The sequence below is a fragment of the Streptomyces sp. YIM S03343 genome (assembly GCF_054729195.1).
In genome coordinates this window covers 1,424,374-1,539,716 of the sequence record NZ_JBPUKX010000001.1, presented here as the reverse complement: position 1 = coordinate 1,539,716, position 115,343 = coordinate 1,424,374, and the positions used below count along the sequence as shown (strand labels likewise).

Below are 115,343 nucleotides of genomic sequence, written 5' to 3'. Positions count from 1 at the left end.
CGTAGGTGCCCTGGTCGGAGGCTGTCCCGGCAGAGAGCGCGAGGACGACAGGTGCGGACTGTGCGCTTTTGGCCTGCGGAGTGGTGACCTGGGCGGTCACGGTGTTCTTCTCGGTGTTGTTGGAGGACGGCACCGGTGTAGTGGTGCGGCACGCGGGCCTGTCCGGGGTGGTCAGCGCGCAAGCCGGCAGTTGCACCATCCGCAGCCGGGAGGACCAGTTGCCGCTGTAGGCGTTCGCGAAGCCGCTGTAGTCGATGGTTGCGTCCACACCGGCGGGCGCGGCCTCGCCGTCGGCGCGGCTGATCGTGAGAACCAGACCGTCGATGCCGAGTTTGCTCGCTGCCGCCCGGTCCAGAACCTTCACCTGGGCCTGGTCCGGAGCTGGCTTCGAATCCACGGTGGCGCGTGAGGTCTTCGTTGCCGTGAGGAGTTTCGGTTGAGCCAGAGTGATCGGCAGACCAGTGGCCTTGACCTGCCGCTTCGGGGAATCGGGTACGTCGACGGTCACGGCAGTGGCATCAGGCCACTTTGGTGCGCGGGCTGCCTTGGCGCGAGTCCGCTGGGCCGCATTGATTGTGGGATCGCTGAGTCTCGGAGTCTTGGCCTTGAAAGGCTCGGCGCTGCCGAACTTGGCCCTCTGTAATGCGGCGTGCTCGCGGTCTTTCGCCTGTACAGGCGTGGCGCTGAGCAGGCCCGCGACGACAGCTGCCGACAGAGGCAAGGTGATTGCCACCAGTCTGCGGCGGCTCGCCCTGTGCCATGCCCACCTCGACAGCACTGATCTATGCCCGTTCACTGGGTTCTCCGCATCAAGAATCTCGGGGTGTGCCGGGCCGACGCCCGGCACACTGCCGTACGTTCGTTGTTGGTGAGTGGTGGGGCGCCGTTGCGGCGCGTGCTCAGCCGATGTCGATCGGAGGCTCATCCACGGTGGCGAGCTGACTGATCTCGGCATCGGACAGGACACCCGCGTAGACCTGAAGGTCGTCGACCTGCCCGAGCAGGGGATTGCCCATCGCCCCGTTGTCGTGCCGCCGCGAGCGGCCAGTCATCAATGGCTGGTCGGACTGGAAGATGGTGTCCACCAGCACACCGTCCTCAGCGCCCTGGCGCTCACCCGCAAGGTAAAGCTTGATCGACTGGTTGGCCGAGTCGTACACACCTGCCACGTGGATCCAGTTGCCGGGCGGGTTGACCTCATCTGAAGTAATGGTCGCGGCAGGGCCGTTGAGAACATCCGTCTCATAGACGCCGAAGTTCCAGTCGCCGACCTGCTCGCCGGTCTCCTGCCGGTACCACAGGCGAAATGCGTTGCGCTGTGCTCCGGGGTGGGAGAAGACAGTGGGGGAGTAGGCCGACGCGGTGTTCTCCAACTGTTCGCTGTTCAGGTTCACCCAGCCGGCCACCGTGAAGCTGCCGGATTCATCGAGCGCCACCGCGGAGGTCGCGTAGCTGGTCGCCTCGGCGTTCATGCTCAGGACGTTGCCGTGCGCCGGGTCCTCGGCAGCGGTAAAGGACGCGCCGGGCTGAAGCTGAAGATCGTTACCGCGGTTCGAGCCGTCCTTGGCGGTGCTGCCGGTGGACTCGTCCATGGCCCACTTCGCCAGCAGCGCCGCCTGCGTGTGACCGGTGTCCGGATTCTCCATGTTCGCCTGCGCCCACAGTTCATCCGGGAACACGACACGGTTCCATGCCTGCACCTGGTCAAGGTCGCCGAAGAAGTAGCTGGAAGGACCGCGCATTCCTCGGAACCGGCCGACCTCGAACGCCCCGTTGGACGCCCAGGGAGTGGTGTAGGCGGTGGTCGCTTCCAGCCGTCCGTTGATGTAGAGCTTCAACTGCTCGGCGTCACGGTCGTACACCGCCAGCAGGTGAGTCCATGCACCGATCACTCCAGGGCGCGTGGACTGGGCTCTCACGATGGCGGGGGTGTCGGTCGTGACGTCCGCCCCGTACCGATTGAAGATCCACCGGTCGGCTGCCGAGGAGTAGTACAGCTGGAAGGCGCCGACCTTGGAACCGTTCTGAGTTGCGACCGTGGCCGTGGCATCCCGGCGATCCAGCTTGGCCCACGCGGAGACCGAGAAGCTGCTGGCGGTGTCCACCACTGGTCCCGACGTCGCAGCGGACGTGGTGCCATCAGCGTGCAGACCCGAGCCAAGACGGGCTTGAGCGGCCCAGGACGCCTTGGTCAGCGTCATGCTGTTACTGCTGCCCACTGCGTTCGCTGCGGCGTTTCCGGTGTTCTCGTCGAACTTCCAGACGCCGATCGGGTCCGCGGCCCTGGCCACGTTGAACAGGTAGTCATTGGACAAACTGGGGTTGCCGACCGCGTCGAAGGTCTGAACGCGCAGCGTGTTTGATCCCCGCTTGGTCGGCGCGACCTTCCGCTCGTAGGTGGGTGTGTTGGCCGTGAACTTCTTGCTCTCCAACAGCACGCCGTTGAGCCAGAGGTCGTAGCGGCGCACGTCCGACGCACCAGAGTTGATCTTGAAGGTGCCGGTCATGCCGACGCTGCCCGTTTCGGGGGAAGCGCCGCACGTCGTGCCCGCACAAGCGGGATACTCCACCGAGCTGACGGTCGGCTTGGGCGGAGCGGTCGCGTCGACTTTGAAGTAGCAGTTGCTCGACCACGGGCCGGTCAGGTAATGCCAGCCGCTGAAGTCGTAGCGGTATTCCGTGCGCGCGCGGAAATGATACGTGTGTGTACTGGTCAGGGTGGGGGTCGGTGTGGAGCCAGCTGTACCGCTGCCTGTCCAAGCGCTGGGCTGGGTCACGGTGAGCTTGGTGCTGCCGTCATACAACTCGAAGTTCGGACGCAGAATGCTGCTTCCGCCATCTCCGCCGCCGGGGGTTGCACTCATGCGCGGCGTGGTGTCCCCGATCACCGCGGGGCTGGTCGAGGACGAGCACGAGGTAACCGGGTCCGACAACTTCACTGAAGAAGGAGCATTGGTCGGAGGAGTCACGTAGGTGATCGAAAGGCGGGGCTTACGTGACGTGGTGGCGGCGTCGTCCGTGGGAGACATGAACTGCTTCCACGCGATCGGGTCGCTCTCGCTGGCCTGCAGGCCAAGCGTCGTCGTCGTCGACTTCGCGTGAGCGGTGAAGGCAACGGCCGTTGTGGCATCGAACTCGACGTCACCGTCGGGGCAACTGCTGGAGTAGCCCTTGGCTGCCGACACCGTGTCGACCGGCGAGCCCCAGGACACCTTCGAGTTCCACGTCGTACTCGAGGAGATCGTACTCGTCCGGTAGAGGCTGATGTCCTTCTTCGTACAGTTCGCCGACCAGATCTCGTAGGCGGTGAAGGACGCGCGGAGGATGCTCTTGCCGGCAACCCGGCGGGTGTCGAACTGGAAGAGTGACTTGGCCTTTTTGTTGTCGACGTAGGCGTCATAGCCGACGCCTAGTGCGTGTGATGTTTTCCAGAACGACGTGCCCGACAAGTTGGACCACAGTTCCGTCCAGCCGGTCAGGGTCGCGCTGACCGACGGCGGGTCGACGACAACCGGGTAGGCGGTGTCGGCCGCAGTGAGGAACTTCTGGTCCGGAGTAACCGTCAGGACGCCCTCCGTGACATCGATGTCCGCTACCGCTGTCCGGGAGGTCGGGTCCGGGGCTACAGGATTGTCTGAATCACTTGAACTGGCCGCCGCGCTACGGATAGGGGAATTCCCAGCCAGCGCCTTGCCGGAGTCCCACATAAGGGCGGCACTGCTGGTGAACACAGCGTGCCCGCCTCCGTCGACCAGGGAAACGCTGCCGGAGTCCGATGTCTTGACAGACAGTCCTGTGGTCCTGACGGGGAAGCGGATCGACTTCAGCGCCGGATCCGCGGCCGCCGCGCGCGTGTGCAGCACCAGGTTCTGGGTGAACCCGTCCGGGCGAACCTGGACCACCAGGTCAACATCCGGACGCACAGATTCATAGGTTGCCATCGACCCGGATAACTTCGGTGCGGGCAGCGCCCATGGCGACCCGAGTTCGTAGGTCTTGCCGTCACGAGTGATCTTCACAAGCGGCGCCTGCTCACCACCGCCTGACAGAGCGACATCCTGCGCCGCCTTCGGAACGAGCAGCCCGTTATCGCGCTTGACCAAGGTCGTATCGATCGGCTGCCAGCCGTCGCCCTTGCGGACCCGCTCAGGCACTGGCGAGGACTCCAATGTGAAGGTGCCATCAGCGTTCGCGAAGACCTGATTCGACTCGTTCGTCAGGCTCCCCACCGCAACCCGAGCCCCCGATGAGACGGCCTTCGTTGAAGCCACTTCCTCTGCTGTCTTCTGAGGAAGAGCATCGTCCTCCCAGAAAACCTTGCCGTGCCCTGCCTCATCCGCAGGCGTGCTGGATGCGACTTCGCGCGCCTCGGCCTCCCCTTCGACCGCGACTGCCGTCGCTCCGCTCGAGAGAACTTCTGCGGATAAACCGGCAAGTGCTAACAGTGCTATGCCTGTTGACGCCGCCCCGTGCGCCACTCCCCAGCGACGCCTGCTTCTGCTCACTGCACAACGCCCACAATCTGAAAATTTCATGAAGATCGTTTCGCGCGACTTTACGTGTGCTTGACATTGAAATCGAGACCCTCAACTCGGCCCACAAGTGGATGTTTCGTGTGAAATGGTGCATCCTGAAATGTGAGGCCCGACACAAGCTGATATGCCAAAATCGCCAGCTCGCCAATAGGTGTGCCGGGGTCGGCCCCCCCAACTCCAGGGGAGTGCTTGGTGCGGACCTGGTTGTGCGCGGGTCGTGCTCTCGCTGTCCGGACGAGGAACGGCGCGGTCGTCAAAGCATGTTTCGCCTGGCACACGGATGTCGGTAACGACCCGACCACACAGTTCCCTGAGGCGCGCTGTTGCCGGGCGTTCAGGGTATCGACACCCGCTTCCGGCCTCCGTTCGGAGCGGGATTTCATGCGTGGGCCTACGATCTCGGCTCCGCTGCTGGTTGGCGCAGTGGTAGTTCCATCCGGAGCAGCGAGCCGTCTGGCGACTCGGACGCCACGGTGAGGGCGCCGCCGTGACCGTCGACAATGGCGCGCACGATGGCCAGGCCGAGGCCGGTGCCGGGGCGCCCCGATGAGGGCGGTCGACCGTCGGTGGCGTCGGCCAGCAAGGAGTTGTCGGACTTCGACCGGGCGAACCCGATGCCGGTGTCCTCCACGTCGACCACGGCACCGTCGCGGGTGGCCCGGCAGCGCAGGGTGATGGTGTCCCCCTGCGCGGTGAACTTCACAGCGTTCTCCACCAGGGCGTCGAGGGCGGACTCCAGGCGGGACTCGTCACCCTCGACCAGGATGGACGGCGCGTCCAGGAGCCAGTCCCGGTCCGAGGCGGGCCGCCACCGCTGGGCCGTTCGCCCCAGGAGCGAGCCGAGGTCGACGGGGCCCCACTCGAACTCGGTGGACTCGTAGGCGTCGGCCAGGACGAGGAGGCGTCCGGCGAGGCGGCTGAGCTTGTCCAGCTCGTCCACTACGACATCCAGGTCGTCCTTGCCCTGAGAGCCCGGCAGCTCGTTCTGGACCATCTCGGCGTAGCAGCGGGCCACCGTGATCGGCGTACGCATCTCGTGCGAGCAGGTGCGGACGAACAGTTCCTTGACCTCCTGTGCGCGGCGCTCCCGTTCGACCAGGCTTTGGGTCTCCGCTAGGGCGGCGGCCCGTCGGCGTACGTGCCAGACCATGGCGAGGAACACCAGCCCCATCAGCGGTACTTCGGCGAGCTCGTCCCAGCCGGCGTGGCCGCTCGCGACGAAATTGCCCAGTGTTGCTCCGGTGACCAGGGTGACCAACGTCAGTACGACGGCCGTACGACGCGCCGACCAGCCCTGGAAGCCGTAGACGATGGCCATGCTGATCCACGCCACATGGAACACCACGGTCTCCATGCCGGGTTCGACGAACAGCAGGAGCTGGCTGGACGCTGCGAAGAGCGCCCAGCCGGTGAAGACCAGACCTCGCTGCTCAGCCTTCATGAAACGCGTATCCCACATTGCGCACCGTCTCGATGACCGGCCTTGGCACCTTGCCGCGGATCCGACGTACCGTCACGTCCACCACATTGCTTCCGGGGTCGTCGGCATAGCCCCAGACGCTCGCGAGGAGCTCGTGCCGGCTGCACACCTGTCCCGCTCTCCGCATGAGATGGCCGAGCAGCATGAACTCCCGGTGTGACAAAGGCACTTCCTTCCCTCCAGCGCTCTCCCCGCCGACGCTGAGGACCTGCCGTTCGAGATCGAGGGTGATGTCCCCGACGCGCAGCCATCGCTGGGCCACGCCGGTGGACGGCGTACGGAGCCGGGTGCGGACACGTTCCACCAACTCCGCTGTCGCGAACGGCTTACTGAGGAAGTCGACGGCCCCGATCTGGAGGCAGCGGACCCGGGTCGCCACGTCCATCACGGCGGACAGGACGAGCACCCGCTGGTCGGGCCGTCGGTCGAAGGCGCGCTGCATCACCTCGAAACCGTCGAACCCTGGCAGCATGAGGTCGAGCACGATCAGATCGAACTCGCTCTCCCGCAGGCGGCGGACCGCGTCCGGACCGGACCCGGCACCGTCGACGACGTGACCGTCCGCTCCCAGCGTGCGGGTGAGGTAGGCGCGCAGCCGTGCCTCGTCCTCGACGACCAACAGCCGAGCCATGGTGGCCACTACCCTTCCCCCCGCCGCGTGTTGAACAGCGTCCCCTGAGTTGTCGTAGCTGTCATAGCTGTCATCTGCGGTTCTCCCCGGACCTTTGTAGGTGCCGCCCCCGGCGCTTCGCAGGTGATCTCGCAAAGGTGCCGCAAACGCCCCGGTTCAAGGCTTTACCGATGCCCGTCGTTGTGACGGTGTGCGAGGTGGCGTGCGCGCAGAGTGACGGACCCGGGTGGATTGGAGTCCCCGGCCTCGCGGCGTCGTCATGACAGCTTCATGAGAGGCCTGTCATCTTCGCTCCCGCACCCGGCGGCCCGCCGCACCTTTGTCACGCGGCCCCGTGGAACGCGCCACCGGTCGGCGGCAGCGGCTCGTCCCCTCGTTCCCGCTGCCGCCCGCCGGGCCGGGCGGGGCCGGACCCGCCCGCGACGGCGGGCGGGTCACAAGGGGAGGAGGAAGGCGTGTTCACGCGACAAGCAACGGGGTCGGGCTTCACGCGACAAGCACCAGGGCCGAGGGGGAAGCGAAGACGGCGTGTCGTCGCGCTCATCGGTGCCGGGGCGGTGGCGGCGGCCGTACTGGGCCTGCCACCCTCACCGGTGCAGCAGGCACAGGCGCAGGCGGCCGGGGCGGCCGGGACTGCCGCCGCCGACGGGCCGAGCGGCCCGACCGACGAGACCAAGGTCCCGCACTACTTCGGACCCTCGCCGAACTGGGCCAACAGCCCGCTGACCCTGTCGAAGGCCAAGGTGACCATCACCTCCACCGCGATGGCGGTCGGGAACAAACTGGCCGACCGGGCCTACGCGACCGACTACGCGACCCCGCCCGGCGAACTCGGGCCGGTGTTCGTCATCCTGGAAGGCTCTCCGCTGCCCAAGGGCACCCTCAAGAGCTTCCGGACCTGGAACCAGGTGAAAACAGGAGGGAGCCCCACAGCTTCCGAGGGCGGGCTCTTCCACGCCTACGTCCTGCGGCCGACGAGCACACCGAAGCAGTACACCGTCGTGGCCGACAGCGGGCAGAAGACGGTGCCCAAGGCCGCTTCCGCGAGCGGGGAGGTCGCCTCGTACGACGTCCCCGACGTCGCCGTCCAGGCCGGTGACGTCATCGGCTTCTACGGTCAGGGCATCCCGGTCGACACCGGTGTGTCCTCCGGCACCGACACCTTCATGTACCCGGCCGGCGTCGACAGCAGCACGAATCCGCCGACCAACGTGCCCCCGGCCGAGGGCGGGACGGTGACGGTCGGGTCGAGTGACTATCCGCTCTACGCGACCCAGGACCGGACGTACTCCTTCGGGGCACAGGTGGTACCGGCCGTCGGCGGGACCGGTGCCGAGGCCACCGCCACCGTGGACCCGCAGACCGGCGGCATCGCGAGTATCGACGTGACCGCGCCGGGCCACGGCTACACCGCCGGTGCGACCTCCGTCACCGTCGACGGCGGCACCACGGCGGCGACCGCCACGGCCACCGTCCAGTCGACCGGGGGCGTCGTCGGCCTCACCGTCGGCGCGGGAGGCAGCGGGTACGGCGGTTTCGCGGTCGACATCACCGGCGGTGGCGGCAGCGGTGCCGCGGCGACGGCCTCCGGCGGGGTGGACGCCGTGAACGTCACGGACGGCGGGTCCGGGTACACCATGCCGACGGTGGACTTCGACCTTCCCGACGCCCCCGACGGCACCGTGGCCAAGGGGCATGTCGAGCCGGGAGACCTGGCCGCCGACGGCAGCGTCACCAAGGTGACCCTGGACGACCCCGGCAGCGGCTACAGCAGCTCGCCCGGCGTCACGGTCCGCAACGGAACCCTGGCCGACCCGATTCCCGGCGCCACTCCGGCGACCGCCTCCAGCCGACTGAAACTGCTGGCGCTCACCGTCGACGCGATCGGCTCCGGCTACACCTCGACGCCCGATGTCACCGTCACGGACCCGTCGGGGAAGGGAGGTTCCGGCGCCACTGCGAGCGCCGACACGAGCGTCGGCGCGATCAGCGCCGTCAAGGTCACCGACCCGGGCGCCGGGTATCTCACCGCCGGGATGAAGAAGTTCCAGGACCAGCTGCCGACGACCTGCGATCCCGGATCGGACGGGACCGGGTGTCCCGACGTCCCGCAGCTCAAGGATCCGTCGACGAAGCCTTCGGAGAAGTTCATCCCCCAGGCGGTGCCCGAGTCCGTCACCACCAGCGGCAAGCCCGCCGACGAATACGTCATCGGCCTCGTCCAGTACCGCACCCGTTTCTCCTCCGACCTGCCGCCGACCCTGGTGCGGGGCTACGTCCAGCTCTCCACGGATGCCGTGCCCGGACGGAAGGTGCCGCTGTACAACGAGCTGATGGACGGCACCCGGCAGCAACTGCCGTACACGGGTGTGACCTCACCGCAGTGGATGGGTCCGCTCATCGCCGCGACCAAGGACCGGCCGGTGCGGATCGTGTTCCGCAATCTGCTGCCGAAGGGCGCCGACGGAGATCTGTTCCTGCCGGTCGACAGCACCGGGATGGGTTCCGGCATGGGCCCGATGACGATGCCCGCGCCGAAGAACGACGCCTCCGTCACCGACGGGGTGCGCAACCCCGCGTGCACGAACGACAAGACCAATTGCTTCAAGGACAACCGGGCCACGCTGCATCTGCACGGCGGCATCACACCGTGGATCAGCGACGGCACCCCGCACCAGTGGATCACCCCGGCCGGTGAGAACACGGACTGGCCGCAGGGCGTCGGTGTGCAGAACGTGCCGGACATGGTGGACGGCACCGGGTCGGCCCTCTGCGCCGCCAAGGACGACGGCTGCTCGACGTTCTACTACACCAATCAGCAGAGCGCGCGCCTGATGTTCTACCACGACCACTCCTACGGCATCACCCGGCTGAACGTGTACGCCGGTGAGGCCGCCGGCTACACCATCACCGACGACACCGAGAAGGCCCTGGTAGCCAACGGCACCATCCCCGGCGCGAGTTCGACCCTCCCGCTGCTCGTCCAGGACCGTACCTTCGTGCCGGACGACGCGCAGCTCAAGGAGCAGAAGGACGCCAACGGCAAGACGGTGTCGTACGGCCAGGACCCCACCTGGAACACCAAACGCTGGGGCACCAAGGGCAGTTTCTGGTACCACCACGTCTACATGCCCGCGCAGAACCCGGGCGATCCGTCGGGCATGAGCTCGTACGGGCGCTGGATGTACGGGCCCTGGTTCTGGCCACCGGCCGGCGAGACCAAGTACGGGCCGATCGCGAACCCGTACTACGACCCGAAGTGCAAGCTGGACGACAAGTCGACCTGGCAGTACCAGACCGCGCCCTACTGCGAGCCGGAGCAGATCCCCGGTACGCCGAACATCTCCATGGGCATGGAGCAGTTCAACGACACGCCCATCGTCAACGGGGTCGCCTACCCGAAGGTGACGCTTCAGCCGAAGACCTACCGGATGCGGCTGCTCAACGGCGCCAACGACCGGTTCTTCAACTTCCAGTGGTACACCGCCGATCCGAAACAGGGCGACGGTACGACCGAGGTGGCGCTGAAACCGAGCGAACTGGAGGCCGCGCAGACCGACCCCAATGTGTCGCCCACCCCGGTGGACGCCGGCAACAACGCCGCCGGACCGGACTGGGTCCAGATCGCCAACGAGGGCGGCTTCCTGCCCGCCCCGGCCGTCATCGACGGCCAGCAGCCGACGACCTGGATCACCGACCCGACCCGCTTCGACGTCGGCAACGTGGACAAGCACTCGCTGGCCCTCGCACCGGCCGAACGGGCCGACGTCCTGGTGGACTTCTCGAAGTTCGCCGGCAAGACACTCATCCTCTACAACGACGCGCCCGCCGCCTACCCGGCGCGCATCGCGTCGTACGACTACTACACCGGCGCACCCGACCTCAGCCCGGTCGGCGCACCGAAGATCCTGCCGGGGTACGGCCCCAACACCCGCACCGTGATGCAGGTGACCGTCGCGGACACCACCCCGGCTCCCGCGTTCAACCTCGCCAAACTCCAATCCGCCTTCAAGCACCACGCGGACGGTTCCGGCGTCTTCGAGTCCGGGCAGAACCCGGTGATCGTCGGCCAGTCGGCCTACAACTCGGCCTACGGTACGAGCTTCGCCGCCAGCAGCAACTGCAATGTCACCAACACCACCGTGAACACCTGCGACGGCCTGGTCCGCGTCAACGACACCTCGAAGTTCAGCTTCAACACGCTCAAGTCACCGGCCGCCAAGTCGACGATGCCGCTCCAACCCAAGGCCATCCATGACGAGATGAACGCGACGACGTTCGACGACTTCGGCCGGATGCAGGCCACCCTGGGCGTGGAGGCGCAACCACCCACACCGGGTGCTCAGAACGCCACGTTGTACCCGTACGTCAACCCGCAGACCGAACTGATCGACGGCACCGATCTCCCCAAGGGAGATGTGAAGGTGACGCCCATCGGATCCACTGCGGACGGGACACAGATCTGGCGGTTCACCCACAACGGGGTGGACACCCACCCGATCCACTTCCATCTCTACGACGTCCAGCTCCTCAACCGGGTGACCTGGGACAACATCGTCATCAAACCGGACGCCAACGAACTGGGCTGGAAGGACACGGTGAGGATGAGCCCACTGGAGGACACGATTGTCGCGCTGCGGCCGGTCGTGCCGACAACGCCCTTCGAAGTGCCGAACTCCGTACGCCTGTTGAACCCGGCGATGCCATCGGGCGACACGTCGATGTTCAACAACGTCGACCCGCAGGGCAATCCGACGGCGGCCGTCACCAACAAACTCGTGAACTTCGGCTGGGAGTACGTCATCCACTGTCACATCCTCAGCCACGAGGAGATGGACATGATGCGCCCGGAGTCGCTGGCACTGCCACCGTTGAAGGCGAGCGGACTCACGACCACGGTCGTCGGCAACGGCTCCAACGCCCGGATCCGACTCCAATGGCAGGACAACTCGATCACCGAGACGTCCTTCGCCGTCCAGCGCTCGACGGACGGCGGCACGACATGGGACGACGTCGGCACGGTCGACTCACCCCTGGACCAGCCGAACACCCATGAGACCCGCACTTTCACCGACCCGACGGCATCTCCGGACACGTCGTACGTCTATCGGATCGCGGCGCTCAACACGGTCGGTTACGGCGCGGAGTTCCCGAGCCTGACGGTGAAGTCCGTCTCGGATCAGCTCCAGTTCACCGCGGCACCCCGCGGGGCGGCGAAGCAGAAGGGTGCAGGTCGCCGCTGAACGAAGAGGCCGACAGGACAAGGGCCCCGGTGCGGCGGTGTCGCCGTACCGGGGCCCCACGGTGTCCGTGGCACGTGGGGGCCAAGGCGGTGGTGCCGCACGTGTCGGTCCGAGAACTTCGGTCTCAGTAAGTCCGGTTGGCGTCATTGACATGTCCTGAGCGCACACGCTTCACTCGAAAGTCGTGCGTGGCAACGTTGTCAGGCCGTGGGAGCGACCGGAAACTGTTGCCTGTCGTCGGCGCTGCGGGGCTTTCCGGCGCGCCGGTACCCGATGTGCGAAGCGTGAAACTGCTGCGAAGCGTGAACTGCTGCGGAGGCAACCGATGGTGAGAACCCGACGTTTAGCTGTGCCACGTGACCGGAAGAGATTCCGCGGACGCCTGGCCGTGGTCGCCGTCCTGGGCATGGCGGCCCTCCCGCTTCCGGCGGCCGGGAGCGCCCATGCCGCGAGCACCGCGACGCCGGCCTTCGTGAAGGACCCCGCGGCCCTCGTCAACCCGCTCATCGGCACCTCGGGTGCGGTGGACACCTTCCCCGGCCCCGACATGCCGGCCGGCATGGTGCAATGGGGTCCCGACACGACGCCGCACCGCGCCGAAGGCGGCGGCTACGAGTACAAAGACAAGAAGATCTCCGGCTTCAGCCTCACCCACGTCTCGGGCCCCGGCTGCTCCGTGGCGGGCGACCTGCCCATCCTGCCCGTGACCGGCGCGCTGTCGGGCAACCTCGGCAACGCGTCGGTCGACTTCAGCCATGACGACGAGCAGGCCGGTACCGGGTACTACAAGGTCACCGACGCCGACGGGGTCAAAACCGAGCTGACCGACACCACCCGTGCCGGTCTGGGCACCTTCACCTTCCCCGCCGGCCGGCAGGCGAACCTGCTGTTCAAGCTCAGCGGGGGCGCCACGCAGGTGGACGGAACCCGAGTCCAGGTGGTGAACGACAAGGAGATCAGGGGCGCGATCGACAGCGGTCACTTCTGCGGTGCGAGCAACAGGTACACGCTGCACTTCGACATCAAGTTCGACCGGCCGTTCACCGCGAGCGGCACCTGGGTCGGCAGCACCGTCAATCCGGGCGCGACGTCACTGAAGGCGGGCAAGGTCCGGCAGACCCCGCGGGCGACCGAGCCGACCCCGCTGAGGGAAAGGCACTTCACCGTCCCGGCGACACCGTCCCCGACGATCCACGGGAGCGGTGACAAGGCCGCCCAGCCCCCCACGACCGGGGCGAACGGCATGTACCTGACCTTCGACACCTCCTCCGACGCGACGGTCAGCGCGAAGGCCGGCATCTCGTACACGAGTGACGCGGGCGCGGCGGACAACCTCGCCACCGAGATCAAGAAGTGGGACCTGAACGCCGTCGAGCAGGCCAATCACCGTGCCTGGAACGCGGTGCTGAACAAGATCCGGATCGGCGGCGGATCTTCGGACCAGCAGGTGCAGTTCTACACCGCGCTCTACCACGCGCTGTTGCACCCGAATGTCTTCTCGGACGACAACGGCCGGTACATGGGGATGGACAACCAGGTCCACAAGCTGACCCGGGGACAGAAGGCCCAGTACGCCAACTACTCCGGCTGGGACACCTATCGCTCCCAGACACAGCTGATGGCGATGGTCGAGCCCGAGGTCGCCGACGACGTCGTCACCTCGATGCTCAACGGCTACGACCAGACGGGTCTGCTGCCCAAGTGGGCCTCGAACAACGGCGAGAGCTATGTGATGGTCGGGGACCCGGCCGCCGGCATCATCGCCGGCGCGTACGCCTTCGGCGCGACGGGCTTCGACACGCACAAGGCGCTCGCCGCTCTGCAGCACGAGGCCACCGTCCCGAACAACGACCGCCCCGGCGAGCCGGTGCGGGACGCGAAGGGCTATCTCCCGCTCGACGGGGACAGCTACGGTTGCTGCAACTTCTACGGCCCGGTCTCCACGCAACTGGAGTACGACTCCGCCGATTACGCCCTCGCCGCCTTCGCGAAGTCGCTGGGCAAGCAGGCCGTCTACGAGAAGTTCGCCACCCGCGCCCAGGACTGGATGAACGTCTTCAACCCGCAGACCGGCTACATGCAGGGCAAGAACAAGGACGGCCGTTTCGCGGGCGGCTTCACCCCCGGCACCTCCAGCGGCTTCGTGGAGGGCTCGTCGGCCCAGTACACGCCGATGGTCCCGTTCAACCTGAAGCAACTCATCCAGGCACGCGGCGGTGCCAAGACGTACTCGTCCTTCCTGGACAGCCTCCTCGACAACATCACCGCCCCCGGCAACACCGACGCCGACCTGAGCAACGAGCCCAGCGTGGAGATCCCCTGGGAGTACGACTACACGGGTCAGCCGTGGAAGACCCAGGCGGCCGTCCGCGAGGCCCAGCAGGACCTCTACTTCAACGCTCCGGTCGGCTCGTTCGGCAACGACGACCTCGGCGCGATGAGTTCCTGGTACGTCTGGTCCGAACTTGGCATGTACCCGGAGACCCCGGGCACCGACACCCTGGTGCTCGGCAGCCCGGTGTTCCCGGTGGCCCAGGTGACCTTCGCAGGCGGAAAGGCGGTGCGGATCAACGCGCCGCAGGCCGCACCCGACGCGCCGTACGTGCAGTCGCTCGATGTCAAGGGCAAGGCGTGGAACACCTCCTGGCTGACGTATCGGCAGTTCAAGGGCGCGGGCACGATCCACTTCACGCTCGGCACCCGGCCCGACACCTCCTGGGCGTCCGGCCCCTCGGCGGTGCCGCCGTCGGACACCACGGGCGGCGGACGGGTGCTGGCCGCGACCGGACCCTCCAGCGACGGCCTGGTGCTCCAGCCCGGCACGTCGGGTGACGGCACCCTCGACCTCACCAACCTCGGCAGCAAGGCCGTCACGGCCGACTGGACGGCGACGGCGCCCTCCGGCGTCACCCTGGACACGGCGTCGGGCTCGCTGACGGTGCCCGCCTCGGGCAGTGCCGAGGCGAAGGTCCATGTGACGGCGGGCACGGACGAGGGGACGTTCCCGGTCACCTTCGCACTGACCGACCACAGCACCGGTGCGGCGCTGAGCGCGGCGACCCTCCGGGTGGCCGTGGCCAAGGCCGGCGCGCTGTGGCCGTACGACACCAACGAGGGCGTCTACCCCGACGGCACCAGCTTCTCGGGCGGCTTCGACAACGGCGGCTGGGCCCTCTCGCAGAACGCGCTGTCGGCGGCGGGCGTCACGAACGGCTCCGTCCTCACAGTCGACGGGATCTCCTACAACTGGCCGACGGTGACGTCCGGCCGGCCGGACAACCTGGAGATGGCCGGCCAGACCATCCTTATGCCGGCCGGCACGTCGGGCGTCACGCTGGGCCTGCTGGGCGCGGCGGCCAACGCGCCGACCGACGGCAGCGGGGTCTCGGGCACGGTGACCGTCACCTACACCGACGGCACCACCTCGGAGGCGACCATCGGCTTCTCGGACTGGACGCTCAACGGCGGGTCCAGCAAGCCGCTCGCGGGGGACACGACGGCCGTGACCACGGCCTACCGGAACACCGGGAGAGGGGGCCGGGACGACGTCAAGACATACGTCTTCGCGACCAAGGTCCCGCTGGACCCGTCGAAGCAGGTGGCGTCGATCACGCTGCCGGTGACGGGCTCGACGGGCACCGACCACCTGTTCGCCTACGGTTTCGGTCACCAATAAGCACTGGGGGGCCGGCTTTTCCGCGCGCGAGCCCGGGAACCGGCCCCCGCCCGGATGCGCACCGGCGCCGGTGCGGCGACGGCCCGTTCGTGTTCATGGACTCCGTCTGGACGGCTGCTGCCGAGATGCCGCGGCCGATGCCGCCGTGAGCCTGTCCACGGCCGTCGCGACCGCCTCGGGGCTGGAGATCATCGTCAGGTGCCGGGCGCCCGGGATCAGTGTCGCAGGGGGTGCGCCGATACGCCGGGCGGTCTCCTGCGGTGTCTGCCGGGTGAATACGTCGTCCTGGGCGCCGAACACCACCGACTTGGGCAGCCGCACACCGGCGAGCCGAGCCACCTGGTCCGCGGGAAGACCCGGCACACCCGCGGCCAGCATGCTCCAGAGCGCGTTCTCCGCGCCCGGCACCCGCAGCGGCCGTCGCAGGGTGTACCGGAGCGCCGGTCCTGCTCTGTGCGGCCGGGCATAGACTTCAGCGGCCATGCCTGGGCACGGCCTGAAGCGGGGAGTTGGTGTCCATGAGCGGGGACTGGACAGGGGCCGGGCTGCCCCCGGCGGCGGCCGCGCGGATCGCGGAGGCGCGGGGCAGCGGGACGTGGTCCTCAGCACTGTCGACCGGTGAGTTCGCCGCACTGCGCGCCGTGGGGTTCGAGCCGGTGGGCCAGGTCATGGGCTCGGCCGTCTACCGCGTGGGCCGCAGCGGCCGCTACTGGGGCTATCACGACTGTCTCTACGGGGGCATGAAGAAGTTCTTCAACGTCGACCCGGCACCCATCGCCCTGTCCGGAGGGGGCGCCCCGTCCGCCAGGCTCGTCGAGGTGTTCGACAAGGCGCGTCACTCGGCCCTGGACCGGATGACCGCCGAATGCTCGGCTCTCGGCGGCGACGGTGTCGTCGCGGCACAGCTGACCGTGGCGCCCTTCGTGGCGCAGCCCAACTGCCTGGAGTTCAAGGTGATCGGGACCGCGGTGCGTGCGGCCGGGGCGGTACGGGCGCCGCAGCCGTTCACCTGTCACCTCGACGGCCAGGGGTTCGCGAAGCTGGTGACCGCGGGATGGGTCCCGGTGGAGCTGCTGTACGGGATGTCCGTCGGCGTACGCCACGACGACTACTGCGTCAGCTCCCAGGCCCGCTCGTGGAGCAACACCGAGGTGAGCGGCTGGAGCGAGCTCGTTCAGGCGGTGCGTTCCGACGCCCGCGCGCAGCTACGGGCGCAGACGGGACGGCGGGGCGGTGACGGCGTGATCCTTTCCGCGGGTCGCCTGCGGATCTGGCGCGAGACGTGCATCCGCAGCAGCAAGGACGAGGGCAAGGACCATGTGGCCGAGTCGACGCTGCTGGGCACCACCGTCGCCCGCTTCGCGGTACGCGAGGAGCCGCCCCGCACCCTCACCGTGATGCCGCTCGACCCGGAACGACGTCGGCGGTCCATGCGCCGCACCGCCACAGACATGCGATGAGGGGAACCCGTACATGAGCGTCTTCAATCCTGCCGATGGCACCCCGAACGGCATGTCCGCCCGGGGCGTGCCCGCCGACGCGATGCGGCGACTGGCCGAACTGCAGCCGGGCAAGCCGGGATCGATCTTCACCAGCGACCTGTCGGTCAATGAGTTCCTGCTGGTGCGCGAGGCGGGATTCCGGCCCATCGGTCTCGTCCTGGGCAGCTCGATCTACCACGTGGGTATCCAACTGCGCCGCTGGGGCAAGAACCAGGAGCTGAAGACGCTCAGCCAGGCCATGTACCACGCCCGTGAGCTGGCGATGACCCGCATGGAGGCGGAGGCGGCCCAGCTGGGCGCCGACGGCATCGTCGGTGTGCGGCTGAGCGTCGAGGCCCGTGAATTCGGCACCGACATCGCGGAGTTCATCGCGATCGGTACCGCCGTCAAGGCCGATCACCCGGCGCCCGGGGGCAACGGCGGCAGCTGGCGCAACCTCAAGGGCCAGCCGTTCACCTCGGACCTCAGCGGTCAGGACTTCTGGACGCTCATCCGCGCAGGCTACGCCCCGCTGGGCATGGTGATGGGTACCTGCGTCTACCACATCGCGCACCAGAAGGTGGGGCAGGTGTTCTCCAACATGGGCAAGAACGTGGAGATCGAGCAGTTCACGCAGGCGCTGTACGACGCACGGGAACTGGCGATGGCGCGGATGCAGCACGAGGCGGAGGATCTGCGGGCGGAGGGAATCGTCGGCGTCCAGCTCAACTCGCACAACCACCGATGGGACGGTCACACCACCGAGTTCTTCGCGATCGGCACGGCCGTACGGCCGCTGCGCGAGGACCACGTCATCGAGCGCCCGACGATGGTGCTCAGCCTGGACGGCTGAGCACCCGGCTCAAAGACTCGCAGACCAGGACCAGCCGCACATCACGAGAGGCCCCGCGATGACCTCGCCGCACGACCCCGTCCCGTTCGAGCCCGAGGGGGAGAACGGGCAACCCTACTCCCTCGACCTGCTGACGGCCGCGCTCCGCAGGGACGCCGCCGACCTGGAGGTCTACGCCCAGGTGCTCACCGGGACCCTTTCGGAGGCGCTGCCGCCGGGTTCGGTCACCGTCGAGCGCAGACGGAGCGTGGCCGACCGGCTCGCGGGGCGTGACGGTCGTGTCAGGCGGTTGGAGGTCCTCCTCGGCGATCAGCGCCTTGTGCTCGACCTGTCGGGTGGGCGTCCCGAGGGCGAGGTGTGCAAGGAGGTGCGCGGCGTGGTGCTCTCGCGGCGTCCGGTGGCACTCGACGAGTGGCTGCGGGACCTCGCCGCCGCCGTCTCGGCCCGTGCACGGTCCGACGCGCGGGCACGGGAGGCGCTGGAGCGGCTTGTGCTCGGGGAGTGAAGGGCCTCCGCGCGTACATCGAGGGCCCCGGTACGACGTCACCGCCGTACCGGGGCCCTCGGCGTGCGTGGAGCGGGTCGCGTCAGCCGTCGGACTCCGACGACGGGATGTAGGCCCCCGGCACGTCCGCCGGTGCGTAGATCTTCTTCTCACCGGGGTACGGCTTCGCCCAGTTGTGGGTCTGGTACCAGGTGAAGTGGTTCATCTGGGCGGGGTTGGCGAAGTCGGGCACGGCGTTCGGGCCGGTCAGCCGCTGCTTCGACTTCCAGGCGTTCCACTGCGCGGCCAGCGACTGCTTGTCCGCGGGAACCTTCGCCGCGGGCACCGGCACGGCGGCCGGGTCCTGCGGCGCCGGGGTGTCCACGCCGCAGGACGGCGGGGTGCTCAGACCGTCGGTCAGCGATGTCCGGTTGGGCAGCGCAGTGAACGGTGTGTAGTCCGCGTGCCGGCTGAACGCCGCGCGCATCGGGCTGGCCGCGCTGTCCTTCTGGTTCATCGGGTGGATCCCGAGGATCTGCTCGATGGTCCGGATCATGGTGATCTGCGAGTAGTAGTGGCTGTCGACGGTACCGTGCCGGGCCCAGGGGCTGATGATCTGGATCGGGGCACGGTGGCCGTCGACATGGTCCAGGCCGGCCTGGGAGTCGTCCTCGACGACGAAGATGGCCGAGTCCTTCCAGTACTTGCTGTGGGAGATCTCGTCGACGATCCTGCCGGTCGCGAGGTCGTTGTCCGCGACCTGGGCAGCGGCGCTCGCCGGGCCACCGGTGTGGTCGCTGGAGAGCCAGAACATGTTCAGGTTCGCAGGCCCGTTCTTCTCGAAGTCACGCTTCCAGATCTGGTACCGGTAGACGTCCGGGACGCTGGTGTCGAACTTCGGGAAGCCGTGCACCGACACGTCGTTGAGCGACGGGATCGGTGAGGACGAGTTCAGGGTGTACGCAGTGTCCTGCCCGGTCGCGTCCATGTTCTTGGCGTCGCAGTACAGGTTCTGCCAGCTTGCGCCCGTCGGCTTGGTGAGGAACTGATGGAACTCGCCGAAGTCCCGCACCGACTTCCCCGCCGACTGCGCGCCGGTCCACAGGAAGCCGGACCGCTGGTGGCCGAGGGCGTCGTCCTCGGTGTCGTAACTGCGCGCGTACTCGCCCGCGGAGGACTCGGTGTACTCCGGATCGTCGGCCTGCATCAGCCAGTTGTGGCCCTCGGCGGAGTTTGTGCCGATGTCGTACGTGTTGTCGTACAGGCCGAACTGCTGGGCCAGCGCATGCTGGTTCGGCGTCACGTTCTCGCCGAGCTCGGTCAGCGACGAGTCGCCGTTGCCCTGCGGAAGGTCGCCCAGGACCTGGTCGTAGGTCCGGTTCTCCTTGACGAGCAGGAAGACGTGCTTGATCGTCGACGGGTCGCCGAGCCGTTCCGGGACCGCCACCGGCTTCGCATGGCTCTTGCCCTTGGCCGTGGTGACCGAGCCGCGGCTCCAGCCGTTCTGCCGGAAGACCTTGGCCGTCTCGGACCTGATCACGCTGTCGTCCGGCAGGGTGAACCGCTGCACGCTCGACGTCGTGTCGTGGGTGCCGTGCCCGGTGGTGGTTGTGGGGCGTCGTGCGTCGATGCCACGGGTGTTGGAGACCACCACCTGGTCCCCGACCGTGGTGATCTCCGCGGGGAAGTAGTCCGTCGGGAGCAGGCCGACGTAGCTGACCGGCTCCTGCGGGGTCGTATAGCGGTAGACCGCGACCGCGTTCGCGCGGCCGAGCGTCACCAGCAGACGACCGTCGTCGGTGAGGGTCACAGCGTCGGGTTCGTAGCCCACCGAGGCCTCCGGCCACGGCTGGGTGGCGACGGTCTGCACGACCTTGCCCTTGGCGGTGTCGATGACCGACACGTCGTTGGTGGCGGTGTTCGTGACGAACACCGCGTCCTTCCTTGCGTACAGGGCGGTCGGGTGCAGACCGACGTCGATGCTCGTGACGGCGGCGGCCGGGTCCGCGAGGTCGATGACACTGACCGTTCCGGTGGTGGTGGCACCGGTCTTCAGATCGGCGGGCACCTGGGTGTTGTACGAGTTGAGCGTGGTGTCGCCGGGCTGCGCGGTACGGCCGCCCTCGTTGCTGACGTAGAGCTTGCCGCCGGCATCAACCAAGTCGCGCGGGGCGTTGCCCACGGCCCAGCTGTGCTGGACGGTCCCGGTCGCCGCGTCGACGGCGACCACCCGGTTCTGGCCGTTGACGGCGAAGTACACGGTGGAGCCGTCGGCCGAGAACACCGCCTCGCCCACCAGCGCGTGCTTGGCGCCGTCCGCCGGGATCTTGACGGACCGGGGGTCGGCGACGCTGCCGTCGGGCTTCACGGTGAACACGGTGTAGCCGTCGGTCTGCCCCAGCCACAGATGCGTACCGTCGGGCGAGTACGTGGGGCCCTCCTGGCCCACGCTGTTGCTGCTGAGACGCGGGCTCGACGAGGCGGCGGTGCCTACGAGTTGCTGCACCTGCCAGTTCTTCAGGTCCACGATCGCCAGCGCACTCCCGCCGTCGGTGACCGAGGCCGCGAGGTGGGTGCCGTCCGGGCTGACCGAGGACGACATGATCTTGCCGTTGTTCACGACGAGGCGCTGTCCGTACGGGGCGATGTACTGGTCGGCGGAGACGACCTGGCCCTGCTTGGTGACCTGGCCGACCTGGTCGGTGCCGAACTGGTGGGTCTGGGCGAAGGCGGCACCGGTGGCGACGAGGGCGAGGGCGGTGATGCCGGTCGTCACCAGCGGGATCCGACGGCCCGCACGTCTGACGAGAAAACCGTGACTGTGCTTCTCGACACGCCTGCGGCGGCGCGTTACCTGCATGGAGTCATCCCTTCGGCTTCTGGGTGGGAAGGAGTTCGACGTTGCCGTCGAACTGCCACAGCGGGTTCGGCGCGTCCCCGGTCGGGGTGCGGACCAGGAAGTAGCCGTTCACGTCCTTCGGTCCGTCGCCGTCGGCCACGAAGCGCCCGTCCGAGGTCATGTCGAGCTGGTAGACGGCCGTGCCGGTGGCCTCGACGCCGGGAAGATGCCAGGAGACGACGCAGTGCCAGTCATTGCCCGGGCCCCGGGGGGCGACCCTGACGCTGCCCTTGTCGCACGCCGCCATGGCCTTCAGCTGCGCCTCGGTGACGTCGGGCCGGTTGAGCTGCCCGGCCTGCACGCGGTAGAGGTGGGCGAACGCCGTGGCGATCGAGCGCTGCACCTTGTCCTGCTCGATCCCGGAGCCGGTGGCCCCGGTCGCCGGGGCGACGACCGCGACCGTCACCGCGAGCAGCCCGACGAGCGGCAGGACACCCGTGGTGACCGCGCGGCGCCCCGAGCCGTCGTGGGCCGGGCCGGTGAAGTCCCGGCGTAGGAAGAGCAGACAGGCCAGCGCCGTCGCGGTCACGGCCCACGCCAGGCCGACCGCGATGCCGATCAGCAGCGGTCCGATCTGTTCCGGGCTGGTGAACAGGCCGTTCCAGGCGATGAAGGCGTAGCCGGGCAGGGAGAGGCGTACGACGACGGGCAGTGGCAGCATCTGGGCGAGTTGCATCGCGAGAGCGACGAGCGCGGGCAGCAGCAGTCCCATCGGGGAGCGGCCCAGCGTGACCGACCCGAGCAGTCCGATCGCCGCGAGGGCCAGGGTGGGCGCGAGGACGCAGACCCAGGCGAGCAGGACCTTTCCGGCGGCGTCCGCGGGCGCCAGCACATGGCCGTCGAGGCCGACCAGCGGCCGGTCGCCGACCGCCAGGAGTCCGCCGGCCGTGCTGGAACAGGCCAGCCCGGCCACCAGCAGCAGGAGGACGGTGAGGCTCGCCAGCGACTTCGCCGCGAAGATCCGCCGGGGCGAGCGCACCGCCACGAGCAGATGACGCCAGGTGCCGAGCCGGTCCTCGGCCGCGAACACGTCTCCGGCGACCACCGAGGTCAGCAGCGGGAGCGCCCAGGTGCCCGCAAAACCGAGCACCACCAGCGGTCCGGCCCACCCGGTGGCATGCATCCAGCGGCCGAAGAGCGTGTCACTGGGCAGCGTGCTCTGCTGGGCGACGGCGATGACGAAGAGTGCGGGTGCGGTCCAGCAGGCGAGGAGCAGTAATCGGATCCGCCACTGCGAGACCAGCTTGACCAGTTCGAAGCGGTAGACGCGGGTGACCGGGATGCGGCGGGCGGCGGGATCGGTGGGACCGGCGGCGTCGGCGGGAGCGCCGGTGGCGCCGGTGGCGCCGGTGGCGCCGGGGGAGGTGGTGGCCGTGGTCATCGGCTGGGCTCCGGCTCGGTGGGGGTGAGGAGTGTGGCGTGCTGCTGCTCCGAGGGGGCCCCGGACGTGGGCTCCTCCTGCTCCGTGAGGGCGAGGAACGCCGTCTCCAGCGGCGACACCACGGGAGCGAGCTCGCGCACCGCGACGCCCGCCCGCACGAGCCGCGTCACCAGTTCGTCGAGCGCTGGAACCAGCGCGCGCACGACCAGGACAGCGTTGTCCTGCGGCCGCGCTGCCGCCGTGCCGTCGACGACCCGGATCCCTGATGTGCCGTCGGCCAGCTCGCGTGCGGCCTGCGGGTCGGAGGTGCGCAACCGGTAGTCGAGCGCGTCGTTCGCGGCGGCCAGCTTGTCCAACGGCCCCGAGAACACGACCCGCCCGGTTGCGAGGATGGTGACCTCGGAGCACAGCTCCGCCAGGTCGTCCATACGGTGGCTGGAGAGCACGACGCTGGTCCCGTCCGCCGCGAGCCGGGTCAGGACACCGTGCACATGTCTCTTCCCTGCCGGGTCCAGGCCGTTGGACGGTTCGTCGAGCACCAGCAGCCGGGGCCTGGTGAGCAGGGCGGCGGCAAGCCCGAGCCGCTGACGCATCCCGAGGGAGAAGCCGCGGACCCGGTCGTCGGCGACATCGGTGAGCCCGACCTCGTCGAGCACGTCGTCGACCCCCGCTGTCCGTGGGCCGCCGTTCAGGGCGGCCAGCGCGCTGAGGTTCTGCCTGGCGGTGAGCGACGGGTAGAGACCGGGCCCGTCCACGAATCCGGCGACCCCGTCGGGAGCCGCGAGCGCCCGGCCGACCGGCGTGCCCAGAGTCTCCAGGCTGCCGCTGTCGGCGGCGGCCAGACCCAGCAGGAGACCGAGCAGTGTCGTCTTCCCGGCGCCGTTCCGTCCTGCCAGACCGTGGATCTGGCCTTGCGTCACCTCCAGATCGACCCCGTCGAGTGCGATGACCTCACCGAAAGATTTCGCGACACCACGAGCCCGGACCGCGAGGACCGCTCCCATGAATCCCCTCCTCCACAACCGTCAAGGACGGTAGGGAGGGCCCGGAGAACCGGGGCAGGGAGATGAGCTGAACGTTCCCGGAACGGGGACCGACCGAGAGCTGACGTGCGCCGGGTGCCCCCCAGACGGGCCAAAAATTAGCCCCTCCGGCGTTTGAGGAGCGGGGGTACGGGGGCGGAGCCCCCGGAGACGGGACGGGAAAGGGCGGCGGGGGCGAAAAACTCGCCGATGCTCAGCCCGCACCCCACCGCCGGTGCCACCGCTGGTTCCGGACATTACGCCCGCGTTGCTCAAGGGGCCCTGCGAGGGCCGTCACGATGGCCCGCCGGTTGCCTGCCTGCGCCGGAACTCGCTGGTCAGCGCCGGTTTCCCGCCCGGGCCGGCGACGGGCAACAGGAAACCCGTGGACCGCGCCCAGCGGCCGGGGCACGCTTCTGACGACCGATCAAGTTCCACCTGTGACGCCGCGGACCACGCAGACGAAGCGACCGTCGCAGGAGACCCGCAAGGGGGAAAACAATGCGCAAGATCTTCCGAGGAGCCGCGGCGTTCGCCACCGCCGCTGCCGCCGTGGTGGCACTGGCCGGGGCCGCACAGGCCAAGCCCGCCGACGAGACCCCTTGGTACGGCTGCCCGTCCGGGGCGGTCTGCATCTACGCCCAGAACGTCGCCCCGTGGGACGACCCCCACCCGACCAACGCCTACTACAGCTACGGCGCTCACAACCTGAGCAACCAGCTCGGCAACCACTGGGTCCTCAACAACCAGTACGGCGGCGCCAGCGCCAGCCTCTGCAAGAGCTACGGCGGCGGCAACTGCGTCGAGACCATCCCACAGGACCAGGGCGTCTACCGCGACCTCACGCCCATCAACTCCATCACCCTCAACCGGCCCTGAGACCGAGTCCGGTGACATGACTCCCGTGGCAAGGGGGAGTGCGGGGGAGCACTGACGGCCACGGGGCGGAGAGGGGACACGGGGAAACACGGGGAACGCGGGGGAACACGGGGGAACTTCCGGGGCCGGCACCGCGAGGGCCGGCCCCGGAAGCCGTTTTGCGCCAGTCGAGTGAAAGGGCTTGGTCCGTTGTCCGACCCCCGCAGTAACCTGGGCATCCGCCGTCTCACGATGTGGGCACGCCATGCCATGGGGGACGCCTTGGGGGAACAGCAATCCGCACGCCCTGCCGACGGGCCGGGTGACGACCAGGACGGACGGGCGGGCGCCGCTGCCACGGCTGCCTTCCCCGCACAGCTCAGACGCCTGCGCCAGGAACGCGGCCTGTCGCTCGCCGACCTCGCCCGGCACACGCACTACAGCAAGGGCTACCTCAGCAAGATCGAGACGGGTGCGAAACGGGCCACGGTCGATGTCGCACGCCGCTGTGACTTTGTCCTGCGCGCCGACGGCGCGCTGCTCGAGCTGCTGGAAGATCCGCCGGCGGTGTCCGGCAACGATGTCGGCGGCAGTGGTGAGGCCGCCTGTCCCTACCGGGGGCTCGCCGCCTTCACCCCGCAGGACGCCGGATGGTTCTTCGGGCGGGAACAGGCCACCGCCGATCTCGTCGAGCGGGTCTTCGAACGGGTCAGCAGCGGGCCCCTGATGCTCGTCGCGCCCTCCGGCGCGGGCAAGTCGTCCCTGCTCAACGCCGGTCTCGTACCCGCCCTGGCGCGGCCCGGCGGCTTCCCCATGCCCGGCGCCGACCGCTGGCCGGTGGTGTCCCTCACGCCCACCGCGCACCCGCTCGAAGAACTCCTGGAGCGCACCGCCAAGGTCCTCGGCAGCGCTCTCGACATCACAGCCCGGGAGCTCGCGGACCGTCCTCGGTCGCTCCTCGCCGCCGTACGGGACCGGTGTGCCCGCGGGCCCACCGAACAGCGGCCCCCACCGCCCGTACGACCGGTGCTGCTCGTCGACCAGTTCGAGGAACTGTTCACCCTCTGCACCGAGGACGGCGAACGCCGGGACTTCGTACGGGTGCTCACCGCCCTCGCCGGTCCGCAGAGCGGCTACGACTCCGCCGTCGTCGTCCTCGGCGTCCGCGCCGACTTCACCGGGCGCTGTCTCGAACTCGCCGAACTCGCCCCCGTGTTCACCGACGGCCTGTTCGTCCTGCCCCCGATGTCCGTCACCGGGCTGCGCGAGTCCATCACCCGCCCCGCCGAACTCGCCGGCGTCACCCTCGAACCCGGGTTGGTCCCGCTGCTCCTCACCGATGCCGGGGTGCGCTCGGGCACCGGCGGTGAGACGCCGTCCGTCGCCCTGCCCCTCGTCTCCCACGCCCTGCTCGCCACCTGGCAGCAGCGGGACGACGCCACCCTCACGGTCGCCGGGTACGAGCGCACCGGCGGTATCCGCGGCGCCGTCGCCCGCACCGCCGAGGACACCTTCGCCCAGCTCTACCCCGCCGAGCAGAAGAGCATCCGGCGTGTCCTGTCCCGGCTCGTGCATGTCGCCGACGACGGCACCGGCGCCACCCGCCGCCGCGCCAGCCGCACCGCCCTCATCGACAGCGCGCCGGGCTCGCAGTCGCCGGGTACGCAGTCGCTGGGTACGCAGTCGTTGGGTACGGAAGGCACCGGCGGCCCGGACGCCACCGCGGGCCCGAACGGCGTCTCCGCCGCCCTCGACGTCTTCGTGCGCGCCCGCCTCATCACCGTCGACCACGACACCGTCGAGATCACCCACGAAGCCCTGCTGCACGCCTGGCCCCGGCTGCGCGACTGGATCCACGCCGACCGGGCCGGACTGCTCACCCACCAGCAACTCGCCCACGCCGCCGCCGAATGGGACCGCGAGCACCGCGACCCCTCCGCCCTCTACCGCGGCAACCGCCTGGAGACCGTCCGTACTTGGGCCGACGAGCTCGACGGGCGCAGCCGACTCGATCCGCTGGAGACGGCCTTCCTGGACGCCAGCCAGGCCGAGGAGGAGACCCGGAAGCGCCAGGTGAGCCGTCAGATCCGTTTACGGCAGCTGCTGCTGGCCACACTCGTCGTGCTGCTCGGTCTCGCCGTCACCGCCAGTGCCCTCGCCTACCAGCAGCGCACGGGCGCCCTCCACCAGGAACGCGTCGCCCGCTCCCAGGCCCTCGCCGTGCGCTCCACCTCCCTGGCCGGAGGCCGGCCCGAGGCGTCGATGCTGCTCGCCGAGGAGGCCTACCGCGCCGATCCCACCGCAGAGGCCCGCGGCGCTCTGCTCAGCACCCAGGCCCAGCCCTTCACCGCCCGGCTCGGCGGCCACCGCGGCCCCGTCAACGCCGTCGCCTTCGCGCCGGGGCACGTCGGCCTGCTGGCGACGGCCAGTTCCGACGGCACCGTACGGCTGCGCCGCACTGCGGACCACCGTACGACCGCCGTCGTCACCGTCCCCGGACGGGTACGTGCCGTGGCGTTCAGCGCCGACGGCCGCACCCTCGCCGCGACCTCCACCGACGGCCCCGTCCTCCTCTGGGACACCGCCGCCCCCCGTCACCGCACCCGCCTGCCCGCCCGCACCGACGCCGCCCGCGCCGTCGCCTTCGACCCCCGTGGCGGCACCCTCGCCGTCGGCACTGCGGACGGCACGGTGCAGCTCTGGGACACCGCGGACCGTGCCACCCCCCACCTCGCCGCCACCCTCACCGGGCACACCGCACGCGTCGACGCCCTCGCCTACGCCCCCGACGGCCGCACCCTCGCCTCCGGCGGCGCCGACCGCACCGTACGGCTGTGGGACACCGGTGCGACCGAGGGTACCGACGGTGGCACCGACCGCGCCCGGCCGCTCGCCGTGCTGCGCGGGCACACCGACGAGGTGCTCGGCGTCGCGTTCGCCCCCGACGGACGGCGGCTGGCCAGCGGCGGCGTCGACCGGACCGTACGGCTGTGGGACGTCCCCGGCCGCCGCGCCACCGCCACGCTCACCGGGCACAGCGACGACGTCAACGCCGTCGCCTACACACCCGACGGCACCACCGTCGTCAGTGCGGGCGGTGACGGCACCACCCGGTTGTGGGACGTCGCCACCGGGCGGCCCACCGCCACCCTCGCCGGGCACACCGACTACGTCCTGTCCGTCGCCGTCGACCCCACCGGCACTCTGCTCGCCACAGCCGGGTTCGACCAGAGCGTCGTGCTGTGGGACCTCAGGGGACCCGCGCTGACGGCCCGTCCGTTCACCGAGGTCTCCCGCGCCGTCTACAGTCCCGACGGCAGACTGCTGGCCACCGCGGACGCCGATCACACGGTACGGCTGTGGGACGTGGCCCGGCGCCGGGTCGTGGCCACCTTCACCGGGCACCGCGAGAGCGTCACCTCGGTCGCGTTCGCGCCGGACGGACGGCTGCTCGCCTCCGCCGGGTCCGACGGCGGCATCCGGCTCTGGGACGTCCGCACCCACCGGCCCGCCGGCACCCTCACCGGCCACACCGGGGACGTGTTCGCGGTCGCGTTCGCGCCCGACGGACGTACCCTCGCCTCGGCCGGTGCCGACCGCACCGTACGGCTCTGGGACGTCCCGGCGCGCCGCCCGCTCGCCGTGCTCACCGGGCACACCGACTCCGTCGACGACGTAGCGTTCAGCCCCGACGGCCGCATCCTCGCCAGCGCGGGCGACGATCTGACGATACGACTGTGGGACGTCGCCACCCATCACACGCTGGCCGTCCTCACCGGCCACACCGGCGCCGTCCGGGGCGTCGCCTTCAGCCCGGACGGCCGGACCCTCGCCAGCAGCGGCAACGACGGCACCGTACGGCTGTGGGACGTGGGCAGACGGCGCCTCGAAGCCTCCCTTGCCGGGCACGCCGGATCGGTGCGCGGCCTCGCCTTCTCGCCCGACGGGCGGATGCTCGCCAGCAGCGGCAGCGACCGTACGGTACGGCTGTGGGTCGTGTCCGCGCGGCGGCCGTGGGCCACGCTCACCGGGCACACCAACGCGGTGTGGGGCGTCGATTTCGCCCCGGACGGCCGCACGCTCGCCAGCAGCAGCAACGACGGCACCGTACGGCTGTGGGACCTCGACCCCGCGCACCGGCTGGCGGCGACCTGCCGGCTGCGCCGCGGCATCGACCCGGCGCGGCTGAGGACCCTGCTGCCGGACGTGTCGTCCCTGTCGTCGGCCTCGTCGGCGTGTCCGCAGGTGTGAAGGCGTGGGCGCTGTTTCCACTGCTCAGGGCCAGTTTCCCAAGGGTTGCCCGTTGCTCGTTGCGATGGGTCCACCGCGGATTCTCGACCGGCGCGGGCGGCGTCGGCAGGCTGGTCGCGACCACTTCAGCACACACCGAACGGGGGTCCCGCATGATCCGTACGATCCGGCGGACCACACTCATCAGCCCACTCCTCGGACTGCTCGCCTTCCTCCTCTGGGCGCCGCCCGCCGCGGCCTCACAAACCGTCAGGACCGCCCCGGCCGCCCCATCCGCCCGGGCCGAGGCCGACAGCGGCTGCGGTGTCCTCGCGTCCGGCGCCTCCGCGGCGGCCGAACGCGCCATCGCAGCCGCCTGCGCCCAGGTCGACGCGGGCGTCTGGTACACCTGGGGCGGCGGCCACGGTGCCCAGCCCGGACCGACCTACGGCCAGGTGGACCCCACCGACCCGGCCAGCGAACACGACCCCGAGCGGCTCGGCTTCGACTGCTCCGGACTCGTCCGCTACGCCTACGCCCAGGCCACCGGCTCCGACATCCTCAACGGCGTCGTCGGCACCCAGTACTACACACCCCGCGCCGCCGAGCGCTTCACCGCGGCCCAGGGCACCGGGCCGCTGCTCCCCGGCGACCTGATGGCGTGGGGCACCTCGCAGAACCTGCACCACATCGCCATCTACCTCGGCCAGGGCAAGATGGTGGAGGCCCGCCAGTCCGGGACCAAGCTGATGGTCAGTGATGTCCGGCTCGGCGGCGACTACTTCGGCGCCCTGCGCGTCAACACCGGCGCCATCACCGGCCATGTGTTCCAGACCTGGGGGACCGGCGTGTGGACCAAGGCGGCACCGTCCACCAGCGCCGCCCGCGTGTACGCCTTCCCGGGGCCGACGACCATCCGCGTGAAGTGCCAGAAGCACGCCGAACTCGTCACCTCCGACGGCTACACCAACGACGCGTGGTCCTATCTGCCGGACTACAAGGCATGGATGACCAACATCTACATCCAGGGGCCGGCCTGGCTGGACGGCGTTCCGACGTGCACGAGCTGACGAGTGGTCGGCATCTGTGGTCGGCAGTAGTCGGGCAAGGCTGACCGGCACCGGAGTCGGCACGGACATAAATCCCGTGCCGACTCCGCCCGGGCTTCCCTACACTCGCCACGAACCGCGCGCCGCCCGCACCGGGCGGCGCGCATCCGTGACGAGTGGAGCGAGAGGAGCCCGGCCATGCGTGACCGCACCGCCGCAGCCGCTCCCCGCTCCCGTGCCCGCTACGAGGTGATCCTCGTGTCTCCGGCCCCCCGGTGCCCGCTGCGCGGCGAGTACCGGATGCCCGGGACACACCACCGCTGACACGCGCATGCCGTAGGCCCGCCGGACGATGACCGCCCGGCCGGTCCGCGCGGTGTCGTGCAGCGCAATGCCGTGCAGCGGAGTGCCGTGCGGCCTGTCCGGGGAAATCGCGCCGCCCCTTTCCCGGATCACCCGAAAGGCCACGGGCCGTGCGCAACGACACGAACCGCACCCGCACCCTCACCACGCCCCTCACCCATGTCCGCAACCTCGGCATCCTCGCCCACGTCGACGCGGGCAAGACCACGGTCACCGAGCGGATCCTGTACGCCACCGGCACCACCCACAAACGCGGCGAGGTCCACGACGGCACCACCGTCACCGACTTCGACTCCCAGGAACGCGACCGCGGCATCACCATCTTCGCCGCCGCGGTCAGTTGCACCTGGAACGGACATCGCGTCAACCTGATCGACACACCGGGCCATATCGACTTCGCCGACGAGGTGGAACGCTCGCTGCGGGTGCTCGACGGTGGGATCGCGGTGTTCGACGCCGTGGCCGGGGTGGAGCCGCAGAGCGAGTCGGTGTGGCGGCAGGCCGACCGGTACGGCGTTCCGCGCATCGCGTTCGTGAACAAGCTGGACCGCGCGGGCGCCGATCTGGACACCGCCGTCGAGTCGATCCGACGACGGCTCCACCCGGCGCCGCTCGTGGTGCAGTTGCCGATCGGTGCGGAGGACGGCTTCACGGGCGTCGTCGACCTGGTGCGGATGCGGGCGCTGGTGTGGCCCGACGGCGGCGCGCTCTCCGAAGCCCCCGTACCGCAGGAACTGCGCGACGAGGCGCGGCGGCGTCGCCGGGTGCTGGAGGAGACCGTCGCCGAGCTGCACTCGGCCGCGCTGGAGGAGTTCTGTGCCCGCTCGGAGCTGTCGACGCCGGTGCTGGAGGCCTCCCTGCGCGACCTCACCCGCTCCGGCGAGGGTGTGGTCGTCCTGTGCGGCTCCGCCTACCGCAACCGTGGCATAGAGCCTCTGCTGGACGCCGTCGTGTCCTACCTGCCCGCACCGGTGGACGTGCCTCCGGTGCGCGGCACGTACGACGGAGCCGACGGCGGTAAGGATGGCGAGGACGGCGGGGACAACGGGCAGCAGCGGCCCGCCGATCCCCACGCGCCGTTCGCCGCGCTGGCGTTCAAGGTGACGGCGACCGCCACCGGCCGGCTGACGTTCCTCCGGATCTATTCGGGCACGATCGAGAAGGGAGCCACCGTGTGGGACCCCGTCGCACGGCGCGCCGAGCGGATCGGGCGGATCCTGCGGGTCAGGGCGGACCGGCACACCGAGCTGGACCGCGCGGAGGCCGGGGACATCGTCGCCGTGGCCGGGCTCAAGTCCGCCCGCCCGGGCTCGACGCTGTGCGCACGCGATGCCCCGCTGGTGCTCGAAGCGCCCCAAGTTGCCGAGCCCGTCGTCTCGGTGGCGGTCGAGGCACGGGTGAGCACCGACACCGACCGTCTGGCGGCGGCGCTGGCGCGGCTGACCGAGGAGGACCCGTCACTCGTCGTGCGGACCGACCCCGAGACGGGGCAGACGGTGCTGTCCGGCATGGGCGAACTGCATCTGGAGGTCGCGGTGGAGAAGATCCGCCGGGACACCGGTCTGGTCGTGGGCGTCGGCAGGCCCCGGGTCTCGTACCGGGAGACCGTCGTGCGCGGTGTCTCCGGGCTGGTGTTCCGGCACGTCAAACAGGACGGCGGGCAGGGGCAGTTCGCGCACGTCGTGGTGGACGTCGAGCCTCTGGAGACCGACGGCGGGGACAGCGGCAGCGCGGCGACCGGCTTCGTCTTCCGGTCCGCCGTCGTCGGCGGGCGTGTCCCACGGGAGTACGTCCGCGCCGTCGAGGCGGGCTGCCGGGACGCGCTGACCGACGGGCCGCTCGCCGGTCACCCGGTGACCGGGCTGCGGGTCACCCTGACCGACGGTGCGACGCACCCGAAGGACTCCTCCGACCTGGCGTTCCGTACGGCAGGGCGGCTGGCGCTCCGGGAGGCCCTGCGCCGTAGCGGCATGGCCCTGCTGGAGCCGGTCGCCGAGGTCACGGTCACCGTGCCGGAGGACGCGCTCGGCACCGTCCTCGGCGACCTCGCCGCACGGCGCGGCAGGGTCACCGGGTCGGTCGTGCGGGCGGGCGCGGCGGTGCTGACGGCGACGGTGCCGCTGGCCGAACTGTTCGGCTACGCAACCCGGTTGCGAAGCCGCACCCAGGGCCGCGGCACTTTCACCTCCCGCCCGGCGGGCTACGCCCGGGTGCCGGAGGGGACCGAGTAACGTCGCTCGATCGACCGGCCGGGCGCGGTCTCCCCCCTGGGGAACCGCGCCCGGCCACCAGTTCCCGACACAGGAGCACCGTTGTTTCCCACACCATCGTCCGCTGCCACCCGCGTCGGGCTGGCGGCGACCCTCTTACTTCCGGCCGCCTTCCTCGGCGCATGCTCCGTCATAGGCGGCGACAGCGGCTGCCACGGCACAGCAGCCGAACTCAAGCGGCTTGCCGCACAGCCGTTGCTCGACGCGGCGCCTGCCCGCGCCACGGCACCCCCCAACTACCGTGACCTTGGCATAGCCACCGCATGCGACGACGACAGCCCCGGGCAGCCCTGGCTGCACGCCGACCGCCTCTACGCTTTCCCTGGCGAGCGGGAGGATGTCATTGCCCACTACGCCAAAGCGGCCACGGCAGCCGGCTGGGAATTCGAGCGCAACCCGGCCCCCGGGGCGCTGGCAGCCAGTGTGGAGGGCGCCTGTTGGACCAGGACCGAAAAGGGGCGCCACCTGCTGCTCAACGTCGACTTCCGTCTCGGTCCTTACTCACCCGCACCCGAGGTGGGCAAGGGAATCGCCTACGAGGTGTCGATCGGCAGCACGCCGGACGGCAACAACGACGACAACGAGGCGACCTGTTGGCATTGAGCCCAAGGCGGGTGAACCACAGACGGTGAAGGAACAGCGGCAAACCACAGACGGTGAACCACGGACGGTGAAGGAACAGCGGTGAACGAACAGCGGTGAACGAACAGCGGTGAACGAACAGCGGTGAACGAACAGCGGTGAACGAACAGCGGTGAACCGCAGACGCTGAAGCGCGGGCGCCGACCCGCCGCATCCCGGGCGAGATGCCCGGGATGCGGCCCTCGCACCCGGCGGCCACGCCCGCAAGCACCGGCTTCCCCCGTCCAATTCCGCCAGATCCCTTGACGTTCCCGTCTAAGGGGGTTTAACTCACGTCCTAAATTAAGCCGTGAGGATGGCTTCAGGAGTCGAACGCAAGGCGGTCCCTCAGGGGGTCGTTGCGCCGCTCCCGCACCACCCTCCCGGTTCTCCCGACTCCCGGAAAGGGACACCAGGAGCCATGCGCAGCATCCGAGTCGCCGTCGTAGGTGCCGTCACCCTGTCTCTCGCGCTCGCCGCCACGGCCTGCGGAGGAGGTTCGTCGACAGGCGGCGGGTCCGGCGACTCGCCGAAGACGCTCACCTACTGGGCCTCCAACCAGGGCGCCAGCATCGCCGTGGACAAGAAGGTCCTCGCGCCCGAACTCGCCAAGTTCGAGAAGCAGACCGGCATCAAGGTGAAACTTGAGGTCGTTCCCTGGTCGGACCTGCTCAACCGGATCCTGACCGCGACCACCTCCGGCCAGGGCCCCGACGTCCTCAACATCGGCAACACCTGGAGCGCCTCTCTCCAGGCGACCGGCGGACTGCTGCCGTGGACCGACGCCAACTTCGCCAAGATCGGCGGCAAGGACCGTTTCGTCGACTCCGCCCTCGGCTCCACCGGTGTCTCCGGCAAGGACCCGGCCGCGGTGCCGCTGTACTCGATGGCCTACGCGCTCTACTACAACAAGCAGATCTTCGCCGACGCCGGTATCTCCAAGGCCCCGGCCACCTGGGACGAACTGGTCGCCGACGGCAAGAAGATCAATGCCAAGGGCAAGCAGGTGCTGGGCGCCGAGGGCTCCAACCTCTCGGAGAACATCCACCACGTCTTCGTCTTCGGCAAGCAGCACGGCGCCGACTTCTTCACCGCCGACGGAAAGGCGAACTTCACCTCCGACGGCGCGGTCGCCGCGATCAAGCAGTACGTCGACCTGATGGCGAAGGACAAGGCCATCCCGACCGGCAACGCCGAGTACGCCCAGAACCAGTCGGTCAGCGACTTCGCCAAGGGCAAGACGGCGATGCTGCTGTGGCAGTCGGCCTCCGCCAATCTCAAGTCGCAGGGCATGAGCGAGGACGCCTACGGCATCGCCCCGGTGCCCGTGCAGTCCGGCACCCCCGGCACCGGCGCGCAGGTCAACTCGATGGTCGCGGGCATCAACCTCGCCGTCTTCAAGGACACCCACAACGTCGACGGCGCCACGAAGTTCGTGAAGTTCATGACGAGCGACGACGAGCAGAAGATCCTCAACACCGCCTACAGCTCCATCCCGCCGGTCAAGGCCGCGCAGGAGGACGCCGCGTTCAACACCCCGGCCAACGCCGTCCTGAAGACCACCCTCGCCACGAGCGCCGCGGCCCTGCCGCAGGTCTCCGACGAGTCGCAGTTCGAGACGGCGGTCGGCACGGCCGTCAAGGAACTGTTCGCCGACGCCGCCGCCGGCCGCGCGATCACCACCGCCGCGGTGAAGGCGAAGCTCGCAAAGGCCCAGCAGCAGATGCCCGCGAAGTGACACAGACAGACCAGACGGAACAGTCCGAACCGACACAACAGACAGAACAGACAGAGATGACGACGACGACCGTCGCGGCCGATCAGCAGTCGGCCGGCCGGACTCCCCCCGGGGCGGCGCGCAGCACGCGCCGCCCCGGGCGGGTCGGCCGCGCCACACTGCCGTATCTGCTGCTCCTGCCCGCCCTCATCCTCGAACTGCTCGTCCATCTCGTGCCGATGGTCATCGGCGTCGTGATGAGCTTCAAGGAACTCACCCAGTTCTACATCCGCGACTGGGGCACCGCGCCCTGGTCCGGCCTCGGCAACTACCGCGTGTCGGTGGACTTCGACGCACCCGTCGGCGAGGCCCTGCTCCACTCCTTCTTCGTCACCGTCGGCTTCACCCTGCTGTCCGTCGGCCTGTGCTGGCTGATCGGCACCGCCGCCGCGATCTGTATGCAGGACGCGTTCCGCGGCCGGGGCCTGCTGCGCGCCCTGTTCCTGGTGCCGTACGCGCTGCCCGTCTACGCGGCCGTCATCACCTGGGTGTTCATGTTCCAGCACGACAACGGCCTGGTGAACCACGTGCTGCACGACCAGCTGCACCTCACCGACCAGCCCTCGTTCTGGCTCATCGGCGACAACAGCTTCTACGCGCTGCTCGTCGTATCGGTGTGGAAGGGCTGGCCGTTCGCCTTCCTCATCGTCATGGCGGGCCTCCAGAACATCCCCAAGGAACTCTACGAAGCCGCCGCCCTCGACGGCGCCGGGGTGTGGCAGCAGATCCGCCGCATCACCCTGCCGTCACTGCGCCCGGTCAACCAGGTGCTGGTCCTGGTGCTGTTCCTGTGGACGTTCAACGACTTCAACACCCCCTTCGTCCTGTTCGGCCGGGCCGCCCCGGAAGCAGCCGACCTCATCTCCGTGCACATCTACCAAGCGTCCTTCGTCACCTGGAACTTCGGCACCGGCTCCGCGATGTCCGTCCTGCTGCTCCTCTTCCTGCTGCTCGTCACAGGCGTGTACCTGATCTTCACCTCCCGTGGAAGGAAGGCCGCCGATGTCTAGCGTGTCGCGGGCCGCCGCCCCGGCCTCCCCATCGAAGCCGTCCGCCTCGCCGATGGCCCCGCCGAAGGCCTTCGTCTGGACCCGGCGCGTCTTCCTCACCCTGCTCGTCGGCTTCGTCCTGGTACCCGTCTATGTGATGATCTCCAGCTCGCTGAAGCCGCTGGCGGACGTCACAGGCAAGTTCCGCTGGCTGCCCAGCGACCTCACCTTCCGCCCGTACATCGACATCTGGTCGACGATTCCGCTCGCCAAGTACTTCGTCAACTCCCTGATCGTGGCGGGCAGCGCGACCATGTGCTCGGTGGTGATCGCGGTCTTCGCCGCCTACGCCGTCAGCCGCTACAACTTCCGCGGCAAGCGCGTCTTCACGGTCACCGTCCTGTCCACCCAGATGTTCCCGGGCATCCTGTTCCTCCTCCCGCTGTTCCTCCTCTACGTCAACATCGGCAACGCCACCGGCATCGCCCTGTTCGGCTCGCGCGGCGGGCTGATCCTGACGTATCTGACCTTCTCGCTGCCGTTCTCGATCTGGATGCTCATCGGGTACTTCGACTCGGTCCCGCGGGACCTGGACGAAGCGGCCCTGGTGGACGGCTGCGGGCCGCTCGGCGCGCTGTTCCGGATCGTCGTACCGGCCGCCGTACCCGGCATCGTCGCCGTCGCCGTGTACGCCTTCATGACCGCCTGGGGCGAAGTCCTGTTCGCCTCCGTCATGACCAACGACACCACCCGCACCCTCGCCGTCGGCCTCCAGGGCTACTCCACCCTCAACAACGTGTACTGGAACCAGATCATGGCCGCCTCGCTGGTCGTCAGCGTGCCCGTGGTCGCCGGATTCCTGCTGCTCCAGCGCTACTTGGTCGCGGGTCTGACGGCAGGCGCGGTGAAGTGACCGGATCCGACCGGAACCGGTCCCGACCACCGGGCCCTGCCCACCACCCGTACTCCTCTCCTTCCGAAGGGACTTCCGTGTCCGACGCCATCGACCTCGCCGCCCTCCCGCATGATTTCCTGTGGGGCACGGCAACCTCGGCGTACCAGATCGAGGGTGCCGTGGCCGAGGACGGCCGCTCCCCGTCGATCTGGGACACCTTCTCGCACACCCCCGGGAAGATCGCCGGCGACGACAACGGTGACGTCGCCTGCGACCACTACCACCGCTGGCGCGAGGACATCGGCCTGATGAAGCAACTCGGCGTCAACGCCTACCGGTTGTCCGTGGCCTGGCCACGCGTCCTGCCGGGCGGCGACGGCCGGCCCAACCCCAAGGGCCTCGCCTTCTACGACGAGTTGATCGACGCGCTGCTCGCGGCGGGCATCACCCCGTCCGTCACGCTCTACCACTGGGACCTGCCCCAGGTCCTCCAGGACCGCGGCGGCTGGCCCGAGCGCGAGACCGCCGAGCACTTCGCCGCGTACGCCTCCCTCGTGGCCGCCCGTCTCGGCGACCGCGTCACCCAATGGGCGACCCTGAACGAACCGCTGTGCTCGTCGTGGATCGGCCATCTGGAAGGCAAGATGGCCCCGGGCCTCACCGACCTGACCGCGGCCGTCCGCACCTCCTACCACCTCCTCCTCGGCCACGGCCTCGCCACCCAGGCGATCCGCGCCGCCGCCCCCCACGCCGAGATCGGCATCGTCAACAACCTCTCCACGGTGCACGCCGCCACCGAACACCCCGAGGACGTGGCCGCGGCCCTCCGCCACGACGGCCATGTCAACCGCTGGTGGCTCGACCCGGTCCACGGCCGCGGCTTCCCGGCCGACATGCGCGACGTCTACGGCGTCGAACTCCCCGAAAAGCCCGGCGACTTGGCGACGATCGCGGCGCCGCTGGACTGGCTGGGCCTCAACTACTACATGCCGGCCACCGTCGCCGACGACCCGAACGGCCCCGCCCCCTACACCCGCGAGGTGCGCCGCCTCGGTGTCCCGCGCACCGGCATGGACTGGGAGATCGACGCCGACGGCATCGAGACCCTCCTGCTGCGCCTCACCCACGAGTACGGCGCCCGGCGCCTCTACGTCACCGAGAACGGCTCGGCCTACCCCGACGTCGTACGCCCCGACGGCACCGTCGACGACCCCGAGCGCCAGGCGTACCTGGTGAGCCACCTGGCCGCCTGCGCCTCCGCCGCCCGCAAGGGCGCCCCGCTCGCGGGCTACTTCGCCTGGTCGCTGCTGGACAACTTCGAGTGGGCGTACGGCTACGAAAAGCGCTTCGGCCTGGTCCACGTCGACTACCGCACGCAGACCCGCCGTATCAAGGGGACAGGCCACCACTACGCGGACATCGTGCGCACCCACCGGGGCAGGGCCCGCAAGGCGGCGTAAGCCCTCTGCAGCCCATGAAGTTGATGCACCCCATGGTGTTGATGCACCCCATGGCTGACTGAGCCCGGCCATGAGGCGCGGGCGCCGGTGTGCGGACACCCACACGTCCCCGCACACCGGCGCCCGCCGATCACGGCCGGCGTCGCAGCCGACACCCCCCGTTCGGGCCCTAGCCGACGACCAGGACCCCCAGCAGCACCAGGGACAGCACGACCTCCACGGCTCCCACGACCCCCACCCGGACGCGCCCCAGTGCCGGAACAGCGACCGCCCGCCCGAGACAGAGGGCGAAGAACGCGCCGACCCAGCCGCCCAGCAGCCCGAACCCCACCCCGACGGCCACGGCGTGCCAGACACCGGACGCCCACCGGTACCCGGCGCTGCCCCGCTCCCGGATCATCGTCTTGACGTAGAGAACGGTGCCGCCGAAATAGAGCAGGCAGGCGAGCGCCGGGCGCCAACTGTCCGCGAGCCCTTGGCCGCCGTCACCGAGCAGCAGGGCGACGGGCAGCATCCCGCAGGCGGGCACGACGGCGAGGAGCCCATTGGCGAGGTCCCGCTCACGGTTGCGCCAGGCGAACCAGCAGTTCAGCGCGAGGAAGGGCGCCGCGCACGCACCGGCGAGCAGCAGCCAGGGCGCGCGCACGACAAGAGGGAGAGCGAACGGGAGCAGGCCGAGCGAGAAGACGACCAGCGGCCGTACATGCCGCCCCGCAGCCCGAGGATTACGCGCGATACGCCGCAGCCGCAGCCACTGCTGCGCATGGAAGACGGCGAGATACCCGAACATCCAGGCGATGAGCAGAGGCGCGTGCCAGACAGTCGGCCCGCCGAGGATCGTGCCCGCCGCGAACGGCACGAGGAGCATCGCCCAGGCGCCGTGCTGGTTCGGTAGCCAGCGCCGTACGGCACGCGAAGTCATCGGTGCTGTCCATCCTTCTCGGCCGTACTGGCGCCGGCCCGTTCATCGTGCCACTCGGGCGTGAGGCGAGGGCCCGCCATTGGTCCCGGCCGCAGGGGACCAACGACGCGATCACTTGGCCGCTATGGCCGCCTCGACATTCTTGGTGAACTGCTGCTCACTCACGGTGTCCCCGGAGGCGGTCAGCACCTCGACCTTCTTGCCGTTGATCTTCAGGGTCGGTGTGCCGGTGACATCGGTGGTCTTGTAGAAGGCCTCGTTGACCTTCTTCGCCCAGGGGAGGTAGGTGACCTCCTTGACGGCCTGGTTGAAGGAGGGGGAGCGCAGCCCCGGCACCTTGGCGGCCAGGTCGAGGAGGGTGGCGGTGCTGGCGAAGGTGTCGTCCGTCTCCTCCTTGGGCTGCGCCGCGTAGAGGACGTCGTGGTACGCCTTGAACTTCGCCGCGCCGCCCTCGTTGAGCGCGGCACCGAGAGCGGCGAGGGCGGTCATGGACCCGTTGCCGCCGAGCCGCTTGTCGAGGAAGGCGGCCAGATGGAACTCGATCTTCACCTTGCCGGAGTCGGCCATGGTGGTGAGCGACTTGCCGAGGTTCTTCTCGAAGAGGCCGCAGTACGGGCAGCGCATGTCCTCGAAGACCTGCACGGTGGTCGGCGCGTCGGCCCGCCCGTACACGACGACGGTCCCGTTGGACCCGGTGGAGTGCGCGGGCACGACAAGCGGCGCGTCGGCCGCGGCCGCGGCGGCCACGGTCTCATCGGAACCGCCGTCCCCGTGCACGGCATACCCGATCCCGACACCGGCGGCGAGGGCGATGGCGGTGCTGACGGCACCGAACACAAGAGCCCGCCGCTTGACCGCCTCCACCCGCTTCTCGCCGTCGCGCAACTCGGCGAGAGAAGTACGTTGATTGCTGCTCATGAGCCGAACGGTACGAACGCCGGCCCCCCGCCGGTACGTCCCTAGCGGACTCACCGCCAGGGACGTGGGTCCCGCAGGGGACGGCCCCGGGTCCCGGGGGTCGGGGGACGTTCGGGAGGGCAACGAATGTCGACGACTGAACGGGGAGCACGAGTGACAGCACCGCACGCTGAGCCGCAGGCCACGGAGCCGCTCATCCCCATGCCCGCCCTCACCCCCGATGCCCTGAGCGCGGCTGTGGAGCGACTGACGCCGAGCCGTATGCAGGGGTTCGTCCGTGACCTCATCGACGCGACGACGAACGCTCAGCAGGCTGAGTCGCTGGCGCCGCTGCATACCTTCGTCCACACATGGGGTGCGTTCGTCGCCATTCAGCGTTATCCCTCACGGGCCGCACGGCTGCGGCATCTGGAAGAGGTGGTGAGTGCCGGGGTGGACGATCCGGTGGACACCGTCGCGGCGATCAGGAAGATCCATGAGGAAGCAGCGGCGGAGGCAGGGCTGTGACCGCGCCCAGTCCATCCCGTCGCCCAAGTTGTCGATCCTGCCTACTCGAGCAGGTCCGCCACGTACGCCCGCAGATCATTGGGGAGTCCATGGACGTCGATCTCGCGCAGTCGGGACAATGCCTCCGGCTGGAGGAAGCCGGAGGAACCCAGCTCGAACAGGGCGTGCAGCTGCGCTTCGAGTGTGTCCCTGTGCTGCTCGCGACAGGCGCACAGGGACAGCAGCGTCGCCAGCATGTTGACCTCGGCCGCCGAGTACGAGCGGATCATGCCGGTGACGACGTCAGCCCCGCGCTCGCGGATCGCCGGTTCGGGATCCAGAAGTTGACGTGTGAGGTCGAGAAGCAGCTGTGCTGGGATGCTCACCGGGGCCACGGTATCCGGCTGATCTGCCGTATCGCGAGGCGCGGGTGGGACGGCACATGCACCAAGGAGGGACAGGCACGATGAGACGAATGGTGCGGTTCGGGTCTTCGCGAGAGATCGCGCGGTTCTCCTCGGGGTTCAACCACGTTGTGAGGTGTGTGGTTGCCGAGGGGCTGGACGGTGGGCCTCTCCTGTTCTCATCGACGGCGGACGGGGAGAACGTCACTCGTTGGGACATCCGCGCCGGTGCGCCCGTCTGGTGTGACACCGAAGGCATGCCCGGTATCAACGGACAAGCTCTGGTGCGGCTCCCTGACGGCGGGCTTTGCATGGCCATTCCCACCGAGGACGGCATCGAGTGGTGGGACGCAATGACAGGGTGCCGTCGCCCGGAGATGACCTGGGAGGACTGGACGATCTGGGACGTTGCCGCGGGGCTGCTGCCGGATGGTCGCCCCGTCCTTCTGGGCGCGGGGCACGAAGGCAGGGTGTATCGGTGGGACGCGGCCGACGGCGAGTTGCTGGGGATGTCACCGATGACTCGGGAAGGTGGCAACATCATACTGGCCGTGGGCTTCGTGCCGTCTCCCGGCGGCAGTGGCTTGGTCGTCTCGGGAGACGAGATTGGTCGGATCTGGCGTTGGGACATAACGGACGGGTCCCAGGCAGGTGATCCGATCCTGGGGCACGATTCCCAGATCCGTAGCCTGCGGGCGCTGCCGCATGCCGAGAAGACGCCGTTCGTCTCCTGCGATGCGGACGGGGTTCTGAAGGTGTGGGACGCCGCGACCGGTGACCAGGCAGGGCCGTCCATTGAAGCTCATACCGACCTGTATGACCTCGAAGTCGCTGACATGGGAGACACGACGGTGTTGTTCGCCGCGGGGGCCGACGACGTTGTCCGTGCGTGGGACCCGGAGACCTGCGAGCCCATCGAACTCTCTCTCCGCGGTACGACCATGAGCGTCCTCAGCCGACCGGACGGGACGGCCCTCGTGGTGACGTGCACGGCTCAGGGTGACTTCATCGTCCGCTTGTATTCTCTCCGCGCCGGACACGATTGATGGGTGCCCGCACTCTTCGTCGTCAGCGCGGCCAGCGGTATGCCTCCTCGGCACGTTGGCGACGGCGATGCAGGGCGCGGCCGACGACGTGAAGACGCAGGGCGTGAACGTGTGGTTCTCCGACCCGAAGAGTGACTTCGCGGGCAAGGGCGTGTGCGGTGACCCGGAGCAGGTGCACGGCATCGTCAAGACCCTAGTGAAGTCCGACAACCCGAGCAACGACTGGCTGTGGCTCAGGGACTATGGTCTGTCGGCCCAGTGGTTCCATCCGAAGATCGGAGGCGCCCGACTGTACGGGAACGCGCTGGAGCGGACGCTGTCCGGCATGAGCCTGTAACGATCGCGTCTGATCGTTCCGGGGCAGTCCGCAGGGGCTGCCCCGGACCTGTCTGAGTACCGGTACTCATGACCTGACCGTTCGGCCTGGTGAACAGTGGCCCTGGCAAAACCCGGTCGGAACAACCCAGCGATGAGAGGCCCGATGAAAAGCACGGCCACGGGTGGCCTTGCTGTCCTTGTGCTGCTCGCGATGACCGCGTGTTCTTCCGGCAACCGCGCCGTCAGCCCGAAGGACGCCCGCGCACTGGCCGGCAGCCGACAGGCGGTCGAGGCCCGACAGCAGGCGGAGCAAAAGCTCCGGAAGGTCGTGCGAGCCTACGCCGACCACACCCGCCTGAGCCTCGGACTGCTCGTGGTACGGGACGCTTGCCAGACGGGTCTGCGCAAGCAGCCATTCTTCCAGGACGGAAGCGACACCTACAAGATCAAGTGCTCGATGCGTGTGACCGCTTACTACGGCGCTGACCCACACCACATGGGCGATGTCATCGACAGCATCCTGACCGCGGGCGAAAGCGATCCGCAGATACCGTTCAACCACGACGCCACGGGCAGGCGACTGCTCGCCTACTACCGGAGCCAGGGGCCGAACCCGAACGCCCCGGGGCGCTGGATCCGAGCAACGTCTTCGCTTGGGGCGACACACTGATGTGGGATCCGGTGCGTGACCGTGACCCCAAGCGCCTGATCGAGGAACCTCTCATCACCAAGAACGATCCACCGGTGCAGCGGTTCCTGCGTGAGCCGGCGTCCGGGACGGTCTCCGGCCTCCGAGAGAAGTACGGCATGGTACTCCGGTTCGATCTGGGGTCCGGCAACTACTACAAGGTTCTCAAGAACGACCAGCATCACTGACGAGTGCGTGAACTCCCCTACAGCGACTATTACGGGGTGCTCAAAACGGTCGGACGCGCACAGAGTGACGTCGGTACCGGCCGGCGGGCCCATCAGCGCCCGCACCCACAGCCGCACCCGCACCCGCATCACCCCGTACGACCGGGTGCGTACGGTGAAGACGGCCTACGACGCCTATGCCATGGCATCACGAACCTGTTTGCCGCACTGGATGTCACGACCGGAGAAGCGCGGGGTGAGTGCAAGTCTCGCCGGAACGGCGCGAACTTCCTGGCGTTCTTGAGGAAGGCCGTCAAGCCGCAGGCGGGAAGGACCCGCACGGACGAGGAAGCCGAGTCGGTTCGGAGACAGGCTGGTGCGGAGACGGTGTCGGTGGGCGTAAGGAAGTGCCGGGCTCATGACATGTATGGGGTGTGGAGACCATTCAGACCGCGACCGACCGTGAACGCGCCACACGGTTCACGGACCTGTATGTCCGCGACCACCCACGGGTGTCCGCCTTCCTGTACCGGCGGGTCGGCGACCGGGGTGCGGCGGAGGAGCTGACGGCGGAGGTCTTCCGGATCGCGTGGGAGCAGGTGCTCAACGGCGGGGAGATCAGCTCCGGCTGGCTGTTCGTCACCGCTCGTAATCTGCTGAGCAATCACCACCGCGCGACGACCCGGCTGACCGAGCTGCACCGGCAAGGGCACCCGACCTGCTCAAGGTCCTACGGGAGGTCGACCCGGACTTCGTCCCGCTCGACGGCACCCTCGCCGCATGCGACCGCCTGGGCGATGGCCGGGCCGACTACTCCGCCAAGCACCGACGCCACGGGGTGAACGTCCAGGTCGTGACCGACCCAGCCGGCCGGGTTCTGTGGTTTTCACCCGCCCTGCCAGGCCGGACCCACGACCTGACCGCGGCCCGCACCCACCGGATCATCCGGATCTGCGAACGCCAGGGTGTCCCGGTCCTCGCCGACCGCGCCTACCTTGGAGCCGGCCGCTGGGTAACGACACCGGTCAGACGCCCACCCGGTCGTGACCTGTCACCGACCCAGCGCACCGTCAACCGCGCGCTGTCGGCAACACGGGCACCGGTCGAGCGAGGCGTGGCCCGCCTGAAGTCCTGGCGGATCTTCCATCACGCTCGCTGCAGCCCAAATCGAATGTCGTCAATCGCGGCTGCGGTCCTCACCCTGGAGCGGCAACTCTGAAACAGCTCAGTGATCCGAGAGAGGCATGTCGGTGAGGGACGGCCGTTATCCCAGCCACATCCCGTCGCGCATGATGACTCTTCCGCGTAGTTCCGGCTCGCCACGCCAAGCGCGCACAGTCCTCGGGACCACGCGTACATACAGAAAGGAACCCTCTTCCACGCGTGGATCCCACCCGAACTTGTCGGCGAACGCCTCCGCTGCGCCTCCGGGCACCTCCTGATCCGGGAAGCACTCCGCCTCACCCTGGAGAAGTACCACGTCGAAGGTGTCCGGTAGCGACAAGCGCACGCGCGGCTCTTCGCGGACGTTTCGCGCAGTCACGGAAGCGGCGCTGGTGCACATCCACATTGCTCGCCCATCCCACAAGAACCACAGCGGCACCTGGTACGGCCCGTGATCAGGGTGAGCCGTCGACACCCATACGTCCCGCTCGGTAGCGAGTCGCTCCAGAGCGTCGCGCATACGCTCCGCCGTCCGGCGACGAGCGATTCCCGTGGTCTCCATGAGGACCGACCCTAGCCAAGCAGGCGCGAAGCGCGCCTGAGGCGCAGGACCTACTCCCAGCGACCGATGAACCCGGACTGCAAGACGGTCACTCGGACGGGTTGCTCTACGTCGAAACGCGACAGACGGTCGCGTCATGTTTCGTAGCGTGATCGGACCGTATACGTGACGTCAGGTGGGAGAGGTGAGCATGGTGGCAGAAGCAGAACAGGAAGCCGAGGAGACGGGCAGGCGGGGGCGCCGGGAGGCTCCGGGTGGCGTGGTGCTCGCGTTCGGGCGACAGTTGAAGCTGTTGCGGATCCGGGCGGGGCTGGACCGGGCGGAGTTCGCGGTGGCACAGTTGGCCTTCGGGGCCGGGGCATGGGACGGCTTCGTGCGGATGGCCTCCGGACGTTGAGCGACCGGTGGGGCCCGGCGACACGCATGCACGTGACGTCGGGCCCCACTTGCACGAAGGGCTGGTGGGCGCCTCAGCAGTCCCGCAGTTCCGGGGACTGGTTCAGGACCTGGGCGCGTAGGGACGTGAAGCGGGTGTGGGTCTTCGTGCCCCTGGTGTTGGGGTGGAACGCTGCCACTCGGTGGCAGTTCTGGAAGGCCAAGGTGATGTCGAAGTGGCGTTCCAGGGAGCCTCGGATGGCGTCGCTCGCCAAGGTGCGCAGGAGTTGGCCTCGTTCCTGTTCCGACGGGGGCGGGGTCTCGTTGTCGGCGAACTCGGCTGTGCCCGACTTGAGTTCGGCCGCCAAGGACGCGATCAGATCGTAGGCGTACGGGAGTGACGTGCGGACGGTGTCCACGAAGTCCGTCTCGCGGACCACGCCGGCCTCGGCCTCGGCGAGCAGGGCGGGGGAGATGTCGAGGGACATGGGGATCTTCCTTTCGCGACGGTGAGAGGTGAGAGGCAAGAGGTCAGGGGGTTGGGGGTGGTTGAGGTGGCGTTTTGAAAATGAATGTCATGTCGTTAGGTTTGGGGTGAGTGGTGATCGTTGTCAAGTCCCGTTGCTCCAGACGAGGTAGCTGTCCACGTCGTGAACCTTGACGCGGCCTCATGCGTATCTGTCGTGCGTGGGAGGATCGCTCGCCATGAGTGCGTCGCCGGCGGTACGGAGCCTGCGCGCCGCGGTGTTCGCCGCGGTGTGCGTGCTGCTGGCCGTCGCCGGGCACCGGCTCGGTACCGGTGTCGCCCCGCCCGTGTGGGTCGACGGCGCCGGGTTCCCCGGTGTGTTCGGTACCGCTTGGGTGCTCGGTGCGCGGGAGCGGTCGTTGACGGGGATCGGTGCCGTCATGCTCGGGACCCAGGGGGTCCTGCATGTTCTCTTCGAGGCGGCCGGGCCGTCCGCTGCCCCGGATGCGGTCGGCGGGGGCATGAGCCGTCACGCCATGGGTTCCTCGTCGTTCATCGGCGAGGCCGTCGGGCACGTGCACGAGATGTGCACGCCCGTTGCCGCCGCTCATCTCCTCGCCGCCCTCGTCGCTTCCTGGTGGCTGCGGCGCGGTGAGGCCGCCGTGTGGGGGATCTTGCGGTGCGCCGTCGAGCGGGTGCCTTCGGTCAGTGGTGTGTGGCGGTTGGTGGTCGCTTCCGTTGCGCTTCCCCCGGCTCCCGGAAGTGCGATGTGTGCCGTCGTGCGGCTCGTTCCGCTGCGGCAGGCGCTGTTGCGGCACGCGGTGCTCCGGCGTGGGCCGCCGCGGTGGGTTCCGTACACCAACTGACCCGACTCACACTTCCGTACGGAGACCCACTCACCCATGTCCATCCTGCCCAAGACCCGCACCACCCTGCGCCGCGCCGGTGCCGTCACCGCTCTCGCCGCCGCCGCAGTCCTCGCGGCCGCCGGTGTCGCCTCCGCGCATGTCACCGTGCACCCCGAGAGCTACGCCAAGGGCGCCACCGACGGGCTGCTCACCTTCCGTGTGCCCAACGAGGACAGTGCCGGTACCACCAAGGTCCAGGTCTTTCTCCCGACCGACCACCCCGTCCTCGGCGTTCTCGTGTCGCCCCGTGACGGCTGGACCGCCAAGGTGACCACCACCAAGCTCAAGACCCCGGTCAAGACCGACGACGGCACCATCACCGAGGCCGTCTCCGAGATCACCTGGACCGGTGGAAAGATCGGTGCCGGGCACTACGAGGACTTCGACGTCGCGTTCGGACAACTTCCGGACGACACCGGTCAGTTGGTCTTCAAGACTCTCCAGACCTACTCCGACGGCAAGGTCGCCCGCTGGATCGAGCAGCCCGCCGAAGGTGCCGACGAGCCGGAGAATCCGGCACCCGTCCTCACCCTCACCGCCAAGGGGAGCGAGGCCGCCAGTGGTGCCGAAGCCCCGGCCGCCTCCGCCGACTCCCAGTCCGCCGCCAAGAGTTCCGCGACCGGTGACGAGGCCGACGACAGCACCGCCCGCGGGCTCGGTGCCGCCGGGCTCGGTGTGGGTGTGCTCGGCCTCGCTGCCGCAGCGTTCGCCATTCTCCGGGGGCGCACGGCACGGTCGTAGCCGGAGCGTCGATCTCCGACAGACCGACACGCACCAACACCGAGGGCCCGGATCAGCGCCACAACTTCGGCTGCCGATCCGGGCCCTCGGACCACGAGCGAGAGCACGAGCGAGAAGAGAACCGGTGTGGCTACCCCGCCACCAGCTCCCGCACATCCTCCTCCGCCGCCGCAGGCACGACCGTCTCCGCCGTCCCCCGCGACCTCCGCCACAGCCACACCACATCCCGCCCGAACGACCACACCAGCGAGCCCAGCGCCAGCAGCACCACGCCCAGGTTGGCCGCGAACGGCAGGAGGTTCGCGCCGGCGAGGAGCAAACAGATGCCCTGCAGTGCGGCCACCGTCTTGCGGGCGGTGCTGGGCGGCAGCGCCGCGTTCAGCCACGGCAACACCCTTGCCGCCGCCACGAAGGCGTAGCGCATGCTGCCGATCAGCAGTACCCACAGTCCGAGTTGCATGGACACGTACACGCTCAGCACCAGGATCAGAAACGCGTCGACCTCCATGTCGAAGCGGGCGCCCAGCGCGGTCGAGGTGCCGGTGCGGCGGGCGACCTTGCCGTCCACGCCGTCGAGTATGAGGGCCACCGCCGTCAGCCCGACCAGCAGGGTCACCGGCGGTGAGCTCTCGAACGAGTCTGCGACCAGCGCCGTTACCCCGCCCACCAGGATCGCCCGGCCGAGTGTCACCCGGTTGGCGGGCCCGAAGGAGCGCGGGCGGGTGCGGTGCAGCGCGCGGGACAGGACCGCCCAGGTGGCGATGGCAAAGGCGAGACCGGTCAGCCAGCCCCACGGCCCCATGCCGATCGCCGTGCCGAGCAGGGCCAGCAACAGGATCTGCACGCCCGCTCCCACCGCGGTCTCCTGCTGGACCAGCCTTGCGTCGTAAGTGTTGTTCAGGGCCACCGCACGTCCTCCGGCCGTATGACAGAGTCGATCAACGCCGCGTACTGTGCGCGGCCTGTGCACATCTGGTTGCACATCTCGTTACGTGAGCAAGTTCCGGATCGTTCAGGAGGATTTCGATGGACCGCTCGGCAAGTCGCTCGGCCCGTGCGTTCTGGCTTGCCTCTCCGGGCCGCGGTGAGATCCGTGATCTCGCCCTCCCGGACCCCGGCGAGGGGGAGGTGCTCGTGCGCGCGCTGTACTCGGGTGTCAGCCGTGGCACGGAGACACTCGTGTTCCGGGGCGGGGTCCCGGCCGGGCAGTACGGCGCCATGCGCGCGCCGTTCCAGGAGGGCGAATTCCCGGCGCCGGTGAAGTACGGCTATCTCAGCGTCGGGGTGGTGGAGGACGGGCCGGAACGGCTGGTCGGGCGTACGGTGTTCTGCCTCCATCCGCATCAGACGCGGTACGTCGTTCCCGTAGGCGCCGTCACCCCCGTACCGGACGGGGTGCCCGCCGGACGGGCCGTGCTCGCCGGGACCGTGGAGACCGCCGTCAACGCGCTGTGGGACGCCGCGCCCCTCGTCGGGGACCGGATCGCGGTCGTGGGCGGCGGGATGGTCGGCTGCTCGGTGGCCGCGCTCCTTGCCCGCTTCCCCGGCGTACGGCTCCAGCTCGTCGACGCCGACCCCGCCCGTGCCCGTACCGCCGCTGCCCTCGGCGTCGATTTCGCCGCACCCGGCGACGCGCTCGGCGACTGCGACCTGGTCGTCCACGCCAGCGCCACCGAGGCCGGGCTCACCCGCTCCCTCGAACTCCTCGCTGCCGAGGGCACCGTCCTCGAACTCAGCTGGTACGGCGACCGCCAGGTCACCCTTCCGCTCGGCGAGGCCTTCCACTCCCGCCGGCTGACCGTGCGCAGCAGCCAGGTCGGCACCGTCTCCCCGCGCCGCGCCTCGCGCACCTACGCCGACCGGCTGGCCCTCGCCCTCGATCTGCTCGCCGACCCGGCCCTCGACGCCCTGATCACCGGGGAGAGCGCCTTCGAGGAGCTGCCCGACGTGATGCCGAAGCTCGCCTCGGGGCAGATACCGGCGCTCTGCCACCGGATCCGCTACGCCCACAGCGACTGACGGGTTTCGCGGGTCTCACGGGTCTCGGACGGACGGCCCGTCGGACATGAGCGTCTGACCTGAGAAAAGAGTGAGACCCGGCTGAACGGGGGAAGGCGAGGAGCCGTACTACACGGCATCCCCCGGCAGGATCGGTCAGGACCGGTCAGGAAGAGCTGGGGGACTAGACGCGCCGCACCTGGAGGGTCGTCCGTTGTTCAGTGTCACCGTCCGCGATCACATCATGATCGCCCACAGCTTCCGCGGCGAGGTCTTCGGGCCCGCCCAACGTCTGCACGGAGCGACGTTCCTGGTGGACGCCACCTTCCGGCGGGAGCAGCTGGACGACGACAACATCGTCGTCGACATCGGACTGGCCACCCAGGAGCTCGGCGCCGTCGTCAGCGAGCTGAACTACAGAAACCTCGACAACGAGCCCGACTTCGCCGGGGTCAACACCTCCACCGAGTTCCTGGCGAAGGTCATCGCCGACCGGCTCGCCGAGCGGATCCACAAGGGCGCGCTGGGCGAGGGTGCCAAGGGCATCGCCGGGATCAGCGTCACCCTGCACGAGTCGCACATCGCCTGGGCGAGTTACGAGCGTGCCCTGTGAACCACGTCGACACCCATACGGACGACCAGGCCCACACGGTCAGCGACATGACCGCCGACCGCGCCCGTCTCGCCTATGTGCCCGTGCAGCCCACCGCACCGACGAACGGCGATCTCCTCCCCATGTCCCTGCGCACCGTCCACTTCGTCATGCCCGGAGGCGTCGACGACCCGGCCGCGCCCAGCGGCGGCAACGCCTACGACCGGCGTGTCTGCCTCGATCTGCCCGGCTTCGGCTGGCAGGTCGACAAGCTCGCCGTCCCCGGCGCCTGGCCCCGCCCCTCCGACGCCGACCGCACCGAACTCGCCCGTGTGCTGAAGCGGCTCCCGGACGGCGCCGTCGTGCTGCTCGACGGGATCGTCGCCTGCGGGGTCCCTGAGATCGTCGTACCGGAGGCGGAACGCCTCAGCCTCGCCGTCCTCGTCCACCTTCCGCTCGGCGACGAGCGCGGCCTGGACCCGGCGGTCGCGGCCGACCTGGACGCCCGGGAACGTACGGTGCTGCGGGCCGTGCCCGCCGTCATCGCCACCAGCGACTGGGCCGTACGCCGCCTGGTCTCCCACCACGGGCTCGCCCCGGAGCGGGTGCACTCCGCCACCCCCGGCGCCGACATCGCACCCCTCGCCTCCGGCACCGACGGAGTCTCCCGGCTGCTGTGCGTGGCCGCCGTGACGCCGCGCAAGGGCCAGCACCGGCTGGTGGAGGCGCTGGCCGGCGTGACCGACCTGCCGTGGAGCTGCGTGTGCGTCGGCGGGCTCGGGCACGACCCCGAGTACGTCGCCCATCTGCGGGAACTGATCCGGAAGCACGGCCTCCAGGACCGTCTCACGCTGGCCGGACCGCAGGCCGGCGCCGAGCTCGACGCCAGCTACGCCACGGCCGACCTGATGGTCCTCACGTCGTACGCCGAGACCTACGGCATGGCGGTGACCGAGGCGCTCGCGCGCGGCATCCCCGTGCTGGCCACGGATGTCGGCGGGCTGCCCGAGGCGCTCGGCCGCGCCCCCGACGGCGGGGTGCCCGGCATCCTCGTCCCGCCGGAGGACCCGGCCGCGCTCGCGGTGGAACTGCGCGGCTGGTTCGGCGAGGCCGACGTACGACGCCGCCTCAAGGCGGCCGCCCGGGGGCGGCGGGCCGCCCTGGACGGCTGGGCGACCACGGCCCGCAGTCTCGCCGGCGTCCTGGGCCGGCTCCCCGGACCCGGCGAACCACGGAGGACGGCATGAGCGGCATGAGCGGCACGAGGAGGACGGTGGTGAGCGACCCGGCCGTCGGATCCGGGCACACGGACGGTGCGGGGTCCGGGACCATGGACGGGGCCGGGGCCGGGCACACGGACGGTGCCGACGGCATTCCGGCTCAGCCGGGGCCGCGGGAGGTGGTGATCGCCGGTGCCGGGCCCGTCGTCCGTCCCGGCGAGCGGGCCACCGTACGGCTGCGCGACGCCGGACCCGACGACCCGCCGCGCTACGCGCCCGAGTGGCTCGCGCTGCGCGAGCCCGCCGACGCCGCCGCCCGCGCGGCCGATCTGCTCGACCCGCTGCGCATCCGGCTCGCCAATCTGCCCGGCCGGGCGGGCGGCCACGTGATCCATGACCTCGGCTGTGGCACCGGCTCCATGGGCCGCTGGCTGGCCTCCCGGCTCGACGGCGCCCAGCACTGGATCCTGCACGACCGCGACCCGTATCTGCTGCACTTCGCCGCCGTCGCCTCGCCCCGCGCCGCCGCCGACGGCAGCAGGGTCACCGTGGAGACCCGGCGCGGGGACGTCGCCCGGCTGACCCCGGACGCCCTGGCCGGCGCCTCGCTGGTCACCGCGTCCGCGCTGCTCGACGTCCTCACCCGCGAGGAGGTCGAAGCCCTCGCCGACGCCTGCGCCGGGGCGGGCTGCCCGGCGCTGCTCACTCTCTCCGTCGTCGGACGCGTCGACCTTCTTCCGGCGCACCCGCTCGACACCGAGATCGCGGAGGCGTTCAACGCCCATCAGCGGCGCGAGGGGCTGCTCGGACCGGACGCGGTGACCACGGCGTGCGAGGCGTTCGGCGCGCACGGTGCCACGGTCAAGGTGCACCCCAGCGCCTGGCGGCTCGGGCCCGACGAGGCCGCGCTGACCGCGCAGTGGCTGCGCGGCTGGGTGGGGGCGGCGGTCGAGGAGCGGCCCGAGCTGGCGGAACGCGCCGAGGGGTATCTGCGGGAACGGCTCGCCGCCTGCGAGGAGGGCCGGCTGCGGGTCGTGGTCCACCACAGCGACCTGCTGGCGCTGGCCCGGCCCACGGGAGGGGCGGCATGAGCGCGCCGACGATCGGAGCGGGGACCGACTTCGGGGCGGCGACCAGGGCAATTCGGCCGCCCGCCGCTGCGTCACCGCCCGCCGCTGCGTCACCGGTCGCCGAGGCCCCCGCCGCCGAGCCACCGGTCGCCGAGCCACCGGTCGCCGAACCCCCCGCGAACCGGTTCACCCGCGCCGTCCGCGCCCACTTCGGCACGGTCGCCGGTGTCGCCATCCTCGCCGTGCTGCTCTGGCGGCTCGGGACCGGAGTCTTCCTGGACGGGCTGCGGCGGATCGACGGGACGACGCTGCTCGTGGCGCTCGGCATCGGCCTGGTCACCACCGTGTTCAGCGCCTGGCGCTGGCAGTTGGTCGCCCGCGCCCTGCGCATCCGTCTGCCGCTCGGCGCGGCCACCGCCGACTACTACCGGGCGCTGTTCCTCAACGCCGCCCTGCCCGGCGGCGTGCTGGGCGATGTGCACCGGGCCGTACGGCACGGGCAGAGCGCCGGGGACCTCGGCCGGTGTGTACGGGCCGTGGTGTTGGAGCGGATCGCGGGGCAGATCGCGCTCACCGTCACCGGTGTGACGGTCCTGCTGACCGTGGACTCCCCGGTCCGCGCCGACACCCGGCACTTCGCCCCGCTCGCCGCCCTGGCCGTGATCGGTGCCCTCGCCGTCGTCCTCGCCCTGCGCATGAACCGCGCCGCACCCTCCCGCCGGGGACGCATGCTGCGCCGCACGCTCGGCGAGGCACGCGAGGGGCTGCTGTCCCGGCGCAACTGGCCCGGGGTCACGCTCTCCTCGCTCGTCGTCCTCGCCGGTCACCTCGCGATGTTCGTGGTCGCCGCCCGGGTGGCCGGGGTCGGTGCCTCCGCCGTGGTACTGCTGCCGCTGGCCGTTCTGGCGCTGGTCGCCATGGGGATACCGCTGAACATCGGCGGCTTCGGGCCACGGGAGGGCATCACCGCCTGGGCGTTCGGCGCCGCCGGGCTCGGCGAGGGCAGCGGGCTGTCCGTCGCCGTGGTCTACGGCGTGCTCAGCTTCGCGGCCGCCCTGCCCGGCGCCGTCGTCCTCGTCGCCCGCTGGTACGGCGGGCTGCGCGGCGGGACGGACAGCGGCGGGACGGACAGCGCCGGGACGGACAGCGCCGGGACGGACGACGTGTGTATGGACGACGCCGGGAGCGAACGCCCCTATGCGCCTTCCGTCAGCAGCGCGACATACGCCCCGAAGGATTCGGCAAGGCTCGCCAGCAGTGCCTTCCCCTTTTCCGCGGAACCGAGGGAGGGACGGCCGATGACGCCCGATTCGGTATAGGCGGACATTCCGGTGGTCAGCAGATGGCGCCGGTCGTCCGCCGTGAAATCGGCGGATTCATAACCGGGCCTGACCGATTCGGGATGAGCGTGCAGCAGAATGGAGGTCTCGATTTCCCCCGCGTGCATATCGGTGAGCAGCGAGGTCCGCACCCCCGCCTGCTCCCGCGCCGTCTCCCAGTCCTCCGGGGCCGGGAACAGTGCCATCCGCTCGCCGCGCGCGGAGGACTCCTGCACCAAATTGCCCAGGACGTAGTTCCCGCCGTGCCCGTTGACCAGCACCAACGCCTCGACGCCGGACCGCCGGAGCGACGCCGCGATGTCCCGCACCACCGCATGAAGGGTCACGGAGGAGATGCTGACGGTCCCCGGCCACGCCGCGTGCTCGTGCGAGCAGGAGACCGTCACCGGAGGAAGGAGGTGCACCGGGTGTACCGCGGCGATCTCCCGGGCGACGGCACAGGCGACGAGCGTGTCGGTCGCCAGCGGAAGAAACGGACCGTGCTGCTCGAAACTTCCCACGGGAAGGACGGCGACCTGCGCCGAAACACCCGCCGCCCGGGTCCGTACATCCTCCGTGGTGTCCGCCGGCAACGGATTTGCCCCGTGAGTCACCACTGTATTCGCGCCCGAACCACTCATCTTTTCACGGCCTTTCGTCTCTGTTGAGGAATCAGATCATGACAGAAAACATCGGTGTACTCGGCAAGAAGTCGTGCACGAAGTCACCGGAGCGTACGGGCGTGGAACGCGTCGTCAGTGCCCCGCTGCCCACGGTGTACGGAATGTTCCAGGCGATCGGCTACCTGGACCACGACCGTGGTGACGAGCAAGTGGCGCTGGTGCACGGCGAGATCGGCACCGAGAACGTGCTCACCCGGCTGCACTCGGAGTGCCTGACCGGCGACGCCTTCGGTTCCCAGCACTGCGAGTGCGGCGACCAGCTCGCGTCCGCGCTGCGTGCCGTGGTCGCCGAAGGGCGCGGCGTCGTCGTCTACTTGAGGGGCCACGAGGGCCGCGGCATAGGTCTGCTCGGCAAGCTGCGCGCCATGGCGCTCCAGGCGGAGGGCCTGGACACCGTCGAGGCGAACCTCGCCCTCGGCCTGCCGGTCGACGCCCGCGACTACGGTGTCGCCGCGGAGATCCTGCACGACCTCGGAGTGGACTCCGTACGCCTGATGTCCAACAACCCGCGCAAGCGCGAGGCGTTGCTGCGGCACGGCATCCAGGTCGCCGAGCAGGTGCCGCTGCTGATCCCGCCGTGCGAGAACAACATCACCTATCTGCGCACCAAGCGGGAGCGCCTCGACCACCATCTGCCCCATCTGGACGCGGTCGCCCATCTGTCCTGACGTGCGGGGCGGCCGGCCCGCCGACAGGCCGCCGCCCCGGGTCCACGGCCGTACCGGGACCGTACGGGCAGCCGTACGGCGAGGTGGTCCGCGCCCCGTCCCCGGGCCGCGTACGCTTCCGCCCATCGACCCGTTGTGCGCCGGTCCCTCGGCAGGCCGGCGCCCGCGCCCGGAGGCCCACCTGGTATGACCGAGCTCCATCTGTGGCTGCGCCACGAGGCCCGTACGACCGAGCGGCGCACCCCCGTCGTGCCCTCCGACGCCCGCCGGCTCGTCGAGAGCGGGGTGACCCTGACCGTCGAGGAGTCCCCGCAGCGGATCTTCCCGATCGAGGAGTACGAGGCGGTCGGCTGCGGCGTCGCCCCGGCGGGGTCGTGGCAGTCGGCGCCGGCGGACGCCGTCGTCCTCGGCCTCAAGGAACTCCCTGACGAACCGCCCCGCTTGACGCACCGCCATATCTTCTTCGGGCACGCCTACAAGAGGCAGCCGGGCGCCGTCGAGCTGCTGCGGCGGTTCGCCGCCGGGGGAGGGGCGCTGCTCGACCTCGAGTATCTGGTGGACGACGCCGGACGGCGTCTCGCCGCGTTCGGATACTGGGCCGGCTATCTGGGCGCCGCGCTCGCCGTGCTCCAGGAGCGCGGCAGGCTCGTCGCGCCGCTCACGCCCACCGACAAGACCGCACTCGACGCGACCCTGCAACCCGCAGCCCGGGACGTGGAATTCACCGCGCTCGTCATCGGTGCCCTCGGCCGCAGCGGGCGCGGTGCGTGTGACGCGCTGCGCACCGCCGGGATCGAACCCACCCGCTGGGACCTCGCCGAGACCCGCGAGCTGGACCGCACGGCCCTGCTGGAGCACGACGTGCTGGTCAACTGCGTCCTCGCCACCACCCCGGTCCCGCCGTTCGTCCGCGAGCAGGACCTCGACGACCCCGCCCGGCGGCTGCGCGTCCTGTCCGACGTCACCTGCGACGTCGGCTCACCCCTCAACGTCCTGCCGGTGTACGACCGTACGACCGAGTGGACCGACCCGGTACGGCGGCTGCGCAAGGAGCCCCCCGCCGATCTCATCGCCATCGACAATCTGCCGTCGCTGCTGCCGAGGGAGGCCAGCACCGACTTCTCGGCCGCGCTGCTGCCCCAGCTGCAGGAGCTGGCCGAGTTCGGCGAGGGCCGGGGGCCGTGGGGGCACTGTCTGGAACGGTTCCACCAGGCCGGTCACGAATTCGGCATCAGCTGAACGGACTTCGGGTGCCCTGCCGCCCGTCCGAGGACCGGCGGCAGGGCACCCTGGCGGGCCGCCCCGAGTGGCGGGCTAAGCAGGGTCGGGCGAAGCCCGCTGCGGGCCGGCAGCGCCCTGAAGGGGCGCGGGGCTGTGCCGACATGCGGCTCTGCCGCGGGGCGCGACCAGCCACGATGGTGCCGCAGCCGACAGACGACACATCGCGGCCATTCAAGCGGAGCGCTAGCCCTCCGTCACCGCCTCGTGCACGAGCTGCCGCAGCTCAGGGAAGATCTTCAGTGAACTCCTGGGCCGGACCTGGGTCATGAACTGCACCGTCAGATCACGGGCCGGGTCCACCCAGAATGTCGTGGTCGCCACCCCGCTCCAGCCGTAGGTGCCGAGAGCCGCCGGGGACTGGGTGCGCTGCGGGTCGACGACGACGGAGACGCTGAAGCCGAACCCCAGCCCCTCGTTGCCGGGTTCGTCGTGTGCGGGGCGGGCGCCGAAGGTGCGCAGATCGGCGCCGCCGGGCAACTGGTTGGCGGCCATCAGGTCCACGGATGCGGGGCTCAGCAGCCGTACACCGTCGAGTTCGCCGCGGCGGCGCAGCATCTCCATGAAGCGGTGGTAGTCGTACGCCGACGCCGCCATGCCGCCGCTGCCCGACAGGAACCGGGGCCGACCGCGCAACGGGAGCCCGGCGATCGGCTCGATGCCGCCGCGCTCGGTCTCGCCGTACAGCTCGGCGAGCCGCGGGATCTGGGCGCCGGTGAGGTGGAAACCGGCGTCGGTCATACCGAGCGGGCGGAAGATCCGCTCGGCGAAGAACGTGTCCAGCGGCTGTCCGGACACCACCTCGACAAGACGGCCCAGCACATTGGAGGCGACCGAGTAGTTCCACTGGGTGCCGGGCTCGAACTGGAGCGGCAGGCCCGCGTACACATCGACCGTCTCGGCCAGATCGGCACCCGGCGCCACCGACGACTCCAGCCCGGCCTCGCGGTAGAGGGCGTCGACGGGGTGGGAGTGGTAGAAGGCGAAGGTGAGGCCCGAGGTGTGGGTGAGCAGATGCCGTACCCGGATGGGTCCCTCGGCCGGGCGTGTCCGTACCCCGGTACCGGAGCCATCGACATACACCCGCGGTGCGGCGAAGGCGGGCAGATACCGGTCGATCGGGTCGTCCAGCGCCAGCCTGCCCTCCTCCACCAGCAGCAGGACGGCGACCGCCGTGACCGGCTTGGTCATGGAGTAGATCCGCCACAGCGTGTCCGGCTCGACCGGCAGCCCGGCGGCGACGTCCCGGTGACCGTATGTGGTGAGGTGGGCGACACGGCCGCCGCGCGCCACGGAGACCAGGAAGCCGGGCAGCCGACCCATGTCGGCGTAGTGGGCGAAGTGCCGGTCGAGGCGCTCCAGCGCCCCCGCGTCCAGCCCGGCCTCACCCGGGTCGACCTCTTGTCGCAGTGCCATCGCTCGTTCTCCTCCGCGTCACGCCGTGCGAGGTACTGGTCCGGTACCCCGACCGGAGGAGCCCAGTCCTCGTCATCGCCGCTGCCGTCGCCGTGGGCGTGGTTCGCCGTCGGCGCTGTAGTGGTTGTTGCCGCTGACGCGGTCATCGTCACCTGGAGATGCACGAACGTTCCCGTGGATCACCGGGTTGTGTGATCCACGCGACGGGAGGATGACCACGGGGCCGGGGCAGATCCGGCAGATCATGCGGATGGCGCAGATCCGGCATCATGGGCACATGACCCAGGACACCACTCAGGACGCACTGATCCGGCTGCTCGCCACCAGCCGCGGCGGGGTGCTGGTCACCCTCAAGCGTGACGGTCGCCCCCAGCTGTCGAACGTCGCCCACCACTACTACCCCGACGAGCGGCTCATCCGGATCTCGGTCACCGACGACCGCGCCAAGACCCGCAATCTGCGCCGCGATCCCCGGGCGTCGTACTACGTCACATCGCGCGACCGGTGGGCGTACACGGTCGCCGAGGGCACCGCCGAGCTCTCGCCGGTCGCCGCGGACCCGCACGACGCCACGGTCGAGGAACTGATCGGCCTGTACCGCGAGGTCCAGGGCGAGCACCCGGACTGGGACGACTACCGCGCCGCCATGGTCCGCGACCGCCGTCTGGTGCTACGGCTGCCCGTGGAGCGCGTCTACGGCATCCCGGCGCGCGGCGGCGACCAGTCCTAGGGCGTGTTTCGAAAGTCCCGCCTGCCCTGCGACGCCTGGCACGCACTCCCCCAAGCTCTGACGAGCAGGGGGTGCCCCCGGCTGTGTTGTCGGGATCGCCCACGTACGCCCAGTACGAGGGCGACCCTCCGCCTTGCGATCGCACGCACCAGACGCCGCAGGGCCCGCCCTTCGGGCGGCCGGCGCTACTTTCGAAACACGCCCTAGCAGCACGACTGCCACGCTCACTGCCCCCACTGGAACTCCGGCACCGGGGCGGGGGCCGTCTCGCCCAGGGCGGTCGGGCCGGTCGCGGCCTCCTTGGCCCAGGTTTCCAGGAGCGCCACGAACTCGGCCGCCCGGTCCTGCCAGTTGAAGCGGGTCAGTGCCACGGTGTGGCCCGACCGTGCGATACGCAGGCGCAGTTGCGGGTCCCCGCGCAGCCGTCGTACGGCGTAGGCGGCGGCCTCGGGGTCCTGGTACGGGACGACGAGGCCGCAGCCGTGCCGGGCGACGAGTGCGGCGGCCAGCGGGGTGGGTGTGGTGACGACGGGTATGCCGTGGGCCATGTACTCGACGACCTTGGTGGGGCGCGAGTGGCGGTAGTTGGGCTGGTCGTGGAGGAGGGACAGCCCGGCCAGCGCTCCGGAGAGCCGTGCCAGGGCACGGTCGTTGGGCAGAAAGCCGTGCCAGCGCAGCACACCGTCGCGCTCGGCCGCCCCGAGCGCGTCGCGGACATCTGGGTCGGCCGCTCCGATCACCTCGACCCCGACATCGGGCGCCAACAGGCGTGCCAGCTCGATCAGATCGAGCGCGCCGCGCGCCCTGGACAGTTGCCCGAGATAGACGACCCGGTCGTCGCCGGGCGGCGGGGGTGCGAGGAGCGGGGTGCTGGCGAGGTTGGGCACCACCGGGTGGCGGCGCCGGAAGCGGTCCTGGTAGGCATCCTCGGCGAGCAGCAACTTCACCCGCCGCTCGGCGAGTTGCTCCGCCGTACGCACGGCGAGCCGCAGCACGGGCCGCAGCGGGCCAGGTAGCCAGCTCTTCATGACGAGGGCCGCCGCGGTGTCCTCGTGCACATCCCACACGGTCACCGGGGCACGGCCGGAGCGCTGCCAGCGGCGCAGAACGCCGGGCAGCGCGAGCAGCAGTTCGGGGTCGTGCAGCAGCACCACGTCCGACTCGGGCCCGCGCTCGGCGAGCAGGGTCCGGGCCGCACGCAGCGCCGTACGGCGTTCGCGTCCGGCGGCGCGCGGCATGTCCACGCCTTCCAGATCCGGCCGGGGTGCCACCCCTCGGGCCGCGAACGGGGCCGCGTACACGACGTGGTGGCCGCGGTCCCGCAGGGCGGCGATCTGCCGGTGCAGGATGCGGGCGTCCTCGGGGTGGTGCACGACGGTGACGACGAGTATCCGCATCACGAAGCCTTTCGACTCGTACAGCCGGTTCGGCAGGTCTCGGTGGACGGCGGTCCCTTGGACGGCGGTCGGTGCACGGTGGCCCGTGGACGGCGGCCGACCTTCGACGGACCGCGGCCGGGCTCAGAGCACCTCGACGCCCGGCCGGAAGATCCGTCCCCGGGTGTCGAAGAGCAGCCGGGCCGTGTCGGCCAGCGTGGGGAGGTCGTAGGCGGAGTGGTCCTGGAGCAGCATGGTCAGGTCGAACTCCCCTACCGCCGATGCCACATCGGGCACCCGGGGCACGTTCGTCCCGTCGACCGACCACTGCGGCACATACGGGTCGTGGAAGAAGACCTCGGCTTTGCGCTCCCTCAGCAGCCGGGCCACCGGTACGGCGGGCGACTCCCGCTGGTCGGCGACGTCCGGTTTGTAGGTGACACCGAGCAGCAGCACACGCGAGCCGTGCAGCGGACGCCCGGCGGTGTTGAGCAGGTCCTGGGCGCGCCGTACGACGTACTCGGGCATCCGGCGGTTGATCTCCTGGGCCAGGCCCACGAACCGGAACTCGTAGCCGAGCGCCGAACGCACCTTGTACGAAAGGTAGTTGGGGTCGATCGGGATGCAGTGCCCGCCGACGCCGGGGCTCGGTCGGAAGGCCTGGAAGCCGAAGGGCTTGGTGCCCGCGCAGCGGATGGCGTCCCAGACGTCGACGTTCAGCTCCCGGCTGATGATGGCCAGTTCGTTGACGAGGGCGATGTTGACATGCCGGTAGGTGTTCTCCAGCAGCTTGGCCATCTCGGCCTCGCGGGTCCCCTTCGCCTGGACGACGGTCTCCACGAACTTGCCGTAGAAGGCGACGGCTTGGACTGCGCAGGACGGGGTGCAGCCGCCGACCACCTTCGGTGTGGTGCGCAGTCCGTGCGTGGTGTTGCCCGGGTCGATGCGCTCCGGTGAGAAGGCCAGCGCGAAGTCGCTGCCCACGGTCAGTCCGGACTCCTCCAGAAGGGGGCGTACGACCTCCTCGGTGGTGCCCGGGTAGGTGGTCGACTCCAGGACGACCAGCTGCCCCGGCCGCAGCCGGGCCGCGACGGTGCGGGCGGCGGAGGTCACCGCGCCCAGATCGGGCCCGCCGTCCTCGCTGAGCGGTGTCGGCACGCAGATCACCACGGTGTGGGCCCGGGAGAGGCATGCGTCGTCGGTGTGCGCGGTGAAACCGGCCGCGCGCATCCGGCGGACGTCGTCGTCGGACACGTCGTCGACGTGGGAGCGCCCGGAGTTGAGCCCGGCGACGACCTCGGTGTCCCGGTCCAGGCCCATGACGCGCAGCCCGACCGAGACCGCCTCGCGGGCGAGCGGCAGCCCGACGTAGCCGAGGCCGATCACCGCGAGGTCGGCCTGGCCGTCCTGTTCCGAATCCGCTGCTGATTCTGATTCCGATACCGATACCGAATCCGATATCTGATCGCTGAATTCTCCGAGCGGTTCGCTCATGGCCCCGAGCGATGCGGCCTGTTCGACCTGTTCGACCTGTTCGACCTGCATAGGGATTCACCCGGCCTCAAGGAGGGATCTGACGGGATCTGAGGTGAAGGAGGTGAAGACGATGGGAATCGCGCGTCGGCGGCGCACTCGCGGCGCACTCGCGGCGCACTGACAACGCACTGGATGCGGAGTGCAGCGACGCCGGGGCTTCGGGCCCCCGGGGCCGCTCAGGCGCATCCGAGCGTGCGATACGCCTCCCGGGTCGTGGTGGCGACCCTGTTCCAGGTCCGGTCCCGTACGACCGTCGCACGGGCGGCGGCACCGAGTTCGGTACGCCGTTTTCGACTGTAGAGCAGTGTTTCGAGACCTTCTGCCCAGGCTTGGGGTGATTCGGGGAGAATTAGGTGCCCGTTAACCTCCGGTTTGATCAGTTCCCTCAGCGCTGTGAGATCACTGGCTGCCACGGGGAGACCGCTCGCCATCGCTTCGACAGGCTTGAGGGGGGTCACGAGCCGGCAGACGCGCTCGTCGGTGCGCGGCACCGCGAACACATTCAACACCGCGTGAAAATTGCGGACTTGGTCATGCGGCACGCGTCCCGTGAACAGCGCCGTGCCGTCGTCGAGGCCGAGCCGGGCGGCCAGCGCGCGCAGCGCCGCGCCCTCCGGACCGTCGCCGACGATCAGCAGCCGGAGCGGGATTCCACGCCGTTTCAGCACTGCACCCGCATGGAGCAATGTGCCGATCCCCTCGTGCGGGGTGAGGCTGCTGACCGTGCCCACCACCAGCTCCTCCGGCGCGATGTCGAGCCGCGCCCGCACCGGGGCCCCGTCGGGCAGCGGGGCGAGGAACGCCTCGTCCACCGCGTTCGGCACGATCAGGACCCGCTCCTCGGGCACCCCGCGCGCCACGATCTCAGCCTTCATGGCCTGGCCCAGCGTCAGTACCAGGTCGGCCTCGCGCATGCAGTGGGTCTCCAGCGCACGGCGTGCGCGGTAGACGTCGTCTCCCGGAGCGCGGCCGGGTGCCTGGGTCAGCCAGGTGTCCTCCAGGAAACCGCGCACCTCGTACACGACCGGCAGTCCGAAGGTCTCCCGCAGGGCCAGCGCCACTCGCCCGTTCGAGTGGTCGGTGGCCGCGTGCAGCACCGCCGGACGCAGCCGCTCCACCAGCCGTCCGGCCAGCTCCGCGTTGCGGGCCAGCACCGCGCTCTGCCCGTACGGCAGCCAGGCCGGCAACAGGCGGTGCTGCGGCACCCCGCCTACGATCTGCAAGGGGCGCGCGTCCAGCGCACCCTGCGCGACCGGGAACCCGAGGCGCGTCACCACATGCGGATCGAGCCCCGCCGACCGCTGGGCCTCGGCGAGCTTCTGGGTGCGCATCGTGTATCCGGCGTGCTTGAACGGCAGCGAGTTGGTCACCACATGCAGCACGCGGCCCGGCACCGGCCGGACCACCGTCCGCCGGGACGGTGGCGGCACCCGGACGGCGGACGGCGCGGACGGCAGTGCGGTCGGCCCCATGGACCGGGCCCGGGCCGTGAGCCGCCGCTCCACCGGCCGCAGCGGACGCCGGGCACCGGGCGGCAGCAGCCGTACGCCGAGCACCGCGGCCCGCGCGGGATCGTGCCGCAGCTCGCCCCAGGCGACCGAGGCGGCCAGCAGCAGGGCACGGAACACACGTCGGTGGGAGGACCGCGCGGAGGGGCGGGGCCGCGGGGACTCGGGGGGCGACCAGGGAGAACGTCGGGACGGCATGCCGCCACCGTAGGCGGCCCGGGTGAAAGGCGGGCGACATGAACGACACGGACGACATGGACGCGCGTGTCGTGCACGTGGTCGGGACACGGCCGAACTTCGTCAAGGCGGCACCGGTGCTTGCCGCACTGGACGCCGCGGGCTGCGGACAGGCACTCGTCCACACCGGCCAGCACTACGACGAACGGATGTCGGAGGTGTTCTTCCGGCAGCTCGGACTGCCCCGCCCGGACACCGATCTCGGCGTCGGCTCCGGCAGCCACGCCCGCCAGACCGCCGACCTGCTCGTCGCCCTGGAGCGTGAACTCCTGTCCCGCGCACCGGAACTGGTCGTCGTCTACGGCGATGTGAATTCCACACTGGCCGCCGCGCTGGTCGCCGCCAAACTCGGCGTGCCGGTGGCGCATGTCGAGGCGGGGCTGCGCAGCTTCGACATGGGCATGCCGGAGGAGGTCAACCGGCGGCTTGTCGACCAACTCGCCGAACTGCTGTTCGTCACCAGCCCCGAGGCCATCGGCCACCTCGCCCGCGAGGGCGCCGACCTCCGCCGCGTCCACTTCGTCGGCAATCCGATGATCGACACCCTGCTCACCCACCTCCCCCTCCTCGACCCCGCCGCCGCCCGCGCCGCGCACCGGCTCCCCGAGCGGTACGGCGTGGTCACCCTGCACCGCCCCGCCAACGTCGACGACCCGGAAGCGGCCCGCGCCGCCGCCCGCGCCCTCGCCGAGGCGGCCGGTCACCTCGAACTCGCCGTACCCCTGCACCCGCGCGGCCGGGAGGCCCTGCGTGCGGCAGGACTTGCCGACACACCCGGTGTGCACCTCCTGGACCCGCTGGGATACATCGAGTTCATGAGCCTCGTACGGGGCGCCGCCGCCGTGATCACCGACTCGGGCGGGGTGCAGGAGGAGACCACCGTCCTCAACGTGCCCTGTCTCACCCTGCGCACCACCACCGAACGACCCGTCACCGTCACCCACGGCACCAACCGCCTGGTCCGGCCCGCCGAACTCGTCCCCGCGCTGCGCAAGACCCTCGACACCGGCCAGGCCGCGCCCGCCGAGGGACCCCCGCTGTGGGACGGCAAGGCAGGCCCCCGGATCGCCGAAGCCGTCACCCACTGGCTGGAGCACCATGACTGACCGGACCTCCGCCTACTGGAACATCCGCCACCGCACCCACGACGACCTCGCCTCCGGCGGGCACATCGGCCTCGACCGCGCCGGGAACGAACTGTTCTACGCCTGGCGGCTCGGCGCGCTGCTCACCCTCGTCGGAGACCTCAGCAGCCCCTCCCACCCGCTGTTCGTGCTCGACGCGGGCTGCGGCAAGGGGCACTTCGCCCGCTCCCTGGCCCGCTGCGGACACCGCGTCGACGCCTTCGACGCCAGTCCGGAGGCCATCGCCCACGCCCGGAGGGCTGAATCCGGCCCCGGCGGGAACGGCGGCGCGCCGCCCCGCTACGCCTTGGCCTCGCTCGCCGACTGGCGCAGCCCCTGGCCCTACGACGTCGTGCTCTGCCTGGACGTCCTCTTCCACGTCCTCGACGACACCGCGTGGGCGGCCGGCCTGCGCAACCTGGCCTCCCTGGTCCGACTCACCGGCCGGCTGATCCTCACCGAGGAGGACTCCGCCGTACCCCGCCCGCGTGGCGACTACATCGTGCACCGGCCGATCGCCGCCTACCGGGCGGAACTCGAGCCCCTGGGCCTGCGCCACACCCTCTTCCAGCCGTACGGCTTCCGCGAGAACGAAGTCGGCTTCCACGTCTTCACGAGGTTTCGCTGATGCGCCTGACCGATCTGCTCCACCCGCACCTCGACGGCGTCACCACGGTCGTCGACGCCACCGCAGGCGGACTGCGCCTGGAACCGTACCTCCACCTCCCCGACGGGATCGCCCTGCGACGGGAGCAGGGCGACATCGGGGAGGGCACGCTGGTGCTGATCGCCACCGGCCCCGACCCCGCCCTGCACGGCACCGAGGACGACTGCCTCGCCGTACTGGAGCGGATGCGGCCCGGCGGCCGGGGCATCGTCCTCTTCGGCCACCCCGGACCCGAACTCCCGTACCACCGCGTTCTCGACCACCTGGTCCGCCACAACTGCCAGGTGCTGCGCGCCGCCCCGCTCGACTACACCCATCTGCACGCGGGCGCCGTGTTCACCCGCACCGACGAACTCCTGCCGCCCCTCGACTGGTTCGGCCGCCCGGTGCCGACCGACGGACTGCAGACCGACGGGCTGCCGACCGACGGGCTGCCCACCGACGGGCTGCCCACCGCGTTGCGCACAGCACTGCGCACCGCCGGGGAGTATGTGCTCGCCGACCTCGTCTCCCGCGCCCTGCGCGTCCGCGTGCTCGACCTGGAGTGCGTGGCCGAGGAGGCCGAACGCGACCGCGCCGCCGTCCGCGAGCACGGGCTCGCCGACCGGCTCGCCGCCACCGTACGGGAGAAGGACCAGCTGGCCGCCGCCCTGCGCGCCGCCCGGGAGCGCAACGGCGTCCTGGAGAGCCGGGTGACCATGCTGGAGGGCTCCACCTCGCTGCGGGTCGGACGCGCCCTGGTGTCGGCGGCCCGCTCACCGCGGCGCGGCGCGGCACGGCTGCCGGGGGAGCTCTACGACCTGTGGCGCGTGCGGCGCACCAGAGGCCGCCGGGGCGTCGCCCCCGCCGGGAGGCGGGCCGCCGTCGCAGCCGTCGAACGCACCGGCGGCACCGTCGCCGACGACCGGCTCCATCTGTCCCACCGCGCCCTGCTGTCGGCTCCCCGCGACCGTCTGGTCGTCGTGGGGGTACTCACCGACGCCACCGCCGAGGACTTCTCGGCCGACGCCGTCGTCAACCGGCCGCTGCCGCACGACGGACGGCTGCTCGTCGCCCGCACCGACCCGGATGCCGTCGTCGTCCAGCTCAGCGCCTGCACCGGCCACGGCCCCTGGGCGCTCACCGGCACCGGCCTCGCCCCCGACCTCGACCGCGCCCTCGCCGAACTCCTCGCCGAGGCAAGGGCGTCGGGCAGGCGGACGGTGCTGTGGCAGGACGCATCGGCCGCGACCGCCCCCGGTCTGACCGGGCTCGGCTGGGACGCCGTCCTCGACACCGGCACCGGCGTACGACTCTCCCGCCTCGACCCCGCCGCCACCGGCCGGGACCGGCTGCGCGAGGCGTTCCTGCACGACAGCACCCGGGTACGCCTGGCCCCGCTCGCACGGCTCACCGGCGCCCCCGACCCGCTCGACGCCCGCCGCGTCGCCGTCCTCGCCGCACCTCGGGACCGCCATGACCGGGCCCGGCTGACCGCGCAGGTGCTCGGGCAGACACACCGGCCCGTGGAGGTCGTCGTCCCTGAACCCGACGGGCCCGACGGGCTCGACGAACTCACGGGCGCCGGGATCGCCGTCCGCACCGGGACGCCCACCGCGCCCTGGGTCGCCGACTGGCGGGACGACCTGCCCGAGGACCGGCCGGGGACCTACCTGTTGGATCTGATGTGCGCTCAGGAATACTCCGGCGCCGACGCGTTGGGGTGCACCGACGCCGATGACGACTACGTCTTCGTACCCGATCTGCGTCCGCTGCTGGTCAGCCGGGAGCTGCAGCTGACCGGTCAGCCGCCCGGGAGCTGGTCCGCGCGGGGCCACCGCCTGTTCGCCGTCCGCACCAAGGAGTCCTCATGAGCCGTGTCCCGCGGGCCCTCGTCTACGGCGATGTGGACCTCAACCTCATCGACGGCTCCGCCGTCTGGGCGCAGTCCACCGTGCAGGCGCTGTCGGCGGCCGGATGCCGCACCCGGCTCGTCCTCAAGTCCCCTGTCCTCACCGGCCGGTTGACCGACCCGCTGACCCGGCTGCCGGGCGTCACCCTGGTCCGGCCCGCCGAGGAACGGCTCGTCACCGGGCAGGGCGACCGGCCGCTGTCCCCGGCGCAGGCGTCCGCCCTGCTCGCCCGGCTGGACGCCGACGACCCCTGCGACCTGCTGGTGCTGCGCGGCCGGCGACTGGTGACGCGGGTCGCCGCCGACGGTGCCTTCGACGGGCGGATCTGGGCCTATCTCACCGACATCCCCCAGTCGCCCGCCGCGATGACCGAGGACGCCCGCGCCGAACTCGCCTCCATCGCCCTCGCCTCCAGCCGGCTCCTCTGCCAGACCGAGGAGTTGCGAAGCTTTCTGGAGACCTGGGTGCCCGAGGCGTGCGGCCGGTGTCTGCTCTGCCCGCCCGCCGTGCCCGAACCCGGCTTCCCGGTACCCGAGCACGAGACACCGCACGACCCTCTTCGCCTCGTCTACACCGGCAAGTTCGCCCCGCTGTGGAACACCCTCCCCATGACCAGGCTCCCCGCACTGCTCGCCGAGCGGGGGGTGCGCGCCCAGCTCCACACCGTCGGAGACAAGATCCACGACGACCCCGCCGACCCGGACTTCGAACCGGCCATGACCCGGGCACTGCAGGGCGGCGCCCCCGGCGTCCACCATCACGGCGGACAATCCCGCGAGGAGGCCATGCGCATCGCCGCCGACTGCGACCTCGGCCTCGGCTGGCGCGACCCGCGGCTCGACGCCAGCCTCGAACTCTCCACCAAGGTCCTGGAATTCGGCGCCCTCGGCCTCCCCGTCCTGCTCAACCGCACCCCCGCCCACGAGGCCTTGCTCGGCCCCGACTACCCCCTCTACGTCGCCGGCCGCGCCGAACTCAGCGACGCCGTGGAGGCGTTGGCCACCGCCGCCCATGACCCGCAGGCCCGCCGTACCGCCGCCGACCGCTGCCGCGAGGCCGCCGCCCGCCACACCCTCAAAGCCGCCGCCGCCCGCTGGCGCACCCACCTCGACCAGGCACTCCCGCCCGCACCACCCGCCCTCACCGGCCGCAGCCGCCCGCTGCGCGTCGGTGTCGCGGGCCACGACCTGAAGTTCCTCACCCGGCTCATCGACCACTTCAGCACCCTGCCCGGACTCGACATACGGCTCGACACCTGGTCGGCGCTGGCCCGCCACGACCCGGTGGAGAGCCGTGCGCTCGCCGAGTGGGCCGATGTGGTGGTCGTCGAATGGTGCGGCCCCGCCGCCGTCTGGTACAGCCGCCACAAACGGCACGGCAGCCGGCTCGTCGTCCGGCTGCACCGCTTCGAACTGGACGCCGACTGGCCGCGTCAGGTGGAGATCGACGCCGTCGACCAAGTGGTGTGCGTCAGCCCGTACTACCGCCGCCGCGCCCTCGCCGTCACCGGCTGGCCCGAGGACAAGGTCGTGGTCGTGCCCAACTGGGTGGACGCCGACCAGCTCGACCGCCCCAAGGCACCCGGTGCCCGCTTCCGCCTCGGCATGATCGGCATCGCGCCCAGCCGCAAACGCCTCGACCTCGGCCTCGACGCCTTGGAGGCGCTCCGCGCGGACGACCGGCGCTGGCAGCTGTCGGTCAAGTCGAAGCCGCCGTGGGAGTACTGGTGGATCTGGAACAAGCCCGAGGAACGCGCCCACTACGACTCCGTCCTGCACCGCATCCAGACCTCGCCGCTGCTCGCCGGAGCCGTCGTCTTCGACTCGTTCGGGCCGGACGTGGCGAGTTGGCTGCGCCGTATCGGACACGTTCTGTCCACCAGCGACGACGAGTCCTTCCACCTCGCCCCCGCCGAGGGCATGGCCTCGTCCGCCGTACCGGCCCTGCTGCCGTGGCCCGGCGCCGACGAGATCTACGACAGCCGCTGGATCCATCCGACCCCGCAGGCCATGGCCGAGGCGATCGCACCGCTGGCGGACGAGGACCGCTGGCGGCAGGCCGGAGAACTGTCCCGTACCCAGGCCCGCGAGGCCTTCGCCCTGGAGAAGGTGGCCGGTACCTGGACGGCCCTGCTGACCGGGGAGGACTGACCCGAGGACCGGCCCGGCGAACGGAGATGACCTACGGTCTGCTGTTCCACTCCGCGATCACCGGACCGCCGTGTTCGGTCGACAGACGGCTGAGGGTGCCGGTCGAGAGCTGGAACAGACGTCCCTCCCGCGGCGCCAGGCCCAGCCGACGTGCCGTCAGGACCCGTAGAAAATGGGCGTGGGCGACCAGGACCACATCACCGGTGCCCTCGCCGAGCGCAGCGTCCACCCGGGCCAGCACCCGGTCCGCGCGCATGCCGACCTCGGCCGGTGACTCCCCGAGCCGCCCGTCGGGGCCCGGCGGCACCCCGTCGGTCCACAGGTCCCAGCCGGGCCGGGTGCGACGGATCTCCGGGGTGGTGAGGCCCTCGTAGCCGCCGTAGTCCCACTCGTGCAGGTCCTCCACCGGCAACGTCCCGGTCAGACCGGCGAGTTCGGCGGTGCGGATGGCGCGGTGCATAAGGCTGGTGAGGGCCAGGGCATAGGTGCGGCCCGCCAGCAGCGGGACCAGGGACCTGGCCTGCTCCTCACCGCGCCGGGTGAGGGGCAGGTCCGTGAAACTGGTGTGCTGTCCCGAGGCGCTCCACTCGGTCTCACCGTGGCGGACCAGCAGGAGATCCCCCACGGCGGGCCTACTTGGACTCCACGGCGTGCCCGCCGAACTGGTTGCGCAGCGCCGCGATCATCTTCATCTGCGGGGAGTCGTCCTGCCGTGAGGCGAACCGCGCGAACAGCGACGCGGTGATCGCGGGCAGCGGCACCGCGTGGTCGAGGGCCGCCTCCACGGTCCACCGGCCCTCACCGGAGTCCTGTGCGAAGCCCTTCAGCTTCTCCAGGTGCTCGTCGTCGTCCAGGGCGTCCACGGCGAGGTCGAGCAGCCAGGAACGGATCACCGTGCCCTGCTGCCAGGAGCGGAACACCTCGCGGACGTTGTCCACCGTCTCGGCCTTCTCCAGCAGCTCCCAGCCCTCGGCGTAGGCCTGCATCATGGCGTACTCGATGCCGTTGTGGACCATCTTCGAGAAGTGCCCGGAGCCGACCTTGCCCGCGTGGACATAGCCGTACGGGCCCTGCGGCTTGAGCGCCTCGAAGAACGGCTGGAGCCGTTCGACGTGCTTCTTGTCGCCGCCGACCATCAGGGCGTAGCCGTTCTCCAGGCCCCACACACCGCCGGAGACACCCGCGTCGACGAAGCCGATGCCCTTCGCACCGAGCTGCTCGGCGTGCTGCTGGTCCTCCGTCCAGCGGGAGTTGCCGCCGTCGACGACGGTGTCGTCGGGGGAGAGGAGCCCGCCCAGCTCGTCCACGACGGACTGAGTGGCCGCGCCCGCCGGGACCATCACCCAGACGGTGCGCGGTGCTTCGAGGCTGCCGACCAGTTCGGCGAGGCTGCTCACGTCGGACAGACCGGGGTCGCGGTCGTAGCCGATGACGGTGTGGCCCGCGCGGCGGATCCGCTCGCGCATATTGCCGCCCATCTTGCCGAGACCGATGAGACCGAGCTGCATGTCAGTTCACTTCCTGGGTTCGCGGTGGGTCCGGGAGGGAGGAGGGGGAGGGGTCTGCTGTGCGGGTGCCGTGAGTCAGACGGTCTGCACGGTGTTGCCGCCGCCGGTGCCTTTGTCCGCACCGCCGTTCCTGGCACCGCGCAGGGCGATGGCGTACATCTCGTCGGCGTCCAGGCGGCGCAGCTCCTCGGCGATCAGCTCCGAGGTGGTGCGGACCTTCAGGGCGAGGGTGCGGGAGGGCTGGCTGGGCAGGGACAGGGTGGCCAGCGGGCCCTCCGGACGGTCGATGACGATCTCGCCGTGCTCGGTGCCGAGCCGCACCGCCGTGACCAGCGGCCCCGCGGTGACGACACGGTCCACGGTCACCTTCAGCCGCGCCTCCAGCCAGCGCGCCAGCAGCTCGGCGGCCGGGTTCTCGGCCTCCGCCTCCACGGCCGCCGAGACGACCGTGGCGCGGGCCTGGTCGAGGGCGGCGGCCAGCATCGAGCGCCACGGGGTGAGCCGGGTCCAGGCGAGGTCGGTGTCGCCGGGTGCGTAGGAGCGGACCCGGGTCTCCAGGGTGGCCTGCGGATCGTCCACGGCGTACAGATCGGTGATCCTGCGCTGCGCCAGCGCGCCCAGCGGGTCCTTCGCGGGATGCTCGGGTGCTTCCACCGGCCACCACACGACGACCGGGGCGTCCGGCAGCAGCAGGGGCAGCACCACCGAGTCGGCGTGGTCGGTGACCTCGCCGTACATCCGGAGGATCACCGTCTCGCCGGTGCCGGAGTCGGCGCCCACCCGGATCTCGGCGTCGAGGTGGGAGCGGGTGCGTTCGCGCGAGCGGGCGTGGCGCTTGATCACGACGAGGGTGCGGGAGGGGTGCTCGTGCGAGGCCTCCTCGGCGGCGCGGATGGCGTCGTAGGCGTTCTCCTCGTCGGTGACGATCACCATCGTCAGGACCATGCCCACGGCGGGTGTGCCGAGGGAGCGGCGGCCCTGCACCAGCGCCTTGTTGATGATGCTTGCCGTGGTGTCCGTGAGGTCGATCTTCATGGCCTGCGCCAGCTCCGTCCGTCTTGTGCGAGCATCTCGTCGGCTTCGTCGGGGCCCCAGGTGCCCGCCGGGTAGCGCGCCGGTGTGCCGTGCGCCGCCCAGTGCTTCTCGATCGGGTCGAGGATCCGCCAGGACTCCTCCACCTCCTGGTGGCGGGGGAAGAGGTTGGCGTCGCCGAGCAGCACGTCCAGGATGAGCCGCTCGTACGCCTCCGGGCTGGACTCCGTGAACGACTCGCCGTAGCCGAAGTCCATGGTCACATCCCGGATCTCCATCGAGGTGCCCGGCACCTTGGAGCCGAACCGTACCGTCATGCCCTCGTCGGGCTGGACCCGGATCACGATGGCGTTCTCGCCCAGTTCCTCGGTGGCCGTGGAGTCGAAGGGGGAGTGCGGGGCGCGCTGGAAGACGACGGCGATCTCGGTGACACGGCGGCCGAGCCGCTTGCCGGTGCGCAGATAGAAGGGGACGCCCGCCCAGCGGCGGTTGTCGATCTCCAGCCGGACGGCCGCGTAGGTGTCGGTGTGGGAGCCAGGGTCGATGCCGTCCTCCTCCAGATAGCCCGGTACCTGTTCGCCGCCCTGCCACCCCGCCGCGTACTGCCCGCGGACGGTGTGTGCGCCGAGGTCGTCGGGCAGCCTTACCGACTTCAGGATCTTGAGCTTCTCGGTGAGCAGGGACTCTGCGTCGAACGCGAGGGGCTCCTCCATCGCGGTGAGCGCCATGAGCTGGAGGAGATGGTTCTGGATGACGTCACGGGCGGCGCCGATGCCGTCGTAGTAGCCCGCGCGTCCGCCGATGCCGATGTCCTCGGCCATGGTGATCTGCACATGGTCGACGTACGAGCGGTTCCACACCGGTTCGTACATCTGGTTGGCGAAGCGCAGCGCCAGGATGTTCTGGACGGTTTCCTTGCCGAGGTAGTGGTCGATCCGGAAGACCTGGTCGGGCTCGAAGACGTCGTAGAGCAGCGCGTTCAGCTCGCGGGCGCTCCTCAGATCCCGTCCGAACGGCTTTTCGATGACGGCGCGGCGCCAGGAGCCCCCGGGGGCGTCGGCGAGCCCGTGCTTCTTCAGCTGCCGTACGACCTTGGGGAAGAACTTCGGCGGTACGGAGAGATAGAACGCGTAGTTGCCACTGGTGCCGCGGGCGGCGTCCAGCTCGTCGACGGTGCGGCGCAGCGTCTTGAAGGCGGTGTCGTCGTCGAAGTCGCCGGGGATGAACCGCATCCCCTCGGAGAGCTGGTGCCAGACCTCCTCGCGGAAGGTGGTGCGCGCGTGCTCCTGGACGGCGTCGTGCACGACCTGCGCGAAGTCCTGGTCCTCCCAGTCGCGGCGGGCGAACCCGACGAGCGAGAAGCCCGGCGGCAGCAGACCGCGGTTGGCCAGGTCGTAGACGGCGGGCATCAGCTTCTTGCGGGAGAGGTCACCGGTCACACCGAAGACGACCAGCCCGGACGGCCCGGCGATCCTGGGCAGGCGGCGGTCACGGGTGTCCCGGAGGGGGTTCTCCCACCCGGCGGCCTCGCTCTCCTCGGCGGCCGCTGTCGCGCCCTCGTCCGTGCCTTCGCGCGAGTTCTCCTCCGCACTGCTGCTGTCTGTGTTCGTAGTCATTCCGCGTCAACTCCCTCGCCGTCCAGGGTGTCCTTGAACGCCGGGTCGCGCACCCCGGTCGAGGCCGTCCTCGGCCGGATTTCGAACGTCTGTGCGATGATGGTGTGTTTCCCCCGGTGATCGATCGTCTTATTTCCAGCGGTCGCGTCAACCACGCGTGCCCCCGGGCGATTCCCGGTGCGGGGACGGTCGTACACAAGGACGGCACCGGCGGCACCCACGGGCGGCACTAGGGACACATACGGGCGGCGCCCGGGGCGCACACATGGGCGGCGCCGGGGACCGGTCTCCCGTAGGAGGACCGAGCCGCCCGGCGCCGCCCGCCGCGCTGTGCCCGTGCTCTGTGCTGTGGTGGGGGAGCGCCCGTCAGTGGGCGAAGGCGAACCAGTTCACGTTCACGAAGTCGGCCGACTGGCCACTGGTGAAGGTGAGATACACGTCGTGTGTGCCGGTCACGGAGCTGATGTTCGCCGGGACGGTCTGCCAGGTCTGCCAGCCGCCCGTGCTGGCGACGGCGAAGCTGCCGACGGGCGTGTTGCTGCGGCTGTCGAGACGCACCTCGACCAGACCGCTGACACCGCTCGCCGCACCGCTGGCGACCCTGGCCTTGAACTGGGTGGCCGCCGTGGAGCCGAAGTCGACGCCCTTGTAGAGGGCGTAGTCGCCGTTGGCGAGGTAACCGATGTCCGAGCCGCCGCCGGTGTCGGTGGTGGTCTCGGTGGTCACGCCGGACTGGCTGTCGTAGGACTCGGCCTGGATGGTGCCGTAGGCGTCACGGCCGCCGGACGGCGGGGTCGTGGTGGAACCGCCGCTGCCGGACTGAAGGACCTGGACGTAGTCCACGACCATGGAGTGGCCCGGCTCGGTGCCGCTGTCGAGACCGCCGCCGAACGCGTCGGGGAAGCCGCCGCCCATCGCCACGTTGAGGATGACGAAGAAGCCGTGGTTGGTGGCGTTCGCCCAGGTGGTGGCGTCCACCTGACTGGCGGTCACGGTGTGGTAGTTGACGCCGTCGACATAGAAGCGGATCGCCTCGGGGCTGACGGAGCGGTCCCACTCCATGGCGTAGGTGTGGAAGCCGGACTGGCACGTGGAGTTGGGGCACGCGACCGAGTTGCCGATGCCGGTGGTCTCGTTGCAGGGGCCGCCGGGGTTGGTGCCGCAGTGCATGGTCGCCCAGACCTTGTTGAGGCCCTGGACGTTCTCCATGATGTCCAGTTCGCCGACGCTGGGCCAGTTCTGGTAGTTGCCGCGGTACGGCGCGCCGAGCATCCAGAACGCCGGCCAGTAGCCCTCGGCGGCGGTGCCGGTGACATTCGGCATCTGGATCCGGGACTCGACGCGCAGCTTGCCGCCGGCCGGGGGCTGGAAGTCGGTGCGGGTGGTCTCGATCCGGCCGGACGTCCAGTTGCCGGCCGAGTCGCGGCGAGGGGTGATGAGGAGGTTGCCGCTGCCGTCCAGGGCGACGTTGCTGGTGCTGGAGGTCATGGTCTCGACCTCGCCGGTGCCCCAGTTGGCGGCGCCGCCCGGGTACGAAGTGCCGGTGTCGTACTGCCAGTTGCCGGTGTTGACGCTGGTGCCTGCGGAGCCGTTGAAGTCGTCGAGGAAGACCTGCGTCCAGCCCGAACCGGGCGTGGGCGCGGAGGCGTTCGCGGGCAGGGTGACCGCCGTGGCGGCAGCCGCCGCGAGACCGAGCGTCCCGATGACGGCGACGAGCGCCCGCCGCAGCGGGCGCCGTCTGCGATGTGTGCCGGAGGTTTCACTCATGAGGGCTGCCTCTCGGGTACGGAGTGACAAGCGCGGGTGCCTACGTGTGTCCGACAGCGCTGTGAGAGCGCTCTCGCCTTCGACAGCGCCGGGCGCGCCGCCTCGTGGGCGGCAGGCTTGAGAGCGCTCTCAAAGTGGCCCCAATGTGCTCTCCGGCCCGATGGCCGTCAAGTCTTAAAGCAAAGAATCTCCTTGTGAACAAAGGGAGTTCAGTCGATGAAGGCGGAGACGTCCGGGATGTCTGCCCGTCCGGCGGCGCTCAGAGGGCGCTGCCGGCCTTCCACCGGTCCCACGTCAGGTTCCATCCGTTGAGCCCGTTCGACGCCTCCACGGTCTTCTCACCGGAGTTCTTGACGATCACGACGTCGCCGAGCATGGAGCTCTCGTAGAACTTGTAGCCCGCCATGGAGGAGTTGCCGGCGCCCTTGCTGTCGTGCAGTCCGACGCACCCGTGGCTGACGTTCTGGTGCCCGAACACCGAGCTGGACGCCCAGTAGTTGCCGTGCACGAAGGTCCCCGAGGTGGTCAGCCGCTGGGCGTGCGGCACATCGGAGATGTCGTACTCGTCGCCCATCCCGACCGTGGAGGACTGCATCCGGGTCTGCTTGAACCGCTCGCTGATGACCATGATCCCGGACCAGGTGGTGTGCGACGAGTCGCCCCCGGTGACCGGGTAGGAGGCGGCGACCTTCCCGTTCCGCCGGACGGTCATGGTCTTGCTGCTCAGATCGACCGTGCTGATCTGCGCCCGCCCGATGTGGAAGGTGACGTCCTTGGACTGCACGCCGTAGACCCCGTCGGCCCCCTCGACGTCCTTGAGCCGCAGCCCGAGCGAGATCTTCGTTCCCGGCGCCCAGTACGTCTCGGGCCGGAAGTCCAGCCGGGTGTCGCTGAACCAGTGCCCCACGATCTCGACGGCGGGCTCGGCGGTGACGGTGATCGCCTTCTCCACCGCGGCACGGTCCTTGACGGCGTGCGAGAAGTTGATCGACACGGGCATGCCGACACCGGAGGTGGAGTTCGCCTCGGGGGTGTAGTACCCGACGAAGGTGGCCCCGGGAGCCTTGGTGGTGAAGGAGGTGACGGTCGCCGCGGTGGCGCCCTTCGCCTTGGCGGTCACCGTGTACTTGGTCCCCGAGTACGGATTGCTGCCCGAGGTCCACCTGGTCCTGGCGGAGTTGAACGCCCCGTCGAGCGTGGACCCGTCGTTCCCGGTGACCTGGACCGAGGCGAGCGTCCCGTCGGTCACGTTGACCTCGACGGGAGCGGAGAAGGGCGCCTTCTTGGTCCCGTCGGCGGGGGTGACGGCGATGACCGCCTTCTTGGCCGCGCTCTGGGCCGAGGGGGCCGTGCCGCCGGACTCCCCGGAGGAGCTGCTGTTGCCGTCACCGGAGGAGGAGCAGCCGGTGAGCACGGCGGCCGGTACGGCACCGAGTACGGCCAGGATCCCCCGCCGCGACCACCACTCCGGCCGCTTCCCGTCCCGGTCCCCTATGTGTGCGACGCCCACGACACGCCTTCCTGATCTGCTGTGCTGTCCGCCTGTGCGTGGGCATCGTCCGCTTTCTGTATGGGGCGGGGCTTTGAAAGCGGGGGGTGCTTCCTTAGATTCCTGTGAAGAGCTGCTGTGAGCCCGAGATGACCAGGGAAAGGTGCAGGCGTGAAGCTGACGATTCTGGGCGGCGGAGGATTCCGGGTCCCCCTCGTGTACGGCGCGCTGCTCGGCGACCATGCCGAAGGACGGGTCACCCGGGTCGTGCTGCACGACCTCGACGCGCGCAGGCTGGCAGCGGTGACCCGGGTGCTCGCCGAGCAGGCCGCCGGGGTGCCCGACGCGCCCGAGGTGAGCGCCACGACCGACCTCGACGAGGCCCTGCGCGGCGCCGATTTCGTGTTCTCGGCGATCCGGGTGGGCGGTCTGGAGGGCAGGGCGGAGGACGAGCGCGTCGCCCTCGCCGAGGGCGTCCTCGGCCAGGAGACCGTGGGCGCGGGCGGCATCGCCTACGGCCTGCGCACGGTCCCCGTCGCCGTCGACATCGCCCGCCGGGTGGCCCGCCTCGCCCCCGACGCCTGGGTCATCAACTTCACCAACCCCGCCGGACTTGTCACCGAGGCCATGTCCAGCCACCTCGGCGACCGCGTCGTCGGCATCTGCGACTCGCCGGTCGGCCTCGGCCGCCGTATCGCCAGGGCGCTCGGCGCGGACCCGAAGGAGGCGTGGATCGACTACGTCGGCCTCAACCACCTCGGCTGGGTGCGCGGCCTGCGCGTCGCCGGCCGCGACCAGCTCCCGCGCCTGCTCGCCGACCCCGCGCTGCTCGGCTCCTTCGAGGAGGGCAAGTTGTTCGGGGCGGACTGGCTCCAGTCGCTCGGCGCGATCCCCAACGAGTATCTGCACTACTACTACTTCAACCGCGAGACCGTCCGCGCCTACCAGGAGGCCGAGCGCACCCGCGGCGCCTTCCTGCGCGACCAGCAGTCTCGCTTCTACGCGGAGGCCGAGCGTGACGGCATCTCCGCCCTCGACCTCTGGGAGCGCACTCGCGCCGAGCGTGAGGCCACCTACATGGCCGAGAACCGTGAGACGGCCGGTGCCGGTGAACGCGACGCCGAGGACCTCTCCGGCGGCTACGAGAAGGTCGCCCTCGCCCTGATGCGGGCCGTCGCCCGCGACGAACGCACCACCCTGATCCTCAACGTCCGCAACCGCGGCACCCTCGCCGCCCTCGACTCCGAGGCCGTCATCGAGGTGCCCTGCCTGGTCGACGCCAACGGCGCCCGCCCGGTCGCCGTAGACCCGCTGCCCGGCCATGCCACCGGGCTGGTCTGTTCGGTCAAGGCCGTCGAGCGCCAGGTGCTGGCCGCCGCCGAGTCCGGCTCTCGCGCCGTCGCCGTCAAGGCGTTCGCGCTGCATCCGCTGGTCGACTCGGTGAATGTCGCCCGGCGGCTGATGGAGGGCTATGCGGCCGTCCATCCGGGGCTGGCATATCTGGCGTGAGCCTCGGGTACGGGCCCTGCCGGATGTCGCGCGGGTCGGCCGGTCGCTCCCCGTGACCGCGACCGACCGACCCGATCCCCCGTTCCCCCGTACTCCCCCGTGGTTTCCCCGTGTTCCCCCGTGGTTCCCCCGTCGGGTGGTGCGATGGTGCAGGTACTGCAGATGGTGCTGGTGGTGCAGATACAGATGCAGATGGTGCAGGTGGTGCTTCCCCCGTACTGGTGCCCTGTGTTGCTGTGGTGCTTCCCCCGGTCGTGCTGCGCCGTACTGTCATTGAGAGCGCCGTGGGCGTCCCCTGATACACCCCCGCGCCAAGAAATTTCCGCGGACCGTCTGGAGCGCACCGCACCCTGCACGGACGACCGGCGCAGACGTCCGGCGCAGACGTCCGGAAACGGAAAGTCCCCCCGGCCCAGGATCCGGGGGGACGTCGGCGGGACGGCGGTTGCCGTCAGCCGGTGAATCCGGCGGTGATGGACGTGAACTGCCAGTTGTTCTGGCTGATGCCGGAGCAGTTGCTCACCACGCCGCCACCCGCGCAACCGCGGTCACGGTTGACGGACCAGAAGGCGAGGCGGGCGATGTGGTGCGAGTTCGACCAGTCGCGGATCTGGGTCCAGATCGCGGGGGTGGTGGTCTCCTGCTGGTCCGACAGACCGTTCATGCCCGAGATGCCGATGTGGGCGTACGCGGTGGTGTCGTCCCAGCCGAAGGTCGACTTGAGCTTCGCCTTCAGGCCCTCGGCGGCGTTCACGGTGCTGCCGTACATGTCGGAGCCGCCGCCGAAGTCGAACGGCATGATGGTGAAGACGTCGATGCCGGCGCCGATCGACTTGGCCTGCTCGATGAGCCGGTTGCCGTAGTAGGACGGGCCGGTCGTCGAGGTGCCCATGGTGACGATGGTCTTCAGGCCGGGGTTGTTGGTCTTGACCGTCTTCAGCGCGGTCAGGATCTTGGCCTGGACGGCCTCGTTCTCGAACTCGTCCGAGTTCTCGATGTCCATGTCGATCGCCTTCAGGCTGTAGGCGTCGATCACCTTCTGCATCGCCCCGGCGAGCGCGCTCGCGGAGGAGCAGTTGGCGCCGAGCTTGCTGCCCGACCAGCCGCCGAACGACGGGACGATGTCGCCGCCCGCCGAGCGGATCTGGTTGATGGCGGTCTGGTCGACGCCACCGGTCAGCGCACGGCTGCCGTCCCAGGCCGGGTTGCAGCCGCCCGAGTCGAGCACGAAGGCCATGGTGAACCACTTGACGCCCGTCGCGTTCATCACGGTCGTCGGGTTCGGCGGGTCGCCCCAGCCCTCGTACAGATACGGCGCCGCCTGCTTGAACGACGTGCCACCGCCGCCGCCCGCGCTCGTGGTCACGGACACGGAGTTGGACGCCGCGGAGGTGTTGCCGGCCGCGTCGCGCGCCTTCACCGAGAAGGTGTAGGCCGTGCCGGCCGACAGCCCGCTCACGGTGGCGGACGTACCGGAGACGGACAGCACCTGGTTGGAGCCGCTGTAGATGTCGTACGCAGTGACGCCGACGTTGTCCGTCGAGCCGGTCCACGACAGCGACACGCTGGAGGATGTCTTGCCGGTGGAGGTCAGCCCGCTCGGCGCGGTCGGCGCCTGGGTGTCCGAGCCGCCGCCCCCGCCGCCGGGACCGTCCAGGCTGATGTCGTCGGCGTAGTAGGTGCCCTGGCCGTACCAGCCGTGGAGGTAGATCTTCGCACTGGTCTGCGAGGCGCCCGTGGTGAACGACACCGAGAGCTGGCTGTACGCCGACGTGGACGTCGTCCATGTCGAGGCACCGCCGTCGACGCCGAGGTAGACGTAGCTGCCGCGGACCCAGCCGCTGAGCGTGTACGTCGTGTTCGGCTGGACCGAGACGGTCTGGGTGCACTGGGCGTTGTCGCTGTCCGACGCAGCGCCGGCGAGCGCCTTGGAACCGCCGTGCACCGGGGAGGAGACGACCGAGCCGAGGTTGCCCGAGCAGCTCCAGGGGGACAGACTCCCCGACTCGAAGCCGGGGTTGGTGAGGATGTTGGCCGCCTGTGCGGTGCCCGGCAGGGCGATGGCCCCGCCGAGCGCCAGGGCGGCCGAGCCCGCGAGGGCCAGAACCCGGCGTCTGGAACGCCGGAGCGTGTTGCGCATGCGATCTCCCTGAAGGAGTGGGGGTGTTCGGGAGTGCACAGGTGTGCTGGTGATGCGCAACCCAAGTTGGTATGGACCAATCCAACTGTCAAGTGCTGAGAGCTGGATTGGTCCAGACCGGTATGAAGATATGGTCCAGACCGGTGCCGTGCTGGGGCAAACCGGAACTGGAAGGTGTGGAGGGGGTGTTGAGGCGACCGGGAGCCGGCCGTAGTGGTCCGGGAGCGATGGCCGGGCCGGGGGGCAGCCGTGCCTCGCCTGCTCCCCGCGGACTCCGGCTACGCCAGTGCCACCGGTCCGGTGACGGGCTCCGCCACCGTGGCCGCAGTGGCCTTGGCGGCCGTCGGCGCTGCCACGGCTGCTGCCGGTACCGCCGTGGGCAGGGTCTGGGGCTGCTCCAGACGTTGCTGCGGGATCGACACCGGACGCAGCGGGCGCGGACCGGACACCACCGTGTAGTCCTGGCCGAGGAACGGCGGCTCCAGCATCCCCGTCTCCTCGCCGAGCGCCAGCTGCACGGCCGCCCACGGCGCGTTGATCCCGCACAGCGACAGCTGGTGCAGGCCGCCCGCCGGACGGGTGTTGACGTCCAGCAGCACCGGCTGGTCGCCGTACATCCGGAACTGAATGTTCGACAGATGATGCAGCCCGAAGGCCTCCGCGATCCGCCGGGCCGGTTCCAGCCACTGCTCGTGCAGCGTGAACCCGCGCCTGCGCCCGTGCTTCGTACGGCCCACCGCCATCCGGACCCGGTCGTCCCGCCCGGTGAGGCAGTCGACCGACACCTCCGGCTGCTCAAGACGCGGCATGACCATCCAGTCCACCTGCTCCTCCGCCTGCCGCACCGCGTCGAGCACCAGGTCGAGCGGGACGTAGGGGCTCGGGAACCCCCCGAGCTGGACCATCGAGAAGGGCGTGCGCGTGATCATCCGGAAGCCCACCCCGCCCGCACCGGACGCCGGCTTGAAGCACGCCTTGTCGCCGCGCGCCTCCAGTTCCTCCACGGCGGTGAGCAGTTCGTCCGCCGTGCGCACCCGCCACCACGGCGGCACCGGCACCCCGATGTGCTGGACGGCCTCGTAGGCGACCGTCTTGTCCTCGAAGACGGCCACCGCCTCCGGCGTCGGCGCCAGCAGTGCGGTACCGGCCGCCTCGAACTCGGCGCGGTGCGCCACGATCGCCGACTGGTGCAGCCGCGGCACGAAGACATCGATGCCACGCCGCGCGCACTGGTCCAGCGCGAACTCGACGTACCCGGCGGGGGACAGGCCCTCCGGCTCCAGGTCCGCGGTGTCCGCGGCGGCCAGTACGGGAGAGTCGGGGTCGCCGTGCGTCGCATGGATCTCGACGGCCCGGTCGCTGGGATTTCTCCTCAGCTGATCCATGAAGAACACGTTCTCCGCGTACGTACGATTGAGCCAGACGCGTACGCGAGAGAGCATGCAGGCCGCCTTTCGGGGTTTTCGGGCAGGGCGCAGCAGCCCGTGCCCGGGCAAGACGATGGGGGTACACCAAACCGCCCTGCGCGAAGGGGCGTTCGTGACGGTGGTGTTGGGGCGATCATACGGCTTCCGCGGCGGTGCGGGTGCAACGCGCGTGTTACGGATTTTCCCGGGTATGGGCGAAGGGGCACAAGGGCCCTTCGGGCCTGGGAACGGGTGGGCCGCGGTCTGCTGATTCGGGTCGGTCGCCGAATCGGTTCGCCCGCCGATGGGGCCACGGGTCGCCTGCCGATGGGGCCACGGGCCGATTCTGTCCGGTCCTGCTCGCTGTCGGCCCATTCGACAATGCCGACCGATGCGGTACCGGGTGGCGGCCGGTTCGCTTCGGTCCGGTTCCCCTCTTGTCCGGCGATCGGCGGATGTGATCTCTTGGTGCATCTCGGGGTGGCGGAGGGGGCCAACGGTGGAGTCGACGGCCGGCGGGGGCGGGCAGCTACTGGCCATCAGCGACCTGCACATCGGATATGCCGAGAACCGCGCGCTCGTCGACGGCATGCGCCCCGGCTCCGACGACGACTGGCTGATCGTCGCGGGAGATGTCGCCGAGACCGTCGCCGACATCCGCTGGGCCCTCAAGACGCTCTCCGGCCGCTTCCGCAAGGTCCTGTGGGTGCCCGGCAACCACGAACTGTGGACCCACCCGCGCGACACCGTCGCCCTGCGGGGCGTCGCCCGCTACGAACACCTCGTCGCCCAGTGCCGTGAGCTGGGCGTGTGCACACCCGAGGACCCGTACCCCGTCTGGCACGGACCCGGCGGGCCGGTGGTGGTGGCCCCGCTGTTCCTGCTGTACGACTACTCCTTCCTGCCCTCCGGCTGCACCACCAAGGACGAGGGTCTCGCCTACGCGCACGGCACCGGCATCGTCTGCAACGACGAGTACCTGCTGCACCCCGACCCCTACCCGACCCGCGAGGCATGGTGCCGGGACCGGGTCGCCGAGACCGAGCGCAGGCTCGCCGCGCTCCCCGGCGACCTGCCCACCGTCCTGATCAACCACTATCCGCTGGACCGGCACCCCACCGACGTGCTCTGGCACCCCGAGTTCGCCATGTGGTGCGGCACCGCGCTCACTGCCGACTGGCACCGCCGCTTCCGCGTCGCCACCATGGTCTATGGTCATCTGCACATCCCGCGGACGACCTGGCACGACGGTGTCCGTTTCGAAGAGGTCTCGGTGGGCTACCCGCGCGAATGGCGCAAACGCCCGGACCCTCCGGCCGGACTGCGCCGCATACTCCCGATGGAGGTCGGATCCGTTGATCGAGGAGCTGCTCCCGGACTCGGTCGTGGCCGTGGAGACGTTCGGTGACGACGGCTTCGGCGACGCGCCCCTCCATCCCGGCGAGGAGGCGCTGGTCGCCCGCGCGGTGACCAAGCGGCGGCGCGAGTTCGCCGCCGTGCGCGCATGCGCGCGGCTCGCCATGGAGAAGCTCGGTGTGCCGCCGCGGGCTGTACTGACAGGTGAGGGGGGCGCTCCGCGCTGGCCGGACGGTCTGGTGGGCAGCATGACCCATTGCGACGGCTACTGCGCCGCCGCCCTCGTGCGCGCCGCCGACCTCGCCTCCCTCGGCATCGACGCGGAACCGCACAGCGTGCTGCCGGACGACGTCGTTCCGTACGTCTTCCTGCCGGACGAGGCGGAACGGTTGCGTGCGCTCGCCTTGCGGCGGCCGGAGGTCCACTGGGACCGGATTCTGTTCAGCGCGAAGGAGTCCGTGTACAAGGCGTGGTATCCGCTCACCGGGAAGTGGCTCGATTTCACCGAGGCCGACATTGTCTTCGACGAGGGGTCGGGGTTCCGGGCGGAGTTGCTGGTGCCGGGGCCGGTGCTGGACGGGCGGCGGGTCGGGGTGTTCGAGGGGCGGTGGAAGGTGGAGCGGGAGATCGTCACGACGGCGGTGGTAGTGCCGCACTGTGCGCCCTGACGGGTTTCGCCCCCGCCGCCCCTTCCCGTTCCCGTCCCTGGGGGCTGCGCCCCCAGTCCCCCCTTGTCGGCCCTTCGGGCCTCGTCCTCAAACGCCGGACGGGCTAATTCCAGCCCCTCCGGCGTTTGAGGAGCGGGGGTACGGGGGCGGAGCCCCCGGGTCGGGACGGGAAGGGGCGGCGGGGGCGAAAAACCCTCCGCCCGGCCACGCCTTTAGCGTCAGCGAAACCTGGCCGAAATGCCGCGCAAGCCCGCCTCCCTACCCTGGAGGCCAAGGAAACCCGCCGACGGGAGGCAAGCGCGTGATGGACGGCCACAGCCGGAGACCGGGGGCGCACACCGCGCGACTGCGCCCCGTACCCGACGACGAACTCCGCGTCCGCCACCGCCTCGTCCACGGCTACCGCCGCGCCTTCCGGATGGCCGGTTCCGGCCCCGCCCTCGTCCTCATCCACGGCATCGGGGACTCCTCCGCCACCTGGGCCGACCTCATCCCCGACCTCGCCCGCACCCACACGGTCATCGCCCCCGACCTCCTCGGCCACGGCGCCTCCGACAAGCCCCGCGCCGACTACTCCGTGGCCGCCTTCGCCAACGGTCTGCGCGACCTCCTCACCACCCTCGGCATCGAGTCTGCGACGCTGGTCGGGCACTCCCTGGGCGGGGGAGTGGCCATGCAGTTCGCCTACCAGTTCCCCGAGCGCACCGAGCGGCTCGTGCTCGTCAGCGCGGGCGGGGTGGGACGCGAGGTCAATCCGCTCCTGCGGCTGGCGTCCCTGCCCGGCGCCAACCTCATGCTGTCCAGTCTCCAGTTGCCCGGGATGCGCTTCCAGGTCGGGTCCGCGGTGGGGCTGATGAAGCTCCTCCGTCTGGACCTCGCACGCGACGCCGGTGAACTCCTCACCGTCGTCGATGCGTTGCCGGACGCCCGGTCCCGCGACTCTTTCGTCCGCACCCTGCGTGCCGTCGTCGACTGGCGCGGCCAGGTCGTCACGATGCTCGACCGCTGCTATCTCACCCAGGGCATGCCGACCATGCTCCTGTGGGGCGACCGGGACTGTGTGGTCCCGGTGGAGCACGCGTACGGCGCCCACGAGGCCATGCCGGGCAGCCGGCTGGAGATCTTCGAGGGGGCCGGGCACTTCCCGTTCCACGTCGATCCCGGGCGGTTCGTGGGGCTCATCGAGGAGTTCGTCGACGAGACCGCTCCGGCGCACTGGAGCCGCGAGGGGTGGCGGAAGCTGCTGGTGGCCGGGCGGCGCACGGAAGCGGCCGGGGGACCCGAAGTACAGAGGGAGCTGCTGGAGGTCAGCGAGCGGAGCGCCACCTGAGAGCGAGGGGCCGGCGGGCAGTCGCGGCGGCTCCGGAGCAGGCTCCTCGCTCGCTCCAGCCCTGCGGCTCGGGAGCAGGCTCCCGGCTTCAGCCCTGCGGCCCCGGATACCCCAGTGACGCCTCGATACGGCCCGCCACCCCGTCCCGTGCCACCGGCCCCCTCAGCGACGAACCCGCCAGCCACGTACGGCACTTGCTCGCCAGAAGGAGGCCGAAACTCTCCGCCTCCTTCTCGTTCGCGAGGTCGAAACGGGTGCGGGCGGCCACCCGGTGCACGGTGGCCTGGAGATCGGCGGCGTCGTCCAGCAGACGCCCGGTGACCGTGGCGCCCTCCACATGGTGGCCGTGGTGTCCGGCCGTCATGTGCCACAGTTCATGGCCCAGGATCACCAACTGGTGCTCCGGCGCCGTGCGTTGCTCGATGACCACCAGATCCTGGTCGGCCATGTCGAGCCACAGCCCGCTCGCCGTGCCGGGCGGGAAGGCGGCCGTACGGAACTGGACGGGGCGGCCGCGGCGTCTGCTCATCGCGGTGCACAGCGCGCCGTACAGCTCGTCGGGCCGTGCCGGGGCCGGGAGTGTCAGCTCCGACACCAACTCGCCGCACAGGCGGCGCATTTCCCTACCGATGCCCACGGTTCTCCCGGTTCTCCCCCGTATCACGACTCAGGGCGCTTGACGCTCTCCAGAAGCATGTCCAGCCACTCCGCGACCTTGTCGCGGTGCTGGTCGGTGGGCAACTGCGCGGCCCGCCACGCGATCCCGCGCACCCCGTGGTCCTGGAGCAGCCGCTCCAGCGGATCCAGGGCCGCCTCCACCGCCCGTTCGCGGTCCGCCAGCTTCTGGAGCAGTTCCTGCTCGACATGCTGGAGCGCGCCCGCCAGGGCCTCCGGGTCCTCCGCCGTCAGAAAGCCCGCGTGCACCCGGAAGAAACGCTGAAGCGCGTCGCAGTGCTCCATCGTGGGCCGCCGGTCCCCGTTGATCAGCGCACCCGCCTGCTGCCGGGACATGCCCGCGCCGTCGGCGATCTCCTGCTGGGTGTACTTGCGGCCGTTGGGCTTCAGCCGGGTGCGGCGCAGCAGGCCGAGGCGCTGGAGAAAGCGTGCCTGCACATCCGGTTCGCCCGCCGGGCGCCCGCTCAGCAGGGCCCGTACGACGGGCTCGGGGACACCGCAGGCCACGGACAGCCTCGCCACCTCGAAGACCGTGGAGTGCGGCATCACGAGGCGGTCCGCGAGTGCGGTGACGCGGGTGACGACGGCCGACAGCTGAGCGGTCGCCGTGGCGCCCGGAACCTCGAAGCCATCCGTCACCGACAGATCTCCTACGTCTCTCACAGGCTTCTCACAAACGGTCGCTGTGAACTTCCCGGAGAGTAGCGGTTGGTTCGAACTCACATCCAGGTCTCGCCACAACTGTGGCCATTTCCAGCCGTCAACGAACGTGAAATGCCACGATAGTTGACATGACAACGCTCCGGGCCGCAGGATCAAGGCGCCGCGTGAAGGCCGCATAGGCAAGAGGGGTGACCTCCCGATGGCATACCAGGCAGGAGGGCAGCGGTCCGCACCGCGGCCCGTCCCCCAGGGCCATGGTGCCCAGGCGTATCTCCAGGACTACGCCACGCTGCTGGAGGCTGTCCCCCACCCGTCCGTCGTCATGGACCACCGCTGGGACGTCGTCCTCACCAACAGTGCGTTCGAGTCGCTGTTCCGCGGGGTCGGGCCCCATCCGACGGCCATGCCGGGCGACAACTTCCTCAGGTTCGTCCTCTTCCACCCCGACGCGGCCGACGTCCTCGGCGACCACGAGTCGAGCTGGTGCCTGCCCATGCTCGCCGAGTTCAGGACGGCGCTGGAGCACTCCGGGCACGATCACGCGCTCCAGGCGATCCGCCGGGAGATCGGCCTGGACCCCATCATGGACGCCGCCTACCGGCAGGGGCTGCCCCACTGGATCCGCGCCGTCGGCGAGGCCGCCGTCCAGCACGACGGTGCCGTACGGTCGCTGCTGCACCCGGATCCGCGCCGCGGCGCCATGGAGTGCCGGCTCGTCATCGAGACCCCCAAGACCCTTCAGGACATGGGGTACACGCGTCTGACCCTGGTGCTGCGCGACAAGCGGCGCGCCCAGACCGTGCGACGCCGTCCGGCGCGGCGGCGCGGTGCGCATCACCTCAGTGTGGTTCCCGACCCGGGCAGCGACAGCCGGCCCGTCCGGGAGGCATAGGCGTGGGTGGGGGCAGATCCGGTCCATGGGCCTACTGGGGCCCATGGGACGTGTGGGGGACCTGGGGCAAGTGGAACAGGTGCAGACGCCATGAGGGGCGCCGGGCCGTCCGTCCCTCACCCTGCCCCCGGCCGCCGCGGCTCCACCGGGTCGCCCGGTGCCGTCACACCCCCCGCCACCGGCGCTCGCCCGCCCGGCCCGCCTGAACACGACGCCGCTTCGGCAGGGAGCGGTCGCGGGGCGGACGCCCCGTCCCTTCTGCCACCCTCCGGCCCGGCTCCGTCGGCGTTCAGGTCGCCGGCGGCGCCGGGCACAACTCCGTTCACCGTGGTCGAATGTCCTCGGACCATTACGCAAGCCGTTTGCATTTCTTGCGCTACGCTTGCGTACATGACGCGACGACTTGCGGAAGTGGCGAAGAAGGTCGGGGTCAGCGAGGCCACGGTCAGCCGGGTTCTCAACGGTAAGCCCGGTGTCTCCGAAGCCACCCGGCAGGCGGTGCTGTCCGCCCTCGACGTACTCGGCTACGAACGGCCCACGCAGCTGCGCGGCGAACGCGCCCGGCTCGTGGGACTCGTGCTGCCCGAGCTCCAGAACCCGATCTTCCCGGCCTTCGCCGAGGTCATCGGCGGCGCCCTCGCCCAGCTCGGGCTGACCCCGGTGCTGTGCACCCAGACCAAGGGCGGGGTCTCCGAGGCGGACTATGTCTCGCTGCTGCTCCAGCAGCAGGTCTCCGGTGTGGTCTTCGCCGGCGGGCTCTACGCCCAGGCCGACGCGCCCCACGACCACTACCGGCTGCTCGCCGACCGCAAGATCCCGGTCGTGCTGGTCAACGCCGCCTTCGCACGGCTGGGCTTCCCCGCCGTGTCCTGCGACGACGCGGTGGCCGTCCAGCAGGCCTGGCGCCATCTGGCCTCGCTCGGGCACGAGCGGATCGGCCTGGTCCTCGGCCCCGGCGACCATGTGCCCTCCGCCCGCAAACTTGCGGCGGCGCGGGCGATCGCCGGAGAGTTGCCCGAGGAGTACGTGGCGCGGGCCATGTTCTCCATCGAGGGCGGGCACGCGGCCGCCGCCCGGCTGATCGACCGCGGTGTCACCGGTATCATCTGCGCCAGCGACCCGCTCGCCCTCGGCGCCATAAGGGCCGCCCGCCGCAGGGGTTGTGACGTGCCGTCAGAGGTGTCCGTGGTGGGATACGACGACTCCGCGTTCATGAACTGCACCGAGCCCCCGCTGACCACCGTCCGGCAGCCCATCGAGGCCATGGGCCGGGCCGCCGTGGAGCTGCTGAACGCGCAGATCGGCGGCGCCGCCGTCCCCGCCGAGGAGTTGCTGTTCGAGCCGGAACTCGTCGTACGGGGCTCGACCGCGCAGGCACCCCGGGGGTGACAGACGGACGCCCCGCGGGCGAGAGGCGGGTGCCGTGCGGCTCTGCGTAAACCGCACCCGGATCGCGGTCGTGAAGATCCAATCTATTGTCCAATAATTACAGATTCTGCGCGAGATCTTGCGCTCGAATGTCGGCGGTGCTTGAGTGGCGGCGCCGACACGGTGGTGTGCGCGCGCCGACCGCCGCTGTGGGCCTTCCCTGTTCCGGTCCGAAGGGGTCCACCGATGAGAAGCACCGGGCTCGCCCGCACCTTTGCCGCGATCGGCGTCTGTTCCCTCGCGCTCAGCGCCACCGCGTGCGGTTCCAGCGACGACGACACCGCGAGCGGCAAGACCCGTATCACCGTCAACTGCGAACCGCCCACCAGCGCCAAGGTGGACCGCGGCTTCTTCCAGGCCGACGTCGCCTCCTTCGAGAAGGCGCACTCCGACATCGACGTCGTCGCCCACGACGCCTTCCCCTGCCAGGACCCGAAGACCTTCGACGCCAAACTCGCCGGCGGCCAGATGGAGGACGTGTTCTACACGTACTTCACCGACGCCAAGCACGTCGTCGACATCAACCAGGCGGCCGACCTCACGCCGTACCTCAAGGAACTCAAGAGCTACACCACCATCCAGCAGCAGCTCCGCGACATCTACACCGTCGGCGGCAAGGTCTACGGCATTCCGCGCACCGGCTACTCCATGGGCCTGATCTACAACCGCGCGCTCTTCAAGAAGGCCGGACTCGACCCCGACAAGCCGCCGGCCACCTGGCCCGAGGTCCGCGCTGCCGCCAAGAAGATCGCCGCGCTCGGCAACGGCACCGTCGGATACGCCGACTACAGCGCCCAGAACCAGGGCGGCTGGCACTTCACCGCCGAGATGTACAGCCAGGGCGGCGACATGGTCAGCGCCGACGGCAAGAAGGCCACCATCGACACCCCCGAGGGCCGCGCCGTCCTGCAGAACCTGCACGACATGCGCTGGACCGACGACTCGATGGGCAGCAAGCAGCTCCTCATCATCAACGACGTCCAGCAGATGATGGGTTCGGGCAAGCTCGGCATGTATCTCTCCGCGCCCGACAACATCCCGATCCTGGTCAAGGAGAAGGGCGGGAACTACAAGGACCTGGCCCTGGCACCGATGCCCGGCGGCAAGGGCACCCTGATCGGCGGCGACGGCTACATGTTCAACAAGCACGACACGCCCGCCCAGATCCGCGCCGGACTCAAGTGGCTCGACCACATGTTCCTCACCCCCGGCGAGGGCTTCCTCGGTGACTACGTCCGCGCCAAGAAGGCGAACGCGCCCGTCGGGCTGCCCGAGCCGCGGCTGTTCACCGGTGCCGCCGACACCAAGGACCAGCAGGTCAAGAAGGCCAACGCCAATGTCCCGGTGGAGAACTACCAGGCCTTCCTGGACGGCAATCAGCAGCTCCAGATGAAGATCGAGCCGCCGGACGCCCAGCAGATCTACTCCGTCCTCGACGGCGCCGTCTCCGCCGTCCTCACCAAGAAGGACGCCGACATCGACCAGCTCCTCAAGGACGCGTCCGGGAAGATCGACGGCATCCTGAGCCGGGGCTGACCACCATGACCAAGACCATCGCCGCGCGCCGCCCCGCAGAGGCGATCGCGTCGCGACCGGTGCAGGCGCCGTCCCCGGCAGGGGACCGGAGGCGGCGCCGCCTCGCCGACCAGGCCCGGGCCTACGCCTTCCTGCTCGGCGGCGTGCTCTGCTTCGCGCTGTTCTCCTGGTACCCGGCGATCCGCGCCGTCGTCATCGCCTTCCAGAAGTACACGCCCGGCTCGTCCCCCGAATGGGTCGGCACCGCCAACTTCACCCGCGTCTGGCACGACCCGGAGTTCGCCGCGGCCTGGCGCAACACCTTCACCTTCACGGTGCTGGCCCTCCTCATCGGGTTCGCGATCCCCTTCGTGCTGGCCCTGGTCCTCAACGAACTCCGGCACGCGAAGGCGTTCTTCCGGGTCGTCGTCTATCTGCCGGTGATGATCCCGCCGGTGGTCAGCGCCCTGCTGTGGAAGTGGTTCTACGACCCCGGGGCGGGCCTCGCCAACGAGGCGCTGCGCTTTCTGCACCTGCCCACCTCGAACTGGTCCAACGGCACCGACACCGCCCTCGTCTCCCTGGTGATCGTGGCCACCTGGGCCAATCTCGGCGGCACCGTGCTGATCTACCTCGCCGCCCTCCAGTCCATCCCCGGCGAGCTGTACGAGGCCGCGGAGCTCGACGGCGCCAATCTGCTGCAACGCATCCGCCACGTGACGATCCCTCAGACCCGCTTCGTCGTTCTCATGCTGATGCTCCTTCAGATCATCGCGACGATGCAGGTCTTCACCGAGCCGTTCGTCATCACCGGCGGCGGCCCCGAGAACGCCACGGTCACCGTCCTCTACCTGATCTACAAGTACGCCTTCCTCTACAACGACTTCGGCGGCGCCTGCGCCCTGAGCGTGATGCTCCTCGTGCTGCTCGGCGTGTTCTCCGCGGTCTATCTGCGCCTGACCAGCTCCGGAGAGGACGACGCATGAGCGCGACCCGCACCCTGGTCTCCCCGTCGGCCCTCGCCCGCCCACGCGGCAAGGCGATCTACTGGACCGTCTTCACCACGGTCGTCGTGCTGTTCGCGCTCGCCTTCCTCTTCCCGGTGTACTGGATGGTGACCGGCGCGATGAAGTCCCCGGACGAGGTGGCGAAGACCCCGCCCACCCTCGTCCCCGAGCACTGGCACCTCAGCGGCTACACCGACGCCTGGGACCTGATGGAACTGCCGCACCACCTGTGGAACACCGTGGTGCAGGCCGCCGGCGCCTGGGCGTTCCAGCTGGTGTTCTGCACGGCCGCCGCCTACGCCCTGTCCCGGCTGAAGCCCGCGTTCGGCAAGGTGATCCTCGGCGGCATCCTGGCCACCCTGATGGTCCCGGCCCAGGCCCTCGTCGTACCCAAGTACCTGACCGTCGCCGATCTGCCGCTGCTGCACACCAGTCTGCTGGGCGACCCCCTCGCCATCTGGCTCCCCGCCGTCGCCAACGCCTTCAACCTGTATCTGCTCAAGCGGTTCTTCGACCAGTTGCCGCGCGATGTCCTGGAAGCCGCAGAGATCGACGGCGCCGGGAGGCTGCGCACGCTGTGGTCGATCGTGCTGCCGATGTCGCGGCCGGTGCTGGGCGTTGTGTCGATCTTCGCGCTGGTCGCCGTGTGGCAGGACTTCCTGTGGCCGCTGATGGTCTTCTCCGACACCGCGAAACAGCCGATCAGCGTGGCCCTGGTGCAGCTCTCCCAGAACATCCAGCTCACCGTGCTCATCGCCGCGATGGTGATCGCCAGCATTCCCATGGTCGCCCTGTTCCTGGTCTTCCAGCGGCACATCATCGCGGGGATCGGGGCGGGGGCGACCAAGGGGTAGGGCCCGTCCGGCCTGATCCGCCGCACTCGCCCCGGAGTTCCTGCCGACTGACGAAACGCCGGTCCGACCAACAAGAAAGGCACCCACCGTGGGACAGCCCACCCATGTCCGGCACGAGTGGTGGCGGTCCGCCGTCATCTACCAGGTGTACGTCCGCAGCTTCGCCGACGGCGACGGGGACGGCACCGGCGACCTCGCGGGAGTCCGGGCCCGGCTGCCGTATCTCGCCGAACTCGGTGTCGACGCCCTGTGGTTCAACCCGTGGTACCTTTCGCCGATGAAAGACGGTGGCTACGACGTCGCCGACTACCGTGCCATCGATCCCGCGTTCGGCACGCTCGCCGAGGCCGAGAAACTCATCGCCGAGGCACGGGAACTGGGCATCCGCGCGATCGTCGACATCGTGCCCAACCACGTCTCCGACCAGCACCCCTGGTTCCGCGCGGCTCTGGCGGGCGGCGCCGAACGCGCCCTGTTCCACTTCCGCCCCGGCCGCGGCGCGCACGGCGAACTCCCGCCCAACGACTGGACGTCCGAGTTCGGCGGCCCCGCCTGGACGCGCACCGCGGAGGGCGACTGGTACCTCCATCTGTTCGCCCCCGAGCAGCCCGACCTCAACTGGGCGCACCCCGCGGTCCGTCAGGAGCACGAGGACATCCTGCGCTTCTGGTTCGAGCGCGGTGTCGCCGGTGTCCGCATCGACTCCGCGGCCCTCCTGGCCAAGGACCCAGAGCTGCCCGACTTCACCGAGGGCCGCGACCCGCACCCCTATGTCGACCGCGACGAGCTGCACGACGTCTACCGCGCCTGGCGCCGTATCGCCGACGAGTACGGCGCCGTCTTCGTGGGCGAGGTGTGGCTGCCGGACACCGAGCGCTTCACCCGCTATCTGCGCCCCGACGAACTGCACACCGCCTTCAACTTCGCGTTCCTGTCCTGCCCCTGGGACGCCCGGCGGCTGCGCGCGTCGATCGACGAGACGCTCGCCGAGCACACCCCGGTGAACGCCCCCGCCACCTGGGTGCTGTGCAACCACGACGTCACCCGCACCGTCACCCGCTACGGCCGCGAGGACACCGGCTTCGACTTCGCCACCAAGGTCTTCGGCACCCCCACCGACCTGGCCCTCGGCACCCGGCGGGCCCGCGCCGCCGCCCTGCTGTCGCTGGCGCTGCCCGGCGCGGTCTATGTCTACCAGGGCGAGGAACTGGGCCTGCCCGAGGCGGAGATCCCGCGCGACCGCATCGAGGACCCGATGCACTTCCGCTCCGGCGGCACCGACCCCGGCCGCGACGGCTGCCGGGTCCCGCTGCCCTGGGCGGCGCGGGAGCCGTACGCCGGTTTCGGCTCGCGCGCGGAGCCGTGGCTGCCGCAGCCGGAGGACTGGGCGTCGTACGCCATGGACCTCCAGCGCGAGGACGCGGGCTCCATGCTCGCCCTCTACAGCACGGCGATCCGCCTGCGGGCCGGTTTCGGCGACGGCCCGCTGACCTGGCTGCCCGCCCCCGACGGCGTCCTCGCCTTCACCCGGGCGCCCGGCACGATCTGCGTGGTGAACCTGGCCGACACGGCGGCCGAGCTTCCCGCGCACTCCGAACTCCTGCTCGGCAGCGGTCCCCTGGACGACCGGGGACGGCTGCCGCAGGACACGGCGGTGTGGCTGCGTACCTGAGTCCTAGGGCCCTGGCCGCCTGCCATCCCAGCACCCTCCCCCCACATGAAGGGTTCAGCAACATGCACGGCACCCCCCACATCAACCCTCCCAGCACCTCCCACAGAGCTGTCAGGCGCATGCCCTCCAAGCTCGTCCCGATCGGCGCGAGCGTCGCCCTCGCGGCAGGCATGCTCGTGACCCTCGGCACCGACACGGCCCACGCAGCCGCCGGTGCCAGCCTCCCCTTCACCTCCGTCGAGGCCGAGTCCGCCACCACCACCGGCACCAGGATCGGCCCCGACTACACCCAGGGCACCCTCGCCTCGGAGGCGTCCGGGCGCCAGGCCGTCCGGCTCACCTCCGGGCAGCGGGTGGAGTTCACCGTGCCGAGCGCGGCCAACGCGGTGAACCTGTCCTACAGCGTCCCCGACGGCCAGTCCGGCTCGCTGGACGTGTACGTCAACGGCACGAAGATCAGCAAGACGCCGGCCGTCACCTCCAAGTACAGCTACATCGACACGAGCTGGATCACCGGCTCGAAGAGCCACCACTTCTTCGACAACTCCCGGCTGCTGCTCGGCCAGAACCTCCAGGCCGGCGACAAGGTCGCCTTCCAGGCCACCAACGTCCAGGTGACCGTCGACGTCGCCGACTTCGAGCAGGTCGCGGGCGCCGCCTCCCAGCCCGCCGGTTCGGTCTCCGTCGTCTCCAAGGGCGCCGACCCGTCCGGCTCGGGCGACTCCACCCAGGCGTTCCGCGACGCCATCTCCGCCGCCCAGGGCGGCACGGTGTGGATCCCGCCGGGTGACTACCGGATCACCTCCTCCCTGAACGGCGTCCAGAACGTCACCCTCCTGGGCGCGGGCAACTGGTACTCGGTGGTGCACACCTCCCGGTTCATCGACCAGACCAGCTCCTCCGGCAACGTCCACATCAAGAACTTCGCGGTCGTCGGAGAGGTCACCGAGCGCGTCGACTCCAACCCCGACAACTTCGTCAACGGCAGCCTGGGGCCGAACAGTTCGGTCTCCGGCATGTGGATCCAGCACATGAAGTGCGGCTTCTGGCTGGTGGGCAACGACGACAACCTTGTCGTCGAGAACAACCGCATCCTCGACACCACCGCCGACGGCCTGAACCTCAACGGGACCGCCAAGGGCGTCCGGGTCCGCAACAACTTCCTCCGCAACCAGGGCGACGACTCGCTCGCCATGTGGTCGCTGCACGCGCCGGACACCGACAGCAGCTTCGAGAACAACACCATCTCGCAGCCAAACCTCGCCAACGGCATAGCCATCTACGGCGGAACGAACATCTCGGTCAAGAACAACCTGATCTCCGACACCAACGCCCTCGGCAGCGGCATCGCGATCTCCAACCAGAAGTTCCTCGACCCCTTCAGCCCGCTCTCCGGCACCATCACCGTCGACGGCAACACTCTGGTCCGCACCGGCGCGATCAACCCCAACTGGAACCACCCCATGGGCGCCCTGCGCGTCGATTCCTTCGACGGCGCCGTCAACGCCACGGTCGACATCACCAACACCACGATCACCGACAGCCCTTACAGCGCCTTCGAGTTCGTCTCCGGCGGCGGGCACGGCTACCGCACCGACAACGTCAACGTCACCGGCGCGACCGTACGCAACACCGGTACGGTTGTCGTCCAGGCCGAGGCCCCGGGCAGCGCCAAGTTCACCAACGTGCAGGCCACCGGCACCGGTTCGGCGGGCGTCTACAACTGCGTCTACCCCGCGGGCTCCGGCAGCTTCACCCTCACCGACGGCGGCGGCAACTCCGGCCTGAACACCACCTGGTCGGACTGCTCCACCTGGCCGCAGCCCAGCCAGGGCAACCCCGCCCCCGACCCGGGCCGCAACCTCGCCAAGGGACAGTCGGCCACCGCGACGGGCTCCCAGGACGGCTACGCCCCCGGCAAGGCGGTCGACGGCAACGCGAACACCTACTGGGAGTCCACCAACAACGCTTTCCCGCAAGCCCTGACGGTCGACCTCGGCGCCTCCTACACCGTGCGCCGGCTGGTGCTGAAGCTGCCGCCGTCCTGGGGTGCCCGTACCCAGACCGTCACGGTGTCCGGCAGCACCAACGGCTCGTCCTACAGCACGGTCGTGGCATCGGCGGGCTACCGCTTCGACCCGGCCGGCGGCAACACGGTCACCGTGGCGCTGCCCGGCAGCACCGACCTGCGGTATCTGCGGCTGGCCGTGAGCGCCAACAACGGCTGGCCGGCAGGCCAGTTCAGTGAGGTGGAGGCGTATCTGACGTCGTGAGCCGGACCTGAGGTGCCCCGCGCTTCGCCTCCTGGATCTGCTCGTAGACATAGGTCCGCACCTCGGCGAAGCGCGGGGCGACACGGGTGTGCAACTGGTCGCGCTCGTCCGCCAGATCGACCTTCAGCTGCTCCTGCACGACGGTCGGCGAGGCGGACAGCACGACCACCCGCTCACCCAGATACACAGCTTCGTCGATGTCGTGCGTGACGAACAGGATGGTCATCCGCCGCTCCCGCCACAGCCGCCGCACCAGATCCTCCAGATCGGCCCGGGTCTGCGCGTCCACCGCCGCGAACGGCTCGTCCATCAGCAGCACATGGGGCTCGTACGCCAGCGCCCGCGCGATCGCCACCCGCTGCTGCATACCGCCGGAAAGCTGCCACGGATACGCCCCGACGTGGCCCGGAGCCTGCTCGACGAGCCCTGAGCCTGGGGTCCGTGGCCTGGCTCCTAGCCCTATCACGCCCGTTGTCGATCACTGGCGGGGCGAAGGGGTGGCGCAGCGTCGTCGCCCGTGCCCCCGCCGTCAAGTACCACCGGTCCTGCCAAGTCGGGACTTCCGACCCTGCGCCGCAAAGCCGTCGCCGTTATGGTTTGAGCCACGTAATGAAACGATTCAATCCGAATCGATCCGAGGAGTTCTGGCGTGGCACAGCGAATGATCTGGAACCAGACCGCGTACTTCGGCCCCGGGGCGATCAAGGAGATCCCCGGCGAGCTGGCCGCCCGCGGCTTCACCAAGGCGCTGGTCGTCTCCGACCAGGTGCTGGTGGACACCGGCGTCACGGCCCGGGTCACCGGCCTGCTCGACGACGCGGGCTTCCCGTACGAGGTCTTCAGCGACGTGGCGCCCAACCCGCCGATCGAGAACGTCAAGAACGGCGTGGCCGCGTTCGCCGCCGCCGGCGCCGATGTGCTGGTCGCGATCGGCGGCGGCTCTCCGCAGGACACCTGCAAGGCGATCGGCATCGTCACCGCCAACCCCGAGTTCTCCGACGTGCGCTCCCTGGAGGGCGTCGCCGCGACGAAGAACCCGTCCGTGCCCATCGTCGCCGTCCCCACCACCGCGGGCACGGCCTCCGAGACGACGATCAACTACGTCATCACCGACACCGAGCGCCAGCGCAAGTTCGTGTGCGTGGACCCGCACGACATCCCGGTCCTCGCGATCGTCGACCCCGAGATGATCGCCACCGCGCCCCGTGCGCTGAAGGTCGCCACCGGCCTGGACGCCCTCACCCACGCCATCGAGGGATATGTCACCAAGGGCGCCTGGGAGCTGTCCGACCTGTTCCACCTCAAGGCCATCCAGGTCATCGCCGCCTCGCTCGCCGCCGCGGCCGACGGCGACCCGGCCGCGACGGACCGTATGGCCCTGGCCCAGTACGTGGCCGGGATGGGTTACTCGAACGTGGGCCTGGGCCTGGTGCACGCCATGGCTCACCCGCTCGGGGCGTTCTACTCGGCCCCGCACGGGGTGGCCAACGGCATCCTGCTGGCGCCGGTCATGAAGTTCAACTCCGACGCCACGGGTGAGAAGTACCGCGACATCGCCGCCGCGTTCGGCGTCGACGTCGCCGAGGGGGACCTGGACAAGGCCCGTGTCGCCGCGGTCGAGGCCGTCGCCGCCCTGACCCGCGACCTGGGCAACCCCACCACGCTGCGCGAGATCGGCGCCCGGGAGGAGGACCTGCCGGCTCTGGCCCGAGCCGCCTACGACGACGTCTGCGCGGGCGGTAACCCGCGCCCGGCCACGGTCGAGGAGATCGAGGCGCTGTACCGCTCGCTCTACTGAGCGCCGCCCCCTGCGGCACGCCGTGACTGGCACGCCCTGACCGGCAGGCCGTGACCGACCTCGTACGACCCGACCGACCCCTGAAACGCCCCCCGGCGCACGGGGTTAGACTCTTCGAAGCGAATTGAATCGTTTCATTTTTGCCCCGCATCTCACCCAAGCAAAGAGGCTTGAGATGGATCTGCAGAGTGGTAGTGCCCCCGCGACAGGACGGAGATCCCTGTCCGGCTACAAGGCGACCATCGCCGTGGCCATGTCCAACTACATCGAGGCCGGATCGATCATCGCCCTGGCGACGTCCCTGTCGCTGTGGCAGGACCGGTTCGGGCTGTCGAACACGGCCGTCGGACTGGCCGCCGCGATCTCGGCGAACGCGTTCGGCGCCGCCATCGGCGCCATGATCGGCGGCCCGCTGGGCGACCGCTACGGCCGGAAGTTCATCTACACCTACGACCTCATCCTGTACATGCTCGGCACGCTGCTGGTGGTCTTCGCCGGTGCGACCTGGATGCTGTTCACCGGCATCGTGCTGACGGGTATCGCGGTCGGCGCCGGTGTCCCGGTGGCCTGGACGTACATCGCCGAGGAGGCACCCACCGAGGAACGTGCCAAGCACGTCGGCACGGCTCAGCTCGCCTGGTCCATCGGCCCGTTCATCGGCTTCGCCCTGGCCACCGCGCTCGTCCCGCTGGGGCTGCTCGGCTCGCGGATCATCTTCGCGCACCTCTTCGTCATCGCGTTCGTCACCTGGTGGGTGCGCCGTGGGCTGTCCGAGTCGGACGTCTGGAAGGAGTCCAACGAGAAGCAGGTCGCCGCAGGCCGCAAACGGCGCGGGCTGCGGGAACTGCTCTCGCTCAAGCAGAACGTCAGGGCGCTGGTGTTCCTGTTCCTCGTCTACGGCCTGTGGAACCTGTGGGCCAGCCAGGCGGGCATCTTCATGCCCCGTATCTACGACACCGCGGGTGTGACGTCCGCCGTCGAGCAGAACCTGCTCCAGGTCCTGGTCTGGGGCCTGACGGTCGCGGCCACCTTCTGGGGCTTCATGAAGTTCGGCGACCGCATGCCGCGCCGGACGCTGTACGGGATCGGCGCCGTGATGGCCGTCGTGGCCTGCGCCCTGCTCGCCTTCGCACCGGGCTCCATGCCCGTGCTCATCGCCTTCGCCGTCATCTGGGGCGTCTCCGCAGGCATCGGTGCCCAGGCCTTCTACGCCCTGTGGACCGCCGAGCTGTTCGCCACCGTCTACCGCTCCTCCGCCCAGGGCGTGCTGTTCTTCGGCGTCCGCATCGCCTGCGGTCTGATCTCCTACGTCATGCCGACGCTGCTGGCCGACAGCGGCGTGCGCTTCGTGGGCGCGCTGATGATGAGCCTCCTGCTGGTCGGCCTGGTCGTGGGCCTGGTATGGGCGCCGGACACCGAGGGCAAGTCCCTCAAGGAGATCGAGTTCGAGCGCTACGGCGACCTGGACGCCGAACTCACCGTCCCCGCCCTGGCCGACGACGCCACGCCGGACGCGGTGGTCTGAGATGCGCGTCTGCTTCGTCTCCCAGGTCGACCCCCGGCACCTGGACGTCTACCGGAAAGCCCACGCCGAGGTGTGGCCGGAGATGCTCCGGGCGCTGCGGGACACCGGATGGCGCGACTACACCCTGCACCTGTCCGACGATGGGCTGCTGGTAGGAGTCGTGGACGTCGACTCCTACGCCGCCGCCCAGGAGCGGATGGCCGCCACCGAGGTCAACGCCCGCTGGCAGGAGGCCATGTCGCGGCTGTTCGCCGCCGACGGCGCCCCCGACGAGGGCATGCGGGTGCTGCCCGAGATCTTCAGTCTTGACGCCCAGCTCATCGCGGCCGGGCTGCCGACGACCCCCCAACCGTCCGCCTGAGACGCCCCCCCAATTGTCCGCCTGAGAGGACCAGTCATGACCACCGCCACCTTCACCCCCGCCGTGCAGCAGGCGCTGCGCGAGCAGACGGTCGAGCTGCCGTCCTGGGCGTTCGGCAACTCCGGCACCCGGTTCAAGGTGTTCGCCACCCCGGGCACCCCGCGCGACCCGTACGAGAAGATCTCCGACGCCGCGCAGGTCCACCACTACACGGGCATCACCCCCCGGGTGTCACTGCACATCCCGTGGGACCTGGTGGACGACTACACCGCACTCGCTGAGCACGCCCGTGACGAGGGCGTGGCGATCTCCGTCATCAACTCCAACCTGTTCCAGGACGACGACTACAAGCTCGGCTCGCTGACCAACCCCGATCCGGCCGTCCGGGCCAAGGCCGTGCGCCACCACCTCCAGTGCCTGGACGTCATGCACGCCACGGGCTCCAAGGAGCTCAAGCTGTGGCTGCCCGACGGCCTCAACTACCCGGGCCAGGACGACCTGGCCGCGCGCCAGGAGCGCCTGGCCGAGTCGCTCCGGCAGATCTACGCGGCGATGGCCGACGACGAGAGGCTGCTGATCGAGTACAAGTTCTTCGAGCCGGCGTTCTACGCCACCGACATCCCCGACTGGGGCACCTCGCTGCTGCACTGCCTGGCCCTGGGGGAGCGCGCCAAGGTCGTGCTCGACACCGGACACCACGCCCCCGGCACCAACATCGAGTTCATCGTCATGCAGCTGCTGCGCGCCGGACGCCTGGGCGCGTTCGACTTCAACTCCCGCTTCTACGCCGACGACGACCTCATGGTCGGTGCCGCGGACCCGTTCCAGCTCTTCAGGATCATGCACGAGATCGTGAAGGCCGGTGCCCTGGCCCCGGCGTCCGGCGTGAACTTCATGCTCGACCAGTGCCACAACATCGAGTCCAAGATCCAGGGCCAGATCCGCTCGGTGATGAACGTGCAGGAAGCCACGGCCAAGGCGCTGCTGGTCGACACCGAGGCACTGACCGAGGCGCAGCGCACCGGGGACGTCATCGCCGCCAACGGCGTGCTGATGGACGCCTACCACACCGATGTGCGCCCGGCGCTCGCCGAACTCCGCGAGGCACAGGGCCGCGACGGCGACCCGCTGGCCGCGTTCCGTGCCTCGGGGTACGAGAAGAAGGTGGCCGACGAGCGCGTGGGCGGCACGCAGGCCGGCTGGGGTGCCTGAGATGACCACCGCGACGGCCACGGCGCGGGTCGCCGCCGTCGACCTCGGAGCCACCTCGGGGCGGGTGATGGCCATCGAGGTCGGCCCCGGCGGCCTCACCGCCACCGAGGCGCACCGCTTCCCCAACGGGGCGACCGACGCCGGCGGTTACCTCGTGTGGGACTTCGAGGCCCTGCTCGCGGGCGTCGTCGAGGGACTGCGCCGGGCCGCCGCGACCGGCCCGGTGCACTCGGTCGGCATAGACACCTGGGGCGTCGACTACGGGCTTCTCGACGCCTTTGGGAACCTGCTCGGTGCGCCCGTCAGCTACCGCGACGGGCGCACAGAGCAGGCGGTCGAACTGCTGGGCCGACGGATCGGGACCGATGAGCTGTACGCCATCACCGGCATCCAGCACCAGCGGTTCAACACCGTCTACCAGCTCGCCGCCGAGGCCGCCGGGCTCGCCCCCGGCGACCAGGTGCCCGGCCGCGACCGGCCGACCCACGCCGAGCGGCTGCTCCTGATGCCCGACCTGATCGCGCACGCCCTGACCGGTGTCGCCGTCACCGAGCTCACCAACGCCTCTACCACCGGCATGCTCGACGCGGCCACCCGCTCCTGGTCGCCACGCGTGCTCGACGCGCTCGGCATCGACAAGGACCTGCTCGGCGACCTCGTCGAGCCGGGCACCGTCGTCGGCCCGGTGACCGAGGCGATCGCCGCGGCCACCGGGCTCGTTCCCGGGACGCCCGTGATCGCCGTCGGCTCCCACGACACCGCCTCGGCGGTGGCCGCGGTGCCCGGGCTGCGCCGCGGCACGGTGTTCATCTCGTCCGGCACCTGGTCGCTGGTCGGGCTCGAACTGGACGCGCCGATCCTCAGCCCCGACAGCCGCGACGCGAACTTCACCAACGAACTCGGTGTCGACGGCACGGTGCGCTATCTGCGCAATGTCGCCGGCCTGTGGCTGCTGTCGGAGTGCCAGCGCGAGTGGGCCGCCGCCGGTGATATGGCCGAGCTGCCCGCCCTGCTGGCGGCAGCGGCCGTCGAGCCCGTCGGCGCCGCGCTCGTACGGGCCGACGACGACGCGTTCCTCGCCCCCGGCGGCATGCCGCGCCGGATCGCCGAGGCCGTCTCCCGCGCCGGCGGGCCTGCCCCGCAGACACAGGGCCAGACGGTGCGCTGCATCGTCGACTCCCTCGCCCTGTCCTACGCCACGGCCGTGCGCGAGGCCGCCGAACTGTCCGCCACCCCGGTCGACGCCATACGCATCGTCGGTGGCGGCTCGCGCAACCACCTGCTCTGCCAGGCCACCGCCGACGCCACCGGCCTGGTCGTGCACGCGGGCCCGGCCGAGGGGACCGCCCTCGGCAACGCCCTCGTCCAGGCCCGCGCCCTCGGCGTGCTCACCGGAGGACTCGACGCGCTGCGCGACGTCGTCGCCGCCTCCCACCCCGTCACCACCTACACCCCCGACCCCAGCTCCCCCCTCGCTCGAAAGGCCATGCCATGACCACCCCTCGCCCCGTCCGCGCCATCCTCGATGAGATGGGCAAGGCCGGTGTCCGGCTCGACACCATCCACGCCTGCGAGGCCGGCGCCGGGAACATCTCCGTCGCCCTGCCGACCCCCGCCGACCTCGCCGAGACGTTCCCGAACGCAGAGGCGTTCGAGCTGCCCGGTCCCGCCCCCGCGCTCCTCGGGTGGACGGTCCTGGTCACCGGCTCGGGCCAGCGGCTGCGCGACATCGCGGCCGTCCCCACCGCGGCGGTCGCCGCCGTCAGCATCGCCGCCGACGGCTCGGCGACCCTGCGCTCCGCGGACAACCGGGCTTACGCCCGCCCCACCAGCGAGTTCAACTCGCACCTGGCCGTGCACAACGACCAGATCGGCAGCCGTGGCCTGACCGACCCGCACGCCGTGGTGCACGCCCAGCCGCCCTACCTGGTCGCGCTCAGCCACCACGGCCCGGCCGACTCGGTGAAGTTCTCCCGGCAGATCCTGCGCTGGGAGCCGGAGACCGTCGTCCAGCTCCCCGAGGGCGTCGGCTTCCTGGAGTTCATGGTCCCCGGCTCCAAGAAGCTCCAGGAGTCGTCGGTCGCGGGGCTGCGCGAGGCCCGCATCGTCGTCTGGGCCAAGCACGGCCTGCTGGCCCGCTCCGACGACGGTCCCCTCAAGGCCGTCGACCTCATCGAGTACGCCGAGACCGGTGCGATGTACGAGGCCCTCAACACCCAGACCGGCTCGCCGAGCCAGGGCCTGACCGACGACGAACTGCGCGCCGTCATCGAGGCGTTCGACGTCAAGACGACGCTGTACTGACGCCGCGGTTCCTGCGCGGAAGCCCTGTCACCCGTACTGAAGAACGCCCGTCCCGGCCGGCCCGGGGCGGGCGTCCGGGTTCGGCGGCTCCGTCCGGGGGCTGCCCTGCGGGTGCGGGTTGGGGGCGCCGGGGGCTTCCGCGCGGGAAGCGACGGTGACATACGGATCACGGGGTTCGGTCGGCCTGACCCCCTGCTGATGGGCGGGACGCGGAGCCGGTCGCCGCCGCTTTGGTCCACGGGCTTCGTGCCAGCAGACCTGTGGTGGACAGGTGCAGTACGTTCACGACGAGGATCGCCGGTGCCACGATCGCCACGGCGTCGGGCAGGCTGGGCTCCAGAAGGAGCGCCAGGATGATGGCCGTGATGCCGTTCTGCTGGCTCAGACAGAGCGCCGCCCGGTCATGGCGCGGCAGACCGACGCCGACCACGGCGGCCACGAGGATCTGCGCCGCGAAGGTGGCGGCCCCCAGGATCGTCCCGGCAAGGGGGTCGGCACCTCCGGCCAGCAGCACCCCCAGCAGCAAGGTGGCCACGACCAGCGCGGCATTGGTCACCCGCCCGAGCCACGCACCCAGTTCGGGCCGGAAGAACAGCGCCGACAACGCGAGCCCGAGCATGAGGAACTGCCAGGTGGCCGTGGCCAGCAGCGCGACCAGGGCGGCGTACCGGAGCAGGCGGCGGATCCGCCACAGCCGGTTCGTGCCCCGGTGCGAGGCGGTTCCGGCGGCCGGACCGCGTTGCCGCAGGACCGCCCACACCGCCCCGGCCACCACCAGGAGGGCCAGGTTTCCGAGCAGGGTCGTGGCGTAGTCCTGGGCGCCGGAGGCGACGCTCGCGCTGCCGTCCAGGACCATCGATCCGATCACCACCACGAGGACGGTGGTCACCGGATCGTCGAACGAGGCCCAGGCCGCCAGCAGAGACTTCGCACGCGGCGACATGTCCCGGTTCTCCAGCATCGCGGACACCGACAACGGGTCGATCTGCGCCATGGCGACGGCCAGGACGAGATACTCGGTATCGCGGGGGAAGGCCAGCCACAGCACCGCGGCAACGAACGCGGCCTTGACCACGACGCCGAAGGTGATCGCGACGACGATCCGGTAGAGATCCCCCCTCTCCTGCGGACGGCGGATGCCCTGGGCGCTGCCGTAGAGCCCGACCGCGAGAAGACCCGAACTGAGCCAGCCGTACAGCCCCCCGTGCGCCCGGACGTCGAGAGTCAGCCACTGGCCGACGAGACAGCCGGCACCGGCCAGGGACAAGGGCAGGACGAGCGGGCGCAACAGTGTCCCCAGGACCGCGGGTGCCCTTGGCCGTTCAGGGCCGCTTTCGTGGGGAGACATCGCCGCCAACGTCTCTTCGGGCCCGCCACGTGTCACCACGTCAGACCTCGTCCAGCTCGTTCCCGAGCCGTGCGACCGCCTGATCCGCCTCCGGGACCCGGGACTGGTCGAGTGTCACGCCCATCAGGAACCGCCCGCCGGGGAGGGCGTGGAAGTACACGGCACCCTGTTCCACGTCCAGGACCACCTGGATGAGCTCGCCCCGCAGGATCGCCCGCAAGGACAGGTTCATGCGCCGGACGACACCGGGCAGCAGTTGGCCGAGCCGACCGTACCGGCTGCGGCGCTGGTCCGGGGTCTGAAGGTGGAAGAAGCTGCCGAGCCCGGGATGGCCGAAGATGTCGTAGCCCCACACTGTCGTCGAGGAGTGGTGATACGCGATGTAGTGCAGCCCCTGAACGCCGAGTGCCGATCGCAGGGCTTCCTCGACACCTGGCGGCGGTGCCGGGGAGCCCGGCCGGTTGTCGGCCACGAAACGGTCGGCCGGTAAGGAGGCGCCCGGGAGAGAGCCCACTGGCGGAGAGTCGACCGGAGGTGAGTCCTCCGGCAGGCGGAGGGGGCCGGACGGGGGAACGGACGCGGTGTCGGGCGCGCCGGCCCACGCCTCGTCGTTGAACCACGAGCCGTAGTTCAACGGGCTGTAGCGCGCCGGTCGCCTAAGGCCGTTGACGCATGCCGCCATCCTGGCGTCCAGTTCGTCGAGGCGTTTCACGGCGGCGGTGGCACCGTAGAGATGGAATCCGGGCTCCACCATGTAATAGAGAACTGCGCCCGTCGGTACGCGCAATACTGTGCGAATGAGTGCGCCGGTGCGCAACGCGGCGAAATCCGGACCGAGTTCTTCCAGAATGTAATACAGCTGACGCCCGGCTCGTTCATGGTCGGCGGATTCCGGGGAAAGCGCGGACTCACCGCCCGGTGACTGCTCGAATGCGTCCAGGATGACCGTGGTCGTGTCGTAGTCGTAGAGCACCAGATGTGCCAGCCCCTCGTGGTCGAGCAACTGGCGTAACTGCTCGGCGAGTTCTGCCATCTGCGGTGTCTCCCCCTGCGGAAAACGAATCGTCGTGCACACGGGGACGCCCCGGGAGTCAGACACCGTGGACCTCCAGATCCGCGCCGAGCCTCCGATAGGGGTCGGCCAGCAGCGCGGCCGCCAGAGGGTGTCCCCCAGGGAGTCGTTCGGAGACCAGGCCCCCGAGGATTGCCCATGAGGCGTCCTGCTCCTCCGGCCCGGAGTCCAGGCGGTTGGCCAACGCTCTCAGCGTCACCGGATGTCCCTCCCCCCAAGCTGCGTCCTGCGCGCACTCCTCGTGGATGCCGATGTCCTCCGTGCTGGTGTCCTTCCCCAGCGTGCTCAGGCAGTTGTTCTGGTTCATGCGCGCGACGAGCGCGTACCGATGACCGGCGTCGAACGTCTTCTCCAGCTGGTACACCGCTTTGCGTGCGTGCGAGAGTGCCGTTTCCGGGTCCCCGGCCGCCAGTAGGTAAACGGACATGTTGTTGAGGCAGATGCTCGTGAAGGGGTGGGTGTCACCGTAGACGCCCGTGTAACGGTGGTGCAGATCCGGCATGCTGTCCGCCGCGTCCGAGGACCGGCCGGAGGCGTGCAGGCCGATCGCGATGGACAGATCGCAGGCCATGGTGCTGGGGTGCCGGTCCCCCCACTGCCGGCAGCCCGCCCGCGCGTCCTGCAGCCGTCTGAGACCCTCGTCGTGGTCCCCTCTGCGGACCATGGTCATGCCGAGGCTGGCCAGAGCGCTCAGGTAATGGTCGGAGCCCTTTCCGGTGAGCTTCCGGAAGCGGTCGCAGCTGTGTGTCAAATACCGCTCGGAGTCCGCCAGATCGCCGAGCTCACGCAGGTATGTGCCGAGATTCGCGTACGAGATCCAGGGCCGGAAGTCGTCCTTGCCGAACAGCCGCTTGCGGGTCCAGTGCACCTGGCGTTCCAGGTCGATGGCGGCCTTGACCGTTCCCGCGTAGAACTGGGACAGCGCCAGGTTCATGGCGGCGTCGAGCGTGGCGTTGCGCTCCTCGCCGAACCCCTTGTCGAGGCCGTGGTAGGTCCGCCTGTCCTCGTCGAACGCGTCCCTGAAACGACCGGTGGCCCGCAGGTCGGCCGCGTAGCCACGAGCGGCCATCAGGGTGTACACGTCTTGGCTGTTGCGTTCGCGCTGGATGGTGACCGAATGCTGGGACAGCGACAGCGCCCGCCGATAGTCGCCCAGGGCGCGGCAGGCCGCCGCCACTTCTGTCTCCAGGCGCAGCACGCTGGTGTGGCTGTCGCCCAGCGCCGGATCCGCGCGCCAGCGGGTCAGGACACGCTCGCCGAGGCGGCGCGCATCCGTCCACCGCTGCGACGTACGCCGGTGATAGACCTGGCTGACGAGCCAGCGGTGCACCTGCGGATCGTCGCTCTCCAGCGCGCGGGAGGGCTCCAGATGCCGGTCGAGCTCGGCGAATCGTCTGCGGTGCTCCGGTTCGTGCCGCTGGAGGTCCGTGGGCACCATGGCCGCCAGTACCGACAGGACCTCGGCGCGGGTCTCCGCCCGCTCCTGCGGGGTCATCCAGCCGCGTACCAGGTCCTGCAGGATCCGGTGGACCTTCAGCCGCCCGGCCTTGGGGTCCACCACGGCGAAGGTCGTGACCGAGAGCTGGTGCAGCACGCCCCCCAGCCGGAGCGTGTCCTTGAGATGCTCGTCGAACCGGGACAGCCGCTCGATCATGCCGTCGGACTCGATGACCGGCATGCCCACCCCCTCCGCCGACAGGAAGGAGCACAGGTCCAGCAGCCGGGCGGCGGCGGGGTGCTGCCGGCGCAACCGCTCGTAGAGCACCCGGTAGACCGTGTCCATCGTGCGGTACAGCGGGCCGACCTCACCCGGGGCCTCGGACTCCCGTCGGTCGATCAGGGCGATGTACACGTCTGTCTGCGCCGGATACGAACGCAGTTCCGCCATCACGGTGTTGAGCATCAGCGGATGGTCGCCGAAGCGTGCGGCCAGCCGGTTCAGGGCGTCGAGTTCGGCTCCCGGGAGCCCGCTCCGAAGGAGGTGCAGGCTCTCCGCGCGGGTCAGCGACTCGATGTGCTGGATCCTGAACCCGGGGGGCCAGGTGGGAACCTGAGAGGTGATCAGCACATGGCCGGGCCCGGTGGTCGGCAGGAACGGTTCGAGGACCTCGCTGCCCGGGGCCCCGTCGAAGACGAGCAGCCAGCGGGAGCAGTACCTTCCGGTGCGGAGGTCCGTCAGCAGGGCGGCAGGGTCGTCGCCGCTGCGCGCACCGCCCTTGGCGGCGTTGAGCTCCTGGGCCAGGGTGCGCAACGCGGCCCGGATCGAGTCCGCGCTGCCGGCCGGGATCCATGACACCAGGTCGTACTGGGAGGCGAAGCGGTGCGCGTACTCAAGGGCCAGCTCGCGTTTGCCGGCGCCCTTCATGCCGTACAGCACCCGCGGAGCGACATGTTCGGCCGCCGAGAACACGAACCCCTCGCGCAATTCCGCGAGTTGCCTGGTCCGTCCGACGAAGCCGGTGTTGCGCATCGGCAGATGCACCACCTCCGGCTGGCGGCCGGGGAAGCGGGTGTGCTCCGCCGGGCGGAACGGGGCGCCGGAGACCTCCGGGGGAAAGCGGGAGAGCAGCGTACGGTGGGCCGCGCGTTCCTCCTCCTCGGAGAGGTTGACGGCGTCCGGCCAGTCGAAGTGCGGGACGAGCCGCGCGGTGCTGATCCGCAGGCCCATGACCTTCGGCGGGCGTGCACCCCCCAGCGGCGCACCCGGTGTGTCCCCTGGTGAGGCCCCCACCGCCAGGCTCGCGATCGCACGGCCCGCCGCGGTGCCTTCGAGACGGCGGGAGAGCAGGGCGACGATGTAGTCGCAGTCGTACTCGAGGCCGTGGTCCGGCCCGAACTCCAGGCCCTCGCTCGATTCGGTGCCGTCCGTCACCGGGCCGGCCACCGGCCGGCCGGGGACGGGATCGGCCTGGTCGGTCTCCGGCCTGGCCTGCCGCACCGTGACTCCGGCGGCGGTGAGTTGCTCGCCGATCCAGTCGCCCCAGAGCTGGTAGTCGGGGGAGTGGAGCACGGTCACGGTCAGGGGTACGGCATCCCGGTCCCGCTGCCCGGTCCAGGCGGCGTACAGATCGCGCTGTGTCTTCGGCGTCAGGTCGAACCCGGTCACGGCACCGTCGGTGATCCGGCGGGCGGCCTTGACGCAGGCGTGCAGCAGGGTGTGCTGCTGGCGCGGGTCCTCGATCATGACGGCGAGTTCCTCGCCGAAGGCGAAACGCGGCTTGTGGGGGATCAGCACGTCGTTCCAGTACGCGTCTAGCGACTCCTCGTCGGTGATGCCCAGGTACGCGTCGAGGGCCGTGCGGGCGTCGGAGAGGGCGCGTTCGACGCGCGTCGGCTCCATGACGGTGTCGACGCGCAGGGGCAGCACATGGATCGCGATGGGCCGGGGCTCCGCCTCGACCAGCCGCGCGATGTCCCGGGCGCCCGTGATGGCCGTCGGGCTCAGACCGAGGCCGATGACCACGGTGTCGGGCAGCGCGAGCGTGCAGACGGCGGCGTCCGCGGAGAACCCGGCGTGGCTGTCGATCAGGATGTAGTCGTAGTCGCTCCCGCACATCCGGGACCGCAGGGCGGCCAGGAACTCCCTGCCGTCGTCGGTGCCCCGGAACCGGTCCCAGTCGAAGTCGTGCAGCCGTCGGCGGTAGGTGCGGTCCTGCCGTCCCGGGCCCAGGTAGCACAGCTGCCCGCCGTTCGGGAATTCGTAGTGGACGTCGACGTCGTAGCGATTGAAGTGGGTGTGCTGGGCGTGCAGTGCCCGCAGATTCTCCGCTCCGCGTTCCTGGCTGGTCGCCTCGGCCGCGAAGGCGGCGAACATCTCCAGGAGCCCGTCGCTGGTGCTCAGATCGCGGCTCGGGAGGTACTGGGAGTAGTACCGGTGCAGGGAGGGATCCTCCAGATCCCAGTCGACGGTGAGTACCGACTTGCCCTGACTGGCCATGATCCAGGCGATGTTCGCCAGTGCCATGGTGCGGCCCACGCCCGCCTTGGTGGAGGCGAAGGTGATGATTTTCGTCTGCCGACCGGGTGTGCTCATCCCCCGCCCCACGATTCCCTGGGTGTGCCACTGACCAACGGCGGCCAGGTCCCGCGGTTCCGGAACCAGCCCGCCCGTTCACGCTCTTTGCGCCGGATCCGGTCCGCTCTGTTCTCCACCGGCGCCCGTTCGTCCGGTCTGTCCGACGAGGGCTCCTCCTCCCCGGCCTCGGCGAAGGCGTCGGCGAGTACCGCGGCAAGGGCGTGCGCGAGCGAGTCCGGGGAGCCCGCCTCGTGGTGTGCGGCGCCCAGTTGCCGCGCCGGAGTCCGGGCCAGCGCCTCCCGCAGCCGGTCCTCGTTGCTCCGGCTCTCCTCGTCCGCGCGCGCCAGCACGGTGACGACCGCCGCGACATGCGCCCCCGAACGCGCCAGTCGCTCCCATTGCTCCGAAAAGGATGAATCGCCGGTCAGCCACGGGTCGACGAGCACCACGACGACGGCGGACGCCGTGATCCGGCTCAGCGGATCCGGCCCGGGTCTGTCCAGGGTCACCACGGTCAGCCGCTCGGCACCGCAGGCGTACGCCGTGCGTGCGGCGACGGCGGCCGCGGGCTCCTCGCTGTGCGGGCGGAACGGACGCCACTCCTCGGCGGCCTCCGCGTAGGTGTCGACGGACTCGCGCAGCCCAGCCATCCGGGCCCTGGTTCCGGCCAGGAGGGCCAGCACCAGATGGCGCTCGGCCGGCCGGCTCGGCTCGGGGGAGATCGGCTCGCGTACGGTGTGCCGCGGGTGCGCCGGGCCGAAGCAGGGCGCCACCGTGACGCTCTCGGCCTGCGGCATGGCGGGCAGCGGTGTCCGCGCCGCACGGATCAGCAGTTGGGCCACCCGGCGTACCAGGCCGCGGTACCGTTCCCCGGCATCGGGGTCGCGCTGCAGACCGGCCACGCCCGGTCCCTGATAGCCCTCCCCGAGGTCGTCCAGGAGCCGGCCGGTCTGTGCCACCGTACGGGGCAGCACCAGGGAGTCGGCCCGCCACAGGACCCCGATCAGGGCATCGTCCGGTTCCCCGGTGCGCCAGAGCCGGCGCTGCATGCGTTCACGGAAGACCGACCACTCCATGGCACACTGGGCGTCGTCCAGGTAGTCGGCCGAGTAGAGCACCAGAAGGGTGCGGCAGGCCAGGACGGCGGGGTCGGGCCCGAGGGCGGGCTCGGCGCGCTGCAGACTGCCCTCGGCACGGGGATGACGGCCGATCATGCCGTAGATCTCGTGCTGGACATGGAAGTGGAACCGCTGGACCGGCCCTCTGTCGCCGGTCGCACCGGCATAACTCGTATAGAACAACGGCCCCACAGCACCCCCCCAAGGGACCAGCCTCCCCTTCGACGACGGCTTGGCGCCGCCCCATTGCCCCACATCGGCGTCGGCCTGTCCGTCGGATCGCCCGAACCTGTGCAACGACGCCAATTCGGGTCTACGATAGGTGATTTCTCCCTCATGGGGGACGGTCTGAAACCGAGCCATCTCTCGGATCCCTTGGCAGAGGTGAAGAACTCCGAAAAATATGCTGATCGGGTACGCCATTTCAGGTGTGTGTTCACGATCGGTTCACTGACGCCGTCCGCCGGTCGATGTGCTGGATGAGTCGAGTGAGGTCCAGACAGTACACCGAAGGATTGGCAAATTCCCGTCCCCTGCCGTAGCGATGGGCGCGGAGTCCTCCGCCGCAGATCTCCACCAGGGCACACGACCGGCACACGGCGCACAGGGAGCCGATGCCGTACTCCGGCGCACCGGGCAGTGTCAGTACCTGGTCGAAGGAATGGCTGAATACGTTCGCACCGGTGAGTGAGGCGCCGTCGGCGACGGCGTTGAGTGCGTCCGACCACACGAGCGCGCCGTCCGTCTCCACGACCGCGACGGCGGCGGGCAGGGTGCCGAGTCCCTCGGCGTGGCTTCCGGTGCGCTCCCGGCACATGCCGATCACGGACTCGAACAGCCGCACCCGAACCGGACGGCCCGTCTCCTCCCACCGGTCGAACACCGCGCACAACCAGTCCCCGTACGGCGCCTGCGGCCCCCCGGCGTCGGCCGGCGGGCTGTCCCAGGTGCCGTGCGGGAGAAGGAAATCCACGGCGGGGGGATGGTGGGCGAGCAGCGCGTCGTATGTCTCCCGCGGCGGGTTGGCGAGGTCCACCGTGCACAGCAGCCCGCCGAACAGCCGTCGGCGGTGCGGTGTGCCGAGGTGCGCGAGAGCCGTGGCGACGTCGATGTGACTTCCGCGCCGCACCTCCCCGTTCCCGCCGCGTCGGTTCCGGTGGCGGTCGTGTGCCCGCTCATCGCCGTCGAGGCTGACGCCGACGCGGATGTCGTGTCGCAGCAGCACCTCCAGCATGGCGTCGGTCAGCAAGGTGCCGTTGGTCTGGACGGCCAACTCCAGGCAGGCGCCTGCCGATTCGACGATCCCACGCACCTCGGCGGCGAGTCCGTCGATCACGGCCGGGCCCGCCAGCAGTGGCTCACCGCCGTGCAGGATCACCCGGACCCGGCTCAGCTCGTGTGCGCGTACGTGTTCCGCTATCCGGTGTCCGACCCGGTCCCTGACCGCTGCGGGCATCGTCCGGGGGCGCCGTCGCCAACCGGTGTCCCGCATTTCGAAGACGTAGCAGTAATCGCACGCCAGATTGCATCGGCTGTGCAGTTTGACCACGAACTGGTCAAAAGCCGTCAGCGTGGCGCGCCTGTCGCCTGTCACCGATACGAGAGGCATTGGCCAATGCCCGGCCGGAGGGCAGTTCTCCTGGAAAGTGGGGCCCTGCCATCGGTGCGACGGGGCCTCGAGTGACGTACCGTCGGATGTCTGTTGTACCCGCGAAACCGAATCCGGTTTCACTGGAGGAAAGATCTGTGCACTCTTCATCCCTGCCCCCGTTCGTCCCCGTGGGGGGCAAGCGCATCTCTGACCGAAACGATCAGCAAACTGTGCTCTGAGAGTCCCCCGTTCAGTTTAGGGATGACGCTTCCTGTCCGATGAGGCGTCAACTGGCCAACGTGCGTCATCATCAGGCGTGAAGGGGGGCGCGCATGGACAAAGGGGGAGTGAAGGGGGTAGCCCATGGCAAGTGACTTCGTCACGAGTTTCGCCGCGAGCGAGAATTCCACGTACGCCGCACGTTTCCACCTCGACCTGGTGCGGGAGGTGACCCGGCAGGCCCGCAGGCCGGTCACCGCCCATGAGTGCAGCAAGGCCGTTCCGCCCGAGGAGCGCTGTCTGCTCGTCGCCGGGACGGGCGTGCTGGTCGTGCTCTGGTCGTCGGACTACTTCGGGGACCCCGGCTGCCTCGGCGACTGGAATCTGTTCATCCGCCGGCTGGACCGGGTTCCCGTCCAGCGGCGCGAGGCACTCCGCCGGTCGACGCGGGTGCTGGTGCGGTGGCGGACCACCGACACCCCGCTGCGTGACGTGCCCCGGCCCCGCATGTTCGACGGGGACGTGACGGCCGACTGCAACAGGCACGGGCTGTACAAGGTCGTACGGGACCAGAGCCCCACGTCGCCGTCGTCCGGCTATCTCTCGGCTTTGCGAGAAGTGGCCGGACAGGTCCGAGCCGGACTGGCCGCGCGGCTCCCCGTACTGGCGCTCGACGACATGTCCCGTCCGGCTCCGGTCCTGCCCGGGCCCCGCCCCATGAGCCCGGTCTCGCCGCCGCCCGCGGTTCCTCGGTCCGCCCCTCTCGGCGGGTCCACTGTCACCCTGCCCGCCGAGCTCGGGCCTGCCGTGGCCCGGCCCGCCCGGCCTCCCGCTCCGGGGTCTGCACCCCGGGTGCTGATCTCGTACGCCCACGATCCCCGCGATCCCGGCCACGCCGACGAGGTCAAGGCCCTGTCCGAGCTGCTGAAAGCCGGGGGTGTCGATGTGCGGCTGGACCAGGACGTGAACGACGAACCGCAGCACTGGCGGCGCTGGATGACCACGGAGCTGAAGTACGCCGACCGCATCCTCATGGTCGCCTCGCCCGCCTACCGGCGCCGGGTGGAAGGGAGGGAGAAGCCGGGCACGGGCCGGGGTGCGACCTGGGAGGGCGAGTATCTGCTCGACTACGCCTACGACAACTCGGGTACGTGGGAGAAGCGCATTCTGCGCGTGGTCTTCCCGAGATTCCGCGACGACGACCTGCCCGAGTTTCCCGGCTCCGCCTCGGTCACGGTCTACCGTGTCGACCCCGTCACCGGGGACGGCGACCTCGACCGCCTGCTCGGATATCTGACGAAAGGCCGGGCGACGACGCGCTGACGACGCCCGCCCGGTCCTCACACCGCCATGCGCCCTGGGGCGTGTCTGACCATTCCCGCCGGGCGCGCCACGCCTGGCACGGCACCTCGCCGCGTTGTCGGATCACCCGAGTACGTCCAGTACGCGGGCGATCCTCCGCCTTGCGATGCACCGCACCAGACGCCGCGCGCTGATCCGACGCGAATCGTCAGACACGCCCCAGCCCCAACGCCACCAGTCCGGCGATCTCAGCGGGGGAACGGGAGACGGCCAGCCGGTGGTTCTCCTCCCGCGTCAGGCCGTTGGACGCCATGATGTCCGGCCCGAAGCCGCGCAGGCGTTCGAGTCCCGCGAGCAGTCGGGGGTCGTCCGGGCCCGCCTCCGGGTCGGCGGGCAGCCAGGCGCAGTCGTCGATGCCCAGAGTGCGCGCGATGTCGGCGGTCACCCCACCGAAACCGGCAGCCAGGTACAGCGGCTGCGGAACCGCGGACTCCGGAGCAAGCAGGGCCTCCTCCAGAAGGCCGGGCAACTCGCCCTGGAATCCGCTGCGTCGACCGCCGACGAGGAGCCGACCGTGGCTGTGGTCCCGTACGAAGCGGCGCATGGCAGTGAGCGAGGCGCGGGCCGGTGCCGGTTCGGTCGGTTCGGGCGCCTCCCCGCGGTCGGCGGCCGGGTCCGTCTCCTGCCCGGCCGGGTCCAGGCAGACCACACGGCCCGCCCGGCCGAGGTCGAGGCGGGCCCGCAGCAGCGACAGGGGCAGCCTGCGATGCTCCGGCCAGGCGAGGCACACCAGCAGGGGCTGGTCCCCTCGCCCGTGCCGGTCCACCCCGGTGATGAGCGCCGAAGTGTAGCCCTCGGGGTCGAGATGTCCGCCGTAGGCGAGGTGCCCGCCCGCCTCCAGGACGACGCGGGTGACCTCCCCGAGGGTCAGCCGCACCTGCTCCTCGCTCTGCCCGAGGCGGGCCAGATCGGGGCTCTGCGAGACCGACAGGGCGAGGGTGCGGCCCGCGAGTACGTCATGTGGAGGTGAAGTCGTCATGGTTCATCTTCTCAGGGGCGGTGTCCGAGGCGGTGTCCGAGGCGGTGCACGTTGCCGGGCGCCGGGGCGACGGCTGACAGGCCCGGTGCGGAGCCAACCCCGCTGTGAAGGCGCCGATTTCACGACTTCACGACTACACTGACCGGGATGATCTCCAGCTTCGCCGCAAGCGGCCGGGCCGCCCGCGCCGTTGCCGCGGCTGTCGGGGGCGGTGCCGCCGGGGCGGTCATGTACCTGTTGCAGCGCGTCGGTGGCTTCTACGTCTTCATCGCAGTCGGGGCGGCGGTGGGCACGGTGGCCCTGCTGGCGGCCGACTTCTACCGCAGAACGGCGAGTCTCACAGAGGTACGCATCACGGTGCCGCAGCTGAGCGAACTGACATTCGTCGTCAACGATCATACAAGGGCCGTCTCATGGCAGCTCTTCGTCGAGTCGGTCACCCGTATCTCCACCCAGCGCCTGGAAGACGACGACGGATTCCTCCGCGAGGCCCTCACGTCGCTGTACGGCCTGTTCGCCACGACCCGGGACATCCTCAGGGCCGCCCGGCCGACCGCTCATGCGGACGGCGTCACGGTCGAGTACCTGGCGGTGAGTCTGCTCAACCGGGAGTTACGGCCGTTCCTCTCCAAGTGGCACCCGCGGCTGCGGGAGTTCGAGACGGCTCATCCCGAACTCGGCGAGACCGACTGGCCGCAGGCGGCCGAGTGCCGCCGGGAGCTGGCCCGGCTGCAGGACAACACCAGGGACTACGTCCTGAGTTTCGCCCGGTTGGCAGGGGTGCGTGATCCGGACCTGATGCTGGGGGCAGCG

89 protein-coding genes and 3 pseudogenes (2 of these 92 only partly in view) are annotated in these 115,343 nt (G+C 70.2%); 56 read left to right on the top strand and 36 right to left on the bottom strand.

Annotated elements, in window-relative coordinates; all coding sequences use genetic code 11:
- From ACSYGN_RS06850 to ACSYGN_RS06835, 4 genes are all read right to left on the bottom strand, one after another.
- Nucleotides 1-733 carry the 5' portion of a polymorphic toxin-type HINT domain-containing protein gene (locus ACSYGN_RS06850; RefSeq protein WP_460392890.1) on the bottom strand. It extends 6,140 nt beyond the left edge of the window, so the window shows 733 of its 6,873 coding nt (coding positions 1-733); it begins with the start codon at nt 731-733; its stop codon lies off the left edge, out of view.
- Between the two features lie 166 nt (nt 734-899).
- Nucleotides 900-4,478 (bottom strand): LamG-like jellyroll fold domain-containing protein, encoded by a 3,579-nt coding sequence (locus tag ACSYGN_RS06845; RefSeq protein WP_460392888.1) that lies wholly within the window; start codon nt 4,476-4,478, stop codon nt 900-902.
- A gap of 448 nt (nt 4,479-4,926) precedes the next feature.
- Complete coding sequence (locus ACSYGN_RS06840) at nt 4,927-5,976, bottom strand: sensor histidine kinase (RefSeq protein WP_460392886.1); 1,050 nt, start codon at nt 5,974-5,976, stop codon at nt 4,927-4,929.
- Nucleotides 5,966-6,646, bottom strand: a complete 681-nt coding sequence (locus tag ACSYGN_RS06835; RefSeq protein WP_460392884.1) for a response regulator transcription factor — start codon at nt 6,644-6,646, stop codon at nt 5,966-5,968. The genes ACSYGN_RS06840 and ACSYGN_RS06835 overlap by 11 nt, the downstream gene beginning before the upstream one ends.
- A 557-nt stretch (nt 6,647-7,203) precedes the next feature.
- Here ACSYGN_RS06835 and ACSYGN_RS06830 point away from each other — a divergent pair.
- Together ACSYGN_RS06830 and ACSYGN_RS06825 are read left to right on the top strand one after the other, a co-directional pair.
- Nucleotides 7,204-11,889, top strand: a complete 4,686-nt coding sequence (locus ACSYGN_RS06830) for a multicopper oxidase domain-containing protein (RefSeq protein ID WP_460392882.1) — start codon at nt 7,204-7,206, stop codon at nt 11,887-11,889.
- 349 nt (nt 11,890-12,238) lie between these two features.
- Nucleotides 12,239-15,565, top strand: a complete 3,327-nt coding sequence (locus ACSYGN_RS06825) for a lectin (RefSeq protein ID WP_460392880.1) — start codon at nt 12,239-12,241, stop codon at nt 15,563-15,565.
- 93 nt (nt 15,566-15,658) lie between these two features.
- Here ACSYGN_RS06825 and ACSYGN_RS06820 read toward each other — a convergent pair whose 3' ends face one another.
- Nucleotides 15,659-16,048, bottom strand: a complete 390-nt coding sequence (locus tag ACSYGN_RS06820) for an alpha/beta fold hydrolase (protein WP_460392878.1) — start codon at nt 16,046-16,048, stop codon at nt 15,659-15,661.
- A gap of 35 nt (nt 16,049-16,083) precedes the next feature.
- Between ACSYGN_RS06820 and ACSYGN_RS06815 the strand changes: the two genes are divergently transcribed.
- From ACSYGN_RS06815 to ACSYGN_RS06805, 3 genes are read left to right on the top strand one after another with little or no spacing between them, the layout of a single operon-like run.
- Nucleotides 16,084-17,025 (top strand): heavy metal-binding domain-containing protein, encoded by a 942-nt coding sequence (locus ACSYGN_RS06815; protein WP_460392876.1) that lies wholly within the window; start codon nt 16,084-16,086, stop codon nt 17,023-17,025.
- A gap of 13 nt (nt 17,026-17,038) precedes the next feature.
- On the top strand, nt 17,039-17,899 hold the full coding sequence (locus ACSYGN_RS06810) for a heavy metal-binding domain-containing protein (protein ID WP_460392874.1): 861 nt from the start codon (nt 17,039-17,041) through the stop codon (nt 17,897-17,899).
- A 58-nt stretch (nt 17,900-17,957) separates the two neighbouring features.
- On the top strand, nt 17,958-18,404 hold the full coding sequence (locus ACSYGN_RS06805; protein WP_460392872.1) for a hypothetical protein: 447 nt from the start codon (nt 17,958-17,960) through the stop codon (nt 18,402-18,404).
- A gap of 82 nt (nt 18,405-18,486) precedes the next feature.
- Here ACSYGN_RS06805 and ACSYGN_RS06800 read toward each other — a convergent pair whose 3' ends face one another.
- Genes ACSYGN_RS06800 through ACSYGN_RS06790 form a run of 3 tightly spaced genes read right to left on the bottom strand, consistent with a single transcriptional unit; the run spans nt 18,487 to nt 23,667 of the window.
- Nucleotides 18,487-21,243 carry an alkaline phosphatase family protein gene (locus ACSYGN_RS06800; protein WP_460392870.1) on the bottom strand — a complete coding sequence of 919 codons (2,757 nt, stop codon included), beginning with the start codon at nt 21,241-21,243 and terminating at the stop codon, nt 18,487-18,489.
- A 4-nt stretch (nt 21,244-21,247) separates the two neighbouring features.
- Nucleotides 21,248-22,663, bottom strand: coding sequence for an ABC transporter permease (locus ACSYGN_RS06795; RefSeq protein WP_460392868.1), 1,416 nt, complete (start codon nt 22,661-22,663; stop codon nt 21,248-21,250).
- Nucleotides 22,660-23,667 carry an ABC transporter ATP-binding protein gene (locus ACSYGN_RS06790; protein WP_460392866.1) on the bottom strand — a complete coding sequence of 336 codons (1,008 nt, stop codon included), beginning with the start codon at nt 23,665-23,667 and terminating at the stop codon, nt 22,660-22,662. Before ACSYGN_RS06790 ends, ACSYGN_RS06795 begins: the two co-directional genes overlap by 4 nt.
- A gap of 519 nt (nt 23,668-24,186) precedes the next feature.
- Here ACSYGN_RS06790 and ACSYGN_RS06785 point away from each other — a divergent pair.
- The 10 genes from ACSYGN_RS06785 (at nt 24,187) to ACSYGN_RS06740 (ending at nt 38,197) form a co-directional block, all read left to right on the top strand.
- Nucleotides 24,187-24,564, top strand: a complete 378-nt coding sequence (locus tag ACSYGN_RS06785; RefSeq protein ID WP_460392864.1) for a hypothetical protein — start codon at nt 24,187-24,189, stop codon at nt 24,562-24,564.
- Between the two features lie 249 nt (nt 24,565-24,813).
- Nucleotides 24,814-28,794, top strand: coding sequence for an nSTAND1 domain-containing NTPase (locus ACSYGN_RS06780; RefSeq protein ID WP_460403270.1), 3,981 nt, complete (start codon nt 24,814-24,816; stop codon nt 28,792-28,794).
- Nucleotides 28,795-28,946: 152 nt separating this feature from the next.
- On the top strand, nt 28,947-29,843 hold the full coding sequence (locus ACSYGN_RS06775) for an NlpC/P60 family protein (RefSeq protein ID WP_460392862.1): 897 nt from the start codon (nt 28,947-28,949) through the stop codon (nt 29,841-29,843).
- A gap of 177 nt (nt 29,844-30,020) precedes the next feature.
- On the top strand, nt 30,021-30,146 hold the full coding sequence (locus ACSYGN_RS06770) for a hypothetical protein (protein ID WP_460392860.1): 126 nt from the start codon (nt 30,021-30,023) through the stop codon (nt 30,144-30,146).
- A 149-nt stretch (nt 30,147-30,295) separates the two neighbouring features.
- The gene (gene fusA, locus ACSYGN_RS06765; RefSeq protein ID WP_460392858.1) at nt 30,296-32,416 is read left to right on the top strand and encodes an elongation factor G; all 2,121 of its coding nucleotides are present in this window, start codon (nt 30,296-30,298) and stop codon (nt 32,414-32,416) included.
- A gap of 81 nt (nt 32,417-32,497) precedes the next feature.
- Nucleotides 32,498-33,058, top strand: coding sequence for a hypothetical protein (locus ACSYGN_RS06760; RefSeq protein WP_460392856.1), 561 nt, complete (start codon nt 32,498-32,500; stop codon nt 33,056-33,058).
- Nucleotides 33,059-33,497: 439 nt separating this feature from the next.
- The gene (locus tag ACSYGN_RS06755; protein WP_460392854.1) at nt 33,498-34,814 is read left to right on the top strand and encodes an ABC transporter substrate-binding protein; all 1,317 of its coding nucleotides are present in this window, start codon (nt 33,498-33,500) and stop codon (nt 34,812-34,814) included.
- Between the two features lie 56 nt (nt 34,815-34,870).
- Nucleotides 34,871-35,863, top strand: coding sequence for a carbohydrate ABC transporter permease (locus tag ACSYGN_RS06750; protein WP_460392852.1), 993 nt, complete (start codon nt 34,871-34,873; stop codon nt 35,861-35,863).
- A 52-nt stretch (nt 35,864-35,915) separates the two neighbouring features.
- Nucleotides 35,916-36,755, top strand: coding sequence for a carbohydrate ABC transporter permease (locus ACSYGN_RS06745; protein WP_460403268.1), 840 nt, complete (start codon nt 35,916-35,918; stop codon nt 36,753-36,755).
- Between the two features lie 77 nt (nt 36,756-36,832).
- Nucleotides 36,833-38,197 (top strand): GH1 family beta-glucosidase, encoded by a 1,365-nt coding sequence (locus tag ACSYGN_RS06740; RefSeq protein ID WP_460392849.1) that lies wholly within the window; start codon nt 36,833-36,835, stop codon nt 38,195-38,197.
- 169 nt (nt 38,198-38,366) lie between these two features.
- On the opposite strand, the gene ACSYGN_RS06735 is transcribed toward ACSYGN_RS06740, so the two are convergent.
- On the bottom strand, nt 38,367-39,119 hold the full coding sequence (locus ACSYGN_RS06735; protein WP_460392848.1) for a YwiC-like family protein: 753 nt from the start codon (nt 39,117-39,119) through the stop codon (nt 38,367-38,369).
- A gap of 111 nt (nt 39,120-39,230) precedes the next feature.
- Nucleotides 39,231-40,037 carry a thioredoxin domain-containing protein gene (locus ACSYGN_RS06730; RefSeq protein ID WP_460392847.1) on the bottom strand — a complete coding sequence of 269 codons (807 nt, stop codon included), beginning with the start codon at nt 40,035-40,037 and terminating at the stop codon, nt 39,231-39,233.
- Between the two features lie 153 nt (nt 40,038-40,190).
- Here ACSYGN_RS06730 and ACSYGN_RS06725 point away from each other — a divergent pair, with 153 nt between their 5' ends.
- Nucleotides 40,191-40,544 (top strand): DUF6247 family protein, encoded by a 354-nt coding sequence (locus ACSYGN_RS06725; RefSeq protein ID WP_460392845.1) that lies wholly within the window; start codon nt 40,191-40,193, stop codon nt 40,542-40,544.
- Nucleotides 40,545-40,585: 41 nt separating this feature from the next.
- Here ACSYGN_RS06725 and ACSYGN_RS06720 read toward each other — a convergent pair whose 3' ends face one another.
- A complete protein-coding gene (locus tag ACSYGN_RS06720; RefSeq protein ID WP_460392842.1) occupies nt 40,586-40,909 on the bottom strand; it encodes a hypothetical protein in 324 nt (107 codons plus the stop codon).
- A gap of 80 nt (nt 40,910-40,989) precedes the next feature.
- Between ACSYGN_RS06720 and ACSYGN_RS06715 the strand changes: the two genes are divergently transcribed.
- The 6 genes and pseudogenes from ACSYGN_RS06715 to ACSYGN_RS06690 form a co-directional block, all read left to right on the top strand.
- Nucleotides 40,990-41,973, top strand: a complete 984-nt coding sequence (locus ACSYGN_RS06715) for a WD40 repeat domain-containing protein (protein WP_460392840.1) — start codon at nt 40,990-40,992, stop codon at nt 41,971-41,973.
- A gap of 55 nt (nt 41,974-42,028) precedes the next feature.
- A complete protein-coding gene (locus ACSYGN_RS06710) occupies nt 42,029-42,310 on the top strand; it encodes a hypothetical protein (protein ID WP_460392838.1) in 282 nt (93 codons plus the stop codon).
- A 144-nt stretch (nt 42,311-42,454) separates the two neighbouring features.
- Complete coding sequence (locus tag ACSYGN_RS06705) at nt 42,455-42,961, top strand: hypothetical protein (protein WP_460392836.1); 507 nt, start codon at nt 42,455-42,457, stop codon at nt 42,959-42,961.
- An 11-nt stretch (nt 42,962-42,972) separates the two neighbouring features.
- Nucleotides 42,973-43,167, top strand: a complete 195-nt coding sequence (locus ACSYGN_RS06700; protein WP_460392834.1) for a hypothetical protein — start codon at nt 42,973-42,975, stop codon at nt 43,165-43,167.
- A 413-nt stretch (nt 43,168-43,580) separates the two neighbouring features.
- Nucleotides 43,581-43,820, top strand: a pseudogene (locus ACSYGN_RS06695) (RNA polymerase sigma factor); the annotation flags it as partial.
- Nucleotides 43,821-43,852: 32 nt separating this feature from the next.
- Nucleotides 43,853-44,365, top strand: a pseudogene (locus tag ACSYGN_RS06690) (HARBI1 family protein); the annotation flags it as partial.
- A gap of 45 nt (nt 44,366-44,410) precedes the next feature.
- On the opposite strand, the gene ACSYGN_RS06685 reads toward ACSYGN_RS06690, so the two are convergent.
- Nucleotides 44,411-44,872 carry a pyridoxamine 5'-phosphate oxidase family protein gene (locus ACSYGN_RS06685; RefSeq protein ID WP_460392832.1) on the bottom strand — a complete coding sequence of 154 codons (462 nt, stop codon included), beginning with the start codon at nt 44,870-44,872 and terminating at the stop codon, nt 44,411-44,413.
- A gap of 190 nt (nt 44,873-45,062) precedes the next feature.
- On the opposite strand from ACSYGN_RS06685, the gene ACSYGN_RS06680 reads away from it, so the two are divergent.
- Nucleotides 45,063-45,269 carry a hypothetical protein gene (locus ACSYGN_RS06680; protein ID WP_460392830.1) on the top strand — a complete coding sequence of 69 codons (207 nt, stop codon included), beginning with the start codon at nt 45,063-45,065 and terminating at the stop codon, nt 45,267-45,269.
- A 73-nt stretch (nt 45,270-45,342) separates the two neighbouring features.
- Here ACSYGN_RS06680 and ACSYGN_RS06675 read toward each other — a convergent pair whose 3' ends face one another.
- Nucleotides 45,343-45,735 (bottom strand): SCO5389 family protein, encoded by a 393-nt coding sequence (locus ACSYGN_RS06675; RefSeq protein ID WP_460392828.1) that lies wholly within the window; start codon nt 45,733-45,735, stop codon nt 45,343-45,345.
- A gap of 217 nt (nt 45,736-45,952) precedes the next feature.
- On the opposite strand from ACSYGN_RS06675, the gene ACSYGN_RS06670 reads away from it, so the two are divergent.
- Both ACSYGN_RS06670 and ACSYGN_RS06665 read left to right on the top strand, forming a co-directional pair.
- On the top strand, nt 45,953-46,579 hold the full coding sequence (locus ACSYGN_RS06670) for a hypothetical protein (protein ID WP_460392826.1): 627 nt from the start codon (nt 45,953-45,955) through the stop codon (nt 46,577-46,579).
- Nucleotides 46,580-46,624: 45 nt separating this feature from the next.
- The gene (locus ACSYGN_RS06665; RefSeq protein WP_460403266.1) at nt 46,625-47,362 is read left to right on the top strand and encodes a YcnI family protein; all 738 of its coding nucleotides are present in this window, start codon (nt 46,625-46,627) and stop codon (nt 47,360-47,362) included.
- 130 nt (nt 47,363-47,492) lie between these two features.
- Here the strand turns inward: ACSYGN_RS06665 and ACSYGN_RS06660 are convergent, their stop codons facing one another.
- Entirely contained in the window at nt 47,493-48,269 is a 777-nt protein-coding gene (locus ACSYGN_RS06660; protein ID WP_460392824.1) for a CDP-alcohol phosphatidyltransferase family protein, read from the bottom strand.
- A gap of 119 nt (nt 48,270-48,388) precedes the next feature.
- On the opposite strand from ACSYGN_RS06660, the gene ACSYGN_RS06655 reads away from it, so the two are divergent.
- The 5 genes from ACSYGN_RS06655 (at nt 48,389) to ACSYGN_RS06635 (ending at nt 53,561) form a co-directional block, all read left to right on the top strand.
- Nucleotides 48,389-49,381: a zinc-dependent alcohol dehydrogenase gene (locus ACSYGN_RS06655; RefSeq protein WP_460392822.1), complete on the top strand. Its 993-nt coding sequence runs from the start codon at nt 48,389-48,391 to the stop codon at nt 49,379-49,381.
- A gap of 193 nt (nt 49,382-49,574) precedes the next feature.
- The gene (locus ACSYGN_RS06650; protein ID WP_460392820.1) at nt 49,575-49,973 is read left to right on the top strand and encodes a 6-pyruvoyl trahydropterin synthase family protein; all 399 of its coding nucleotides are present in this window, start codon (nt 49,575-49,577) and stop codon (nt 49,971-49,973) included.
- 47 nt (nt 49,974-50,020) lie between these two features.
- Nucleotides 50,021-51,199, top strand: coding sequence for a glycosyltransferase family 4 protein (locus ACSYGN_RS06645; RefSeq protein ID WP_460403264.1), 1,179 nt, complete (start codon nt 50,021-50,023; stop codon nt 51,197-51,199).
- 83 nt (nt 51,200-51,282) lie between these two features.
- Nucleotides 51,283-52,263 (top strand): methyltransferase domain-containing protein, encoded by a 981-nt coding sequence (locus ACSYGN_RS06640; RefSeq protein ID WP_460403262.1) that lies wholly within the window; start codon nt 51,283-51,285, stop codon nt 52,261-52,263.
- Nucleotides 52,260-53,561, top strand: a complete 1,302-nt coding sequence (locus ACSYGN_RS06635; protein ID WP_460392818.1) for a lysylphosphatidylglycerol synthase transmembrane domain-containing protein — start codon at nt 52,260-52,262, stop codon at nt 53,559-53,561. The genes ACSYGN_RS06640 and ACSYGN_RS06635 overlap by 4 nt, the downstream gene beginning before the upstream one ends.
- On the opposite strand, the pseudogene ACSYGN_RS06630 reads toward ACSYGN_RS06635, so the two are convergent.
- Nucleotides 53,450-54,202 (bottom strand): annotated as a pseudogene (locus ACSYGN_RS06630) (creatininase family protein); the annotation flags it as partial. The gene ACSYGN_RS06635 and the pseudogene ACSYGN_RS06630 sit on opposite strands and share 112 nt — an antisense overlap.
- Before the next feature lie 38 nt (nt 54,203-54,240).
- Here ACSYGN_RS06630 and ribA point away from each other — a divergent pair.
- Nucleotides 54,241-54,912 (top strand): GTP cyclohydrolase II, encoded by a 672-nt coding sequence (gene ribA / locus ACSYGN_RS06625; protein ID WP_460392816.1) that lies wholly within the window; start codon nt 54,241-54,243, stop codon nt 54,910-54,912.
- A gap of 186 nt (nt 54,913-55,098) precedes the next feature.
- A complete protein-coding gene (locus ACSYGN_RS06620) occupies nt 55,099-56,151 on the top strand; it encodes a saccharopine dehydrogenase (RefSeq protein ID WP_460392814.1) in 1,053 nt (350 codons plus the stop codon).
- Between the two features lie 225 nt (nt 56,152-56,376).
- Here the strand turns inward: ACSYGN_RS06620 and ACSYGN_RS06615 are convergent, their stop codons facing one another.
- Nucleotides 56,377-57,606: a serine hydrolase domain-containing protein gene (locus ACSYGN_RS06615; RefSeq protein WP_460392812.1), complete on the bottom strand. Its 1,230-nt coding sequence runs from the start codon at nt 57,604-57,606 to the stop codon at nt 56,377-56,379.
- Nucleotides 57,607-57,883: 277 nt separating this feature from the next.
- Between ACSYGN_RS06615 and ACSYGN_RS06610 the strand changes: the two genes are divergently transcribed.
- The gene (locus ACSYGN_RS06610; RefSeq protein ID WP_460392809.1) at nt 57,884-58,336 is read left to right on the top strand and encodes a PPOX class F420-dependent oxidoreductase; all 453 of its coding nucleotides are present in this window, start codon (nt 57,884-57,886) and stop codon (nt 58,334-58,336) included.
- A 224-nt stretch (nt 58,337-58,560) separates the two neighbouring features.
- Here the strand turns inward: ACSYGN_RS06610 and ACSYGN_RS06605 are convergent, their stop codons facing one another.
- From ACSYGN_RS06605 to ACSYGN_RS06595, 3 genes are all read right to left on the bottom strand, one after another.
- On the bottom strand, nt 58,561-59,733 hold the full coding sequence (locus tag ACSYGN_RS06605) for a glycosyltransferase family protein (RefSeq protein ID WP_460392807.1): 1,173 nt from the start codon (nt 59,731-59,733) through the stop codon (nt 58,561-58,563).
- A 123-nt stretch (nt 59,734-59,856) separates the two neighbouring features.
- The gene (locus ACSYGN_RS06600) at nt 59,857-61,257 is read right to left on the bottom strand and encodes a nucleotide sugar dehydrogenase (protein ID WP_460392805.1); all 1,401 of its coding nucleotides are present in this window, start codon (nt 61,255-61,257) and stop codon (nt 59,857-59,859) included.
- 167 nt (nt 61,258-61,424) lie between these two features.
- Nucleotides 61,425-62,876 carry a glycosyltransferase family 4 protein gene (locus tag ACSYGN_RS06595; protein ID WP_460392803.1) on the bottom strand — a complete coding sequence of 484 codons (1,452 nt, stop codon included), beginning with the start codon at nt 62,874-62,876 and terminating at the stop codon, nt 61,425-61,427.
- Between the two features lie 116 nt (nt 62,877-62,992).
- Here ACSYGN_RS06595 and wecB point away from each other — a divergent pair, with 116 nt between their 5' ends.
- The 4 genes from wecB to ACSYGN_RS06575 are packed head-to-tail and all read left to right on the top strand — an operon-like array spanning nt 62,993 to nt 68,826.
- Nucleotides 62,993-64,099, top strand: coding sequence for a non-hydrolyzing UDP-N-acetylglucosamine 2-epimerase (gene wecB, locus ACSYGN_RS06590; protein ID WP_460392801.1), 1,107 nt, complete (start codon nt 62,993-62,995; stop codon nt 64,097-64,099).
- On the top strand, nt 64,092-64,745 hold the full coding sequence (locus ACSYGN_RS06585) for a class I SAM-dependent methyltransferase (RefSeq protein ID WP_460392799.1): 654 nt from the start codon (nt 64,092-64,094) through the stop codon (nt 64,743-64,745). Before wecB ends, ACSYGN_RS06585 begins: the two co-directional genes overlap by 8 nt.
- Complete coding sequence (locus ACSYGN_RS06580) at nt 64,745-66,637, top strand: hypothetical protein (RefSeq protein WP_460392797.1); 1,893 nt, start codon at nt 64,745-64,747, stop codon at nt 66,635-66,637. The genes ACSYGN_RS06585 and ACSYGN_RS06580 overlap by 1 nt, the downstream gene beginning before the upstream one ends.
- Nucleotides 66,634-68,826, top strand: coding sequence for a glycosyltransferase (locus tag ACSYGN_RS06575; RefSeq protein WP_460392795.1), 2,193 nt, complete (start codon nt 66,634-66,636; stop codon nt 68,824-68,826). The genes ACSYGN_RS06580 and ACSYGN_RS06575 overlap by 4 nt, the downstream gene beginning before the upstream one ends.
- 31 nt (nt 68,827-68,857) lie before the next feature.
- Here ACSYGN_RS06575 and ACSYGN_RS06570 read toward each other — a convergent pair whose 3' ends face one another.
- The 6 genes from ACSYGN_RS06570 to ACSYGN_RS06545 form a co-directional block, all read right to left on the bottom strand.
- Nucleotides 68,858-69,451 (bottom strand): histidine phosphatase family protein, encoded by a 594-nt coding sequence (locus ACSYGN_RS06570; RefSeq protein ID WP_460392793.1) that lies wholly within the window; start codon nt 69,449-69,451, stop codon nt 68,858-68,860.
- Nucleotides 69,452-69,458: 7 nt separating this feature from the next.
- Nucleotides 69,459-70,334 carry a phosphogluconate dehydrogenase (NAD(+)-dependent, decarboxylating) gene (gene gnd, locus ACSYGN_RS06565; protein ID WP_460392791.1) on the bottom strand — a complete coding sequence of 292 codons (876 nt, stop codon included), beginning with the start codon at nt 70,332-70,334 and terminating at the stop codon, nt 69,459-69,461.
- A 75-nt stretch (nt 70,335-70,409) separates the two neighbouring features.
- Nucleotides 70,410-71,369 (bottom strand): glucose-6-phosphate dehydrogenase assembly protein OpcA, encoded by a 960-nt coding sequence (gene opcA, locus ACSYGN_RS06560; RefSeq protein WP_460392789.1) that lies wholly within the window; start codon nt 71,367-71,369, stop codon nt 70,410-70,412.
- Nucleotides 71,366-72,982, bottom strand: a complete 1,617-nt coding sequence (gene zwf, locus ACSYGN_RS06555; RefSeq protein WP_460392787.1) for a glucose-6-phosphate dehydrogenase — start codon at nt 72,980-72,982, stop codon at nt 71,366-71,368. Before zwf ends, opcA begins: the two co-directional genes overlap by 4 nt.
- 366 nt (nt 72,983-73,348) lie before the next feature.
- Nucleotides 73,349-74,749: a glycoside hydrolase family 16 protein gene (locus tag ACSYGN_RS06550; protein ID WP_460392785.1), complete on the bottom strand. Its 1,401-nt coding sequence runs from the start codon at nt 74,747-74,749 to the stop codon at nt 73,349-73,351.
- 259 nt (nt 74,750-75,008) lie between these two features.
- Entirely contained in the window at nt 75,009-76,259 is a 1,251-nt protein-coding gene (locus ACSYGN_RS06545) for a L,D-transpeptidase (protein WP_460392781.1), read from the bottom strand.
- 150 nt (nt 76,260-76,409) lie between these two features.
- Here ACSYGN_RS06545 and ACSYGN_RS06540 point away from each other — a divergent pair, with 150 nt between their 5' ends.
- The gene (locus ACSYGN_RS06540) at nt 76,410-77,747 is read left to right on the top strand and encodes a 6-phospho-beta-glucosidase (protein WP_460392779.1); all 1,338 of its coding nucleotides are present in this window, start codon (nt 76,410-76,412) and stop codon (nt 77,745-77,747) included.
- Between the two features lie 451 nt (nt 77,748-78,198).
- Here the strand turns inward: ACSYGN_RS06540 and ACSYGN_RS06535 are convergent, their stop codons facing one another.
- Nucleotides 78,199-79,887 carry a carbohydrate binding domain-containing protein gene (locus ACSYGN_RS06535; protein WP_460392777.1) on the bottom strand — a complete coding sequence of 563 codons (1,689 nt, stop codon included), beginning with the start codon at nt 79,885-79,887 and terminating at the stop codon, nt 78,199-78,201.
- A gap of 278 nt (nt 79,888-80,165) precedes the next feature.
- Entirely contained in the window at nt 80,166-81,329 is a 1,164-nt protein-coding gene (locus ACSYGN_RS06530; protein WP_460392775.1) for an ATP-grasp domain-containing protein, read from the bottom strand.
- A 463-nt stretch (nt 81,330-81,792) separates the two neighbouring features.
- On the opposite strand from ACSYGN_RS06530, the gene ACSYGN_RS06525 reads away from it, so the two are divergent.
- The 3 genes from ACSYGN_RS06525 to ACSYGN_RS06515 all read left to right on the top strand — a co-directional run bounded on the left by ACSYGN_RS06525 (nt 81,793) and on the right by ACSYGN_RS06515 (nt 84,647).
- Nucleotides 81,793-82,701, top strand: coding sequence for a metallophosphoesterase family protein (locus ACSYGN_RS06525; protein WP_460392773.1), 909 nt, complete (start codon nt 81,793-81,795; stop codon nt 82,699-82,701).
- Entirely contained in the window at nt 82,649-83,317 is a 669-nt protein-coding gene (locus ACSYGN_RS06520) for a 4'-phosphopantetheinyl transferase family protein (RefSeq protein WP_460392771.1), read from the top strand. The genes ACSYGN_RS06525 and ACSYGN_RS06520 overlap by 53 nt, the downstream gene beginning before the upstream one ends.
- 304 nt (nt 83,318-83,621) lie before the next feature.
- Entirely contained in the window at nt 83,622-84,647 is a 1,026-nt protein-coding gene (locus ACSYGN_RS06515; RefSeq protein ID WP_460392769.1) for an alpha/beta fold hydrolase, read from the top strand.
- Nucleotides 84,648-84,735: 88 nt separating this feature from the next.
- On the opposite strand, the gene ACSYGN_RS06510 is transcribed toward ACSYGN_RS06515, so the two are convergent.
- Nucleotides 84,736-85,266, bottom strand: coding sequence for a toxin-antitoxin system, toxin component (locus ACSYGN_RS06510; RefSeq protein WP_460403260.1), 531 nt, complete (start codon nt 85,264-85,266; stop codon nt 84,736-84,738).
- Between the two features lie 41 nt (nt 85,267-85,307).
- Nucleotides 85,308-85,961 carry a helix-turn-helix domain-containing protein gene (locus ACSYGN_RS06505; protein WP_460392767.1) on the bottom strand — a complete coding sequence of 218 codons (654 nt, stop codon included), beginning with the start codon at nt 85,959-85,961 and terminating at the stop codon, nt 85,308-85,310.
- Nucleotides 85,962-86,184: 223 nt separating this feature from the next.
- Between ACSYGN_RS06505 and ACSYGN_RS06500 the strand changes: the two genes are divergently transcribed.
- From ACSYGN_RS06500 to ACSYGN_RS06470, 7 genes are all read left to right on the top strand, one after another.
- Nucleotides 86,185-86,877, top strand: a complete 693-nt coding sequence (locus tag ACSYGN_RS06500) for an MmyB family transcriptional regulator (protein ID WP_460392765.1) — start codon at nt 86,185-86,187, stop codon at nt 86,875-86,877.
- A 390-nt stretch (nt 86,878-87,267) separates the two neighbouring features.
- Nucleotides 87,268-88,266, top strand: coding sequence for a LacI family DNA-binding transcriptional regulator (locus ACSYGN_RS06495; RefSeq protein WP_460392763.1), 999 nt, complete (start codon nt 87,268-87,270; stop codon nt 88,264-88,266).
- A gap of 225 nt (nt 88,267-88,491) precedes the next feature.
- Nucleotides 88,492-89,841 (top strand): ABC transporter substrate-binding protein, encoded by a 1,350-nt coding sequence (locus ACSYGN_RS06490; RefSeq protein WP_460392760.1) that lies wholly within the window; start codon nt 88,492-88,494, stop codon nt 89,839-89,841.
- Between the two features lie 5 nt (nt 89,842-89,846).
- Entirely contained in the window at nt 89,847-90,806 is a 960-nt protein-coding gene (locus tag ACSYGN_RS06485) for a carbohydrate ABC transporter permease (protein ID WP_460392758.1), read from the top strand.
- Complete coding sequence (locus ACSYGN_RS06480; RefSeq protein WP_460392756.1) at nt 90,803-91,681, top strand: carbohydrate ABC transporter permease; 879 nt, start codon at nt 90,803-90,805, stop codon at nt 91,679-91,681. The genes ACSYGN_RS06485 and ACSYGN_RS06480 overlap by 4 nt, the downstream gene beginning before the upstream one ends.
- An 88-nt stretch (nt 91,682-91,769) precedes the next feature.
- Entirely contained in the window at nt 91,770-93,353 is a 1,584-nt protein-coding gene (locus tag ACSYGN_RS06475; RefSeq protein WP_460392754.1) for a glycoside hydrolase family 13 protein, read from the top strand.
- A 119-nt stretch (nt 93,354-93,472) separates the two neighbouring features.
- Nucleotides 93,473-95,626 carry a discoidin domain-containing protein gene (locus ACSYGN_RS06470; RefSeq protein ID WP_460392752.1) on the top strand — a complete coding sequence of 718 codons (2,154 nt, stop codon included), beginning with the start codon at nt 93,473-93,475 and terminating at the stop codon, nt 95,624-95,626.
- On the opposite strand, the gene ACSYGN_RS06465 is transcribed toward ACSYGN_RS06470, so the two are convergent.
- A complete protein-coding gene (locus ACSYGN_RS06465; protein WP_460392750.1) occupies nt 95,595-96,092 on the bottom strand; it encodes an ABC transporter ATP-binding protein in 498 nt (165 codons plus the stop codon). The genes ACSYGN_RS06470 and ACSYGN_RS06465 overlap by 32 nt on opposite strands.
- 183 nt (nt 96,093-96,275) lie before the next feature.
- On the opposite strand from ACSYGN_RS06465, the gene fucO reads away from it, so the two are divergent.
- The 6 genes from fucO (at nt 96,276) to ACSYGN_RS06435 (ending at nt 102,826) form a co-directional block, all read left to right on the top strand.
- A complete protein-coding gene (fucO, locus tag ACSYGN_RS06460; protein WP_460392748.1) occupies nt 96,276-97,424 on the top strand; it encodes a lactaldehyde reductase in 1,149 nt (382 codons plus the stop codon).
- A 175-nt stretch (nt 97,425-97,599) separates the two neighbouring features.
- The gene (locus ACSYGN_RS06455) at nt 97,600-98,949 is read left to right on the top strand and encodes an MFS transporter (protein ID WP_460392746.1); all 1,350 of its coding nucleotides are present in this window, start codon (nt 97,600-97,602) and stop codon (nt 98,947-98,949) included.
- Nucleotide 98,950: 1 nt separating this feature from the next.
- Entirely contained in the window at nt 98,951-99,310 is a 360-nt protein-coding gene (locus tag ACSYGN_RS06450) for an L-rhamnose mutarotase (RefSeq protein WP_460392744.1), read from the top strand.
- 36 nt (nt 99,311-99,346) lie between these two features.
- Nucleotides 99,347-100,522, top strand: coding sequence for an L-rhamnose isomerase (rhaI, locus tag ACSYGN_RS06445; protein WP_460392742.1), 1,176 nt, complete (start codon nt 99,347-99,349; stop codon nt 100,520-100,522).
- A gap of 1 nt (nt 100,523) precedes the next feature.
- Entirely contained in the window at nt 100,524-102,017 is a 1,494-nt protein-coding gene (locus ACSYGN_RS06440) for a rhamnulokinase (RefSeq protein WP_460392740.1), read from the top strand.
- On the top strand, nt 102,014-102,826 hold the full coding sequence (locus ACSYGN_RS06435; protein ID WP_460392738.1) for a class II aldolase/adducin family protein: 813 nt from the start codon (nt 102,014-102,016) through the stop codon (nt 102,824-102,826). Before ACSYGN_RS06440 ends, ACSYGN_RS06435 begins: the two co-directional genes overlap by 4 nt.
- Before the next feature lie 166 nt (nt 102,827-102,992).
- Here the strand turns inward: ACSYGN_RS06435 and ACSYGN_RS06430 are convergent, their stop codons facing one another.
- The 5 genes from ACSYGN_RS06430 to ACSYGN_RS06410 all read right to left on the bottom strand — a co-directional run bounded on the left by ACSYGN_RS06430 (nt 102,993) and on the right by ACSYGN_RS06410 (nt 111,988).
- Nucleotides 102,993-104,174 (bottom strand): hypothetical protein, encoded by a 1,182-nt coding sequence (locus tag ACSYGN_RS06430; RefSeq protein ID WP_460392736.1) that lies wholly within the window; start codon nt 104,172-104,174, stop codon nt 102,993-102,995.
- Nucleotides 104,175-104,214: 40 nt separating this feature from the next.
- Entirely contained in the window at nt 104,215-105,207 is a 993-nt protein-coding gene (locus ACSYGN_RS06425; RefSeq protein WP_460392734.1) for a hypothetical protein, read from the bottom strand.
- Nucleotides 105,208-105,265: 58 nt separating this feature from the next.
- On the bottom strand, nt 105,266-109,279 hold the full coding sequence (gene fxsT / locus ACSYGN_RS06420) for an FxSxx-COOH system tetratricopeptide repeat protein (protein ID WP_460392732.1): 4,014 nt from the start codon (nt 109,277-109,279) through the stop codon (nt 105,266-105,268).
- On the bottom strand, nt 109,276-110,562 hold the full coding sequence (fsxC, locus tag ACSYGN_RS06415; protein ID WP_460392730.1) for an FxsC protein: 1,287 nt from the start codon (nt 110,560-110,562) through the stop codon (nt 109,276-109,278). The genes fxsT and fsxC overlap by 4 nt, the downstream gene beginning before the upstream one ends.
- Before the next feature lie 253 nt (nt 110,563-110,815).
- Nucleotides 110,816-111,988, bottom strand: a complete 1,173-nt coding sequence (locus tag ACSYGN_RS06410; RefSeq protein ID WP_460392728.1) for an FxsB family cyclophane-forming radical SAM/SPASM peptide maturase — start codon at nt 111,986-111,988, stop codon at nt 110,816-110,818.
- A 345-nt stretch (nt 111,989-112,333) separates the two neighbouring features.
- Between ACSYGN_RS06410 and ACSYGN_RS06405 the strand changes: the two genes are divergently transcribed.
- Complete coding sequence (locus ACSYGN_RS06405) at nt 112,334-113,512, top strand: TIR domain-containing protein (protein WP_460392726.1); 1,179 nt, start codon at nt 112,334-112,336, stop codon at nt 113,510-113,512.
- 187 nt (nt 113,513-113,699) lie between these two features.
- Here ACSYGN_RS06405 and ACSYGN_RS06400 read toward each other — a convergent pair whose 3' ends face one another.
- Nucleotides 113,700-114,530: a hypothetical protein gene (locus ACSYGN_RS06400; protein WP_460392724.1), complete on the bottom strand. Its 831-nt coding sequence runs from the start codon at nt 114,528-114,530 to the stop codon at nt 113,700-113,702.
- Between the two features lie 147 nt (nt 114,531-114,677).
- On the opposite strand from ACSYGN_RS06400, the gene ACSYGN_RS06395 reads away from it, so the two are divergent.
- On the top strand, nt 114,678-115,343 hold the 5' portion of the coding sequence (locus ACSYGN_RS06395; protein ID WP_460392722.1) for a hypothetical protein. The gene runs 15 nt beyond the window's last position; the window shows 666 of its 681 coding nt (coding positions 1-666); the start codon lies at nt 114,678-114,680; its stop codon lies beyond the right edge, outside the window.

Coding starts and splice junctions, on each gene's coding strand:
- ACSYGN_RS06840 (WP_460392886.1), bottom strand. CDS start 5,976: ATGAAGGCTGAGCAGCGAGGTCTGGTCTTCACCGGCTGGGCGCTCTTC.
- ACSYGN_RS06835 (WP_460392884.1), bottom strand. CDS start 6,646: ATGGCTCGGCTGTTGGTCGTCGAGGACGAGGCACGGCTGCGCGCCTAC.
- ACSYGN_RS06820 (WP_460392878.1), bottom strand. CDS start 16,048: ATGGCCGCTGAAGTCTATGCCCGGCCGCACAGAGCAGGACCGGCGCTC.
- ACSYGN_RS06815 (WP_460392876.1), top strand. CDS start 16,084: ATGAGCGGGGACTGGACAGGGGCCGGGCTGCCCCCGGCGGCGGCCGCG.
- ACSYGN_RS06810 (WP_460392874.1), top strand. CDS start 17,039: ATGAGCGTCTTCAATCCTGCCGATGGCACCCCGAACGGCATGTCCGCC.
- ACSYGN_RS06805 (WP_460392872.1), top strand. CDS start 17,958: ATGACCTCGCCGCACGACCCCGTCCCGTTCGAGCCCGAGGGGGAGAAC.
- ACSYGN_RS06800 (WP_460392870.1), bottom strand. CDS start 21,243: ATGCAGGTAACGCGCCGCCGCAGGCGTGTCGAGAAGCACAGTCACGGT.
- ACSYGN_RS06795 (WP_460392868.1), bottom strand. CDS start 22,663: ATGACCACGGCCACCACCTCCCCCGGCGCCACCGGCGCCACCGGCGCC.
- ACSYGN_RS06790 (WP_460392866.1), bottom strand. CDS start 23,667: ATGGGAGCGGTCCTCGCGGTCCGGGCTCGTGGTGTCGCGAAATCTTTC.
- ACSYGN_RS06785 (WP_460392864.1), top strand. CDS start 24,187: ATGCGCAAGATCTTCCGAGGAGCCGCGGCGTTCGCCACCGCCGCTGCC.
- ACSYGN_RS06780 (WP_460403270.1), top strand. CDS start 24,814: ATGGGGGACGCCTTGGGGGAACAGCAATCCGCACGCCCTGCCGACGGG.
- ACSYGN_RS06775 (WP_460392862.1), top strand. CDS start 28,947: ATGATCCGTACGATCCGGCGGACCACACTCATCAGCCCACTCCTCGGA.
- ACSYGN_RS06770 (WP_460392860.1), top strand. CDS start 30,021: ATGCGTGACCGCACCGCCGCAGCCGCTCCCCGCTCCCGTGCCCGCTAC.
- ACSYGN_RS06755 (WP_460392854.1), top strand. CDS start 33,498: ATGCGCAGCATCCGAGTCGCCGTCGTAGGTGCCGTCACCCTGTCTCTC.
- ACSYGN_RS06750 (WP_460392852.1), top strand. CDS start 34,871: ATGACGACGACGACCGTCGCGGCCGATCAGCAGTCGGCCGGCCGGACT.
- ACSYGN_RS06745 (WP_460403268.1), top strand. CDS start 35,916: ATGGCCCCGCCGAAGGCCTTCGTCTGGACCCGGCGCGTCTTCCTCACC.
- ACSYGN_RS06735 (WP_460392848.1), bottom strand. CDS start 39,119: ATGACTTCGCGTGCCGTACGGCGCTGGCTACCGAACCAGCACGGCGCC.
- ACSYGN_RS06730 (WP_460392847.1), bottom strand. CDS start 40,037: ATGAGCAGCAATCAACGTACTTCTCTCGCCGAGTTGCGCGACGGCGAG.
- ACSYGN_RS06715 (WP_460392840.1), top strand. CDS start 40,990: ATGAGACGAATGGTGCGGTTCGGGTCTTCGCGAGAGATCGCGCGGTTC.
- ACSYGN_RS06705 (WP_460392836.1), top strand. CDS start 42,455: ATGAAAAGCACGGCCACGGGTGGCCTTGCTGTCCTTGTGCTGCTCGCG.
- ACSYGN_RS06685 (WP_460392832.1), bottom strand. CDS start 44,872: ATGGAGACCACGGGAATCGCTCGTCGCCGGACGGCGGAGCGTATGCGC.
- ACSYGN_RS06680 (WP_460392830.1), top strand. CDS start 45,063: ATGGTGGCAGAAGCAGAACAGGAAGCCGAGGAGACGGGCAGGCGGGGG.
- ACSYGN_RS06675 (WP_460392828.1), bottom strand. CDS start 45,735: ATGTCCCTCGACATCTCCCCCGCCCTGCTCGCCGAGGCCGAGGCCGGC.
- ACSYGN_RS06670 (WP_460392826.1), top strand. CDS start 45,953: ATGAGTGCGTCGCCGGCGGTACGGAGCCTGCGCGCCGCGGTGTTCGCC.
- ACSYGN_RS06655 (WP_460392822.1), top strand. CDS start 48,389: ATGGACCGCTCGGCAAGTCGCTCGGCCCGTGCGTTCTGGCTTGCCTCT.
- ACSYGN_RS06645 (WP_460403264.1), top strand. CDS start 50,021: ATGACCGCCGACCGCGCCCGTCTCGCCTATGTGCCCGTGCAGCCCACC.
- ACSYGN_RS06640 (WP_460403262.1), top strand. CDS start 51,283: ATGGACGGGGCCGGGGCCGGGCACACGGACGGTGCCGACGGCATTCCG.
- ACSYGN_RS06635 (WP_460392818.1), top strand. CDS start 52,260: ATGAGCGCGCCGACGATCGGAGCGGGGACCGACTTCGGGGCGGCGACC.
- ribA (WP_460392816.1), top strand. CDS start 54,241: ATGACAGAAAACATCGGTGTACTCGGCAAGAAGTCGTGCACGAAGTCA.
- ACSYGN_RS06620 (WP_460392814.1), top strand. CDS start 55,099: ATGACCGAGCTCCATCTGTGGCTGCGCCACGAGGCCCGTACGACCGAG.
- ACSYGN_RS06615 (WP_460392812.1), bottom strand. CDS start 57,606: ATGGCACTGCGACAAGAGGTCGACCCGGGTGAGGCCGGGCTGGACGCG.
- ACSYGN_RS06610 (WP_460392809.1), top strand. CDS start 57,884: ATGACCCAGGACACCACTCAGGACGCACTGATCCGGCTGCTCGCCACC.
- ACSYGN_RS06605 (WP_460392807.1), bottom strand. CDS start 59,733: ATGCGGATACTCGTCGTCACCGTCGTGCACCACCCCGAGGACGCCCGC.
- ACSYGN_RS06600 (WP_460392805.1), bottom strand. CDS start 61,257: ATGCAGGTCGAACAGGTCGAACAGGTCGAACAGGCCGCATCGCTCGGG.
- wecB (WP_460392801.1), top strand. CDS start 62,993: ATGAACGACACGGACGACATGGACGCGCGTGTCGTGCACGTGGTCGGG.
- ACSYGN_RS06585 (WP_460392799.1), top strand. CDS start 64,092: ATGACTGACCGGACCTCCGCCTACTGGAACATCCGCCACCGCACCCAC.
- ACSYGN_RS06580 (WP_460392797.1), top strand. CDS start 64,745: ATGCGCCTGACCGATCTGCTCCACCCGCACCTCGACGGCGTCACCACG.
- ACSYGN_RS06575 (WP_460392795.1), top strand. CDS start 66,634: ATGAGCCGTGTCCCGCGGGCCCTCGTCTACGGCGATGTGGACCTCAAC.
- gnd (WP_460392791.1), bottom strand. CDS start 70,334: ATGCAGCTCGGTCTCATCGGTCTCGGCAAGATGGGCGGCAATATGCGC.
- opcA (WP_460392789.1), bottom strand. CDS start 71,369: ATGAAGATCGACCTCACGGACACCACGGCAAGCATCATCAACAAGGCG.
- zwf (WP_460392787.1), bottom strand. CDS start 72,982: ATGACTACGAACACAGACAGCAGCAGTGCGGAGGAGAACTCGCGCGAA.
- ACSYGN_RS06550 (WP_460392785.1), bottom strand. CDS start 74,749: ATGAGTGAAACCTCCGGCACACATCGCAGACGGCGCCCGCTGCGGCGG.
- ACSYGN_RS06535 (WP_460392777.1), bottom strand. CDS start 79,887: ATGCGCAACACGCTCCGGCGTTCCAGACGCCGGGTTCTGGCCCTCGCG.
- ACSYGN_RS06530 (WP_460392775.1), bottom strand. CDS start 81,329: ATGCTCTCTCGCGTACGCGTCTGGCTCAATCGTACGTACGCGGAGAAC.
- ACSYGN_RS06515 (WP_460392769.1), top strand. CDS start 83,622: ATGGACGGCCACAGCCGGAGACCGGGGGCGCACACCGCGCGACTGCGC.
- ACSYGN_RS06510 (WP_460403260.1), bottom strand. CDS start 85,266: ATGCGCCGCCTGTGCGGCGAGTTGGTGTCGGAGCTGACACTCCCGGCC.
- ACSYGN_RS06500 (WP_460392765.1), top strand. CDS start 86,185: ATGGCATACCAGGCAGGAGGGCAGCGGTCCGCACCGCGGCCCGTCCCC.
- ACSYGN_RS06495 (WP_460392763.1), top strand. CDS start 87,268: ATGACGCGACGACTTGCGGAAGTGGCGAAGAAGGTCGGGGTCAGCGAG.
- ACSYGN_RS06490 (WP_460392760.1), top strand. CDS start 88,492: ATGAGAAGCACCGGGCTCGCCCGCACCTTTGCCGCGATCGGCGTCTGT.
- ACSYGN_RS06485 (WP_460392758.1), top strand. CDS start 89,847: ATGACCAAGACCATCGCCGCGCGCCGCCCCGCAGAGGCGATCGCGTCG.
- ACSYGN_RS06480 (WP_460392756.1), top strand. CDS start 90,803: ATGAGCGCGACCCGCACCCTGGTCTCCCCGTCGGCCCTCGCCCGCCCA.
- ACSYGN_RS06470 (WP_460392752.1), top strand. CDS start 93,473: ATGCCCTCCAAGCTCGTCCCGATCGGCGCGAGCGTCGCCCTCGCGGCA.
- ACSYGN_RS06455 (WP_460392746.1), top strand. CDS start 97,600: ATGGATCTGCAGAGTGGTAGTGCCCCCGCGACAGGACGGAGATCCCTG.
- ACSYGN_RS06450 (WP_460392744.1), top strand. CDS start 98,951: ATGCGCGTCTGCTTCGTCTCCCAGGTCGACCCCCGGCACCTGGACGTC.
- rhaI (WP_460392742.1), top strand. CDS start 99,347: ATGACCACCGCCACCTTCACCCCCGCCGTGCAGCAGGCGCTGCGCGAG.
- ACSYGN_RS06440 (WP_460392740.1), top strand. CDS start 100,524: ATGACCACCGCGACGGCCACGGCGCGGGTCGCCGCCGTCGACCTCGGA.
- ACSYGN_RS06435 (WP_460392738.1), top strand. CDS start 102,014: ATGACCACCCCTCGCCCCGTCCGCGCCATCCTCGATGAGATGGGCAAG.
- ACSYGN_RS06430 (WP_460392736.1), bottom strand. CDS start 104,174: ATGTCTCCCCACGAAAGCGGCCCTGAACGGCCAAGGGCACCCGCGGTC.
- ACSYGN_RS06425 (WP_460392734.1), bottom strand. CDS start 105,207: ATGGCAGAACTCGCCGAGCAGTTACGCCAGTTGCTCGACCACGAGGGG.
- fxsT (WP_460392732.1), bottom strand. CDS start 109,279: ATGAGCACACCCGGTCGGCAGACGAAAATCATCACCTTCGCCTCCACC.
- ACSYGN_RS06410 (WP_460392728.1), bottom strand. CDS start 111,988: ATGCCTCTCGTATCGGTGACAGGCGACAGGCGCGCCACGCTGACGGCT.
- ACSYGN_RS06405 (WP_460392726.1), top strand. CDS start 112,334: ATGGCAAGTGACTTCGTCACGAGTTTCGCCGCGAGCGAGAATTCCACG.
- ACSYGN_RS06400 (WP_460392724.1), bottom strand. CDS start 114,530: ATGACGACTTCACCTCCACATGACGTACTCGCGGGCCGCACCCTCGCC.